122 protein-coding genes and 1 pseudogene (2 of these 123 running past the window's edge) are annotated in these 114,008 nt (G+C 41.5%); 85 read left to right on the top strand and 38 right to left on the bottom strand.

Annotated features, from left to right (window positions below; genetic code table 11):
• The 5 genes from NSQ25_RS14845 to NSQ25_RS14825 form a co-directional block, all read left to right on the top strand.
• A protein-coding gene (locus NSQ25_RS14845) for a D-glycerate dehydrogenase (protein WP_034282624.1) crosses the window boundary here: on the top strand, positions 1-456 show its 3' end. 513 nt of this gene lie to the left of the window's left edge; only the last 456 of its 969 coding nucleotides appear in the window; the start codon falls outside the window, past its left edge; it ends in the stop codon at positions 454-456.
• A 223-nt stretch (positions 457-679) separates the two neighbouring features.
• Positions 680-1,984 carry a homoserine dehydrogenase gene (locus NSQ25_RS14840; protein ID WP_034282622.1) on the top strand — a complete coding sequence of 435 codons (1,305 nt, stop codon included), beginning with the start codon at positions 680-682 and terminating at the stop codon, positions 1,982-1,984.
• The gene (gene thrC, locus NSQ25_RS14835) at positions 1,981-3,042 is read left to right on the top strand and encodes a threonine synthase (protein ID WP_326135740.1); all 1,062 of its coding nucleotides are present in this window, start codon (positions 1,981-1,983) and stop codon (positions 3,040-3,042) included. Before NSQ25_RS14840 ends, thrC begins: the two co-directional genes overlap by 4 nt.
• The gene (gene thrB, locus NSQ25_RS14830) at positions 3,039-3,971 is read left to right on the top strand and encodes a homoserine kinase (protein ID WP_070325983.1); all 933 of its coding nucleotides are present in this window, start codon (positions 3,039-3,041) and stop codon (positions 3,969-3,971) included. Before thrC ends, thrB begins: the two co-directional genes overlap by 4 nt.
• A 102-nt stretch (positions 3,972-4,073) precedes the next feature.
• A complete protein-coding gene (locus NSQ25_RS14825) occupies positions 4,074-6,044 on the top strand; it encodes a S9 family peptidase (RefSeq protein ID WP_326135738.1) in 1,971 nt (656 codons plus the stop codon).
• Positions 6,045-6,270: 226 nt separating this feature from the next.
• On the opposite strand, the pseudogene NSQ25_RS14820 reads toward NSQ25_RS14825, so the two are convergent.
• Positions 6,271-6,570, bottom strand: a pseudogene (locus tag NSQ25_RS14820) (NifU family protein).
• Positions 6,571-6,691: 121 nt separating this feature from the next.
• Here NSQ25_RS14820 and NSQ25_RS14815 point away from each other — a divergent pair.
• A complete protein-coding gene (locus NSQ25_RS14815; RefSeq protein WP_081124789.1) occupies positions 6,692-7,021 on the top strand; it encodes a YuzD family protein in 330 nt (109 codons plus the stop codon).
• Between the two features lie 100 nt (positions 7,022-7,121).
• Entirely contained in the window at positions 7,122-7,352 is a 231-nt protein-coding gene (locus tag NSQ25_RS14810) for a hypothetical protein (RefSeq protein ID WP_046313316.1), read from the top strand.
• Between the two features lie 50 nt (positions 7,353-7,402).
• Here NSQ25_RS14810 and NSQ25_RS14805 read toward each other — a convergent pair whose 3' ends face one another.
• Positions 7,403-8,470, bottom strand: coding sequence for an NAD(P)/FAD-dependent oxidoreductase (locus tag NSQ25_RS14805; RefSeq protein WP_326135736.1), 1,068 nt, complete (start codon positions 8,468-8,470; stop codon positions 7,403-7,405).
• A gap of 255 nt (positions 8,471-8,725) precedes the next feature.
• On the opposite strand from NSQ25_RS14805, the gene NSQ25_RS14800 reads away from it, so the two are divergent.
• The 3 genes from NSQ25_RS14800 (at position 8,726) to NSQ25_RS14790 (ending at position 10,523) form a co-directional block, all read left to right on the top strand.
• Positions 8,726-8,962 carry a YuzB family protein gene (locus NSQ25_RS14800; RefSeq protein ID WP_008346813.1) on the top strand — a complete coding sequence of 79 codons (237 nt, stop codon included), beginning with the start codon at positions 8,726-8,728 and terminating at the stop codon, positions 8,960-8,962.
• A 270-nt stretch (positions 8,963-9,232) separates the two neighbouring features.
• Positions 9,233-10,087 carry a diaminopimelate epimerase gene (gene dapF, locus NSQ25_RS14795; protein ID WP_046313318.1) on the top strand — a complete coding sequence of 285 codons (855 nt, stop codon included), beginning with the start codon at positions 9,233-9,235 and terminating at the stop codon, positions 10,085-10,087.
• 73 nt (positions 10,088-10,160) lie between these two features.
• Positions 10,161-10,523: an iron-sulfur cluster assembly accessory protein gene (locus NSQ25_RS14790; protein ID WP_024423354.1), complete on the top strand. Its 363-nt coding sequence runs from the start codon at positions 10,161-10,163 to the stop codon at positions 10,521-10,523.
• Positions 10,524-10,644: 121 nt separating this feature from the next.
• On the opposite strand, the gene NSQ25_RS14785 is transcribed toward NSQ25_RS14790, so the two are convergent.
• Complete coding sequence (locus NSQ25_RS14785; protein ID WP_326135734.1) at positions 10,645-11,061, bottom strand: hypothetical protein; 417 nt, start codon at positions 11,059-11,061, stop codon at positions 10,645-10,647.
• Between the two features lie 196 nt (positions 11,062-11,257).
• Between NSQ25_RS14785 and NSQ25_RS14780 the strand changes: the two genes are divergently transcribed.
• The gene (locus NSQ25_RS14780; protein ID WP_024425965.1) at positions 11,258-11,464 is read left to right on the top strand and encodes a hypothetical protein; all 207 of its coding nucleotides are present in this window, start codon (positions 11,258-11,260) and stop codon (positions 11,462-11,464) included.
• 46 nt (positions 11,465-11,510) lie between these two features.
• Here NSQ25_RS14780 and yumC read toward each other — a convergent pair whose 3' ends face one another.
• On the bottom strand, positions 11,511-12,509 hold the full coding sequence (gene yumC / locus NSQ25_RS14775; protein WP_034282604.1) for a ferredoxin--NADP reductase 2: 999 nt from the start codon (positions 12,507-12,509) through the stop codon (positions 11,511-11,513).
• A gap of 391 nt (positions 12,510-12,900) precedes the next feature.
• Between yumC and NSQ25_RS14770 the strand changes: the two genes are divergently transcribed.
• The 4 genes from NSQ25_RS14770 to NSQ25_RS14755 all read left to right on the top strand — a co-directional run bounded on the left by NSQ25_RS14770 (position 12,901) and on the right by NSQ25_RS14755 (position 15,525).
• Positions 12,901-14,118, top strand: a complete 1,218-nt coding sequence (locus NSQ25_RS14770) for an NAD(P)/FAD-dependent oxidoreductase (protein WP_170825856.1) — start codon at positions 12,901-12,903, stop codon at positions 14,116-14,118.
• 135 nt (positions 14,119-14,253) lie between these two features.
• A complete protein-coding gene (locus tag NSQ25_RS14765) occupies positions 14,254-14,379 on the top strand; it encodes a YuiA family protein (protein ID WP_157840088.1) in 126 nt (41 codons plus the stop codon).
• Positions 14,380-14,460: 81 nt separating this feature from the next.
• The gene (locus NSQ25_RS14760; RefSeq protein ID WP_024423349.1) at positions 14,461-14,781 is read left to right on the top strand and encodes a YuiB family protein; all 321 of its coding nucleotides are present in this window, start codon (positions 14,461-14,463) and stop codon (positions 14,779-14,781) included.
• 99 nt (positions 14,782-14,880) lie between these two features.
• Entirely contained in the window at positions 14,881-15,525 is a 645-nt protein-coding gene (locus NSQ25_RS14755; RefSeq protein WP_034282599.1) for a 3D domain-containing protein, read from the top strand.
• A gap of 40 nt (positions 15,526-15,565) precedes the next feature.
• On the opposite strand, the gene NSQ25_RS14750 is transcribed toward NSQ25_RS14755, so the two are convergent.
• The gene (locus NSQ25_RS14750) at positions 15,566-16,042 is read right to left on the bottom strand and encodes a divergent PAP2 family protein (RefSeq protein ID WP_024423347.1); all 477 of its coding nucleotides are present in this window, start codon (positions 16,040-16,042) and stop codon (positions 15,566-15,568) included.
• Positions 16,043-16,366: 324 nt separating this feature from the next.
• Here NSQ25_RS14750 and NSQ25_RS14745 point away from each other — a divergent pair, with 324 nt between their 5' ends.
• The 3 genes from NSQ25_RS14745 (at position 16,367) to NSQ25_RS14735 (ending at position 20,262) form a co-directional block, all read left to right on the top strand.
• A complete protein-coding gene (locus NSQ25_RS14745; RefSeq protein ID WP_326135314.1) occupies positions 16,367-17,857 on the top strand; it encodes a leucyl aminopeptidase in 1,491 nt (496 codons plus the stop codon).
• 141 nt (positions 17,858-17,998) lie between these two features.
• Positions 17,999-19,327, top strand: a complete 1,329-nt coding sequence (locus tag NSQ25_RS14740; RefSeq protein WP_034282597.1) for a Na+/H+ antiporter family protein — start codon at positions 17,999-18,001, stop codon at positions 19,325-19,327.
• Positions 19,328-19,485: 158 nt separating this feature from the next.
• Positions 19,486-20,262, top strand: coding sequence for a sporulation protein (locus NSQ25_RS14735; RefSeq protein ID WP_326135732.1), 777 nt, complete (start codon positions 19,486-19,488; stop codon positions 20,260-20,262).
• Positions 20,263-20,301: 39 nt separating this feature from the next.
• Here the strand turns inward: NSQ25_RS14735 and NSQ25_RS14730 are convergent, their stop codons facing one another.
• The 3 genes from NSQ25_RS14730 to NSQ25_RS14720 form a co-directional block, all read right to left on the bottom strand.
• Positions 20,302-20,898, bottom strand: coding sequence for a biotin transporter BioY (locus tag NSQ25_RS14730; RefSeq protein ID WP_034282595.1), 597 nt, complete (start codon positions 20,896-20,898; stop codon positions 20,302-20,304).
• Between the two features lie 116 nt (positions 20,899-21,014).
• Complete coding sequence (gene ald / locus NSQ25_RS14725) at positions 21,015-22,151, bottom strand: alanine dehydrogenase (RefSeq protein WP_070325973.1); 1,137 nt, start codon at positions 22,149-22,151, stop codon at positions 21,015-21,017.
• A gap of 110 nt (positions 22,152-22,261) precedes the next feature.
• Entirely contained in the window at positions 22,262-23,491 is a 1,230-nt protein-coding gene (locus NSQ25_RS14720; RefSeq protein WP_024423341.1) for a PucR family transcriptional regulator, read from the bottom strand.
• A gap of 406 nt (positions 23,492-23,897) precedes the next feature.
• On the opposite strand from NSQ25_RS14720, the gene NSQ25_RS14715 reads away from it, so the two are divergent.
• From NSQ25_RS14715 to NSQ25_RS14680, 8 genes are all read left to right on the top strand, one after another.
• Positions 23,898-24,191 (top strand): WXG100 family type VII secretion target, encoded by a 294-nt coding sequence (locus NSQ25_RS14715; RefSeq protein ID WP_003213769.1) that lies wholly within the window; start codon positions 23,898-23,900, stop codon positions 24,189-24,191.
• 95 nt (positions 24,192-24,286) lie between these two features.
• Positions 24,287-24,526, top strand: a complete 240-nt coding sequence (locus NSQ25_RS14710) for an EsaB/YukD family protein (protein ID WP_003213579.1) — start codon at positions 24,287-24,289, stop codon at positions 24,524-24,526.
• Positions 24,527-24,540: 14 nt separating this feature from the next.
• The gene (gene essB, locus NSQ25_RS14705; RefSeq protein ID WP_326135731.1) at positions 24,541-25,851 is read left to right on the top strand and encodes a type VII secretion protein EssB; all 1,311 of its coding nucleotides are present in this window, start codon (positions 24,541-24,543) and stop codon (positions 25,849-25,851) included.
• Between the two features lie 51 nt (positions 25,852-25,902).
• Positions 25,903-30,378, top strand: coding sequence for a type VII secretion protein EssC (gene essC / locus NSQ25_RS14700; RefSeq protein ID WP_326135729.1), 4,476 nt, complete (start codon positions 25,903-25,905; stop codon positions 30,376-30,378).
• A complete protein-coding gene (esaA, locus tag NSQ25_RS14695) occupies positions 30,375-33,284 on the top strand; it encodes a type VII secretion protein EsaA (protein WP_326135727.1) in 2,910 nt (969 codons plus the stop codon). The genes essC and esaA overlap by 4 nt, the downstream gene beginning before the upstream one ends.
• Positions 33,274-33,759 carry a type VII secretion protein EssA gene (essA, locus tag NSQ25_RS14690; protein WP_326135726.1) on the top strand — a complete coding sequence of 162 codons (486 nt, stop codon included), beginning with the start codon at positions 33,274-33,276 and terminating at the stop codon, positions 33,757-33,759. The genes esaA and essA overlap by 11 nt, the downstream gene beginning before the upstream one ends.
• Positions 33,760-33,858: 99 nt before the next feature.
• A complete protein-coding gene (locus tag NSQ25_RS14685) occupies positions 33,859-34,602 on the top strand; it encodes a (S)-benzoin forming benzil reductase (RefSeq protein WP_326135350.1) in 744 nt (247 codons plus the stop codon).
• 299 nt (positions 34,603-34,901) lie between these two features.
• The gene (locus NSQ25_RS14680; RefSeq protein ID WP_024423336.1) at positions 34,902-35,435 is read left to right on the top strand and encodes an HD domain-containing protein; all 534 of its coding nucleotides are present in this window, start codon (positions 34,902-34,904) and stop codon (positions 35,433-35,435) included.
• Here NSQ25_RS14680 and NSQ25_RS14675 read toward each other — a convergent pair.
• A complete protein-coding gene (locus tag NSQ25_RS14675; RefSeq protein WP_227001681.1) occupies positions 35,432-36,919 on the bottom strand; it encodes an alpha/beta hydrolase in 1,488 nt (495 codons plus the stop codon). The genes NSQ25_RS14680 and NSQ25_RS14675 overlap by 4 nt on opposite strands.
• A gap of 176 nt (positions 36,920-37,095) precedes the next feature.
• Here NSQ25_RS14675 and NSQ25_RS14670 point away from each other — a divergent pair, with 176 nt between their 5' ends.
• From NSQ25_RS14670 to NSQ25_RS14630, 9 genes are all read left to right on the top strand, one after another.
• A complete protein-coding gene (locus NSQ25_RS14670; RefSeq protein ID WP_034282580.1) occupies positions 37,096-37,332 on the top strand; it encodes a YuzF family protein in 237 nt (78 codons plus the stop codon).
• 183 nt (positions 37,333-37,515) lie between these two features.
• Positions 37,516-38,619 (top strand): AI-2E family transporter, encoded by a 1,104-nt coding sequence (locus tag NSQ25_RS14665; RefSeq protein ID WP_034282578.1) that lies wholly within the window; start codon positions 37,516-37,518, stop codon positions 38,617-38,619.
• Between the two features lie 66 nt (positions 38,620-38,685).
• Positions 38,686-38,907, top strand: a complete 222-nt coding sequence (locus NSQ25_RS14660; RefSeq protein ID WP_003213446.1) for a spore germination protein — start codon at positions 38,686-38,688, stop codon at positions 38,905-38,907.
• Between the two features lie 98 nt (positions 38,908-39,005).
• Positions 39,006-39,227, top strand: a complete 222-nt coding sequence (locus NSQ25_RS14655; protein WP_024425952.1) for a spore germination protein — start codon at positions 39,006-39,008, stop codon at positions 39,225-39,227.
• A gap of 96 nt (positions 39,228-39,323) precedes the next feature.
• Positions 39,324-39,572, top strand: coding sequence for a YueH family protein (locus NSQ25_RS14650; RefSeq protein ID WP_024423330.1), 249 nt, complete (start codon positions 39,324-39,326; stop codon positions 39,570-39,572).
• A gap of 27 nt (positions 39,573-39,599) precedes the next feature.
• Positions 39,600-40,016, top strand: a complete 417-nt coding sequence (locus NSQ25_RS14645) for a YueI family protein (protein WP_326135724.1) — start codon at positions 39,600-39,602, stop codon at positions 40,014-40,016.
• 50 nt (positions 40,017-40,066) lie between these two features.
• Positions 40,067-40,618, top strand: coding sequence for an isochorismatase family cysteine hydrolase (locus NSQ25_RS14640; protein ID WP_024425949.1), 552 nt, complete (start codon positions 40,067-40,069; stop codon positions 40,616-40,618).
• 17 nt (positions 40,619-40,635) lie between these two features.
• Positions 40,636-42,108 carry a nicotinate phosphoribosyltransferase gene (locus NSQ25_RS14635; protein ID WP_024423327.1) on the top strand — a complete coding sequence of 491 codons (1,473 nt, stop codon included), beginning with the start codon at positions 40,636-40,638 and terminating at the stop codon, positions 42,106-42,108.
• A 137-nt stretch (positions 42,109-42,245) separates the two neighbouring features.
• Entirely contained in the window at positions 42,246-43,472 is a 1,227-nt protein-coding gene (locus NSQ25_RS14630) for an HDOD domain-containing protein (RefSeq protein WP_024423326.1), read from the top strand.
• Positions 43,473-43,507: 35 nt separating this feature from the next.
• Here NSQ25_RS14630 and NSQ25_RS14625 read toward each other — a convergent pair whose 3' ends face one another.
• The gene (locus tag NSQ25_RS14625) at positions 43,508-43,864 is read right to left on the bottom strand and encodes a hypothetical protein (RefSeq protein WP_041115816.1); all 357 of its coding nucleotides are present in this window, start codon (positions 43,862-43,864) and stop codon (positions 43,508-43,510) included.
• A gap of 505 nt (positions 43,865-44,369) precedes the next feature.
• On the opposite strand from NSQ25_RS14625, the gene degQ reads away from it, so the two are divergent.
• The 6 genes from degQ (at position 44,370) to NSQ25_RS14595 (ending at position 49,245) form a co-directional block, all read left to right on the top strand.
• Positions 44,370-44,510, top strand: a complete 141-nt coding sequence (degQ, locus tag NSQ25_RS14620; protein ID WP_003213123.1) for a degradation enzyme regulation protein DegQ — start codon at positions 44,370-44,372, stop codon at positions 44,508-44,510.
• Between the two features lie 151 nt (positions 44,511-44,661).
• Entirely contained in the window at positions 44,662-45,576 is a 915-nt protein-coding gene (locus NSQ25_RS14615) for a polyprenyl synthetase family protein (protein WP_070325968.1), read from the top strand.
• Positions 45,573-45,740 (top strand): competence pheromone ComX, encoded by a 168-nt coding sequence (comX, locus tag NSQ25_RS14610; RefSeq protein ID WP_080696376.1) that lies wholly within the window; start codon positions 45,573-45,575, stop codon positions 45,738-45,740. Before NSQ25_RS14615 ends, comX begins: the two co-directional genes overlap by 4 nt.
• 57 nt (positions 45,741-45,797) lie before the next feature.
• Entirely contained in the window at positions 45,798-48,110 is a 2,313-nt protein-coding gene (locus NSQ25_RS14605; protein WP_120207602.1) for an ATP-binding protein, read from the top strand.
• Positions 48,111-48,190: 80 nt separating this feature from the next.
• Positions 48,191-48,832, top strand: coding sequence for a response regulator transcription factor (locus tag NSQ25_RS14600; RefSeq protein ID WP_034282566.1), 642 nt, complete (start codon positions 48,191-48,193; stop codon positions 48,830-48,832).
• Between the two features lie 23 nt (positions 48,833-48,855).
• Positions 48,856-49,245: a hotdog fold thioesterase gene (locus NSQ25_RS14595; protein ID WP_024423321.1), complete on the top strand. Its 390-nt coding sequence runs from the start codon at positions 48,856-48,858 to the stop codon at positions 49,243-49,245.
• Positions 49,246-49,337: 92 nt separating this feature from the next.
• Here the strand turns inward: NSQ25_RS14595 and mnhG are convergent, their stop codons facing one another.
• The 7 genes from mnhG to NSQ25_RS14560 are packed head-to-tail and all read right to left on the bottom strand — an operon-like array spanning position 49,338 to position 55,108.
• Positions 49,338-49,712, bottom strand: coding sequence for a monovalent cation/H(+) antiporter subunit G (gene mnhG / locus NSQ25_RS14590; RefSeq protein WP_024423320.1), 375 nt, complete (start codon positions 49,710-49,712; stop codon positions 49,338-49,340).
• Entirely contained in the window at positions 49,696-49,977 is a 282-nt protein-coding gene (locus NSQ25_RS14585; RefSeq protein ID WP_024425942.1) for a Na(+)/H(+) antiporter subunit F1, read from the bottom strand. Before NSQ25_RS14585 ends, mnhG begins: the two co-directional genes overlap by 17 nt.
• Positions 49,977-50,456 carry a Na+/H+ antiporter subunit E gene (locus tag NSQ25_RS14580; RefSeq protein ID WP_024425941.1) on the bottom strand — a complete coding sequence of 160 codons (480 nt, stop codon included), beginning with the start codon at positions 50,454-50,456 and terminating at the stop codon, positions 49,977-49,979. Before NSQ25_RS14580 ends, NSQ25_RS14585 begins: the two co-directional genes overlap by 1 nt.
• Before the next feature lie 6 nt (positions 50,457-50,462).
• Positions 50,463-51,941 carry a Na+/H+ antiporter subunit D gene (locus tag NSQ25_RS14575; protein ID WP_326135721.1) on the bottom strand — a complete coding sequence of 493 codons (1,479 nt, stop codon included), beginning with the start codon at positions 51,939-51,941 and terminating at the stop codon, positions 50,463-50,465.
• Complete coding sequence (locus tag NSQ25_RS14570) at positions 51,934-52,275, bottom strand: Na(+)/H(+) antiporter subunit C (RefSeq protein WP_024423316.1); 342 nt, start codon at positions 52,273-52,275, stop codon at positions 51,934-51,936. The genes NSQ25_RS14575 and NSQ25_RS14570 overlap by 8 nt, the downstream gene beginning before the upstream one ends.
• A complete protein-coding gene (locus NSQ25_RS14565) occupies positions 52,275-52,706 on the bottom strand; it encodes a Na(+)/H(+) antiporter subunit B (RefSeq protein WP_024423315.1) in 432 nt (143 codons plus the stop codon). Before NSQ25_RS14565 ends, NSQ25_RS14570 begins: the two co-directional genes overlap by 1 nt.
• Positions 52,703-55,108: a Na+/H+ antiporter subunit A gene (locus NSQ25_RS14560; protein ID WP_034282561.1), complete on the bottom strand. Its 2,406-nt coding sequence runs from the start codon at positions 55,106-55,108 to the stop codon at positions 52,703-52,705. Before NSQ25_RS14560 ends, NSQ25_RS14565 begins: the two co-directional genes overlap by 4 nt.
• A 218-nt stretch (positions 55,109-55,326) precedes the next feature.
• Between NSQ25_RS14560 and NSQ25_RS14555 the strand changes: the two genes are divergently transcribed.
• The gene (locus NSQ25_RS14555; protein ID WP_024423313.1) at positions 55,327-55,536 is read left to right on the top strand and encodes a hypothetical protein; all 210 of its coding nucleotides are present in this window, start codon (positions 55,327-55,329) and stop codon (positions 55,534-55,536) included.
• 74 nt (positions 55,537-55,610) lie between these two features.
• On the opposite strand, the gene NSQ25_RS14550 is transcribed toward NSQ25_RS14555, so the two are convergent.
• The 7 genes from NSQ25_RS14550 to malK all read right to left on the bottom strand — a co-directional run bounded on the left by NSQ25_RS14550 (position 55,611) and on the right by malK (position 64,594).
• Complete coding sequence (locus NSQ25_RS14550; protein WP_039181105.1) at positions 55,611-56,948, bottom strand: 2-hydroxycarboxylate transporter family protein; 1,338 nt, start codon at positions 56,946-56,948, stop codon at positions 55,611-55,613.
• Positions 56,949-57,124: 176 nt separating this feature from the next.
• Positions 57,125-58,084, bottom strand: a complete 960-nt coding sequence (locus tag NSQ25_RS14545) for an ABC transporter permease (RefSeq protein ID WP_024423311.1) — start codon at positions 58,082-58,084, stop codon at positions 57,125-57,127.
• Positions 58,085-59,131, bottom strand: a complete 1,047-nt coding sequence (locus tag NSQ25_RS14540; RefSeq protein ID WP_326135720.1) for an ABC transporter permease — start codon at positions 59,129-59,131, stop codon at positions 58,085-58,087.
• Positions 59,124-60,659: an ABC transporter ATP-binding protein gene (locus NSQ25_RS14535; RefSeq protein WP_046313354.1), complete on the bottom strand. Its 1,536-nt coding sequence runs from the start codon at positions 60,657-60,659 to the stop codon at positions 59,124-59,126. The genes NSQ25_RS14540 and NSQ25_RS14535 overlap by 8 nt, the downstream gene beginning before the upstream one ends.
• Positions 60,660-60,818: 159 nt before the next feature.
• Positions 60,819-61,901 (bottom strand): BMP family protein, encoded by a 1,083-nt coding sequence (locus NSQ25_RS14530; RefSeq protein WP_326135719.1) that lies wholly within the window; start codon positions 61,899-61,901, stop codon positions 60,819-60,821.
• A gap of 394 nt (positions 61,902-62,295) precedes the next feature.
• Positions 62,296-63,003 carry a response regulator gene (locus NSQ25_RS14525; RefSeq protein WP_024423307.1) on the bottom strand — a complete coding sequence of 236 codons (708 nt, stop codon included), beginning with the start codon at positions 63,001-63,003 and terminating at the stop codon, positions 62,296-62,298.
• Positions 62,996-64,594 (bottom strand): malate sensor histidine kinase MalK, encoded by a 1,599-nt coding sequence (malK, locus tag NSQ25_RS14520; RefSeq protein ID WP_024425933.1) that lies wholly within the window; start codon positions 64,592-64,594, stop codon positions 62,996-62,998. Before malK ends, NSQ25_RS14525 begins: the two co-directional genes overlap by 8 nt.
• 185 nt (positions 64,595-64,779) lie before the next feature.
• On the opposite strand from malK, the gene NSQ25_RS14515 reads away from it, so the two are divergent.
• Positions 64,780-65,337 (top strand): YufK family protein, encoded by a 558-nt coding sequence (locus NSQ25_RS14515; protein WP_024423305.1) that lies wholly within the window; start codon positions 64,780-64,782, stop codon positions 65,335-65,337.
• 42 nt (positions 65,338-65,379) lie between these two features.
• Here NSQ25_RS14515 and NSQ25_RS14510 read toward each other — a convergent pair whose 3' ends face one another.
• The 3 genes from NSQ25_RS14510 to NSQ25_RS14500 all read right to left on the bottom strand — a co-directional run bounded on the left by NSQ25_RS14510 (position 65,380) and on the right by NSQ25_RS14500 (position 68,996).
• A complete protein-coding gene (locus NSQ25_RS14510) occupies positions 65,380-65,790 on the bottom strand; it encodes a thiol-disulfide oxidoreductase DCC family protein (protein WP_326135718.1) in 411 nt (136 codons plus the stop codon).
• Positions 65,791-65,808: 18 nt separating this feature from the next.
• Positions 65,809-67,710 carry a transglycosylase domain-containing protein gene (locus NSQ25_RS14505; RefSeq protein ID WP_046313357.1) on the bottom strand — a complete coding sequence of 634 codons (1,902 nt, stop codon included), beginning with the start codon at positions 67,708-67,710 and terminating at the stop codon, positions 65,809-65,811.
• Between the two features lie 107 nt (positions 67,711-67,817).
• Positions 67,818-68,996, bottom strand: a complete 1,179-nt coding sequence (locus tag NSQ25_RS14500) for an MFS transporter (protein WP_251027195.1) — start codon at positions 68,994-68,996, stop codon at positions 67,818-67,820.
• Positions 68,997-69,214: 218 nt separating this feature from the next.
• On the opposite strand from NSQ25_RS14500, the gene kapD reads away from it, so the two are divergent.
• Positions 69,215-69,832 carry a 3'-5' exonuclease KapD gene (kapD, locus tag NSQ25_RS14495; RefSeq protein WP_046313361.1) on the top strand — a complete coding sequence of 206 codons (618 nt, stop codon included), beginning with the start codon at positions 69,215-69,217 and terminating at the stop codon, positions 69,830-69,832.
• Here kapD and NSQ25_RS14490 read toward each other — a convergent pair.
• Positions 69,829-70,221, bottom strand: coding sequence for a kinase-associated lipoprotein B (locus NSQ25_RS14490; protein ID WP_025094193.1), 393 nt, complete (start codon positions 70,219-70,221; stop codon positions 69,829-69,831). The genes kapD and NSQ25_RS14490 overlap by 4 nt on opposite strands.
• Before the next feature lie 92 nt (positions 70,222-70,313).
• Between NSQ25_RS14490 and NSQ25_RS14485 the strand changes: the two genes are divergently transcribed.
• Positions 70,314-70,493, top strand: a complete 180-nt coding sequence (locus tag NSQ25_RS14485) for a hypothetical protein (protein WP_034282549.1) — start codon at positions 70,314-70,316, stop codon at positions 70,491-70,493.
• On the opposite strand, the gene NSQ25_RS14480 is transcribed toward NSQ25_RS14485, so the two are convergent.
• Together NSQ25_RS14480 and NSQ25_RS14475 are read right to left on the bottom strand one after the other, a co-directional pair.
• A complete protein-coding gene (locus NSQ25_RS14480) occupies positions 70,494-71,786 on the bottom strand; it encodes a HAMP domain-containing sensor histidine kinase (RefSeq protein ID WP_034282546.1) in 1,293 nt (430 codons plus the stop codon).
• Positions 71,787-72,116: 330 nt separating this feature from the next.
• The gene (locus NSQ25_RS14475) at positions 72,117-73,292 is read right to left on the bottom strand and encodes a MalY/PatB family protein (RefSeq protein WP_326135717.1); all 1,176 of its coding nucleotides are present in this window, start codon (positions 73,290-73,292) and stop codon (positions 72,117-72,119) included.
• An 83-nt stretch (positions 73,293-73,375) separates the two neighbouring features.
• Between NSQ25_RS14475 and NSQ25_RS14470 the strand changes: the two genes are divergently transcribed.
• Positions 73,376-73,636, top strand: a complete 261-nt coding sequence (locus NSQ25_RS14470; RefSeq protein WP_034282542.1) for a DUF1871 family protein — start codon at positions 73,376-73,378, stop codon at positions 73,634-73,636.
• Here the strand turns inward: NSQ25_RS14470 and NSQ25_RS14465 are convergent.
• Positions 73,633-74,433 (bottom strand): alpha/beta hydrolase, encoded by an 801-nt coding sequence (locus NSQ25_RS14465; protein WP_240491055.1) that lies wholly within the window; start codon positions 74,431-74,433, stop codon positions 73,633-73,635. The two genes, NSQ25_RS14470 and NSQ25_RS14465, sit on opposite strands and share 4 nt — an antisense overlap.
• Positions 74,434-74,632: 199 nt before the next feature.
• Here NSQ25_RS14465 and NSQ25_RS14460 point away from each other — a divergent pair, with 199 nt between their 5' ends.
• The 3 genes from NSQ25_RS14460 (at position 74,633) to yugI (ending at position 76,938) form a co-directional block, all read left to right on the top strand.
• Positions 74,633-75,133: an Lrp/AsnC family transcriptional regulator gene (locus NSQ25_RS14460; protein WP_003213765.1), complete on the top strand. Its 501-nt coding sequence runs from the start codon at positions 74,633-74,635 to the stop codon at positions 75,131-75,133.
• Positions 75,134-76,327 (top strand): aminotransferase, encoded by a 1,194-nt coding sequence (locus NSQ25_RS14455; protein WP_065215234.1) that lies wholly within the window; start codon positions 75,134-75,136, stop codon positions 76,325-76,327.
• 218 nt (positions 76,328-76,545) lie between these two features.
• Positions 76,546-76,938 carry a S1 domain-containing post-transcriptional regulator GSP13 gene (gene yugI / locus NSQ25_RS14450; protein WP_007500519.1) on the top strand — a complete coding sequence of 131 codons (393 nt, stop codon included), beginning with the start codon at positions 76,546-76,548 and terminating at the stop codon, positions 76,936-76,938.
• Positions 76,939-77,172: 234 nt separating this feature from the next.
• Here yugI and NSQ25_RS14445 read toward each other — a convergent pair whose 3' ends face one another.
• Positions 77,173-77,409 (bottom strand): DUF378 domain-containing protein, encoded by a 237-nt coding sequence (locus NSQ25_RS14445; protein ID WP_003212952.1) that lies wholly within the window; start codon positions 77,407-77,409, stop codon positions 77,173-77,175.
• A 144-nt stretch (positions 77,410-77,553) separates the two neighbouring features.
• Here NSQ25_RS14445 and NSQ25_RS14440 point away from each other — a divergent pair, with 144 nt between their 5' ends.
• The 5 genes from NSQ25_RS14440 to NSQ25_RS14420 all read left to right on the top strand — a co-directional run bounded on the left by NSQ25_RS14440 (position 77,554) and on the right by NSQ25_RS14420 (position 82,254).
• Positions 77,554-78,717: an iron-containing alcohol dehydrogenase gene (locus NSQ25_RS14440; protein WP_034282535.1), complete on the top strand. Its 1,164-nt coding sequence runs from the start codon at positions 77,554-77,556 to the stop codon at positions 78,715-78,717.
• A 121-nt stretch (positions 78,718-78,838) separates the two neighbouring features.
• Complete coding sequence (locus NSQ25_RS14435) at positions 78,839-80,011, top strand: iron-containing alcohol dehydrogenase (protein ID WP_326135715.1); 1,173 nt, start codon at positions 78,839-78,841, stop codon at positions 80,009-80,011.
• 126 nt (positions 80,012-80,137) lie between these two features.
• Complete coding sequence (locus tag NSQ25_RS14430; protein WP_041107612.1) at positions 80,138-81,493, top strand: glucose-6-phosphate isomerase; 1,356 nt, start codon at positions 80,138-80,140, stop codon at positions 81,491-81,493.
• 111 nt (positions 81,494-81,604) lie between these two features.
• Positions 81,605-81,823: a spore germination protein gene (locus tag NSQ25_RS14425; RefSeq protein ID WP_046313371.1), complete on the top strand. Its 219-nt coding sequence runs from the start codon at positions 81,605-81,607 to the stop codon at positions 81,821-81,823.
• A 29-nt stretch (positions 81,824-81,852) separates the two neighbouring features.
• Positions 81,853-82,254: a YugN-like family protein gene (locus NSQ25_RS14420; RefSeq protein WP_024423291.1), complete on the top strand. Its 402-nt coding sequence runs from the start codon at positions 81,853-81,855 to the stop codon at positions 82,252-82,254.
• On the opposite strand, the gene NSQ25_RS14415 is transcribed toward NSQ25_RS14420, so the two are convergent.
• The gene (locus NSQ25_RS14415; protein ID WP_034282528.1) at positions 82,251-83,237 is read right to left on the bottom strand and encodes a potassium channel family protein; all 987 of its coding nucleotides are present in this window, start codon (positions 83,235-83,237) and stop codon (positions 82,251-82,253) included. The two genes, NSQ25_RS14420 and NSQ25_RS14415, sit on opposite strands and share 4 nt — an antisense overlap.
• A 126-nt stretch (positions 83,238-83,363) precedes the next feature.
• Here NSQ25_RS14415 and NSQ25_RS14410 point away from each other — a divergent pair, with 126 nt between their 5' ends.
• The 6 genes from NSQ25_RS14410 (at position 83,364) to NSQ25_RS14385 (ending at position 87,520) form a co-directional block, all read left to right on the top strand.
• Positions 83,364-83,588 carry a hypothetical protein gene (locus NSQ25_RS14410; RefSeq protein ID WP_070325959.1) on the top strand — a complete coding sequence of 75 codons (225 nt, stop codon included), beginning with the start codon at positions 83,364-83,366 and terminating at the stop codon, positions 83,586-83,588.
• Between the two features lie 80 nt (positions 83,589-83,668).
• Positions 83,669-84,343 carry a zinc metallopeptidase gene (locus NSQ25_RS14405; RefSeq protein ID WP_024423288.1) on the top strand — a complete coding sequence of 225 codons (675 nt, stop codon included), beginning with the start codon at positions 83,669-83,671 and terminating at the stop codon, positions 84,341-84,343.
• Positions 84,344-84,391: 48 nt separating this feature from the next.
• A complete protein-coding gene (locus NSQ25_RS14400) occupies positions 84,392-85,684 on the top strand; it encodes a hemolysin family protein (protein ID WP_024423287.1) in 1,293 nt (430 codons plus the stop codon).
• Between the two features lie 113 nt (positions 85,685-85,797).
• Positions 85,798-86,199, top strand: a complete 402-nt coding sequence (locus NSQ25_RS14395; protein WP_034282527.1) for a secondary thiamine-phosphate synthase enzyme YjbQ — start codon at positions 85,798-85,800, stop codon at positions 86,197-86,199.
• Positions 86,200-86,215: 16 nt separating this feature from the next.
• Positions 86,216-87,247 (top strand): nitronate monooxygenase, encoded by a 1,032-nt coding sequence (locus NSQ25_RS14390; protein ID WP_214755414.1) that lies wholly within the window; start codon positions 86,216-86,218, stop codon positions 87,245-87,247.
• Positions 87,248-87,271: 24 nt separating this feature from the next.
• Positions 87,272-87,520, top strand: a complete 249-nt coding sequence (locus tag NSQ25_RS14385; protein WP_065215238.1) for a hypothetical protein — start codon at positions 87,272-87,274, stop codon at positions 87,518-87,520.
• 21 nt (positions 87,521-87,541) lie between these two features.
• On the opposite strand, the gene NSQ25_RS14380 is transcribed toward NSQ25_RS14385, so the two are convergent.
• Positions 87,542-88,282, bottom strand: a complete 741-nt coding sequence (locus tag NSQ25_RS14380; RefSeq protein WP_034282523.1) for a protein-glutamine gamma-glutamyltransferase — start codon at positions 88,280-88,282, stop codon at positions 87,542-87,544.
• A gap of 156 nt (positions 88,283-88,438) precedes the next feature.
• On the opposite strand from NSQ25_RS14380, the gene NSQ25_RS14375 reads away from it, so the two are divergent.
• From NSQ25_RS14375 to NSQ25_RS14355, 5 genes are all read left to right on the top strand, one after another.
• On the top strand, positions 88,439-90,430 hold the full coding sequence (locus NSQ25_RS14375) for a methyl-accepting chemotaxis protein (RefSeq protein WP_214755415.1): 1,992 nt from the start codon (positions 88,439-88,441) through the stop codon (positions 90,428-90,430).
• A gap of 126 nt (positions 90,431-90,556) precedes the next feature.
• Positions 90,557-92,548, top strand: a complete 1,992-nt coding sequence (locus tag NSQ25_RS14370) for a methyl-accepting chemotaxis protein (protein WP_070325956.1) — start codon at positions 90,557-90,559, stop codon at positions 92,546-92,548.
• A gap of 173 nt (positions 92,549-92,721) precedes the next feature.
• The gene (locus NSQ25_RS14365) at positions 92,722-94,698 is read left to right on the top strand and encodes a methyl-accepting chemotaxis protein (protein ID WP_041115845.1); all 1,977 of its coding nucleotides are present in this window, start codon (positions 92,722-92,724) and stop codon (positions 94,696-94,698) included.
• A 370-nt stretch (positions 94,699-95,068) separates the two neighbouring features.
• Positions 95,069-97,057 carry a methyl-accepting chemotaxis protein gene (locus tag NSQ25_RS14360; RefSeq protein WP_041115847.1) on the top strand — a complete coding sequence of 663 codons (1,989 nt, stop codon included), beginning with the start codon at positions 95,069-95,071 and terminating at the stop codon, positions 97,055-97,057.
• 90 nt (positions 97,058-97,147) lie between these two features.
• The gene (locus tag NSQ25_RS14355) at positions 97,148-97,672 is read left to right on the top strand and encodes a type 1 glutamine amidotransferase domain-containing protein (protein WP_070325955.1); all 525 of its coding nucleotides are present in this window, start codon (positions 97,148-97,150) and stop codon (positions 97,670-97,672) included.
• Between the two features lie 73 nt (positions 97,673-97,745).
• On the opposite strand, the gene NSQ25_RS14350 is transcribed toward NSQ25_RS14355, so the two are convergent.
• Complete coding sequence (locus NSQ25_RS14350; protein ID WP_070325954.1) at positions 97,746-98,738, bottom strand: Gfo/Idh/MocA family oxidoreductase; 993 nt, start codon at positions 98,736-98,738, stop codon at positions 97,746-97,748.
• 197 nt (positions 98,739-98,935) lie between these two features.
• Here NSQ25_RS14350 and NSQ25_RS14345 point away from each other — a divergent pair, with 197 nt between their 5' ends.
• From NSQ25_RS14345 to NSQ25_RS14330, 4 genes are all read left to right on the top strand, one after another.
• Positions 98,936-99,328, top strand: coding sequence for a DoxX family protein (locus NSQ25_RS14345; protein ID WP_070325953.1), 393 nt, complete (start codon positions 98,936-98,938; stop codon positions 99,326-99,328).
• Between the two features lie 66 nt (positions 99,329-99,394).
• Positions 99,395-100,537, top strand: coding sequence for an AI-2E family transporter (locus NSQ25_RS14340; protein WP_024423275.1), 1,143 nt, complete (start codon positions 99,395-99,397; stop codon positions 100,535-100,537).
• A 127-nt stretch (positions 100,538-100,664) separates the two neighbouring features.
• Entirely contained in the window at positions 100,665-101,498 is an 834-nt protein-coding gene (locus NSQ25_RS14335) for an undecaprenyl-diphosphate phosphatase (RefSeq protein ID WP_046313507.1), read from the top strand.
• Between the two features lie 374 nt (positions 101,499-101,872).
• On the top strand, positions 101,873-102,346 hold the full coding sequence (locus tag NSQ25_RS14330) for a hypothetical protein (RefSeq protein WP_024423274.1): 474 nt from the start codon (positions 101,873-101,875) through the stop codon (positions 102,344-102,346).
• 35 nt (positions 102,347-102,381) lie between these two features.
• Here NSQ25_RS14330 and bioB read toward each other — a convergent pair whose 3' ends face one another.
• The 3 genes from bioB to NSQ25_RS14315 form a co-directional block, all read right to left on the bottom strand.
• Positions 102,382-103,377, bottom strand: a complete 996-nt coding sequence (bioB, locus tag NSQ25_RS14325; RefSeq protein WP_326135712.1) for a biotin synthase BioB — start codon at positions 103,375-103,377, stop codon at positions 102,382-102,384.
• A gap of 151 nt (positions 103,378-103,528) precedes the next feature.
• A complete protein-coding gene (locus tag NSQ25_RS14320; RefSeq protein ID WP_024425911.1) occupies positions 103,529-103,879 on the bottom strand; it encodes a hypothetical protein in 351 nt (116 codons plus the stop codon).
• A 219-nt stretch (positions 103,880-104,098) separates the two neighbouring features.
• The gene (locus tag NSQ25_RS14315; RefSeq protein ID WP_065215243.1) at positions 104,099-104,476 is read right to left on the bottom strand and encodes a helix-turn-helix transcriptional regulator; all 378 of its coding nucleotides are present in this window, start codon (positions 104,474-104,476) and stop codon (positions 104,099-104,101) included.
• A gap of 159 nt (positions 104,477-104,635) precedes the next feature.
• On the opposite strand from NSQ25_RS14315, the gene NSQ25_RS14310 reads away from it, so the two are divergent.
• From NSQ25_RS14310 to NSQ25_RS14235, 16 genes are all read left to right on the top strand, one after another.
• On the top strand, positions 104,636-104,899 hold the full coding sequence (locus NSQ25_RS14310; RefSeq protein WP_098677625.1) for a helix-turn-helix transcriptional regulator: 264 nt from the start codon (positions 104,636-104,638) through the stop codon (positions 104,897-104,899).
• Positions 104,896-105,048: a hypothetical protein gene (locus NSQ25_RS14305; protein WP_170825845.1), complete on the top strand. Its 153-nt coding sequence runs from the start codon at positions 104,896-104,898 to the stop codon at positions 105,046-105,048. The genes NSQ25_RS14310 and NSQ25_RS14305 overlap by 4 nt, the downstream gene beginning before the upstream one ends.
• Positions 105,026-105,268 (top strand): hypothetical protein, encoded by a 243-nt coding sequence (locus tag NSQ25_RS14300; RefSeq protein WP_080701215.1) that lies wholly within the window; start codon positions 105,026-105,028, stop codon positions 105,266-105,268. Before NSQ25_RS14305 ends, NSQ25_RS14300 begins: the two co-directional genes overlap by 23 nt.
• A 50-nt stretch (positions 105,269-105,318) precedes the next feature.
• On the top strand, positions 105,319-105,720 hold the full coding sequence (locus NSQ25_RS14295) for a holliday junction resolvase (protein ID WP_070325951.1): 402 nt from the start codon (positions 105,319-105,321) through the stop codon (positions 105,718-105,720).
• Positions 105,717-105,923 (top strand): XtrA/YqaO family protein, encoded by a 207-nt coding sequence (locus tag NSQ25_RS14290; protein ID WP_024423268.1) that lies wholly within the window; start codon positions 105,717-105,719, stop codon positions 105,921-105,923. The genes NSQ25_RS14295 and NSQ25_RS14290 overlap by 4 nt, the downstream gene beginning before the upstream one ends.
• Positions 105,924-106,049: 126 nt before the next feature.
• On the top strand, positions 106,050-106,568 hold the full coding sequence (locus NSQ25_RS14285; protein WP_034282498.1) for a sigma-70 family RNA polymerase sigma factor: 519 nt from the start codon (positions 106,050-106,052) through the stop codon (positions 106,566-106,568).
• A 152-nt stretch (positions 106,569-106,720) separates the two neighbouring features.
• Positions 106,721-107,365 (top strand): phage terminase small subunit, encoded by a 645-nt coding sequence (gene terS, locus NSQ25_RS14280; RefSeq protein WP_070325950.1) that lies wholly within the window; start codon positions 106,721-106,723, stop codon positions 107,363-107,365.
• Positions 107,366-107,373: 8 nt separating this feature from the next.
• On the top strand, positions 107,374-108,675 hold the full coding sequence (locus NSQ25_RS14275; protein WP_162176180.1) for a PBSX family phage terminase large subunit: 1,302 nt from the start codon (positions 107,374-107,376) through the stop codon (positions 108,673-108,675).
• On the top strand, positions 108,672-110,129 hold the full coding sequence (locus tag NSQ25_RS14270; RefSeq protein ID WP_041115859.1) for a phage portal protein: 1,458 nt from the start codon (positions 108,672-108,674) through the stop codon (positions 110,127-110,129). The genes NSQ25_RS14275 and NSQ25_RS14270 overlap by 4 nt, the downstream gene beginning before the upstream one ends.
• Positions 110,130-110,167: 38 nt before the next feature.
• Positions 110,168-111,256 (top strand): XkdF-like putative serine protease domain-containing protein, encoded by a 1,089-nt coding sequence (locus NSQ25_RS14265; protein ID WP_034282492.1) that lies wholly within the window; start codon positions 110,168-110,170, stop codon positions 111,254-111,256.
• 22 nt (positions 111,257-111,278) lie between these two features.
• Complete coding sequence (locus tag NSQ25_RS14260) at positions 111,279-112,202, top strand: phage major capsid protein (RefSeq protein WP_024425904.1); 924 nt, start codon at positions 111,279-111,281, stop codon at positions 112,200-112,202.
• 13 nt (positions 112,203-112,215) lie between these two features.
• Positions 112,216-112,599 carry a DUF3199 family protein gene (locus NSQ25_RS14255; RefSeq protein ID WP_024423261.1) on the top strand — a complete coding sequence of 128 codons (384 nt, stop codon included), beginning with the start codon at positions 112,216-112,218 and terminating at the stop codon, positions 112,597-112,599.
• Entirely contained in the window at positions 112,596-112,952 is a 357-nt protein-coding gene (locus NSQ25_RS14250) for a YqbH/XkdH family protein (protein WP_326135710.1), read from the top strand. Before NSQ25_RS14255 ends, NSQ25_RS14250 begins: the two co-directional genes overlap by 4 nt.
• Positions 112,949-113,446 carry an HK97 gp10 family phage protein gene (locus NSQ25_RS14245; RefSeq protein ID WP_326135709.1) on the top strand — a complete coding sequence of 166 codons (498 nt, stop codon included), beginning with the start codon at positions 112,949-112,951 and terminating at the stop codon, positions 113,444-113,446. The genes NSQ25_RS14250 and NSQ25_RS14245 overlap by 4 nt, the downstream gene beginning before the upstream one ends.
• Positions 113,447-113,450: 4 nt before the next feature.
• Complete coding sequence (locus tag NSQ25_RS14240; RefSeq protein ID WP_034282479.1) at positions 113,451-113,906, top strand: hypothetical protein; 456 nt, start codon at positions 113,451-113,453, stop codon at positions 113,904-113,906.
• A protein-coding gene (locus tag NSQ25_RS14235) for a hypothetical protein (RefSeq protein ID WP_034282476.1) crosses the window boundary here: on the top strand, positions 113,893-114,008 show its 5' portion. 97 nt of this gene lie beyond the right edge of the window; the window shows 116 of its 213 coding nt (coding positions 1-116); its start codon is at positions 113,893-113,895; its stop codon lies off the right edge, out of view. The genes NSQ25_RS14240 and NSQ25_RS14235 overlap by 14 nt, the downstream gene beginning before the upstream one ends.

The following is a 114,008-nucleotide window of genomic DNA, read 5'->3' as shown; positions in this document are numbered from 1 at the left end:
ATGAATGTCCTTTATCATAATCGTTCAAGAAAACCCGAAGCAGAAGCGCAGCTTGGCGTGACCTATGCGGCTTTTGAGGAACTGCTCAAGCAGTCTGATTTCATCGTCTGTCTGACGCCGTTAACCCCGGAAACGAAAGACATGTTTAATGAAAAAGCATTTGATCTGATGAAGAACTCTGCTTATTTCATTAACGTATCAAGAGGACAGACTGTGGATGAGGATGCTTTATACGAGGCTGTCACAACAGGAAAAATTGCCGGCGCTGGTCTGGATGTATTTAGACAGGAACCTGTCAGCCCATCTCATCCGTTAACGACATTACGTAACGTCACAGTCCTTCCTCATATTGGAAGTGCTAGTGTCGAAACAAGAAAAACAATGATGCGTTTATGTGCTGAAAATATTGCGCTTGTCTTACAAGACGAGCCAGCCAAAACGCCGGTTCGTTTATAATATAAGGCTTCCCGGTGTTCGGGAGCTTTTCTTACAAAAATATTTTGAAAATATAGAATCTTGATATAAATAGCTGTTAAGCGGTTTCATTCTGACAATCTCTTATTTTATTACCTTGTCAAAATGAGGATACCCCTTTATAATGTGTGTACATTGAATGTCTGTGTAAGGTTAACAAATGTCTTTTTAGAGAGGACATTTACGTAGAAAGGTGGAATTTCAGGTGAAGGCAATTCGAGTTGGGCTATTAGGATTAGGAACAGTGGGAAGCGGTGTCGTAAAAATTATCCAAGACCATCAGGATAAATTAATGCACCAAATCGGCTGTCCGGTATTAATACAAAAAGTGCTTGTGAGCAATCCCGATAAAAAAAGAGATGTGGATGTCGCAAGAGAGGTCTTCACAACTGAAGTATACGATGTGATTAGAGATCCAGAGGTCGACGTCATCATTGAAGTGATGGGCGGCATTGAAGAGACAAAACAATATTTAATAAATGCGTTGAATGAGAAGAAGCATGTCATTACAGCCAATAAAGATTTAATGGCGCTTTACGGTACGGAGCTTTTACATGTAGCGAAAGAAAATGGCTGTGATCTTTATTATGAAGCAAGTGTCGCCGGAGGAATTCCGATTCTGCGTACGCTGGAGGAAGGGCTGGCCTCTGACCGAATCACGAAGATGATGGGGATTGTGAACGGTACAACGAATTTTATTTTAACGAAAATGAATGTCGATAAAAGCGCATATGAGGACGTCTTAAAAGAAGCACAGGATCTAGGCTTTGCAGAAGCAGATCCGACAGCTGATGTAGAAGGACTGGATGCAGCAAGAAAAATGGCGATTCTTGCAAGGCTCGGTTTTTCCATGAATGTAGATTTAGAGGATGTCAAGGTGAAAGGTATTTCTGATATCTCTGATGAGGATATTAATTTCAGTAAGCGGTTTGGCTATACAATGAAGCTGATCGGAATTGCTCAGCGGGACGGAGAGAAAGTAGAGGTCAGCGTTCAGCCAACTTTACTTCCTGATCATCATCCATTATCATCTGTCAACAATGAATTCAATGCGGTGTATGTCTACGGAAGTGCTGTAGGAGAAACGATGTTTTACGGACCTGGAGCAGGAAGTCTGCCGACAGCAACAGCTGTTGTATCAGACTTAGTCGCAGTAATGAAAAACATGCGCCTTGGCGTGAACGGAAGCGGATTTATCGCACCGCAGTTTGAGAAGAAAATCAAATCCTCATCAGAAATATTTGCTCAGCAATTTTTAAGAATTCATGTTAGAGATCAAGTCGGGGCATTCTCCCGCATTACATCTATTTTTTCTGAAAGAGGGATCAGTTTTGAAAAGATTCTTCAGCTTCCTGTGAAAGGACATGATGAGCTGGCTGAAATTGTGATTATTACACATCAGACCTCAGAAGAAGATTTCTCAAATATCCTGCAAAAATTAAACGACCTCGACGTGGTGGTTCAAGTGAAGAGCACGTACCGAGTAGAAGGGAACGGTTTAAGCCGATGAAATGGAATGGACTCATTGAAGAATTTCAGGAATTCTTACCAGTAAACGAATCTACACCTAAACTAACATTAAATGAAGGGAATACACCGCTGGTCCACCTCGCCAAGCTTTCAGAAAAGCTGGGGATTGAGCTTCATGTGAAAACAGAAGGCGTCAATCCAACAGGCTCTTTCAAGGATCGAGGAATGGTCATGGCCGTTGCAAAGGCGAAAGAAGAAGGCAATGATACGATCATGTGCGCCTCAACAGGGAATACCTCTGCAGCAGCAGCGGCTTATGCAGCCCGTGCTGATATGAAATGTATTGTCATCATTCCAGATGGGAAAATTGCCTTCGGTAAGCTTGCACAGGCCGTCATGTACGGAGCAGAAATCATTGCCATTGACGGCAACTTTGATGATGCACTGAAAATCGTCCGCAGCATCTGTGAAAAAGCGCCGATTGCCCTTGTGAACTCGGTCAACCCTTATAGAATTGAAGGACAAAAGACAGCGGCATTTGAAATCTGTGAGCAGCTAGGCTCTGCCCCAGACGTACTGGCGATTCCTGTTGGAAATGCCGGGAACATCACGGCATACTGGAAAGGCTTCAAGGAATATCACGAGAAAAAAGGAACAGGACTGCCTGTCATGCGCGGTTTTGAAGCAGAAGGTGCAGCGGCAATCGTTCGAAATGAAGTGATTGAGCAGCCAGAAACAGTGGCAACGGCTATCCGTATCGGAAATCCAGCGAGCTGGAAACAAGCTGTGGCAGCCGCAGATGAATCAAACGGAAAGATTGATGAAGTGACTGATGAAGAAATTCTTCATGCATATCAATTGATTGCACGTGAAGAAGGTGTGTTTGCAGAGCCGGGCTCATGTGCGTCGATTGCGGGCGTTCTAAAGCAGGTGAAATCTGGAGAAATCAAGCCAGGCAGTAAAGTTGTTGCGGTACTAACAGGCAATGGGCTGAAAGATCCAAATACGGCTATCGATATTTCACAAATCAAGCCGGTCACACTCGATGCAAATGAAGATCAAATTCTTGAACACTTAGAGAAGGCCGCACGCGTATGAGTGAAGCCTCCATGCTTTTTTCAATCACAGTACCGGGAAGCACTGCCAATTTAGGACCAGGCTTTGATTCAGTTGGAATGGCGCTCAGCCGCTATTTAAAGCTATCGGTCTTTGACCATGATAGCTGGCTGTTTGAAGCAGAAACAGATGTCGTGTCTGGGATTCCATCAGGCACCGACAATCTGATTTACCAAACAGCCAAAAAGGTCGCAGATGACTTTGGAAAAACACTCCCGCCTGTTCATGTCAAAGTGTGGAGTGACATTCCATTGGCACGGGGGCTTGGCAGCAGTGCTGCTGCCATCGTGGCCGCCATTGAACTCGCCAATCAGCTTCTTGAATTAAATATGACAGATGATCAGAAGCTCTTTTATGCAAGTGAGGTAGAAGGTCATCCAGATAATGCGGGTGCTTCTTTATTTGGTGGTTTACTAATTGGACTCCATGAAGAAGACAAAACACATGCCGTGAAAGTGCAGCATGTGGATGTAGATGTCGTCGTGGTGATTCCTTTTTATGAAGTGCTGACAAAGGATGCCCGCGATGTCCTGCCAGAGGATTTCTCCTATAAGCATGCCGTCAGTGCGAGTGCTGTGAGCAACGTCCTTGTGGCCGCCTTAATGACGCAAAACTGGCCGCTTGTTGGAGAAATGATGAATAAGGATTTATTTCATCAGCCTTACCGCACAATGCTCGTTCCAGAGCTGTCGAAGGTAGAGCATGTCGCTTCGCTCAAAGGAGCGTATGGAACGGCTTTGAGCGGTGCTGGGCCGACGATCCTCACCTTAGTGGAAAAAGGGAAGGGAGAAGCGCTGAAAGAACAGCTTGCCCAAAACTTCCCGCATTGCGAAGTCGATTTGCTGACGGTGCCAGTAGAAGGTGTTGTCGTGCAGCATCATCCTGTTAATCAAGTAAAGAACGTGCTGTGAATCTGCACGTTCTTTTTTTATGCTTGTTTTTATGGGAAGAAGCAGGGATTATTATTTAGAGGATCGAACTATTTTTTAAGCATAAAAGGGGGAGATACGTTCATGAAGAAATTGATGACGGCAGAAGATTTAACGAAGATTGTTTCTGTTTCCCATCCGGTTTATTCACCAGATGGAAAAAAGGCAGTCTTTACAAAAGTCACTGTGAATGAGAAAAAGGACGATTACAATATCCATTTATGGGTTCGAGATGAAGAGACAGAGGAGCTGGCACAATGGACATTTGAGGATGGAAAGCATCATCAGCCAGTTTGGTCAAAAGACGGCAAGCAGCTTGCTTTTATTTTACAAAAGCCAAAGGAAGTCCCTCAGCTGGCGCTCATGAAGAGCGAAGGAGGCGGCGTGCGAACCTTAACGACGATTCCTTACGGAGTATCTCATCCTGTCTTTTCTCCAGATGGTGCTTTTCTTTATGCGGCTGTGTCATTGAAACAATCAGAATCTGTTCATGATGAAAAAAAGGAAGAGCAAGATGACTTTGCTCCAGCGGTATATGATGATTTGACCTATAAAGCAGATGGAAGAGGCTTTTTAGATGGGCGTGTCACGCAGATCGTGAAGGTGGATATCGATTCAGGAGAGATAGAGCCTGTCACGAGCGAGCAGGTTCATCATATGAATCATACGATTTCTCCTTGCGGCAAATGGCTAGCCTTTATTCAATTAAATCCACAGATACCTTACATAAGTGACGTGTGTCTTCTGTCATTAGAAGATGGTCAGACAAAAAAGATCACACAAGCAAACGGCGCTTATTCCACCGTATCTTTTTCTCCAAATGGAGAGAGTCTTTTGTATATTGGACATGAGCGCGAATTTCAAAATGCCACCTTCCCATCACTATGGCTGTATGATCTGAAGGAAGAAAAGACGGTTCAACTGTCAGAAATGCTCGATATGTATGTTGGGAACTGTATGGCAGGAGATAGCGTGATGGGAGAGGTCTATCAGCTTCCGCAGTGGACAAAGGACAGCCAAGGGTTTTATGCGCTTGTTTCTGATCAAGGCAGTACAGGGATTTATTATTTCTCTATTGAAGGTTTAGCCTATCCTGTTCGACTAGAGGCGGAACATATCACCAATTTCAGCCTTCATCCAGATGAATCCAAACTACTGCTCAGCCGGCTTTCACCTATCTCACCAAGTGAGCTGTATGAGATGACATTAGGGGAGACAGAACTAAAGCAAATCACATTCGAGCATCATGATTTTCTAAAGGAGCATATCGTATCGGAACCTGAACCATTTTCTTTTCAGTCAAAAGATGGAGACGAGGTGCATGGCTGGTTTATGAAGCCTTCCCAGATGGAAGAGGGAAAGAAATATCCGCTCATTCTAGAGGTTCATGGCGGACCGCATGCGATGTATGGTCATACGTATTTTCATGAATTTCAAATGCTCGCTTCTGAAGGCTACGCCATCGTGTATATCAACCCGCATGGCAGTCATGGATACGGACAGATGTTTACCAACCGTGTGAGAGGAAGCTATGGTGACGTTGATTATGACGATGTCATGCAGGCTGTTGATCATGTGCTCACAGCCTATGATTTCCTTGATGAAACAAGGCTTGGCGTGACAGGCGGCAGCTATGGGGGTTTTATGACCAACTGGATAGTCGGTCAGACCGACCGTTTTCGCGCAGCTGTCACACAGCGCTCCATTTCAAACTGGATTAGCTTTTACGGCATAAGTGATATCGGTTATTTCTTTACAAGGTGGCAGATTGATGGGGATATTTATGATTCTGTCGATAAGCTATGGGATCGTTCGCCGCTAAAATATGTGAATCAGATGAACACACCGCTTCTCATCTTGCACAGCGATGAAGATTATCGCTGCCCAGTTGATCAGGCAGAGCAGCTTTTTGTGGCCTTGAAGGAGCTTGGGAAAGACACGAGATTGGTCAAATTCCCGAAGGCATCTCATGATTTATCCAGAAGCGGCCACCCGGGGCAGCGCATTCAAAGACTGACGTTTATAAAGGAATGGTTTAGAGAAAAGCTAGCCTAAAAAAACGTCCCTAATCGGGCTGCTTCAGCGTGCTGACAAACCCTCGCATTCGGTGTCAGTCCTGCGTGCTGGTGCTCACGAATAGGAAATTCGCTCCGCGCCAGTACTCGTCTTTCCTAGACTTCAAGGGTTTTCATATCACGCTGAAAAGAAGACAAAGGGCTAAAGCCTTTGTCAATCATGAAAAAAACGACCCTAATTGGGTCGTTTTCATGTCATATATGAATTAGAAAACCTGTTCAACTTCTACAACGCCAGGCACTTCTTCTAATAATGCGCGCTCAATACCGGCTTTCAATGTAATGGTTGAACTTGGGCAGCTGCCGCATGCACCAAGAAGACGTAATTTCACAATGCCATCTTCAATGTCTACAAGCTCACAGTCTCCACCATCACGTAATAGAAATGGACGAAGTTTGTCCAGTACTTCCTGTACTTGGTCTTTCATTTCGACTTCAGTCATTAGATATAATCGCTCCTTTCACAACATATCACCATTATATTCATCTGGACGATAAAAATCTATTGATTGGTTTCAAAGTTTCCTTTTCATTATAGCACAATCTCATCTTGAAACAAAAAGTGATTTTTGCTTTTTTCATCCAGAAAATTCAGCTAAAATGAAGTAAGAATAGGGGGCTTGTCAAATGAACAAAACCGTCGATCTTTATGTATATGGAAGAGATGTACTGTGCGCCAGCTGTGTGAATCTGCCTTCTTCAAAAGATACGTTTGAATGGTTAGATGCAGCATTAAAACGAAAATATCCGAATCAGCCATTTCGCATCACATATATTGATATTGAGCACCCGCCAGAAAATGAACAACAAAAGGAATTGTCTGAACGAATTCTTGATGATGAATTCTTTTATCCGCTTGTCTTAGTAGAGGATCAAATCGTTGGAGAGGGCAATCCAAAATTAAAAGACATTTATCAAGAAATGGAGAAATACGGGTACAAGGAGAGCAGTGATTAAGCTGTTCTTTTTTTGAAAAATAAAAACGAACAAACGTTCTTTTTTGTGTTGAAAAGGAACGTGTGTTCGTTTATAATAAAATGAAAGGAGCGTGAGCATCATGAATTATTTACTGAAACAATCTCTTCATCAGCAAATACCGATTGAGATGATTTATATGAAGAAAAATGGAGAGTGCACAAAGAGAAAAATCATTGTACACCGTCAAACGGATCAACTCATCCAGGCGTATTGTTTATCGAAGAAAACGATGAGAACCTTTCGTAAAGACTGCATCCTTGCCCTTGCTCCGATCAAATGGACCCACTCATCGGCACATGCCGTTTCATAGAAAAAAGCTCCCTCGTCACGAAGGAGCTTTGAGAAAAAATTCACATGATTTTAGCCGTTGTGATGTTTGTACATCCAAAGGAGTCCAGATTTCAGGAGTCTTGGCACCCGGCCAACAAGTGGACGATCTGCGACTAAGCCAAAGCCGGCTTTTTTCCCTAAAGAACCTAAAACACCTTTTAGCTTAAACTGTGGATAAGCCTCAGGAAGCGGCTCATTTTTCCAGCGTTTTTGCAGAGATTGGACAATTTGTTCTGCCTGCGCCTCAGCAAGCTGTGCACTTGGGGCATGCGGCAGACTTGCGCAGTCACCTACAACATATACATGCTCATCCCCTGGGAGGTTGTGATGAGGAGTTAATACGACGCGGCCTTGTGCGTCTTTTTCAACATTCATCTCACGTACCACTTTGCTTGGCTGTATTCCTGCTGTCCACACGATGACATCTGCTTCAATCGCGTCATCATGGTTGTAAACGACACCTTCTTCAACCTTTGTAATATTGGCACAGTTAATGATCTTCACGTCATTTTCTTCAAACCACTTTTGCACATACAAACTTAATCTTTTTGGAAAGCTCGATAGAATCAGCTCTCCGCGGTCGAAAAGAATAATGTTTAAATCAGCACGGCTTTCTCTTAGTTCACTGGCCAGCTCTACCCCGCTAAGTCCAGCACCGACGATGCCAACCGTTGCACCTGCGCTCAAATTGTTTAATTTGTTATACGCATGTCTTGACTGATCAATGGTTTGAATGCTGTATGTATGTTCTTTCGCACCAGGGACATTATGATACTTGTCCTCACAGCCGAGTCCAATCACCGTATCATCATACGGAATCGGTTCACGGTCGCTGAATAAGATCTGTTTGTTTTCAATATCAATTTTTTCTACTTCCCCGTATTGAATATCCAGCTTCGGATGCTCTGGAAAAGATACTCGAATGTGATGATCAGAGATCGTTCCAGCAGCAAGTGCATAATATTCTGTTTTTAAACAGTGGTAAGGATTTCGATCAATTAATGTGATAGTGACATCATCAGGTAATTGATTTGGCAATAAGCGGTGGAGAACCCGCATATTCCCGTAACCTCCGCCGATCAAGACTAAATTTTTCATGACGATTCTCCTTTTCCCCGTAGACATTGAAAAACACTTATACTAAAAAACTTTAAGTTAAAATACCAAATAAAATTATATCGAATTTACTGTGAAACCACAATAATTGTTTCAAAATAACCTACATATTCATCAGTTAGTCCTAAATAGTAAAACATTTTACGAGGAATAGGCGTAACGATACAGATGAAGCTCATATTTTGACTAATACAAGGAATTTCGGTAGGATGGTAAGGCAATGTGAGGTGAAGCACAGTGTTTCCACTGATCGAATTTTGTGTAAGTAATCTTGCACAAGGGTCTCAAGAAGCAAAAGAGAAGCTTGAAAAAGACCCAAACCTAGACGTAATGGAATACGGCTGTTTAAGCTATTGCGGCAAATGTATGGACTCCCCATTTGCACTTGTGAATGGAGAATTTGTTTCAGGAGAAAATGCAGAGCAGCTAGTCGAGCGTATTTATGCTTTTATAGAGGAAAACGACATGTTTTAAATGCACCACATGGGTCATGAGGTGCATTTTTTTCACATTTTCATCTTCCATTTTTAAGGAGAATTAATAGAAAGCGCATCCAATATGTTATGCTAATAAAATATCATCAATATGAAGCATCACACGAGAGAAAAAGAGGCATATGCATAATAAAAGCCCTTTGCCATGGCAGCAAAGAGCTTCTATGTATGAAAAACGGGGGATGATAAGATTGTCTCCTGAATCGACTCCTTTTATACTATAAAGAAACAACATTTTTGGAGGAAGCTCATGACATCATTTCAATTCACGAAAATGCACGGATTAGGAAATAATTATATTTACGTCAATCAGATGAAGGAACAGCTTCCAGAAGAGCAGCTATCAGAGATAGCGATTCGCGTTTCTTCTGTTTATACAGGAATCGGTTCTGACGGGATGATTCTTATTTGCCCATCAGATGTTGCACCTGTGAAGATGCGCATTTTCAACAATGATGGATCAGAGGGTAAAAACTGCGGTAATGGGCTGCGCTGCGTTGCAAAGTATGTGTATGAGCATCAAATTGTGACGGACACAACGTTCCAGATTGAGACATTGTCAGGACTCGTTGAAGCGACCGTTCACGCTCAGGATGGTCACGTTCAGCTAGTCACAGTAGATATGGGAAAACCACGTTTTGAAAAAGAAGCGATGCCAATGCTTGGTGAACCGGCCAGCACAACCATTAATGAGGCACTTGATTTTGGCAAGGCAGTTTTAAATGGAACGGCCGTTTCAATGGGAAACCCGCACATCGTTTTTTATTTAGAGGACATTGAAAAAGCACCGCTTCATACACTTGGACCAATCATCGAAAAACACGACATGTTCCCAGAAGGCGTCAATGTAGAATTTGTAGAAGTTGTCAGTGAAACAGAACTGCATTTTCGTGTGTGGGAAAGAGGTTCAGGGATTACACAGGCCTGCGGAACAGGGGCCTGTGCTGCGGCTGTATCCACAATTGTGAATGGTCAGGCGAAAAAAGAAACAGACATGACCGTTCATTTAGCAGGCGGAGACCTCATCATTCGCTGGAAAGACAATGACCACGTGCTCATGACAGGACCTGCTGAAACGATTTGTGACGGCACATTTTATCTCTAAACCATTTATTTGAGAAAAGGCATCATCACGTTTATAATTGAAAAGAAACATCCAGTCAAAAGGAGGGATGATCATGAGTACACCAGTAACCATTACAGAAGCTGCTGCACTGCAGATTAAAGATATGATGAAAGAACATGAAGAAGAAAATGCGTTCCTTCGAGTGGGCGTAAAAGGCGGCGGCTGCAGCGGTCTCTCATACGGCATGGGCTTTGACCATGAAGTCTCAGAGAAAGACACGCAGTTCGAACAGCACGGCATCAATGTCCTTGTCGATTCCGAAAGCCTTGATATCATGAACGGAACCATCATTGATTTCAAACAATCACTCATGGGCGGCGGTTTCACGATTGACAATCCGAACGCCATCGCGTCATGCGGGTGCGGTTCTTCTTTCAGAACAGCGACGAATACCGGTACGCCGGAAGAGTGTTAACAACTGGTCATGGATAAAGATAAGCCTGCTTGTTCGTTTGTTTTGTAAACAACACGATCAAGCAGGCTTTTTTAATCGAACTGAGAGCAAAGATAAAAGACACTCACTCAGCATCTTTTTCTCATATTTCTTCTTCGATTTTTAACAGTTCTTTGTCGAGGACATAGATCAACTCATGTGTACTAAACAAATAGATCAAGACTTCTTTATTGACATCTTCCACATGTACTTCAACCTCAACTCGAATCTTTGCTGGTTCTCCGCGATACATGACTTCAAACGTACCGATTTCTTTCGTTTCATTGTCCTTTTGCATTTTCTTTATTTCAGACTGTATCTGTTTGATGTCTTGATCATTCAAACCAGAATCCAAAATCGAAGAGGAGACATGTCTTAAAAAAGGTTCTAATTGATTAATATCAATATTCAACCCTGCTGCGAACTCAGCATTACGTTTGTTAAAGTCCTTTGCAAACAGTTCAACTGAGCCTCCAATCATCAGTAATAAGCTCAAACTGATCATTAAACGCTTTAACATCTTTACACCTATCCTTCATTATGAACTTCTTCATTTCCTATATCGGGTTGATCAGATGAAATCTTCATTTTCTCTTCAACAATGTATAAATCGCTCAATTTTGTTACAGCTTGCCCGAACAACTGGCTATTTCCACTCGAAAAGAGTATCATGAGAACCAAACATAAACTGTAGTCAGAAAAGAGGTTGCTGAGGTTTGAGTGAACAAATCAATTGCAGGAACTGTCATGAACTGATTCCGTATCGTTCCAAAACGTGTCCGTCTTGCGGGATTGAGAAGCCGCTTCCGAAAAAGGAACGTGTGAAGGATCGGGTGATTTTGGTTGTGGCAGGGATTGTTGTGGTGCTGCTTGCTGCAATGGTACTTGGGATGGCAAATGCCTATATTGGGATTTTTAAATAAACGAAAAAGGAGTTCCGCGAGTGGGAACTCCTTTTTTGATCCGCTCTTATTTGTTTTCAAATAAGCTTGTGGAATGGAGAGGCTGTACACGGGCTTTCGGGTCCATGTAAGCTTTCGCATTGTTGACAGCAGTTGGTGCTTCACCAAATCCGCTTGCGATCAATTTGACTTTTCCTTCATACGTACAGATGTCTCCTGCCGCATAGAAGCCTTCAATGTTTGTTTCCATTGTAGATTTCACCACGATGGAGTTCTTTTCGATTTCAAGGCCCCATTGTTTGATTGGTCCAAGGGAGGAAACAAAACCGAAGTTGACGATCACGTCGTCCACATCAAGCACTTGTTTTTTGTCGCCTTTGACTTCTTCGAGCACGATTTGTTCAATGCGGTCTTCACCAATGAGCTCAGTTGGTACAAATGGTGTCAGTACATTGACCTTCGAGTTGTGCAGGTTTTCTACACTGTGCTCATGCGCGCGGAATTTATCGCGGCGGTGAATAATGGAGACTTCTTTTGCGATTGGTTCAAGCATAAGTGCCCAGTCCACCGCAGAGTCTCCGCCCCCAAGAACGGCAACACGTCTGCCGGCAAATTGGTTCAAGTCATTAATGAAGTAATGCAGGTTGCTTCCTTCAAATGATTCTGCTGCATCTAGTTCAAGCTTTCTCGGTTGGAATGCACCGTTACCAGCTGTGATGATGATTGTTTTAGAATAATGAATCTCTTGATTTGTCACAAGTTTAAAGATCCCATCTGCCTGTTTTTCAACCGTTTCAACTGCCTGCTCTAAGCAAATGGTTTGATCAAATTTATCCATTTGTTCCTTTAAGTTATCAACTAATTCTTGTGCGCGGATTTTTGGGAATCCAGCCACATCATAAATATATTTTTCAGGGTAAAGAGCGGAAAGTTGACCGCCGAGCTGAGGAAGGCTTTCAATGATTTTCACACTTGCCTGTCTCATGCCTCCGTAAAACGCAGTAAACAATCCAACTGGGCCGCCCCCGATAACGGTAATGTCATATACCTTAGAATCTTCTTGCATTCCTTTAATCCTCCCAAATGAAAATTGTTATCACTATATCATATCATACCACATATCGTCGTTTGACTTGTTTTGAAAAACTTGTCGTTTTTTGATGCTGAAGCTTTGAAAAGAAGGAAAAAGTGAGAAAGACCGTTTATCATAAGGATTTTCAGTTTAAAGCCTTGAAAATTGGAGCAGAACTCGCTATTATTGTTAAGGGAACTAAATATTAATTTTTTATGAATTTTTGTCGGATACGGTCAAATGCTTTCGTTTTATGTAGGTGAAAGTTCAGATTTTCACATACTTATTTTTTTGTTTAAATTTCATAAAATGCCGCAAAGCGGTTGAGAATAACGATATGTAATTCTTTATCCGTTTTACAGCAAATTTAAAAAAGGTGGATGTGATTCCAGTGAATAAACCGAAAATCGTTGTATTAGGTGCAGGTTATGGCGGATTAATGACTGTAACAAGATTAACAAAACAGCTTGGCACAAATGATGCGGACATTACTCTTGTGAACAAGCATAATTATCATTACGAAACAACATGGCTTCATGAAGCAAGTGCAGGTACTCTTCATCATGACCGCTGTCGTTATCAAATCAAAGATGTGATTAACAGTTCCCGTGTCAACTTTGTACAAGCAACAGTTGAAAGCATTGATAAGGAAGCAAAGAAAGTTGTGACATCAGAGGGCGAACTTTCTTATGACTACCTTGTTGTTGCACTTGGTGCTGTTCCTGAAACATTTGGTATTGCAGGACTGAAAGAATACGCATTCTCAATCTCTAACATCAACTCTGCTCGTCAGCTTCGTGAGCACATTGAGCTTCAATTTGCGACGTATAATACGGATGCTGAAAAACGTCCAGAGCGTTTGACAATCGTTGTCGGCGGCGCAGGATTCACAGGTATTGAGTTCCTTGGTGAGCTTGGAAACCGTGTGCCTGAGCTTTGCAAGGAGTATGACATTGATCAAAAAGACGTGCGTATCATCTGTGTAGAAGCTGCGCCAACAGCTCTTCCTGGATTCGATCCAGAATTGATCGACTATGCGATGAACTACCTTCAAGGTAAAGGTGTTGAGTTCAAAATCGGTACAGCGATCAAAGAATGTACGCCTGAGGGGATCATTGTTGGAAAAGACGATGATACAGAAGAAATCAAAGCTGCAACTGTTGTTTGGGCTGCAGGTGTACGCGGTAACCCAATCGTTGAAGAAGCCGGTTTTGAAAACATGCGCGGCCGCGTAAAAGTGTCTCCAGATCTTCGTGTACCAGAAAATGATGATGTCTTCATCATTGGTGACTGTTCATTGATTATCAATGAAGAAATCAACCGTCCATACCCACCAACTGCACAAATCGCTATGCAGCAAGGTGAAACAGTAGCGAAAAACCTTGCAGCACTAGTAAAAGGCGGTTCTCTTGAAAGCTTTAAGCCAGACATCAAAGGAACAGTAGCTTCTCTTGGTGAACACGACGCTGTAGGTGTTGCGTTTGGTAAAAAACTTCAAGGAACAAAAGCTTCTGCAATGAAGAAAATCATCGACAACCGTTCTTTATTCATGGTTGGCGGACCAGGACTTGTTCTGAAAAAAGGAAAATTCAAGTTCTTCTAAACCATTATAGACAAAAACGTGTATCCTCGTGATACACGTTTTTTTATAAGTTGTGGTATATTTTCTCACTTGGTTATCGGCAGCAAAATATGTTATGATAAATTATCAGAAAATTTAGATTAAGGGGTGAGCAATATGAATGCACAAACAAAGGAAAAAACATCAACCTGTCAATATTGTTCAGGAAAAGGGTACTTTCAGCTATTGCTCGGCGGATCTGAAACGTGTGAGGAATGTAAAGGGACAGGAAAGAAGCGTTAATCGATCTGCTTTTTCCATTGATTGACTTCATCTCTATTTCCAAGTTAAACTAATGATGGGATATTTGGGGGTGGAGATGAAGTGATCAGTTTACCAGTCGTTATCATTTCAGTTATTTTATTTTTCGTGTTATTCTTCGGCATTGGCTTTTTGCTCAATATGCTGCTGAGAATGTCATGGATTATGGCTATTTTATATCCAATTGTATGCCTTTTCATTATCAACAATCAAAAGATGATCGCTTATGTAAGAGAGCCTGGCACCGCTTTTTCAGGAATAGGAGACCGGATCGTCTCACTCGCTGCGGCAGATATCATCATCTTATTAAGCGGCCTGATCGGTGCAATCACATCAGGTTTTGTCATTAATGCACTTCGAAAAAGAGGGTATCAAATGTTTTAACTCACTTGTGGACACGCAAGTGGGTTTTTTTGTTTCTCCTTTGCATAGTTTCCATTTTGTTTGGAAACAAATAGATGGGTAGAGGAGTGACAAATAGAGATGAAAACATGGATGAAACGATTGTTCATGACAGCCCTATTCATGCTTGCACTTTTGACAAGCTTTACGGGCATATCTGGAGTCGAACCAAGTGATTTAGCTGCGTGGGTGAAAGAGACCGATGCGGGCAGGCAAGTATCTTCTTTTTTTCAGCAACCAAAAAGGGAAACGATGGCACTCAAAAGTGAAGATGCGAGGTCTGTTTCTCTCGAAGAGGCGTTTAATTGGAACGATTACCCGAAACAGAAGGTTGTGGCAACCGGCTATACAGCAGGTGTGGAATCAACAGGCAAAACGAAGGAACATCATGCATATGGCATTACATATTCAGGCGTTAAAGTGAAACGTGATTTATATTCAACAGTGGCAGCCGACCCATCTGTTTTTCCGATTGGAACGGTGCTGTTTATCCCGAACTATGGCTACGGTGTGGTTGCAGATACCGGGAAAGCCATTAAAGGTCATAAGCTTGATTTATACTATGAAACCGTTGATGATGTGTATAGAGAATGGGGTAAAAAAGTGCTCGATGTGTATATCATCAAAAAGGGTGAAGGGACGTTAACGGAAAAAGACTTAAATCAGCTCAATGAAGCAGAATCGATGCAAGTATTCCGTCAGCAGTTTCAAGCCAATAAAGAATAAAAAAGCTTTGGGCCGTTTAAGGTCCAAAGCTTTTTCGCTTCTACATGAAGTAATAATCTAAGATGAGTGTCAGCAAGATCCCTGTTAAGCCGCCGAAGAAGACTTCAATCGGCTTATGACCAAGAAGCTCTTTTAATTTCTTTTGCTTTTCTTTTTCTTCCGCATTTGGGAAATTCTTTGCTTCGGAAACAAATCGGTTAAAATCTGTTACGAGCTTGTTGAGAACAGTCGCCTGTTCTCCTGCCTGTCTGCGAACGCCTGTCGCATCAAACATGGTAATAATGGCAAAGATGGCGGAAATGGCAAAGATAGATGTATCTAGCCCGTGCTCTAAAGCCACTGCTGTGGAGAGTGCTGTTACTGCTGCGGAGTGTGAACTTGGCATTCCGCCTGTGCTTGTAATGAGCGACCAATCTAGTCGTCTAGAAATGATAAATTGAATCGGTACTTTTACAAATTGTGCAAAAAAGATGGCTGCTAGGCTGGCAAGCAGCGGAAAATTCGTCAGTACGCTCATGAACAAGAAACATCCTCTCTTTAAGAAAAAATATCGTGCGAAATGATGAACTAAAAATCCTAGTATGATGAAAAAATGATAGCAGTAAAAAAAGCTGCCAAGTCCATGTTCATTATAACATTAAAGAAAGTAGATGTGGAACGAGGAGAACACGGACAGGCTGCTCAGGTTTTCGCCGCTTTTTCATGATGCCCTTCCGCGTGTGAAAATATAAATGTTCATCAAGTAAAGACAGACTGGCAATGATCGTATAGGAACGCAAATTTTGATATAATAGAAGTTCCAATGTGAAAAATGGAGTTCATTAAGGAGCGTGTGATAAATATGTTTTTCTCGACAAATGATTTGCAGCATAAAGATACACTGGCGATCGGACTTTTTCAAAAGAGCCAATTATCAGGAAAAGCAAAAGAAATGGATGAATTACTTGAAGGAAGAATCACTGAATTATTAAAAGAAGGCGACATTTCATCCAAACGAAATCAGCTTTCAAAGTTTTTCCCATCCCCTGAAACAGGCATCAAACGCATTTATTTTGTCGGGCTTGGGAAGGAATCAGATTACACGTTTGAAGAGGCAAAAGAAGTGTTTGCCCATTTATTCAAAAAGCTTCATCAAGATAAAAAGCAAGCGGTTTCTGTCTTGCTGGATACGTTTATTGGAAAGGATCTGCCTGCTCAAGATGCAGCCCATGCCCTTTCTGAAAGCTGCCTTTTAGCTACATATGAATTACAGGATTTTAAACATAAAACAAATGAACCGGATCGCTTTATCGAGTTTGTTTATGCAACGACAGAGCATGATCAAGCTGAAATTCAGGCAAGTTTGAAAGTCGGCGAAGTGTACGGACAGTCAGTCAATTCGGCCCGTACCCTTGTGAATATGCCGCCGAACATGCTCACATCCTCTGATCTGGCTTCGTATGCGGCAGAGCTTGCATATAAATATGAATTTGAGATTGAAATTTTAGATAAAGAACAAATGGAAGAGCTAGGAATGGGCGGTATTTTAGCCGTCAATAGAGGCTCAACAGAACCGCCAAAACTCATCGTATTGAAATATCAAGGCAAGGAAGAATGGACAGACGTCATCGGCCTTGTCGGTAAAGGCATCACGTATGATACCGGCGGCTATTCTTTAAAGCCAAGAGCGAGTATGGTTGGCATGAAAACAGATATGGGCGGCTCAGCGTCTGTTTTAGGTGCAATGGAAATCATCGGCGAACTTCGTCCAGAGCAAAATGTCATTGCGGTCATTGCCTCAACCGATAATATGATTTCGGCAGACGCTATGAAGCCTGACGACGTCATCGTGTCACTAAGCGGTAAAACAATCGAAGTGCTCAATACGGATGCAGAAGGCCGTCTTGTTTTAGCAGATGGGGTGACATATGCGAAGCAGCACGGTGCCTCTGTCCTTGTAGATGTGGCCACATTAACAGGCGGTGTCATTGTGGCGCTTGGAAATGAGACAACAGGCGCGATGACCAATAACGATGAGCTGTACGCTCAGTTTAAAGAAGCATCAGAAGAATGCGGTGAAATGATCTGGCAGCTGCCCATTACGGAAAAAGATAAGAAACGAGTACGAAACAGCAAAATGGCGGATCTCAATAACTCGCCAGGCCGTGATGGTCATGCGATCATGGCAGGTGCTTTCATTGGCGAATTCGCAGAGGATACCCCTTGGGTTCACTTAGATATTGCAGGAACAGCTACAACAGAAAAACCTTCATGCTTTGGACCAACAGGGGCAACAGGTGTAATGGTAAGATCACTCGCAACATTTGTGGAACGATTTGAAGGAAAGAAATAAAGGAGAAGGCTCTGCCAAGTGGCAGGGCTTTTTTTATGTAGGACATACGCCATTTGACGAAGTTTTTTTTCTATGGTAACATACGTTGGTACTTTAATTATCTACTACATTAGTAAACTAAAGGATTTCGGGGGTTTCACCATGAATGCAGTTGTTTTAGCGGTTGTTTTAATGTTGATATTAAGCTTGCTGCGGGTCAATGTCGTGATTGCGCTGGCTATAGGCGCTTTAGCTGGTGGACTTGCAGGTGGATTAGGCTTGGGAGGAACAGTGGACGCCTTTACGGACGGACTCGGAGGAAATGCAACAGTGGCGATTAGTTATGCGTTATTAGGGGCATTTGCTGCGGCACTGACGAAAACAGGTCTTCCAGATGCCATGGTTGAAGGAGCAGTGAAGCTTCTAGGAAAAGAAGGCGATTCAAGACGGAAAACACTATCAAAAGTGCTCATCGTTCTTGTCATTTTGATCGTGTCCTGTTTTTCACAGAACGTCGTCCCTGTTCATATTGCCTTTATCCCAGTCTTAATTCCGCCGTTATTAAAGGTGTTTAACGAGCTTCAGATTGACCGCAGACTGCTAGCGTGTGTCATGACCTTCGGACTCACTGCACCATATATATTACTTCCAGTCGGTTTCGGACAGATTTTCCACGGAATGCTTCGTGACAATATGAAGGAAGCGGGGCTGACTGTAAACTTAGCAGATATTCCATATGCCATGCTGATTCCTGTTGCGGGGATGGTTCTTGGTTTGATCGTTTCCATTTTTGTGTATCGAAAGCCGAAGGTATATGAGGATCGTGAAATTACAGATGTAGAAAAATCGGCTTATACGAAAAAAAGCTTATTCTTTGCCGGTCTTGCTATTCTTGTTTCGTTGATTGTCCAGCTTTATTTATCGCAAAGCCTTGGTGTGGAAGGAATGATCTTCGGTGCACTCTCAGGACTGCTTGTCTTGTTTGTGACAGGAATGATGAAACGTGATGAAGCAGATGAACTGATTACATCTGGAATGAATATGATGGCATTTATCGGTTTTGTCATGCTTGTTGCGGCTGGATTTGCCAACGTGTTAACAAAAACAGGAGACATTGAATCCCTTGTCAAAGCATCTTCCCAATTTATCGGAAACAGCCAGAGTCTTGCGGCGATTTTAATGCTGCTCGTTGGTCTGCTTGTGACAATGGGAATCGGATCATCATTTGCAACCATTCCGATTATTACAACCATCTTTGTTCCACTTTGCTTACACTTAGGATTTAGTCCAATGGCCACCATTGCCATTATTGGCTCTGCTGCGGCTGTTGGAGATGCAGGTTCACCTGCAAGTGACAGTACGCTTGGACCAACATCTGGATTGAATATGGATGGACAGCATCACCATATTTGGGGAACTTGTGTCCCAACTTTTATTTATTATAATATTCCGCTTGTTCTGTTCGGCTGGCTGGCGGCCATTATTCTGTAAAATGAAAAGCTTGTAGAGAAAACGATGATGTTTTTTCTATAAGCTTTTTTGTTGTTCGTAGATGAAAAATAATTAGGACAAAAGTATGAATTAAATGAATCTTTCTTCCTCTATCTTACGTATATATGCTGATAAAAATGAAAAGGGGAAGATGGGACATGTCATTTTTTAAAAAGCTAGCGGCAAGTGCAGGAATTGGTGCGGCAAAAGTAGATACCATTTTAGAGAAAAACGCTTATTATCCAGGACAAGAAGTAACGGGAACTGTCCATGTAAAGGGCGGAAAAATTGCTCAGGACATCCGTTATATCAATGTCAAGATTCAAACACAGTATGTGATTGTGAAAGATGATGAAGAGCATAGAAAATATGTGAATATCTTTACTTTACGGGTGACGGATTCTTTTACCATCCAGCCTGGAGAAAAGCATGAATTTCCGTTTTCATTTATTCTTCCTATCGATACCCCGATGACGATCGGAAAAGTAGAAATTGCAGTAATGACAGACCTTGATATCCAAGGCGGAATCGATAAATCTGACTATGACCGTATTTTCGTTGAAGCACATCCTTGGGTGAAAAATGTGCTGGAAGCCACTAGCAATCTAGGTTTCCACCTGAACGAAGCAGACTGTGAACAAGCACCTTACTTCCAGCGGCGCCTGCCATTCGTCCAAGAATTCGAGTTCATTCCGACATCAGACTACTTTCGCTATATGCTTGATGAGTTAGAGCTGATTTTTCTGATAGATGAAGGCGGATTAGACATTGTTTTCGAAGTCGACCGTAGAGCAAGAGGCCTGAGAGGCTGGCTTGAGGAGATGTATAATGATGGAGAACAGCTTGTACGCTACCGCTTCAGTCCATCAGATCTTGAAAATGTAGAAGTGCTTGAAGGAATGCTGGAAGAAATCATAGACCAATACGCTGAGTAATGATGAAAAAAGAGCCTGAATGAAGACAGGCTCTTTTTTCTATGATACAGCTTCTTGTTTTCGAAAGGATGTGGCTTTGGAAACAGAGCGATAAATTTTAGGTGCCAGCATCGCAAGTAATATCGTCAATGCGTAGTCTTTTACCATAAACCAGATCATAAAGAACCACGTGGTTTGATAGGAAATCGGTGCATTGAGCCATACATTTAATGCGAGGTATGTATAGGTGGTTCCGATCACATACATCACGGTCGTACCAGCAATGGCTGCAAGCAAAAAGCGGCCAAAGCCAGGGTTTTTTCTTTTCTCTAGAATGAATCCAGCAAGCCAGGCAGCAGGGATGTACGATAATACAAAGCCGCCGCTTTTGCCTAAAATGACCCCAAAGCCCGCAGAGAACTGGGCGAATACAGGTGCACCAGCAATTCCAACCAAGGCATAGACAATCATAGCTAATGCGCCAAGCCGTCTGCCGAGTAAGAGACCAGCAAGCACACAAAAAAACGGCTGCATCGTAAGTGGAATTCCGCCGACCTGTAAAAACGGCACAATGGATGTGATATTGGCTCCGATAGCCATGAGTGCAGCAAACATTCCCACTAGCACAAAGTCAGCAGTTCTTGTCTTCTTTTGCATGATGTTTCCCCCTGTCTTATCTGTACAAATAGATTAAGGGGAAGAAGGATTTTTGTCAACTTGTTTTTATTTTAGGTTAACAATAAAACCCGCCCATCAATAGGGCGGGTAGCTGATTAAGCTTCGGTCATAAAAGTAGCATCGATGGCTTTGCTGACAGGTACGTAATCATAGCCGAGATCACGAGCGACCGCTTCGTACGTGATATGTCCGTTCATGACATTGACACCTTCTGCGATGGCATTGTTTTCTCTAATGGCTTTTGCAGCGCCTTTATTCGCAATTTGCAGCGCATATGGAACAGTGACATTCGTTAACGCAACAGTTGATGTCCGCGGAACGGCGCCTGGCATGTTGGCGACAGCATAGTGTAATATGCCATGTTTTTCATAAGTAGGCTGGTCATGGGTTGTGATATGATCAATGGTTTCGACAATGCCGCCTTGATCAATCGCTACATCCACAATGACAGAACCAGGCTTCATTTGTTTCACCATTTCTTCTGTCACTAGCGTCGGTGCTTTGGCACCAGGAATCAGCACAGCACAAATGAGAAGATCAGCTTCACTGACTGAATCTGCAATGTTGACAGGATTGGACATTAACGTTTTCATTTGATGGCCAAATTGGTCGTCCAGCTGACGCAGGCGTTCTGCGTTTACATCAATCAGGGTGACATCTGCGCCAAGTCCGATCGCCATTTTCGCTGCGTTTGTTCCAACAACACCGCCGCCAATAATGGTGACCTTTCCTCTTGATACCCCTGGTACCCCTGCAAGTAAAATACCTTTTCCGCCTTTTGGCTTTTCTAAAAATTGTGCACCAATTTGAGCGGCCATTCTGCCTGCTACTTCAGACATAGGTGTGAGAAGAGGGAGTGATTTTCCGTCCGTTACTGTTTCGTAAGCAATGGCTGTAACGCCTTTTTGTTTTAATGCTTCAGCCAAGGAGGGCTCTGCGGCTAGATGCAGGTACGTAAATAAGATGAGTCCTTCTTTGAAATAAGGATATTCCTCAGGTAATGGTTCTTTTACTTTCATGATCATATCAGAAGATGCCCATACATCTTTCGCCTGATCAAGAATCTCTGCACCAACAGATACATAATCGTCATCAGTGAATCCGCTTCCAAAACCAGCGTTTGTTTCAATTAAAATCTGATGTCCAGCTGAAAGCAATTGAGAAGCTGCTCCTGGTGTTAAAGCCACTCGGTTTTCATTGTTCTTAATTTCTTTCGGAATGCCGATGATCATGTTTATTCCTCCTATGCTTATCTATTGATATTGTATGTCTAGTGTATCCGGAAAGTTTAGAAAATTCTTCGGTTGAAATAAAAAATAAAAAAACGCCTCTTTGTGAAATTTCACAAATGGACGTTTTTTAGCTTCATATCAAGGTAGATGGTCATTTTCTCATTCATGTTTTTTAAATCAATTTCTGCGATGTCTGTAATCCGTTTTAATCGATAATTTAAGGTATTGATGTGGATGTTTAATTGCTTTGCGGCAATATTGGCATTGCTGTCACAGTCAATAAACCGCTCAAGGGTTTCGACAAGGTTGGAATGATGCCTCAGGTCGTAATCCTCCAGCTTTGATAAAGAGTAACTGGAGTAAGAAGATCCCTTTCGCTTCTCAGCAAGCACATCAAGATATTGATAAATGCCTAGTTCAGAAAAGCTGTTTAAACGTTCTGTTTCAACTGGAAAGCGTTCTTTCGTTTTTAATACAGCCAGTGCTTCTTTATAGGAAGGCTGAATTTGAGAGATGTTATCGTAAATTCCTCCAATTGCTGCCTGAACATGCTGAATATGATACCTGTCCGCAAGCTGCTGCAGCATGCCGCTTGTGAATTGCTTAATATCTTGAAGCGGATGTTCTGTTTTTGGTGAGACAAGAATAATGAATTCGTGAAAATCAACAGTCGTTAACAGTACCTGTACTTGCTGTGTTGTTTCAAGCAGATAGGACAGCTTTTTTTCTGTCTCCTCTGTGAGTTCGTCACGAAGACGGAAGATGATGATGGCATATGTGTCTGGACATCTGATGCCAAGTCTTAAAAATAGGTCAAGCATCTCATCCTTTTCATGAATATGACCCGTGAGCATCTTCCAGAAAAGCTCCTGATTACGTTCTTCTGTTTTCGTTTTTCGAATTTGTAAATTGAGTAATTTGTTTTTCACGGCATGCGCTGCCATTTTGAGAAGGTCCATTTCTTCTTCTGAAAAAGGCTGTGCGGATTCAATCGCCCAAATAAATCCGAGCACTTCTTTGTCCTTCCAGATCGAAATGGCGACCCTGCTAGATAAACCCACCTCTGCAATTTGAGGGACACGAAGCGGTTCGTCTGTTTTAAGGAGTGTAGGAATGATGCCGTCCTTCCAAAGCCGATTAATGACTTTTTCCGGTACTCGGCGGGAGATAATGGTTGAAGTTCTGGCGGGATCAGTAAAATCATTGTGTGTGCTATATGCCAATAATCGATGATGAGTATCTTCTATAGTAATAGGGCAATTGAGCACATCACTAATTTGGTCTGCCACATCCTCTAAACGATCAAGACTATACTTAAACGGATCTGTCTTTTTTGTCATAAAAAACCCCTGCTTTTTCGAATATTTCACGTACTTACATTATGAAGAGAATGAGGTACGTAAATCAACAAAAAACTGCCATAAACTTAAAAAAACAAAAAGTGTGAGAAGCAAGCAAATGGATGTTGAAGCACGCTGAAAAAGAAATAGTACAATAATAACGTAGTAAAAAATCAATAGGCAGAAAGGTCCACCGAAGCAGGTGCATACTTATTAAGAATATATGACCAAAAAACTGTTAAATACTAGATAAAAAGCGAAAAAACAGTAATTCTATAGACTCATTTTGTAAAATAAAAACAGATTTGTTTGACTGTGTATCATTTCTGTTTTTATAATAATAACGTCAAAAAATAAGTGGATTAGCCCATTATATGGCGGCTATGCACGGGAGGTAATGAGGAATATGTCAGGAATTATTCGCGTAACCCCAGAAGAACTAAGAGCGACCGCTAAGCAATATGGTGTTGAAAGTCAAGAAGTGTTAAACCAAGTTGATCGTCTAAATAGAATGATCTCTGATTTAAAAGGAATGTGGGAAGGTGCTTCTAGTGAAGCATTTGCTGATCAATACGAGCAGCTTAAGCCTTCTTTTATCAAAATGTCTGATCTATTAACAGATGTCAGCAATCAGCTTGATCAAACGGCAAATACACTTGAAAGCACTGACCAAGACATCGCAAGCCAAATTCGCGGCTAATCAAAGGGATTTCCTTTCTAAGTGTGAAATGCAGAAAAAGCGCCGAGTCTGTCAATGGATGCCGGCGCTCTTTCTATTTTGTGAGGTGGAAATTTGTGTATATCGATATTACCATCGACTTAAAAAATTATGATGGCAGTGTGTTTGATTTGAGACTATCAAATTATTTACATATTAAACAAGTCATCCATATCGCCTGGCAGGCAAAACAAATCTCACTTCCAAAGCGAGAAGGCGGATGGGTGCGAGTAGTCAATAAGAAAGCTGTGTTTTCAGGCGAATATAAGCTGTCAGACTGTGGAATTACCACAGGAGACAGGCTGGAAATACTATGAAAGGACTTTTGTAAATGGCAGATAAAAAGAGTTCCTATTTAGAAGAACAATTAGAAGCAGTCATGAAAAAAGAGGGAGGCACCTATACCTTTATTTTTCAAAAAGAGACGATTAAACTCTTAGACGGTTTAGAAGCGGCACCGATCAAAGACATCAATCCTTCATTTCAGAAAGAGATTCAATTAACTGAAGATGAGGTCATCATTTCTATACAACCGCCTCCTGCCTATCAGGAATTTCGTTTCATCCATGCAAAGGATGAAAAAAGCAAATGGATTTTTTCATACCAGCTTGTCGATGCAGTTCTTAAACACGATGTGAAACGGCTGCATCCTATTGTTTCTCCTGAAAACATTGTTTTTCATCAAGGCTTAGCTCCTGCATTTTTGCATTATGGGGTTAAAGAAAGCATTCCGCCATATGAAACCGATGAGTATCGCCTGTTAAAAGAGGTCAAGGCAGTTGTTCTTCGAGTGGTCGACCATGAATATCAATTTGAAGAATATGCGGCTTACAATGAAACGTTGAAATTATCGGAGCTGGCAAAAGAAATTAGTGAAACGAAGTCGCTGGAAGAATTGTCAGCTTTGATTGAGCAAAAGATCAAAGCAATCGATGCGAAAGAAAAAACGCTCTTAACCATTCCTAAAAAGAAATGGAAGATCGAGCGATACATCGGATTAGGTCTGCTTGTCCTGTTAATCCCTGCATTGGTGTACACCATTTACACCTTCTTTTTTGCCATGCCAAAACAAGAAGCGTACGTCGAGGCAAACAAATATTATCTCAACAAGCAGTACAGTCAAGTGGTGGATACGTTAGAGAAATATCCAGCCAATCAAATGCCAGTCTCTCTTCAATATGAACTGGCCATTTCGTATGTACAAACGAACCAAGGCAGTCTGTTGCTTGATCAGCATAAAAAAGAAATCACAGAAACGTACACATTGCAGACAGATCCGCAATATTTCCTTTTTTGGATTCATATTGGACAAGGGAATAGCAAGGAAGCACTTGATATTGCACGGGTACTTGGAGACGACAGGTACATATTTACGGCACTTGTCGCCTACCGCAATGAAATTCAAAACGATGACAGCCTTTCTGCTGAAGAAAAACAAAAACAGCTAGATCCGATCATTAAGGAAATGGCGAAATATGAAGAAAAAGAAACAACCGAGACAAGCACAAGTGACTCCTCAGACGCAAGCCAAACAGATGAAACAGCTGAACAAAAAGAGTCAAAAGCCGATCAAGAGAAAAAAGAGAAAGAATCTGAAGCGAAAAAGAAAACCTCTCAGACGAAAAAAGATGAGAAAAAATAATTCTTTCGATACAACTGACAGTTGGTGCTGTCCCATGAGGAGGTGGAGCGTTTGAGTCTTCTTTGGGTTTTTTATGAGGAGGATTATCAAACTGTCCGTTTAGATGAGCAGTTCAATCGAGAAGCTCTGATAGGACCTGAAATAGAGCATACGGTGACAATCCCTTCACTTTCGTTTGATGAAGGGGTCATTCGTTTATCTCCTGAAGAACCGAATGATGGTTTTTATATTTATCAGGGAGATGAGAAAAAGGGCAAATTACTTCCACATGAACCATATCAGCTTGGTTCACTTACACTTATTTTAATGGATGCACATCATGATCAACATATTTATTACCTAGGAAATAGAGTGGAGCTGTCTTTTTCACGTGAAGAGAAAGATGAGATAGATGTGTGGAAAGAACAAGCCCATTCCATGTTTCAAGATGCCAGCCAGTTCACTTTAGAGAAAATTGAAGGAACATGGTATGTCATGCCTCAAGACGAGAAGATTTACGTGAACGGAAAGAAAATTCACGGTCCAGAGAAGGTATATGCAGGAGATGAGCTGTTCTGGAACTTTCTGACGGTGACATTTAAAGACGATGATTTATTACAGGTGACAGCTTACGAACCTTTTCATACACGTTTGGAAAAAACAAGACCGCCAAGTACGGAAACAAAACAAAAATACCCTTCATACAGACGTACACCGCGTTTGATTTATGATTTGCCAGATGACAGGGTATCCTTTAGCTTTCCTTCGCAGGAGAGTGAAAATAACAGCAGAGGGCTTTGGCTTGTTGTCCTTCCGCCGCTTGTGATGCTCCTTGTGATGGGGATTGTTGCCCTAATCCAGCCGCGCGGAATCTTTATTATCGTGTCGATGGCGATGTTTATCATGACGTTAATTACATCGTCCGTTCAATACTTTAAGGAAAAATCACAGCGCAAAAGACGAGAAGAGAAGCGTCAGCGAGTCTACTCTCTTTATTTAGAAAATAAGCGGAAAGAGCTGCAGGAGCTGTATGACCGCCAGCAATATATTTTGACGTATCATTATCCGTCATTTGAACAAATGAAGTATTTAACATCAGAAATCAGCGGACGCATTTGGGAAAAGACGCTTGTGAGTGACGACTTCTTGCACCTGCGTCTTGGCACAGGCGCAGTCCCATCAAGCTACGAATTATCGATGAGCGGCGGCGATATGGCCAATCGAGATATTGATGACTTAATGGAACAAACGCAGCACATGCAAAAAGTATATCGTGAAGTGAAGAATGTCCCGATTACATTCGGTCTTGCGGATGGTCCAACAGGATTAATTGGGAAGCCTGCGATTGTGAAAAATGAGCTTCATCAGCTTGTCGGACAGCTTGCTTTCTCGCACAGCTATCACGATTTAAGATTTGTCTTTATCTTTCATGAGCAAGAGTATGAGAAATGGGAATGGATGAAATGGCTTCCGCACTTCCAGCTGCCTCATACATATGGCAAAGGGTTTATTTACAACGAACAAACACGCGATCAGCTGTTGTCCTCGATTTATGAAATTTTACGCGAGCGTGATTTAGAAGAAGAAAAAGAGAAGAAAATCTTTACGCCTCATTTTGTGTTCATCGTGACAAATCATGAGCTCATTGCCGAGCATGTGATTTTAGAATACTTAGAAGGCAGCCGGACAGATCTTGGTATCTCCATCATCTTTGCAGCAGAAACAAAGGAAAGCTTAGCTGAAAATATTTCGACGCTTGTCCGTTATATTAACGAAGAAGAAGGAGATATTCTCATTCAGCACAAAAAGGCAGTACGAATTCCGTTTCAGCTTGATACACATCAGCGCGGCGACAATGAACTGTTTGCCAGAACACTGAGAACATTGGATCATCAAGTTGGTATGACCAATTCGATTCCTGAGACGGTCTCATTCCTTGATCTTTTCCATGCCAAACAGGTAGATGACATTGGCATTCGTGAAAAATGGCTGACTTCAGAAACGGCCAAATCATTATCAGTGCCAATCGGTTATAAGGGGAAAAACGACATTGTCGATCTGAACCTGCATGAAAAAGCGCACGGCCCGCACGGACTGTTGGCGGGGACAACGGGATCAGGGAAAAGTGAATTTTTACAGACGTATATTTTATCGCTCGCTGTACATTTTCACCCGCATGAAGTTGCTTTTCTGTTGATTGACTATAAAGGAGGCGGAATGGCGCAGCCGTTTCGAAATATTCCTCATTTACTTGGAACGATCACCAATATTGAAGGCAGCAAGAACTTTAGTGAAAGAGCGCTTGCCTCAATTAAAAGTGAATTGAAGAAAAGGCAGCGGCTGTTTGATCAGTATCACGTGAATCACATCAATGATTATACGAAGCTCTACAAGGAGAAAAAGGCTGAGCAGGCAATGCCTCACTTGTTCTTAATCTCTGATGAGTTTGCTGAATTAAAAAGTGAAGAGCCAGACTTTATTAGGGAGCTTGTCAGCGCTGCACGTATCGGCCGAAGCCTTGGGGTCCATCTCATTTTGGCTACCCAAAAGCCAGGCGGGGTCATTGATGACCAGATTTGGAGTAACTCCCGTTTTAAGGTCGCACTAAAAGTACAAGATGCGTCAGACAGTAAGGAAATTTTGAAAAATAGTGATGCAGCGTCCATTACGGTCACAGGCCGCGGTTATTTACAAGTGGGCAACAATGAAATTTATGAATTGTTCCAATCGGCTTGGAGCGGTGCACCATATATGGAAGATGGCTACGGCTCAGAAGATGACATTGCCATTGTGACAGATACTGGTCTTATTCCGTTATCAGGGGTAAGCACAGAGCCAGCAGTGAAAAAAGAGACAGTGACGGAGATTTCCGCTGTTGTGGATGAAATTGAACGTATGCAGCAGGAGCTTGGAATTGAGAAGCTGCCAAGTCCATGGCTTCCACCGCTTGAAGAACGGATTCCAAAAACGCGTTATGCGTCGAGTGAAGAGCATGTCTTCCATTTTGCGCTTGTTGATGAACCAGATCAGCAAAGCCAGCATCCACTTTCTTATCAAATGATGGAAGATGGGAACATTGGCATCTTCGGTTCCTCCGGCTACGGCAAATCACTTGCTGCTACAACACTGCTGATGAGCTTTGCGGAGAGGTATTCACCTGAAGAATGGCACGCATATATTTATGATTTCGGAAACGGAACATTGCTTCCGTTAGCCAAACTGCCGCATACGGCGGATTATTTCTTAATGGATCAGATGAGAAAGATCCAAAAATCAATGAAGCGTCTGCGGGAAGAGGTTGAATATCGCAAGCGGTTATTTAGACAGCAAGAAATGAGTCATATCAAAATGTACAACGCCTTAAATGAGAAAAAGCTTCCGTTCATTTTTATCGTGATTGACAACTTTGACATTGTGAAAGACGAAATGCATGATCTCGAATCTGAATTTATTCAGCTGAGCCGTGACGGACAATCACTAGGTATATACTTCTTGATTACAGCAACCCGGGTAAATGCAGTGCGTCAATCGCTGATGAACAATTTGAAAACAAAGATTGTCCATTACTTAATGGATCAAGGAGAGGCGTACTCGATTATTGGCAGACCGAAATTCAGCTTAGAGCCGATCCCAGGACGAGTCATTATTAACAAAGAAGAGCTTTATTTTGCGCAAATGTTTCTGCCAGTTGAAGGAGAGAACGATCTCGAATTGTTTGAGCATTTGAAACAAGAGATACAGCTACTTCATGACCGCTTTGAAGCATCCGAAAAACCAAAGCCTGTGCCAATGCTTCCTGATAAGCTGACAGTTTGGGAGCTTGAGAGTCGTTTAGATGAACAAAAACCGCCTTATGACATTCCAGTCGGATTAGATGAGGAATCTGTGGCACCTGTTTATTTTGACTTGAAAAAGAATAAACATTGTCTCATCATCGGTCAAACGCAGCGCGGGAAAACAAATGTGACAAAACTGATGCTCGATCAGCTTTTAGTGGCAAAGCCTGAAAAGCTGGCTGTCTTTGATTCAATTGATCGAGGTCTATCCCATTATGCAAAAGAAGAGAACATTGATTACCTTGAAACAAAAGATGATATCACCGAATGGGCAGAAGAAATGGACCGCATATTCAAGGTGCGGGAAGAAATGTATGTCGAAGCTGTGCGCCAAGGGGAGACCGATCAGCTGTCATTTCCTCAAATTGTGCTTGTGATTGATGGCATTACGCGTTTTCAGCAGACGATCGATCCGCGTCTTCAAGATCAATTGGCTGATTTCATGAAGTCATATGCACACCTAGGCTTCAGCCTGATTGCATCAGGGAATCATACCGAGTTCAGTAAGGGCTATGATGCACTCACAAACGAAATCAAACAAGTTCGTCATGCTATGTTACTCATGAAAAAATCAGAGCAAAACATCATACCGCTCCCGTATGCAAGACAAGAACCAGAGATTCAGCCAGGCTTCGGGTATTTGGTTGAAAACGGAAAAGAGAAGAAAATCCAGGTTCCTTTATGTGCGGTAGAAAGGAAGAGTGTTCAATGACAGAGCAGCAAAAAAGCTCCATCAAAATCGTATCCACCATGATATTGATTCTTGTGCTGCCGGTTTTATTTTTCCACCTGATTGGAGATGACCCGGCAAAACAGAAGAAGAATGCCACACGAAATATTGCAGTGGTCAATGAGGATATGGGAGCGAGCGAAAGTGAAAACACGGCTCGTTTCGGACAGGATGTTGTGGCAGCATTGTCAGAGCGTCCTGATTATACATGGACTGTAGTGAATCGCAGTGCGGCGGAAAATGGACTGAAAAACAGAAAATATGACGCTGTCCTTTATATTCCGTCTGATTTCTCTAAAAATGTGCTGAGCTATGATAAAGACCATCCTGAAAAGGCGTCCATTCAATTTTCAATTCAAGATCAGCTCAATGCAGTCAATAAAGAGAAAGTGCAAAGAGAGCTGGAAAATGCACAAAAGAAAATGAATGAACAGATGTCGACGCTATACTGGAGTTTTGTATCACAGGAAATCGGCAATGTAAGAGAAGAGTTTGAGCATATTGTCGGCAAAGAAGTCGAATTCCAAAACACGATGTACAACTTCTATAAACCGAACTCAAACAAACTATCAGATGCCGTCCAGCAGCAGAAGAAACAAATAGAAGAATTAAAAAATGCGATGGCCGATTCACAGAAAGAGTATAAAGACGGCTTGAGTACAACAGAAGAAGCAAAGAACCAGTTAAAGGACTTTGTGAAAGCAGTCGATCAATATCAGCAGTATCAAGACAAACAAAAGGATCTCTTGATCAAAGCGCAATCAGCAAGTCAAAAGCAAATCCAGCAAGGGCTCAAACAACTCGCTGACATTCAAAACCAAAATGCCCGCAGCTTTAGTGATCAAATGGGCGGACTAAAAACAGACATCAACGGGGTACAAAGTCAGCTGAAAACAACGGACAGCGCCATCCAATCTGTTCAAAAGTCGAGAGAAGACGTTATTCCTAAGCAATCCACGGGGTTAAAGGAACTTGTGAAGACGTCTCAGGAAGAACTGATTAGAAATTATGAAGCTCAATATCTTGCATACATAGGGGATAAAATTACTCCATTGCAAGAGCAATTGAAAGCTTCAAGAAAGGCATTGCTTGAAGCAGAGAAACCGAAAGAGGATCCGAATGAGGATTCGAATAATCAAGGTGAAGACCAAAAAGACTCGACAGACGATTTGAAAATCGATCTTGAAGAAGAGATGAAGAAATTAACTGAAATCTCAACAGAAATAAATCAAGTGGCAGATGAGTTGTCTGGAAATGAAGAAACGCCACCTACTTCAGAAAATGGTGAAGAAAATCCAGAACAAACTGAGGAAACCAAATCAACGTCAGTTCAATCAAAAGAGCAACTAAAAGCACTGTCCCTAAAATTAGAAGAAGTGAAAAAGAATATCGAGGAGAAAACCACAGCTCATAATGATCAATTACAAGGAAAAGTCGATCTTTTGAGTAAAGTATTAAAATCTTTAACAGATAAAATAGATAAACTAGAAGAAAAAATAATAAGAATAGAAACTAGCAACAATAAAAACATAAGTGATATAAAGAAATCCATCATCAAACAAGAATCTGCTATTACAAGAAAATTAGAACGAATAGAAACAACTCAATCTCCATTAAATCAATATACATCGAAAATGGATAAACTTAGGGATTTTAATACAAAATCAGAAAATGCATCAGAATTATTAAAGTATTCAAATGAATTAGTACATTATGAAGCATTACTTAACAGCTTCTATCAAGAGAAGGATCCTTCTTCTTTGGTCGACACCAAACCAGATGAAATCCAGTCCATCCTCTCCATCAAAAAAGAAGAAACTGAAAACTGGGATAAGCTCAAAAACCAGATGCTGACATCAAACGATGATGTGTCTACTTTTATTGATGAGATGCAGAAGTTTTCAGATGGTTATGCGGAGTACATTACGACTCAGCAGGCAAGCATGGAACAGGAATTACAGACAATTTCTGAAAGTGCGGACAATGTAGCTGAGCAAATGGCTGATCAAGGAGATGCGGTGTATACAGCAGACCTTGCAGGCAGTTCAATTGTTGTCAGTGCACAGGATTCAATTGGTCAGGAAGTGCTTCGTCTTTCTGAAAATATGAGTTCGTTAACCGACCGCCAAAAAGGGGTGGCGGATTATACGAATAACATTGAAGAGAGTGTCACAACAGTTCAAGAGAAAGCAGATACGCTGAATGAAAACTGGAGCAAGAATGTCGATTCTACAAAACTTGTTCAGCAAGATTTAAAGGGTATTTTAGGAAATACATTAAGTGATCAAGGCAACAGCAACTATGTGTATAACCATTTAGCCAATCCGCTGAAAATCAGCGGCGATGTGCCGGAAGAAAAAACGCAGACTGTACCGCCGGTCGTCATTTTGGTCATTGTGATGATCAGCAGTTTGTTAATTGGCTTTTTCAGCTCGTATTATGCGTCAGCTCCGATGCTGGTCAAAGGTGCACTGTTTGGCATCTTGAATCTATTAGTCGGACTCATGATCAGCTTGTTTGGACTGAACATTTACAAACTTGCAGATGATCAAGCCATTCAATGGTCGATCTTCACCATTTTGTTATTAGTGGCGTGTTCTGCCTTTATTCGCACGGCCTTCCTTTTCGGTTCCATTGCCGGATGGATGGCAGCAACGGCACTGATTTTCTTCTTTGTCGCACCGTTAATTGATTTGGTGATGCCGAATTTCCACTTTACCAATCCAGTGACAGACGTATACCTGTCGATCCAATATGGAAATGGAGACACCTTTGGAATGGGCGTCACAGGGTTAGTGATTTTAACTGTCCTTTTCATGGTCGTACCGCTTGTGAAAAAGCTATGGAAAGATAAAACAGAGGAACGTGATGTGACTCATGAAGCTTAATCTATTCGTGAAAGGGGCGGCACTCGCTGCCGTTTCCCTTTTTCTCCTCATCCCTGCTGCTTTCGCTGCTGGTGAAGACACGGATACGAATGTCAAGCCGAATGAATATCAGGAAAAGGAACTTAATATTAACTCGAGTATATTGAGGGATCAAACGAAATACGAACAAAGCAAAACGACGTCAAAAATCAAAACAGACATTCATTTTGCTGAACCGCCCAAAGCCCCGGGGGGATCTCTTTCTCCGCAGCTTTTTAGTGATCTAAAGGAGAACCCGCCCAAAACACCAGCTCGTATGATGAAAGAGATGAATATCTCTTTTAGTGATTCGGCTGTATCAGCACCATCTGAGGATGATCATGAGAAGGAGACATCGGCACTGCTTCCGATGATCTTTGGTTTCTTGATAGCCCTTGGTCTCGTTGTGATGATCATCCTGATTCCAAAGGTGAATGTGAAGGCTGAAAAGAAATAGTCTGTCTCTTTTAATAGAGGCAGGCTTTTCTTTATGCAGATTGCTTGATGTCATACCGTTTCACTACGTAAAATAGTGATATCAAGGGAGGAGATTGTCATTCGAATTTCAATCGTTACAGGCGGATCAAAAGGCTTTGGCTTAGCACTTGTGAACAGGCTGCTTTCACGCGGGGATCATGTGTACACAGCAGCAAGAAGTGCATCGCCCATATCCCATCCGAAGCTTACACATACCCAGGTTGATCTGACCGATGAAGAAGCAGCGGCCAAATGGATTCAAGATAGTCTCACGCCGCAAACTCTGGCAGATGCTGATGACATCTTACTTGTCAACAATGCAGGAATGGTCACACCTATCAAGCGCGTTGGACAAGGCGGACAGGATACGCTTCATCAGCATTACAAGCTGAATCTTGTCATTCCTGTTTTACTGAGCCATATGTTTGCTAAGCAGACTCAATCATTTAACGGAAAGAAAACGATCGTTCATCTTTCTTCTGGAGCGGCGAAAAACCCATATAAAGGCTGGAGTGCGTATTGCAGTTCAAAGGCAGGACTCGACATGTTTATGAGGACTTTTCATGAGGAACAGCAGGACGAGGCGCATCCGATCAACACGTTTTCCTTTTCACCCGGCACGATCGATACAGATATGCAGGGGGAAATTCGGAAGTCATCAAAACAAGACTTTGAACAAATAGACCGTTTTCAGCAATTATATGAAACAGGCACGCTGAAGAGCCCAGATGAAGTCGCAGGTATTTTGCTCGATCTTTTAGCGGATGATCCAGCTGGCGGATGTGTCTACGATGCACGTGAGTATGTGAAAAAGCAGTCATAACGACTGCTGCAGCGTGAAGAAAAACCCTCGCATTCTGTGTCAGGCCTCGGTGCCGGTGCTCACGAATCTCAAATTCGCTCCGCGCCAGTACTCGGTCTTCCTAGACTTCAAGGGTTTTCATATCACGCTAAAAAGGAGAAAAAAAGCAGTCATAGTGACTGCTTTTTTCGTATTGTACAAGCAAAAACAGCTCATTTGACATAAGCTGTTCTTGAGACTCATAGAAAATATAACAGAACATTTGAGTTTCTTTTCAGAATATGTTAGGATGCTAAAAATATAGATAAGGAGGGGTTTCCATGAGAAAGGTTACATTAATGGATGTTTACACCCATCCAGTCGCTCAAAAATATTTAAATCGGTCAGGAAAAGCCCATGCGATTGCTTGTGCTTATCACGCATTCAAACTGGCGGTGCAGGCTGGGATTAATCCAGATCTCGCTGTGAAAGCAGCCCTCTTGCATGACATTGGCCACTATGAATGGTATACAGCTGGCGGAGAATGGGATTACGAGACATATAGACGGAATGATATTCATGCCATTAAAGGCGCAGAGCGGGCTCACAAACTGCTCATACGCCTCGGTGAGGAACCAAAGGCAGCCAAAGATATTGCGCTTGCGATTCTGCTTCATACAGATTCATATTTGCCAGAGGGCGACCTTCATAAGGACACACTTCAGCAAATCGTCAAGAAGGCAGATGAAATGGATGAAGAGCCTGGCGGACATCACCATTACAGACAAATAGACGAATCACTTGCAATGAAAAAAATCACGGAATTGGATCAAAAAGTGCAGCAGGCACTTCAGCCTATGAAACGCTCTGTTTAGTATGGAATGTCTCCATGAATATTTCCATCCTGATCGACATACAATGTGCGAATAACGGTACGGTTAAATGCAGATGTACCTGATGCAGTGAGTCCGGTGTAATGAACCGTGACAGAATAAGCACCTTCTTTTTTCAATTCAACAGCGGATGAAGCAGTTGTTTTGAGTGGATGATCTTTTTGGGCATCCTTAAAGTAAAAGGTTTCTACTTTCTTGCTTAATCGTTTAATCAGACCGCTTGAATGGGTCGATGCATCATCCCCTGATTTCGCTGCCTCTGCTTTGATTTCGTCATTTAATGGTGAATCAAAGGATACGAGCAGCAAATAAGGAGCCTTTTTTCCTGAATTTGATCGAATCGTCCATTTTCCAGGAACGGGTTTATTGATTTGCACATGGTGCGAAAATGCGCCTTCATATGGGAAAGATGCTTCCGATGTCTTCAGATTTGTTAAGACGTCTCCATTTGGGGCGATGATTTCTGGCCGCGCCTCATGCCTTTCATTTAACCACTGAATCGATAAGCCATTCGTTCCTTCCTCTACATAGAACGCTTCTGTTTTATCCTTTTCACTTTCACCGCCTTTCACATAAACATCTGTATTCAGCTCAGTAGAGTTCGGGCTCTCTATATTTTCTTTTTCAGCGCTTGCGGCATTTGCCAGTAGCTGATGCTGAAACACAGGGAACATGCTTGTGCCGTTTTTAATGGAGTTGTGATCCCATTTCCCTGTTAAAATATTGTTTGCATATGATAGTCTTGTGCTGCTTACCGTGACGGCGCCATCATTTGCACCAAAGCTCTTTAAATACATGCCGCCTAAATACAGCACCCCGCCAAATGTTCCCCATTCCGATCCCGAATACGTGATGTATTTTTGAGGAAACTTCTCCAGCTTGTCGGTTTCACTTCGAAAAGCTGCCATGAGCCCCGTTTGCAAAGAATAGAGCGCGTCGCTTTTTTGTCCAAGAATTTCTGCGAGCCAGCTTCCGCCCTTGCTATACGCTAAATCTGCCAGCGGCGTCCCGTAATGAGGGGAGCCGAGTGTGATGACCTTCTCTACATATGGATGGGCATCGTGATACACGAGTGCGGACTGTGTATCCACCCCGCCTTTACTATGACCAATCACAATAAGTTTTCGACCGAACACATCATAGATTTCTTTTAACTTTTCTGCTAATAGTTTGCCATTCTTTTTCGTATCCTGATCTGGATACAAATCTATGAATGCGCTTTCGTATCCGTTCAGAACAGCTTGCTTTGCCATGTCGTTTCGGTCGAACCATGTGGAGGAGGAGCTGTTAATGCCGTGAACAAAAACAAGTGGTGGTTTTGACTCGTCTTTTTGAACCGGCTCTTCTCCTTTAAACCACTTTCCTGGTGTCCCAGGTTCATCTCCAATTGATCCTGCATACGCATAACTTGCAAAGGAAAAAAAGAGCATGACAGCAGCGAGACAGATGAGTTTTTTCAAGATCATTCACCTCTTCAAATGATTTAAGTTGTTGGCAGCACCAATCTATTATACTTCCGAAAAATGTAAAATTGAATAAAATGTTAAAATATGGTATTTGAGTTGTGGGTTTGCCCTGAGTGACATTCACATGGGTCATTGCATACGATGTGGGTAAATACACAAGTAAAGGGGCAGGTAGGATGGCACAACAAGGAAGTCCGCAGCTTGTTTCATTAGTTGATCCATATGTTTATCAAACATTGCAGAAAGTGATCGGTATGAGATTGATTGTTCAAACAGTGAAAGATACAGTGCGCGGAAAATTGAAGGAAGTCATGCCGGATCATATTGTCATTGAGGCGGGGACAAAATCAGTTTTTTATGTGCGGATCCAGCAAATTGTATCGGTGATGCCTGATCACAGTGAAAGAGTGTAAAAAGCAGACGCAAAGGTGTCTGCTTTTTTCACGCTTATAGAATGTATATCTGGAAAAAGTGCATGATATACCAATTGTTCTTTTTTTTACAAAAAATAAGGTTCTAAAACAAGAAGCAGTTGACAGAAGGTGGGTGGAATAGTAGTTTTTTAATAAGATCAATACGTAACAGGAGGAGCATCTTTGTTAAAATCTAAAGTTCATTTTTGGACATTCCAAATATTACTTGTTTTACTCATTGTTTATGTATCTACAAAGGTTTCGTTTTTATTTCAGCCGATTATTTTATTTGCATCTACCTTGTTTGTTCCCATCTTGCTGGCTGGAATTCTCTTTTTCATCTTTAATCCAATTGTTCGATTTTTGTCCAGGAAAATTCCTAGGACACTTGCTATCCTGATCATTTATCTTTTGTTCATCGGACTCATCACGTTCATTGTGAATGCTGCGGGACCGGTTATTGTCACGCAGGTTGGTGGACTTGTCAAAAGCTTCCCTGGTTATGTGACGGATATGCAGAAATTTATCAACGACTTCTCGCATTCTAAAACATTTACTTGGATGATGAACCAAGATTATGTCTCCGTCTCGAAGTTTGAACAGACAATTGTTTCGACATTAAAAGGTTTGCCGGAAAATATTGCTTCAAGTATGTCTGCTGTGTTTGGTGTGATTGCCAATATTGCTTTAGCTGTGATCACAGTTCCGTTCATTTTGTTTTATATGTTGAAAGACGGACATAAGTTTCCGGACAAGCTCGTTCAATTTTTGCCAATGCCTTACCGTAAGGAAGGATTGAAAATCTTTAAAGAATTAAACGATACGCTTGCAGCTTACATACAAGGGCAGATTGTTGTCTGTTTATTTGTTGGAGTGGCTTGTTTTATCGGATACTTATTAATCGGTGTGAAATATGCGCTCATTCTCGGCATTATCATTGCGGTCACAAATGTGATTCCGTACCTTGGGCCATATCTTGGCGCGGCACCAGCTGTGCTTATTGCGTTTCTTGATTCGCCTGGAAAAGCGGTGGTGACAGTCATTGTCATTCTTGTCGTTCAGCAAATTGACGGAAATGTCATTTCTCCATTGATCATTGGGAAACGCCTCAACACACATCCTTTGACCATCATCCTGCTATTAATTGGGGCAGGAAGCTTTGGCGGAATCCTTGGCATGATTTTTGCGGTCCCTGTCTATGCACTGCTCAAAGCCATCACCTTGAATATTGTCAGATTGGTGCAGCTGCGTCAGCGATCTCGCAAAGAACAGCATTTAAACGTCTAGGACAGATGCACACTTTTTCCCTTCTTGCATAAGATGATTGAGATAAGCAGATAGGGGGAGATTCTGATGCCTGCAATCGTTGGACCTATTCATATCGAGTCGTTAGGAGGAAACGGTGCAGCTACTTTCGGTGATGTCCTGGCCATTGCTCCTTTGGCTGTAGACCACTCTACTGGCGGTGCGGGAGCCTTTAATTCAGGTGATTATATGTCACTTACAAGTGATCCGAATGCCACGATGCTTTGGGACTTTACATTGTTTGGCCAGCCTCAATCATTTAACGCATAGAAAGGCAGCTGATGGTCACAGATCAGCTGTCTTTTTTATTTTTCATACACGTATTTTTGAGCTGGGCATATGATGTGGGGAGAAAAGGTGGTGGAAAGATGCCAGCGATTGTTGGGCCTATTCATATTGACCGTGTGATTGGAAATGGTTCTGCACATTTCGGTGATGTTTTTGCCATTTCGCCAAAAAGTGTCGATCACTCCGCCGGTGGATCAGGTACCTATAATGCAGGGGACTTTGTCCAATTTTTTAGCAGTCCAAACGTTACGTTTATGTGGGATATAGACCTGATCAGCCAGCAAAAGAGCTTTAATGCATAGCCAGCTTTGAAAGGGAATTCCTTTTCAGAAGCTGTCTTTTTTTATGGTACAATGGATATGGATGTAAGAAGAAAAAAGAGGTGTGAACTGAGTCAAATGAAAATTAGAAAAGCACACATCACAAGCGGACAACCAAAGACCTACAATGTATATTTACATGAAAATAAAAAAGAATATAAAACGCTTGTAGCCGTACCTGACATTGAATGGAGTATTTCCATTGCGTATGAGGACGAAAAGGAGCAGCTCATCCATACGCTTGAACAATCCTTAATGGAAAGAGTAGAAACAGACGAAGCCCGTGACCTCGCACTCAAGATTGTGCACTGGGTCACAGAAATGTAAATTTAGAAACCAGGAGTGAACACAGCGATGAAAGAAGAATCCGTAGACTTTTATTTGCAGCAAGGGATATTTGGACATGCTGAAACAAAACCCGATGAACGAAGAATGTTTCTTGGCTCATTAAGGGAACGAGCGCTTCTCGCCCTGACAAAGGGACAGGTATCAAGAAATAAACCGTATCAAGAAGTCGAACAAATATTGAAGGCCAATCGCCAGGCCACAGTTCTTTTAAATGGTGAACTTTCCTATGCTTCTTATTCTCAATATGTCAAAATGGCAAATGCCGCTGGATGTTCCTTTAAAGTGGTGAATCATCACGAAGCGCACTCTCCTTTTGGTCTTGTCATAGAGATGCCTGATGCGGTCAATCAGGAGCATATCTATATAGAGGATGAGCTGTTTCAAAAAGCTTTTTCTCATGAATCTGTGAATAGGTTTCCCTAGTGAAATGAATAAGCTATAATGATTCAAAAGAGCATATGGGAGAGATGCGGATGGGCAAAGCGTTGATTTGTATAGATTATACAGTTGATTTTGTTGCAGACGATGGAAAATTGACATGCGGAAAGCCTGGGCAGGCGATTGAGTCTAAGATCACAGAAATCACTTCTTCATTTATTGATGAAGGCCACTTTGTCGTCTTTGCTGTCGATCATCATGAAGAAGAGGACCCTTATCATCCAGAAACAAAGTTATTTCCGCCCCATAATATTCGCGGAACAGAGGGTATTGAACTTTATGGACAACTAAGTTCACTATTTCACACGTCAAAACATTTAAAACATGTCTACTATATGGAAAAAACAAGATACTCTGCTTTTGCAGGCACTCAATTAGAAATGAAACTGCGCGAGCGCGGCATCACGGAACTTCACTTAGCCGGCGTATGTACCGATATTTGTGTACTTCATACAGCTGTTGATGCGTACAATAAAGGCTTCGAACTTGTGATTCACCAAAATGCTGTGGCGAGTTTTAATGAAGCGGGGCACGAGTGGGCACTTTCTCACTTTGAGCAGTCGCTTGGTGCGAAAGTGGTTAAGTAAGGGAAGGAGAATGGAAGTTGGAGCATCGGTTTAATGACGACAGTTTATCACTACATACAGATCTTTATCAAATTAACATGGCAGAAACGTATTGGAGAGACGGCATTCATGAGAAGAAGGCAGTCTTTGAACTCTTCTTTAGAAAGCTTCCATTTGACAATGGCTTCGCTGTATTTGCTGGCTTAGAGAAAGCGATTGAATATTTATCGGACTTTTCTTTCACCGAAAGCGATCTGGCGTATTTAAAAGATGAACTCGGTTATAAAAGCGATTTCATTGACTATTTAAGCGGATTGTCCTTTACAGGTACACTTCATTCAATGCGAGAAGGGGAAATTGTCTTTGCGAATGAACCGATTATGCGCATCGAGGCAACGCTTGTTGAAGCTCAGTTAATCGAAACGGCATTGCTCAATATCGTGAATTTCCAGACGCTGATTGCAACAAAAGCGGCCCGGATTAAAGGAATCATAGAAGATGAGACAGCATTAGAATTCGGAACAAGACGTGCGCATGAAATGGATGCAGCGATGTGGGGAGCAAGAGCGGCACTCATCGGCGGCTTTCAGGCGACAAGTAATGTTCGTGCTGGGAAACGCTTCAACATACCAGTATCAGGAACACATGCCCACGCACTTGTACAAGCATACCGCGATGAATATACGGCATTTAAAAAATATGCTGAAACACATACAGACTGCGTCTTTTTAGTCGATACGTATGATACCGTCAGATCAGGTATTCCGAATGCGATCAAGGTAGCGAAAGAATTTGGAGATAAAATCAACTTCATTGGTGTCAGACTTGATAGCGGAGACCTTGCATACTTGTCTAAAAAAGCTAGAACAATGCTTGATGAAGCAGGTTTCCATGATGCTAAAGTCATTGCATCAAGCGATCTTGATGAACACACCATTATGAATTTAAAGGCACAGGGCGCCAAAATTGATGTGTGGGGTGTTGGGACAAAACTGATCACAGCATTCGATCAGCCAGCCCTCGGTGCAGTATATAAGCTGGTGTCCATTGAAGAAAACGGCAAAATGAATGATACCATCAAAATTTCATCCAACCCAGAGAAAGTGACAACACCAGGCCGTAAACGTGTGTACCGGATTATCAATCAATTGAATCATCATTCTGAGGGCGACTACATTGCACTTGAAGAGGAAGATGTTCATAGTGAAGATAAACTAAAAATGTTCCATCCTGTGCATACATTTATTAGTAAATTCGTGACGAACTTTGTGGCGAAAGATCTTCACGTCCCGATTTTTGAACAAGGAAAACTTGTCTATGACAATCCGGATATTCAAACGATTCAAGCCTACGTGCAGGACAGTCTTGGACTCTTCTGGGAGGAATACAAACGAATCAGCAAACCAGAAGAATATCCAGTCGATTTGAGTCAAAAATGCTGGGATAATAAAATGCAGTTTATCCATGATGTGAAAAATAAAATCAAAAAAGAGCTTTATGAAAGCGAATGATTTAAAGAAAGGGAGACCATCAAGCCAGGTGGTCTCTTTTTTTTATTTTGACCGATTGAAATTGAACTAAAACCGCAATCATTTGGTATACTGAAAGCACATCTTGTTTGTCATGGCATAAAGGAGGATTGGAGCAGTTGAGGGTGTTTGTTGCGAGACAGCCTATTTTTAACAGAAAAGAACAAGTCGTATCATATGAGCTGCTTTATAGAGATAGTGAAACCAATACATATAGCGCTGAAGACGGTGATCAAGCGACAACGGACCTCATTATCAACAGTTTTCTAAATATCGGCATCGAAACACTGACAGAAGGAAAACGATGCTACATTAATTTCACCGAAAGCTTGCTTTCATCTGATCTGCTCACCTATTTTGATCCGCATCAGCTTGTGATCGAGATATTAGAAAATGTACCGATTACCCCGGCACTTATTATGAGATGTAAGCAGTTAAAAAAATGGGGATATACGATTGCACTCGATGATTTCTTCCTAAACGGAACACATTATAGTGACAAGCTGCTTGAGGAACTCCTCTACTGCATAGATATTTTAAAAATTGACTTTCTGAAAACCACAACGCAAGAACGAAGAGATATTCTGCATTCGTATAAAAAGTATCGCCTTCGATTCCTAGCAGAAAAGGTAGAAACGAGAAGAGAATATGAAGAGGCGCTTGAAGCGGGCTTCCACTTGTTTCAAGGGTATTTCTTTAGTGAGCCGCATGTGATATCGGGACGAGCATTATCGACCAGCTTCCATGCGTACCATCAGCTTTTAAATGAGTTAAGCAAGGACCAGCCGAATATCCAGACCGTGACCCATTTTATTGAAAGTGACCTTTCGCTATCATATCAATTATTAAAAATGCTGAATTCAGGCGGCATGAGACGTCTTTATCAAATTAAAAGTATCCGGCAGGCGATTATCCTGCTTGGGTTTAATGAAATTCGGCGCTGGATCTTTATCCTTTCATTTAAAGAACTGAATGTCCAAGCTAATTCAAGCCAAAAAGAAATCATCAAAATGTCATTCATTCGTGCCAAAACGTGTGAACTGATTGCTTCTCGTACTGAACGAGAGCACCCCGCCTCTTATATGCTGACAGGTATGTTTTCTCTGATTGATACGCTTGTCAGGGCAGATATCACAGAACTTGTGAAGGAACTGCCGCTTTCTGATGAAGTTGGCGAGGCACTGCTTGGCTATGAAAATGATTATTCTTTTGTACTAGGTGTGGCCAAACGTATTGAACGAAATGAATGGGATGATGAGATGTTAGATGGAAATCTCCCGAAACAGGAAGCCTATGGCTGTTATATAGAAGCCATTGAATGGTGCCATAAAATGTTTGAATCTTAAGAAAAGCCGCTCGCGTGAGAGCGGCTTTTTCTTTGTCATGCCCACTTTAAAAGAAGAAAAAGTCTGCTGGAGGCAAGAGACAAGTAGATGCGAATCCCTTCTGGACTAAAGCGGATATCAATGCCGCTTTTCACACCGATTTGCTTCAGCATTCGGATGACACTTGTGGAATCAGAGCGCTCAGCAGCCTCCATGATGCGCTGCGCAAACGGAAGGGAGCTGGAAATTTGCTGCGTAATGAGTGAAGCATCAGCAACGAGGCGGGCTGATTCTTTTGCGGCTCGTTGAAATGAGTGGGCATCTACTGGAGGAAAAGTCATTGGCGTGCGCGGCGGGTATGCGCGGCTCATTGCGGGAACCTGCAAAGCAGGATAAGGAACATAGTAAAACACATGGTCACCTCTTCTCTCATTGACGTGAAATTGGACGGATATCTGTTCTAAATGTATGTAGAAAATCAGAATAAAGAATCAAAATGATCTTTCTATCTTTGTAATTCCAGCATAAAAATAGGTACTTTTGCGGTCAATTTCGGTGAATGTCGCCAAAAAATTGCGGTGTCCACAATAGCATCTGTCGTCTGACCTATGACACGCAAAACCGAAGATGCAGAGGGGATCGTACGTTCTATCGGGAGAGAAGTGTGACGAATGATGCCTATTCCTGTCGCAAAAATGACGCAATTCCTTTGAAATTGAGATAAAAGTATGATTTGAAAAGTCAGAAAATGATGAAAAAAGACCTATTGAATTTTGCGGTATCGCGCACACGTTTTGTGCATACTTTTCGGTGAAAAAATACTCAATTACATTTACACTGTTAGTAACAGATCAAATACTTATGACCCAATCACCATACACAAATACATTGATCTTCCAAAAAAGGAGAGTGGAATCGATGGAAAAGTATGAAATCGAAGAACTTAAACAATTATTATGGAAACTTGAAAACGAAATCAGAGAAACAACGGCTTCTCTTCATAACATTAACAAAAGCATTGATCAATACGACAAATATGAATATGTGAAAATTTCTTAAAGACTTGATAATCATCAAGTCTTTTTTTTATCCAAATACATACAAAAAAAGGATATATTATTATATAATTGTTAAATAGTGATGTCAGTGGACATTTGCTCATGTCTTTTTAGTAAAATAAAAGGCGGAAGGGTGAGGTACAAGATCGAGTATGCTAAACTATCTAGAGAATACAAAAATCAAGCAGAATATGTCTGATTTTATTCAACATGCAGTCAGGCAGAATGATTTACAAAAGCTGCTTTTGAAATTTACAGATAGAAAAAAAGAATTTCCTCTTGGTCAATTAGCTTATCAGCATTATGAGGCATTTGACGGACAAGACAAGCAAGCGATTACAAAACTGGCAGCAGGGATTGAACTTCTCATCTTATCTGCCGATATATTAGATGATATTGAAGATCAGGACAATAATTCCTACCCTTGGATGAACGTCGACCAAGGAGTGGCCATCAATGCTTCTACGTATTTGTATACGGTGAGTATCCAATTCATCACATCAATTTGTGAAAATAATTCTCAACTAATAGAGAAACTGTTCCACTTCATCAAAATGTCAATGGAAGGTCAGCATGAGGATTTGCGACATTTGCATGGAACAGAAGAAGAGTGTGTAGAGGTTTTAAGGAAAAAATCAGGATCTTTAACAGCTCTTTCTAGCGTACTGGGTGTTTATTTAGCGACAGGAAAAATAAACGCTACTGTGGAATCTTATTCGATATATTATGGTGTTGCTGAACAGATCAGTAACGATTTTTTTGCGTTATTTTCAAAATCAAACGGAGATTTTCAAAAAAAACAAACACTGGCATTCAGTTATTTACAAAGACGTTTTAACGATGCCAGTCAAGAGCTTCTTTCCTTCTTTTCTAACCGGCTGGAAGAGTCAGAGCAAAAGCCGTTTCAACTGAAGCAGAAGTTACTTGAAGCTGGTTTGACTCAGTACATGGTATCGATGAGAGAGATTATGCTGTTAAAAATGAAGCGTGGAATGGAACAACTTGATTTACCTAAAACGAAGAAGGAACAATTATATGCATTTATGACAAAGGAGGGCAATGATTGAACATTCAAAATATCATTGCACATCTAATGAAGAACCCAGTTGTGATCGATGAATTGAAATCTGGAAATGCAAGTTTAATTCATGCAGATGCACAAACAACCGCAGCCATTATAAAAGGTGTAGAAAAAGGATACATGAGTGCGAAATACATCTGGGAGTATTAATTTTAAGATCCAACCTGTATGATTATTTAATGATCTTTTCTTAAGGATGTTTTAAACATGAAGCTTACCTATACAAAATTGTCCACATTTCTTGTGTTTTTGTCTTTTTTATTTGTGATCTATATTTCATATATCTATGTATTTGATATTTTTAATGGTGCACGTGTAGAAAAGAATGAAAATGGTCAAACGGAAGTTGTTGACGTTGAATATCTTTCTTTAGCTTATTCGTCAGGGTTAAAAGAAGGAGATATTATTTTAAAAATAAACGGACAATCTAATTTAATTCAAGATCATATGATTAATGGTAAGCTTAGAAATGTACAAAGAATTGATATTCAAAGAGGAAACCAAATTATATCACTTAAAAATAAAACATTGATTGGTCGAGAAAGCTTATTTATCTATTTAATCCCTCTTCTTCTATATTCAATATGCTTATTCTGTATCTTTTTTATTATTAAAATCAACAAAGAGCCGCAACGAAAATCTGCATTTTTATTAATTTTATTCTTATTGTCAATTTGTGTTGGATATCTGAGTGCAGGTACTTCAGGAATTGGTGATAGATTTAGCCATTATGTTCTCTTATTGTGTTTATCGAGTGTATCCATCTTATATATTCATTTTATCTATCAATACTTCAAAGAATTTGATGTGCACTTAACGAACCCAAAACTAATCAGATGCTTATACTTGATACCTATTTTTAATCTTGCAGTACATAGTGGAGTTTCGGTGTCATCTGAATTGAGAAAATATGTTCCAAGCATCAGTTTGCTGTTTTTTTTCGGAACAGTTTTAGTAGCACTTTATTTAATAGTCAGAGGGATGAAGAGATATAAAAAAACAGCACATGGTTCAGTTTTAAAGTTTTTTGCTATTATAAATGTTTTGTCGTTCAGTCCATTTATTTTATTTTTCGTTATTCCCTATGTATTTTTTGATAAGTATTTGATTAATCCTTTTATCCTGACATCTATCGTTTTGTTAATTCCTTTTTCACTCGTGTACCAATTTATGACGAACAAACTTTACAATATGGATTTTCTAATTAGTAGACTGAGATACTATGGCTTTCTAGCCATCACACCAACCATTTTCGTTGTAGTCACGTTTTACATTTTGCAGAAACCAGAAGATTTGAAGTACACATTGAAGCTCGCATTAATCACTTATACTCTCATGCTGGCTGTTTTTTATTTCAAAGAAATTCTAGATTTCCGTTTTCGTCTGAAGCGTTTTTCAGAGAAGCATAATTACCAGGACAGTGTGTTTAAATTCACGCAGCTCATTCGTGAGGCGTCATCACTTCACCAAGTGTTATACCATTTGAAATACACCATTTTAGAAGTGCTTGTTGTTAATAAAGCCTTTGTACTTGAGGTGAAGGCTGATGGGCAAATTGTTGAAATTGATGAGTCAACAGGAGATAGCGAGCTATGGAAAGAGTATGTGGATCAATTTCAAGATATATTAGATGAAGTCGGGAAAATCATTGCGCTTGATAAAGGGTTTATGATGAAAATTGGTGAGCGGGGCGGTCACTCTTTTGTGATTTGCTGTTTATCTAATTTACGGACACCGAAATTGTCGCGCGATGAGATTTCTTGGCTGAAAACATTGGCCTTTTATACAAGTGTCAGTTTGGAAAATGTCGTTAAAATCGAAGAATTGATGGAGCACCTTGACGATTTGAAGCAGCGCGAGGCCAATCCTGCCTGGCTGAAGAAAATCATGTTTGCTATGGAAGAAAAGCAGCGTTCAGATTTAGCGAGAGATCTTCATGATTCCGTGCTGCAGGACTTGATATCACTAAAAAGGCAGTCGGAGATGTTTTTAACGAATTTCCAAAACAACCAATGCCCGACATCTATTGAAAATTCGCTTATCTCATGGAATGATCAAATGTCCAAAGTGATTCAAACGACGAGAGAAACGTGTCATGAGCTTCGGCCGCAGCTGCTGTATGATTTAGGTTTAGTAAAGGCGATATCGAAGCTGACTTCTCAAATCCAGGAGGAAGCACCGTTTCATATTAGGCTGAATACGACACGCTTTGATAAAGAATTGGACATTGATATTGATTCACAGCTGAATATTTACCGAATTGTTCAGGAGCTGTTATCCAACGCCCTGAAGCACTCAAAAGCCACTCAAGTGTTAGTGATGCTGATTTGTATTAAAGATCAGGTTGTTCTTCACTATGAGGATGATGGAGTCGGTTTTGATGCCAGTCATCTTGATCAGCACACAATGAGCATGGGTCTGTCGGGAATTAGAGAACGAGTGAAAGCGTTAAATGGAAAGCTTCAAATTCACACAGCCCCGGAAAAAGGGCTCAAGGTGAAAATTGAAATGGAATTGTAACGATTTATTAAGGATTAAGACTTGGCATCAGCCAAGTCTTTTATATAAAATGGAAGTGAGTGATTTAAAGGGAGGAAGACATGAAGAAGATATTGGTCATTGATGATCATCCGGCTGTCATGGAAGGGACAAAAAGCATATTAGAATCAGACCAGCAGCTATCAGTCGATTGTTTAAGTCCTGATGCAGAAGCCGCCTTTTTAAAGACGCATGACTTTTCCATCTATGATGTGATTTTAATGGATTTAAATCTCGGGGATATCAATGGAATGGACATTGCGAAACAAATTTTAGAAACCAACCATCAAGTGAAAATTATCATTTATACAGGGTATGAAGTAGATGATTATTTTGAAGAGGCTATTCGGGCTGGATTACACGGTGCAATTAGCAAAACAGAGACGAAAGACAAAATTATTGAATACATACACCGCACATTGCAAGGGGAAGTTGTCATTCAGCTGTCCTATTTAAAGAAATTAATTTCACAGCAGCAAGAAAAGCCAGAACAGGCGCAGCAGACTGATCACGAGCTCTTAACCGAACGGGAGTGTTTGATCCTTAGAGAAGTGGAAAAAGGATACACGAACCAGGAGATTGCCGATGTGCTTCATTTGAGCAAACGGTCAATTGAGTACAGTTTGACATCCATCTTTAATAAGCTGAATGTTGGATCTCGTACAGAAGCGGTGTTAATTGCCAAGTCTGAAAGTGTGCTGTAAACGTGTGAAGGGAGAGGGCCTTAATGGATGTGAGCGGATCAAATACACTGCTTGAGGCACTAGGCATTGAGATTGTAGAGTGCAATAAATCACGATGCGTTGCAACAATGCCAGTCGATCACAGAACAAAACAGCCATTTGGACTGCTGCACGGGGGAGCATCTGCTGCTCTAGCAGAAACAGTGGCGAGCATGGGGGCTGCTGCTCATTTGGACTTAACGCAGCAAGTTTGCTCAGGTATTGAAATCAATGCCAATCATTTAAAATCTGTACGCGATGGAGTGGTGACAGCGACAGCTGTTCCAGTACATGTAGGACGGCGTACAATGGTATTTCAAATCGATATAAAAGATGATCGAGACCGGCACATTTGTACGTCAAGATGCACACTTGCTGTCATTGATCGCATATAAAAAAGCTCCCGGTGCAGCGGAAACTTTTTTTGTATGCTGTTGCGCGATAAAAAAAGAATGGCCCAACATGGCAGGCCATTCTTTTTTGCTTTTTATAAATAAGAATCTTCTTTTCGCTTAATCACAAAGTTACGGAAACCGCCATAATCATCTTGGACACTGCGCTTGTCGAGCTTAACACCAGTATTGTACGCGGCTCTTCCGATCAAGTGCGCGCCGACTGGTGCTGTCAGGAAGATGAATACGATCCCGAGAAGGATTTTTGCAGAAATAACGCCTGCAAGAAACCATTCGTGAAAAAACACACCTACTAAAATCAGAACAACGCCAAGGGTCGATGCTTTTGATGCAGCATGCATACGTGTGTAAACATCCGGCAGGCGAAGGACACCAATGGCTGAAATCAAACAGAGGATAGCGCCTAGCAGGATAAAGAAAATCACGATGGCTTTAGCGATGACGATCATTTTCAATCACTTCCCCTTTCTCAAGGAATTTGGAAAAAGCGACAGTACCGATAAAGGCAAGGATGCCGAGCAGTAAAATAATCTCAAAGAATGCAGTGGTTTTCAGTAAAATTGAAACGATGGCTGTCATCCCAATTAAATTGATTCCTATCGCATCAAGTGCACTCACGCGATCAGGAATAGAGGGACCTTTGATCACTCGTATCACAAAAAGCAAAGTAGACAGCGCAAGAATGCCAAGTGACATTTGCAAAATGAGTTCCATTACTTACCGCTCACCTCCTGAATCGCTTTTTCAAATGAAACCCGGATATCATGAATGGCTTTTTCAGCATCTTCAATATCCATTGCATGAATGTATAAAATGGACCGATCATCGGAAATATCAATCACTAGTGTACCTGGTGTCAATGTAATCATATTTGCCAGTATGGTGATTTCCCAATCTGTTTTCAAGTCCGTACGAAAGGCGAAAATACCGGGCTTAATCGTGAGCTTTGGAGATAATACGGTCTTTAATACACTTAAATTGGCAAGAAGCAGCTCGCGAATAAAAATGATGATCAGCTTGAAAATCGCATAAAGGGCATAGCCGTAAAAACGCTGCGGGAAAAATCGGCGCAGCATAAAAATGGCGATCATCCCTAATGCAAAACCTGATACAAAGTCTGCGGCTCTGTATGTATCATTCATAAACATCCATGTAAAGGCGAGGAGTGCGTTTAGTAATATTTGAAAGGCCATGTTCATCTACTCCTTCAGCACAGCTTGAATATATTTTTCTGGTGTAGAGAGCATTTCCGCTGCTTGATTGATATAAGGGGCAATGAACTCTGTCCCTAACCCAATGGCAAGCGATAAGACGACAAGCAGTACGCCAGGGTACACCATTCCTTTAATTGACGGCTTTCTTCTTCGCATATCCTGTTCCTCGCCCCAAAATGCGGACATGAAAATCTTCATAATAGAGTAGAGGACAAGAAGACTGGACAGTAAGACCAGGATAGAAAACGTCATGTGTCCAGCAGAAAATCCACCTTCCACAATTTTTAGTTTTCCAACAAAGCCACTCAGCGGCGGAATTCCTGCAAGCGATAAAGCCGATATGAAGAACATCCATCCTAATAGAGGCTGGGATTGAATCAGTCCGCCCATTTTTTTCAGTTGATTTGTACCAGCATACACAAAGAGGGCACCTGCCAGCATAAATAAAGCCCCTTTGATCACCATGTCGTGAATGAGATAATAAATGGCACCTTGGAGTGATGCAGGTGTGTTGGCTGCAAATCCAAACAAAATGACCCCAACAGCTGTGACAATGTTATAAATCACGATCTTCTGTACATCATAATAGGCGATCGAGCCTATCACACCGAATATCACCGTCAGTGCGGCAAGCCACGCCATGAGTGTATGGGTGAAGCCTGTATCGTGTATAAAAATTAATGTAAAGACTCTGGCAATCGCATATAAGCCAACCTTTGTCAGCAAAGCCCCAAATAGAGCTGAAATCGCTGCTGGCGGCGCGTGATACGATCCTGGCAGCCAGAAATAAAGCGGGAAGATCCCAGCTTTTAAGCCGAATACAATGAGGAACAGGATGGAAATAACAGTGATTAGCCCTGTTTGCCCTGATTCAGCTATTTTCACACTTAAATCAGCCATATTGAGCGTACCCGTCACTGCATATAAACAGGCGACTCCGACAATAAATAATGCCGACGAGATGATATTAAACACAATATATTTGAGTGATTCACGAAGCTGAGGCTTTGATCCGCCTAATACAATAAGCATATAAGATGCCATCAGCAGTAACTCAAAGAATACAAACAGGTTGAAAATATCTCCCGTTAAAAAGGCTCCGCTCACGCCAGCTAACAAAAACTGTACGCCAGAATAATAGAAGAGACGCTCTCTTTCTTTCCCAATCGTTTGAAAGGAGAAGAGGACTGTCACAAGCCCGACAACGGAAGCGGTCAGTACAAGGAGTGCAGCAAATTGATCGGCCACAAGGGCAATCCCAAATGGTGCTTTCCAGCCGCCCAAATAAAGGGTTTGTATCCCATTTGTGAAAATCGTTTGAACCAAATATGCATTACATATAATGGCTGAAAGAGATGCCAAGACACTAAAGACTCTTGACAGCATGATGTTTTTATTCATAAAGATCAACAGTGTAGCAGCTAGTAATGGAATTAAAATAGGCAGGATCACGAGATTATTCATGCTGATCATTTCCTCTCATTTGATCCATGTCATCTGTTCGCAGCTCTTGGAAGGCACGGAAGGCCATGACAAGTAATAAGGATGTCACACCAAAAGCAATGACAATGGCTGTTAAAATTAATGCTTGTGGTAATGGATCTACATAGGATGTGAGCCCCTCTTTTAGAACGGGAGGCGCTCCTTTTTTTAAACCGCCCATTGTTAAAAGAAGCAAGTGGACGCCGTGACTCAAAACAGCAGTACCGACGATGACCCGCAGAAGGCTCTTTGACAGCATCAAATAGGTCGCCGCCATAAAAATAATTCCGACGATAATAGACATTAGAAATTCCATTATTCCTTCTCTCCAATCATTTGAATAATGGTCATGGTGACACCGACAACAACCAAATACACACCGATATCAAACAGGACGGCTGTCGCTAGTTCTGTTTTTCCTAAAAACGGTAATTGAAAATAATCAAATGCATGGGATAGAAAAGGTGCACCGAATAGAAAGGATCCCATACCTGTCAGGATCGCAACGAGCAAACCGGCTCCAGTTACATAAATAAAGTCAAATGGCAAAATGCGTCTTACTGTTTTCAGATCATAGGCTAAAAGCAGAAGAACGACAGCCGCAGCACTCATCAGGCCGCCAATGAATCCGCCGCCAGGATTGTTATGTCCTGCAAGAAATAGGTGAAGGGAGAAAAGCAAGATGATGAATGCTGTGATTTTTGTTGTGACTTGCAAAAGCATATCATTCGTATCAATCTTTCTCATCGCCGCACACCTCTCTTCCGTTTTACTTGTGTTTTTAATAACCCATAAATACCAAGTGCCGCAATGGCGAGCACGGTAATTTCAAAAAGGGTATCAAAGCCCCTGAAATCTACAAGAATGACATTAACAATATTGTCACCGCCAGCAAGTTTGTAGCTGTTTTCAATAAAGTAAGTTGAGATGGTGTCAAGTGACTGCTGACTTGTGGAAGCGAAGGCTAGACAAGTGACAACAACCCCAACACCTAAAGAAATGATGAAATTGGTCATTTTGAATCTTCTCGTTTTTTGCTTTAAGCTCAGCTTCGGCAAATGATAGAAGCAAAGCAAAAACAGTGCGACTGAAATCGTTTCAATAATCAACTGCGTCAGCGCAAGGTCAGGTGCTCTGAAAATCACGAAGAATAGTGACAGCGTGTAGCCCATGACACCTAGAGCAATAATAGCTGTTAATCGTGAGCTTGCGAATACTGTGGCAATCGTCGCCGCCACCATCACAAGTGAAAGAATCACCTCATACGTGCCAATTGAGGCAGCCTGATCTGTTTGAAATGAAAAGGCCTGCTGATAAAACATCACGCCGCCAATGACGATAATCATGAACCCAAACACATAGACAAGATAGTCACGAAGAAAACCAGTCATATAACTGTTTGTCAGGCGGTATGAACCTTTTTCCAAACCGATAAGAGAGCGGTCGTATAAAGCGTTAAATGACCATTTTTCCTTAAAGATGTTGTATATTGGACGCCATTTTGAAAGCGTCAAGTAGCCGATTGTGCCGAGTACAACAACACCTATTGTCATATAGAGTTCTGGCTGGAAGCCATGCCATGCTTCAATTTTTACAGAAAACCGGCTTCCTGTTTCAATCGCTTCAGGAATGATCGCCGCAATTGCGGGTTCAATGACAGAATAGGCAAGAATATTAGGGAAAAAGAAGAAGGTGACCACAAGTGCAGCTAGAATGATGGGCGGAATGAGCATGCCGATCGGTGCTTCATGCGGTTTTTTCTCCAATTGGTCTATATTCAGACGGCCTCTAAAAGTTTTAAAGAGGAGCATCATACTATAAATGAACGTAAAGACACTAGCGAGCCAAGCGAGTGCTGGGAAGATGGCACCCCATGTTGAAACGTCCGTAAAGCTGATATCGGAAATCCGTATCATACTTGTGAAAAATAGCTCTTTACTTAAGAAACCGTTAAATGGCGGTAATCCGGCCATTGAAAATGTACCGATTAACGTAATGGTGAAGGTAATCGGCATGATCGTCATTAATCCGCCTAATTTCCGAATGTCACGAGTTCCTGTTTCATGATCGATAATACCAGCTGCCATAAAGAGACTGCCTTTAAACGTAGCATGGTTAATGAGGTGAAAAATAGCTGCAAGAACGGCTGCGCCAAAAAAGGCAGGATTGTTTTCATGAATCGCAGCTGCGCCGACGCCAAGCATGAGCATAATCATGCCGAGCTGACTCACTGTCGAATAGGCCAGAATGGCTTTCAAATCGTTTTGTCGGACGGCGTGGAATGATCCCCAGAATAATGTGACAAGTCCCACGATGGAAATGGTCCAGAACCATACCTCTGATATAGCAAAGATTGGACTGAAGCGGGCAACAAGATAAATACCGGCTTTCACCATCGTAGCAGAATGCAGATAACTGCTCACAGGGGTCGGTGCTTCCATTGCATCAGGCAGCCAGATATAGAATGGGAACTGCGCTGATTTCGTAAAGGCACCTAGTAAGATTAGGATCATGGCAGGGATAAAGTAAGGTGATGCCATAATGAGCTGAAGCTGATTCACTGCTTCACGAATACTGAATGAATCAGTAATCAGGTAAATGAGGATGAAGCCGCCAAGCATAGCTAATCCGCCAAAAACAGTAATAAGCAGTGATTTTGTTGCTCCATACCTAGAGCGGTCCCGCTTATACCAATACCCAATTAAGAGGAAGGAAGAGATACTCGTTAACTCCCAAAACAAGTATAGAACGACCATGTTGTCAGAAAGAACGACACCCAGCATCGCGGTCATAAACATGAGCAAATACGTGTAGAAAGAGCCAAGCTGTTCTTTTTCCTTTGATAAGTAGAAAATACTGTACAGCACCACTAGTGAGCCGATACCTGTAATTAATAAAGCAAATAACAGGCTGAGACCATCGACATACACAGTGAAATTCATCCCTAAAGATGGAATCCATTCAGCCTGTGAGAAAAGCGTTCGTCCATTCGAAGTGATGTGTAACATTTGGATGAAATAGGTAAATAAAAGAATCGGCAAGATGAGAACAAACCATCCTGTATGTATACGCCTCACATATTTGTAAAGGAAAGGTACAACAAAAGCGAGTAAAAAAGGTGATAGGATGGCGAAGTGAATAAGCTGCAAGAAAATGAACCTCCTTTGATCAATATAAATTCACGTTCTAAAGAACTGGTAATTAAAATTATAGCGTAAATACAGCCATAGTGCATTGGTTTGAAACGATTTCAAGCAAACTGTATTTGTTTTAGGTTCTTTTGACCACAAAATAATTTTATCAAAAATGATACTCATTGTATATTGTTTTGTTTTTCGTACATGCTTTTCTTAAAGGAGCTGATCAAATGAAACGAAAGATCGCCATCAGCTTAAGCCTATTCTGCACGATTTTAGGAGGAGCATTCTTGATCGACCGAAATGATCAAAAAAGGTGGCAGGCCGGGAGTGAATGGCCGCTGTTTTCTGAGCATCTTCTTCACATGAGCTATCAAGAAACCAAGCTGTATCCTTTTCAGCCCAGGGAATATTTACGAATTGTATTAGCTGATGAATAAGATCCTATAGGAGAAAAGAAATATAAAAAAAGCATGGGTCCATGTGAGAGCCCATGCTTTTTATGTGTGAATGTTTAACTAAACATTCTGAGTAAGATCGTTGCACAGATGACTGTTGCTGCTCCGCCAAGTCGTGTAGATACTTGTGCGAAAGGCATAAGACCCATTCTTCCAGAAGCTGAAAGAATGGCAACGTCACCAGTACCGCCAAGTCCGCTGTGACAGCCAGTGACAATAGCTGATTCTACTGGATACATGTTCATTAGTTTTCCAACGAAGTAACCAGAACCAACCATTGCGAGTACAACAGCGATACATACGCATACGAATGGAATGGAGATGACAGTTGCTACATCATCAAGTGGAATGTACAGAATACCGAGACCAACCATTAGCGGCCATGTAAAACTTCTTGATACAAACTTGTAGAACTGCTGTGAGCCATTTTGAAGATGCTGAGGCATCACGTTTAAGTATTTGATTAAAGCAGCAAGAACAATCATTAAGATTGGACCTGGAATATGAACAAAGCTTTCTAACAAACCACCAAAGATGAAGGTTGTACAAGCAACGAGTACACCAGCACCCATTAACCCGAAATCAACTTTTGCATCCATATCTGGCTGCTCGAAAATTTCGTTTGCTTCTTTAGATTTCACAAGACGGCCATTCCCGTTCAGTTCAGGACGTTTTTCACCAAGCTTTTTCATTGCGCCAGCACAGATAATGGCAATGACGTTCCCAATGACAGCCGCAGGAATTAATTGAGAAATTAATGACTCTGCTGACACATCAAGAATTTGTGAATAAGCGATAGATAATGGCAAAATCCCTTCACCAACACCACCGGCAATAATCGGTACAATAATAAAGAAGAATGAATGATGCGGTGTGTAACCAACTAAAAGGCCAACAAGGATACCAGCACTCACAGCTGCAATTGTACCTGCAACTAGAGGAACAAACATACGAATAAGGCCTTGTACTAAAACAGTTCGCTGCATCCCAAGAATACTACCTACTACAAGAGCAGAAATATAGAAGTAAAGGAAGTTCGACGTTTTCATAAGAGACGTAACCGCTTCCAATGAGTTCGGATTCAGAACATTAAAAAAGACCAGGAACGATGGTACGAATAAAGAAAGAATCGCCGGTCCACCAATATCTTTTAAGATTGGAATACGTTGTCCTACATCTCCAAGGAAAATCCCCAAAATCATAATAACAGCGAAACCACCAAGCATATTTGCTGGAATTTTATTAAAATAAGCGGCAGTTAAAATAATCGCTGCAAGTACTAAATACACAGGTAGATCAATAACACCAATTTTCCAAGACATGATCTTACGGAAAACGCTTTTATTATTGTCAGAATCGTCTGTAATCGATTTCAATTGTTGTGCATTAGCCACATAAACACCCCCAAATGCTATTTGTCTCAATTGTAGAAGATTCAATGACACTCTTCTATTTATTAAACTAAAATAAGTGTAATAAAAGTAAAATAAACAGGAGTTTTTGAGTTTTTTATCATACAAAAATCCCCTGAAGGTAGTTTGTCCTTCAGGGGATTGATCATACATCATATTTATCGTTTTCCTTTTAGATAAGGCGTACCAAGTGCTTTCGGTGCATCGGCACGTCCGATGAAGCCAGTAAGTGCTAAAATGGTGAGCACATATGGTGCTATGAGCATATACACATTCGGTATATCTTGGAACAGTGGCAGGAGAGAGCCAATGATGCTTAAACTTTGAGCAAATCCAAAGAATAAAGCAGCGCCCATTGCGCCAAATGGATGCCATTTACCGAATACAAGCGCAGCTAGTGCGATGAAGCCTTGTCCAGTAATGGTGGCATGTGAGAAATCAAGCGCGATCGTTGAGGCATAAACAGCTCCGCCAAGACCGCCAAACAGTCCACTAATGAAAACAGCAATGTAACGCATCCGGTACACTTTGATACCCATTGTATCAGCTGCCATTGGATGCTCTCCGACTGCACGAAGACGAAGACCAAACGGCATTTTAAATAAAACAAACCAAGCAACAACCGCAAGAGCTAAGGCGAGTATGGACGTATAATAAACATCTTTAAAGAAAATATCACCAATGATCGGAATGTCACTTAAAAGGGGGATATCTCCTTTATAGAAAGGCTCTGTAATTTTATCAGTTTGTGCTTTTCCATAAATCAGTTTGACGACAAACAATGTAGCGCCAAGTGCCAGCATGTTAATCGCCACACCACTGACCGTTTGATCAGCTCGGAAGGTAATGGTCGCCACTGCATGAATCAGTGAGAACAAACCGCCAACAGCCATTCCGACGAGAAGCCCAAGCCACGGGGTCAAGGCTCCAAACGTATCAGCAAAAAATAAGTTAAAAATAATGCTTGAAAATGCTCCGACGACCATCAACCCTTCAAGACCGATATTGACGACACCTGATCTTTCTGAAAAGACGCCTCCAAGAGCGGTTAAAATAAGTGGTGCAGCATAAACAAGTGTAGCTGGGACGATGATTTCAAGTATTTGCAGAAATCCCACTTATTTTCCCCCCTTTTTCTTCATTTGTTGAATCACAAGACGGATAATATAGCTTGAGGCGACGAAAAGAATGATGATCGCAATGACAATATCAACAACCTCAGTCGGTACGCCTGATTCAAGCGGCATATTTAATGCACCGACCTTCAATCCACCAAGCAATAATGCAGCAAGGACAACACCAACAGCCGTATTTCCACCTAATAAAGCGACGGCAATTCCATCAAAACCTACGCCTGTAAACGAGCCTTTAATAGAAGCATATTCAAATGTACCAAGACCTTCCATAGCGCCTGCAAGACCTGCAAAAGCACCTGAAATGAGCATCGCATAAATGATATTGCGGCGAACGTTCATACCAGCATAATGTGATGCCTGCTGGTTCATACCAACTGCTCGTAATTCAAACCCTTTAGACGTTTTTTGAATAATGATCCACATTACGACCGCAGCAATAATGGCAACAAAAATACCGTTATGCATTCGGGAAAAATCAGTGATCTGCTCAAAAAATCCAGAGCGGAGCGACGCAGTGGCATCGATTTTATCTGTTTTATCTTTATTATCTGTTAAGACATTTGAGATTAAATAGTTTGTGACATGAAGGGCGATGTAGTTCATCATGATAGTAACGATGACCTCATGCACATAAAAACGAGCTTTTAAAAATCCAGGAATAAAGCCCCATAAAGCACCTGCAGCAGCTGCGGTGATGAGTGCAAGCGGCAGATGAATATATAGAGGTGCATGGACAGTTGTTCCAATCCATACAGCGGCTACCCAGCCAACAAGCATTTGACCTTCTACACCGATATTAAACAGGCCTGTCCGAAATGCAAAGGCAACAGCAAGCCCTGATAAAATATAAGGTGTTACTTGTCTGATGGTTTCTCCCATATAATAGGTTTCACCGAAAACGCCATTCCAAAGGGCGCTATAGCCTTCGATGACACTATAACCGCTTGCCATCATAATAATGGCCCCAACCAAAAGACCAAGTACAATGGCTATAAGCGGAATCAGCAGATTTGTTAAGCGATTAGACATTTGCTTCTTTCCCCACTTCCTGTTGCGTACTTCCAGCCATTAATAGACCAAGCTCTTGCTCTGTTGTTTCTTTTGGATCAACAATGGCGACAATGCTGCCTTCGAAAATAACAGCGATCTTATCACTGACATTGATAATTTCATCAAGCTCAAAGGAGATGAGCAAAACGGCTTTGCCTGTGTCTCTTTGCTCGATTAGACGTTTATGAACAAATTCAATCGCACCAACATCAAGTCCACGTGTCGGCTGAGCGGCAATTAATAAATCAGGATTGCGGTCAACTTCACGGCCGATAATGGCTTTTTGCTGGTTACCGCCTGACAGAGCGCGCGCTTCTGTATATTCACTCGGTGTTCTGACGTCATATTCCGCAATGATTCGTTTTGCTTTTTGATAAATATTTTTCATATTCAATAATCCGAATTTTGAATAAGGACGCTGATAATACGTTTGTAAGGAAATGTTTTCTCCAATTGAAAAATCGAGTACAAGTCCATGTTTATGACGATCCTGAGGAATATGTCCAATCCCGGATTCGGTCACTTTACGAGGCGGGAGATTTTGAATGGCTTTCCCGTTTAGCATGATCGTGCCAGATTCTGATTTCTTTAGACCGGTAATGGCTTCAATTAATTCAGACTGGCCATTGCCATCTACCCCAGCAATTCCGACAATTTCGCCAGCCTTCACTGAGAGGTTCAACTGTTTGACCGCTTCAATTCCTCTGGCGTCTTTTACTGTGAGGTCTTGAATTTGAAGAACCTCCTCAGCAGGAGAAGCCGCTTTTTTATCTGTTTTAAATGACACTTCACGGCCAACCATGAGGCTTGCCAGTTCGTCTTTATTTGTACTTGCCACATCAAGTGTACGAATGCCTTGGCCTTTTCGGATAATGGTCACGCGATGACAGGCATCCATAATTTCTTTCAGCTTATGGGTGATTAAAATAATGGATTTGCCTTCATTGATTAAGTTTTTCATAATTTGTATGAGTTCTTTGATTTCTTGAGGTGTTAAAACGGCCGTTGGTTCGTCGAAGATCAAAATGTCAGCGCCGCGGTAAAGTGTTTTTAAAATTTCTGCACGCTGCTGCATGCCGACAGAGATGTCAGATACTTTTGCGGCAGGATCTATTTTCAAACCATAGCGGTCAGAAAGCTCTTGTACTTGCTGTATGGCTTGTTCTTTGTCAATCTTTCCAAACTTCTTTGGCTCTTTACCTAAAATGATGTTTTCAGCGACAGTGAAGGTATCGACAAGCATAAAGTGCTGATGCACCATTCCGATGCCTAAATCACTAGCATCATTTGGACTAGAGATGGTCACAGGTTTTCCGTGTACCTTGATTTCACCTTTTTCAGGCTGGTACAGTCCGAAAAGCACGTTCATGAGCGTTGATTTTCCAGCGCCGTTTTCACCAAGCAGCGCATGAATTTCGCCCTTTTTTAGCTGCAGCGTAATGTTGTCGTTTGCTACAATGCCAGGGAATTCTTTGCGTATATTCAACATTTCAATGACATAATCCACAGGTTTAACCGCTCCTTTTTTAGGGTGCTGATGAAGATAAAAACTAGCAAAAGAAAAGCTGCAAAACGAGGCTGCAGCTTTTCTTTTACCACCTTTTACGAATAAAGAGGAGGTAAAGGAGAGGCAAGGGGATAAGGCGCGCTTATCCCGATGCTCAAATTAAGCTTTAAAATCTTTTAGTTCATCACGTGTTGCAGGGATTTTCACTTCACCCTTGATGATTTTTTGTTTCCATTCTTCAACTTTCTTTAATACATCTTTATCAAGGTTTTCCTTAGATGGAGAGATGTCAAGAGCGCCTTCTTTCAGACCGTATGTGATCACTTCACCGCCAGGGAACTTACCTTCTTTTGCTTTCGTTGTTAAGTCTTGTACCGCTGTGTCTACTTTCTTAACCATAGAAGTAAGGGTGACACTTTGTTTTGTTCCAGGTACTTTTCCTTCGTCATACTGGTCTTTATCTACACCGATAACCCAAACTTTACGGTTAGGATCTGCTTTTTTCAGGTTTTTCGCTTCTGTGAAGACACCAGTTCCAGTGCCGCCAGCAGCATGATAGATGATGTCGACGCCAGATTTGTACATGCTTTCAGCTGTTGCTTTCCCGATGTCAGCCTTATCGAATGCACCGACATATTTCACTTCAACTTTTGCTTTCGGATTAGCTGCTTCAACACCTGCGCGGAAGCCAACTTCGAATTTTCTGACTAATTCAGAATCAACGCCGCCTACGAATCCAATTTTGTTTGATTTTGTAGAAAGAGCAGCCGCAACACCCACAAGGAATGATCCTTCGTTTTCGTTAAATACAATGCTGGCTACGTTGTCTTTTTTCACGACTGCATCAACGATCGCAAAGTGGTTTTTCTTACGTTGATCCGCAATTTCAGAAATAGCATCTTCCATTAAGAAACCAATTCCGTAAATCAAGTCGAATTTCTCACGAGCAAGTGTGTTTAAGTTTGTTGTATAGTCAGCATCTGATTTAGATTGTAAGTAATCAAAGCCGTTTTTACCTTTTTTTAGATTGTTGTCTTTCCCAAATGCTTGTAAACCTTCCCAAGCTGATTGGTTAAACGATTTGTCATCGACACCACCGACATCAGTTACCATTGCAACAGTGAATTGATCTTTATCTTTTTTGCTTTCACCGCTGTTTGAGCCAGAGTTGCCGCATGCTCCAAGGATGGTTCCTGCTGCTACGACTAAGGACAATGCTAGTCCAATTTTGCGCTTCTTCAAAACATAACCCCCTATAAAATTTAAAAGTTTCAGAAAAGTCTCGCGAAAAAAGACCGATCTATCTCTTCTCACCCTTCTGAAGAGGGTATTTTATCCTGCTTTCTCATGAAACTTATGGAGGGCAGGAGAGAAGATGTAAGACATCAGACTTATATCTCGTTGAACTAATCAATCATAATTTATCATTTCCGATCGAATAAATAAATAGAAATTTGTTTTATTTTTAAAAAAATGTTAAATGGGTTTATTTGATGTCTTTTTATCTGCTGAAATATGATATAATGCCGCTTTTGTGATGTGCTTCGCTACAGCAGAACTACTGATATCAAGGGGTTTGTTACATCGTATGCCATAAAAAAACATCTGGCCTTTGTGAAAGGTCAGATGTAGTATTTTAAAGATATTGCTGAATCAAATTCATATTGCTCGTGTTCAGTTTATATTGGAAAACAGGACGTCCAATTGTCCCATATGCCATTTCAACATCCACCACTTCGATATCCTCAAGGAACTTCAAGTATTTTCTAATGGAGACTTGAGAGATTTCTGTATGATTGGCTAGGTCTTCGGTTGTGAAAGCCTGCTGGCCAAATGATTGAATGCTTGTCCAGATGAGTTTAAGTGTGCTTTTGGTCAGTCCTTTTGGCAAGAGGACTTTTTCCGCCTCTGCTTTTTTATGAAAAAGCTTCGCATCTAAATCATTTTGCGAAATGCTGTTCATGGATTGATACAGGGCGTGTTTCCGTTTGTACTCTGCCAGTGCTGATTGGAATCGTTCGAACTCAAAAGGCTTAATTAAATAATCAACTGCTCCGTTTCGCATCGTTTGCTGTACAACATCAACTTCATTTGCAGCCGAAATGACAATGACATCAACGGCATGATTTTGCTGGCGAATTTCTGTTAGTAATGCCAGTCCATTTTGACCAGGCATATAAATATCGAGCAGGACGAGGTGTATGACTTCTGTTTTTAACACTTCAAGTGCCTGCTGAAAGGAGGTGGCAATCCCCTTTAACTCAAAGCCGTCGATTTGGGTCAGGTAGCGTTTGTTCAGCTCCCCAACCATTGGATCATCTTCTACTATTAACACATTAATCATGTGAATCCTCCTTTTGTTTATATGGAATGCGGAGACTAAAGGTCGTACCTTCTCCTTTTTCACTCGTGACAATCATATGTCCGTTCAATTTCTTGATGCTTTGGTCAACGAAGTAGAGTCCGAACCCTCGGTCTTCTCCTTTAGTTGAAAAGCCTTGATCAAACATGATGTCTTGTTCTTCTTTCGTGAGACCAACACCTGTGTCCGTGATTTCAATGTGAAGCTGCTCATGGACGTATCTGAAGGAGATCGAGATGTTTTTCGTGTCAGTATGTGAAACAGCATCGAGTGCGTTATTTAACAAGTTGCCAATCACGGTAATGAGATCATGCGTCACTGCCGGGTCCTCCGTATTTGGCACTTGTGTGCTGCAAATAACCTCCAAGGCAGCGCCTTGTTCCCTGATATAGCTTTGTTTTCCTAGTAAAAATCCTGCTAAAACAGAGTTTTTCACATGGTTGATGATTTCATTTGTTTCCGTTTGCTGATAGATCGCAATATCTTTGATATAGGTGCCAAGATCATCGTAGTTTTTGAGCTGAACCAATCCTAAAATGACATGCAGCTTGTTCATAAATTCATGTGACTGGGCACGGAGCGCATTCGCATACATTTTGACCCCGCTAAGCTGTTCAGCCAGATGTTTCACTTCTGTTTTGTCACGGAAGGTGGCGATGGCTCCGACAATTTCACCTTTTACCGTAATTGGCACTTCATTAAAGACGAGCTCCAGTCCATTCATTCTCACGTCACGATCAAGCAGCGGCTTGCGTGTTTCAATGACCTGTTTTAAGCCGCTTGAAGGGAGGAGAGTTTGAACATCTTGTTCTCTAGGATCAACCATAATGCCCATATTATGAAAGAGCCGTTTTGCCTCTGCATTGGCCAGTTTGATTTTACCGTGCTGATCGACGGCAAGAATCCCTTCTTTTGTTGATTCTAGCATGGCGCTTCGTTCTTTTAACAATGTGGCGATCTCATCCGGCTCAAGTCCAAACATAATCTTCTTCACTTTTCTTGCCACAATGAGTGCCCCGATGATGCCAGATAGAAGGCTGAGTGATGTGACGAAGTAGAGTGGAAGTAAGCTTTGATGAATAATCAAGTCAATTTCCTTTAACGTAATCCCGACGGCCACAGCTCCAAGCTGCTTTCCATTTTGATCATAAACAGGAACAAAAGCACGCATGGATCTGCCGAGTGTTCCAGAAGCCGTACTAATATGTTCTTTTCCCTGTAATGCTGCTTTTTCATCACCGCCGGCAAACCGCTTTCCAATCTTCTGCGGATTCGGGTGTGTTTTGCGGATACCGTTCATATCCATGACGACAACGAATTCGGTTTTGGTGATTTGCTGAACACTTGTTGTATATTTTCGTAATGCGGAATATGAATGATTTTCTAATGATTGTGCGGTGATCGGTGCCTCTGCGACCATTTTGGCAGTAGAGAGAGCAATGTCACGTTCCTGCTGATGGATGTTCTTGGCTGTTTCCGACCATATCGTAAAGAATGTGATACAAAGGGAGATCAGGACAACGATGCACACAAAGATCGTCAGCCGTGTTTGCAGTCTTAAAGTTTTTTTCACGAGTATACCCCTAACGCACGATTTTTTCGTAACAGTAATACTTTAACGGGAAAATGTAAGTTTGTGAAGGAATGTACGTGCAAAATCATAAATTTGATTTTGCTGTCAGTTTACTTTGAAAGCATCTTGTCAATCCGTTTTAAGTGAGCCATAATAAATGTGAGCTTATGAGAAAGGATCTATTTATGAAAAATACATATTTGACTGGATATTTTCCGCTGATTTCAATTTTACTATTCAGCTCTGCTTTTTCGATTTTCACAGTAGGTATCACAACTGATTTCTTGACTCAAGCAGGTATTTTAAAAGGAATGCTGGAATTTTTCTCAGAACAGGGCATCCGTCTTGCTCTCTTTGCTGCTTTTGCACTTGTTTATTTTATGATCTTATCTGCCTTAAAACTGATTGCAGATACGGTATTAGAGCTGGCGCTGCTCTTTTTCGCTAAGGACCCTGAAGGGGAGAACTTAAAGAAAATTCGGATTGCATCCGTTGTTTATTTATTTGCCAGCTTGCTAGCATTTCTGTTGACGCAGCAGCTCATTCTGCTTGTTGGACTTTTTGCATTAGCAAGTCTTGTCTATTTTATCTGGGTTGTGGTTCGCATTTATCAATCGCTTTCTATGCTGAATTTGATTGGGTTTATGATGTTTATTCTGCTGTTTTGGGCGACGTTTTTGATCGGTATTTTGTACTTATTTATTAAGCTTTATAACAGTGTGATGGCAAGTCTGCCTTCATAAGCAGACAAAGAAAGCATCCTCCAATGATGGAGGATGCTTTTTTTATGAAAGAAACCGCTTTTGAATATCGGGTGTAGGCATCATACAAGATGTTTTTTGACCAAACCATTTATAGCGATTTTTTGCCATCAGCTGATAAAAACAATCACGGATTGGGCGAGGTATGGCAAGGAGTAAATAGCTCCATCTGTAGATTCCTTTTAAATGCCGCGCGGCTTTTAAGATGCCTGTCGATTTCGTATACAGGGTCCCTTTTTCGATATAAATGAATGAATTGAACTCATCTAAAGGCAAACCGTTTTCCTTTAAAATACGCTGCCCTGTATCTGATTGTAATGAAGCGAACATCATCCGTTCATTCGGATCGCGCTTAATCACAAACTGAACAGCGCCGCTGCACACGTTGCAGACACCGTCAAATAAAATTAAATGGGGTGGATGTGTTGAATGCATCGCAATCAAACCTCCTGTTTATCTGGCGTATTGCATCGTATTTTTCCAAATACGTAAGTGCGGGCTTGAATTGTAAATCGATTCGACCGTTCCTCTATCTCTTCCGACCCAGACACCCATTGTGTACTGATCTGTCAGTCCCACAAACCAAATATCTTTGTAGTCATTGGATGTCCCTGTTTTACCACCGATGTAAGGGGCATTGAAATTCGCTTTTTTCCCTGTCCCACTTTTCACAACGGAGGTAAGCAGCTTACGCATCGTTTCATTTGTACGCTGAGAATATACTTGCTTTGGCGACTCTTTCCACTTGTAAAGGGTCTTACCGTTTAAGTCTGTCACTTTTGTGATCGAATGACTTTGTGTGTAGGCTCCTTGGTTGCCAAAGACGGTATATGCATCTGTTATTTCTAGCGGTGAGAAGCCTTTCGTAAATCCGCCAAGTGCAGAAGGAAGGCGGTAATCATCCGCTACAATATGCTCAAATGAGAACTTCTCTAAATAGCTGAAGCCTTTTTTGACACCTACTGTATCCAGCATTCGGATCGCAGGGGTATTGTAAGAATGTTTAAAGGCTGTTTCAAGTGTGACTGTACCATACGTTTTATGATTATAGTTCTGCGGACAGTATCCGCTGCTGCAAAACTTGCCGGCACTGATGGTGCTTGAAGCCGTTGCGCCGGTTTGATCAATATAAGGTGCATAGTCTAAAAGCGGTTTAATTGCAGAACCAGGCTGTCTTTGCGCTTGATAAGCGTAGTTAAAATCAAATTTCTTATAGTTTTTCCCGCCAGCAAGTGCAACAATTTGATGCGTTTCATGATTAATGACGGCTGATCCGCCTTCCACACCTTGGTAAGGCAATTGAGCATTGAGCTGATAGACGGCTCTTTGCTGTAAGGAAGGATCAAGCGCCGTATAAATTTTCACACCATCCTGGAGCAGGGCACTGACCTTTTCGGATAATTCTTTTTGAATCGCCTTTTTCGCTTCAGTTGTTTTGGCTTTCTTCAATCGTTTTGTAAAGCCCTCCTGATCAGACACAAGATCGGTAAACTCTTCATTGGCATATGTCACATAGTCAGGGTATAGGTTTTTCTTTTCACTTAAAGAAAGGCTGATTTTTTCTTTGACGGCTTTTTTGTATTGCTTTTTGGTGATGACGCCATCTTTCTTCAAAATACCAAGCAGTCGTTCTTGGCGTTTCTTTGTGTGCTTGAACTGCTTTAATGGGTCATACAGTGTTGGGTTGTTTGGAATAGCAGAGATAAATGCCATTTGTGCAAGTGTTAAAGAACTAAGCGGCTTATCAAAATAGTAATTAGCCGCAGAACCGACACCGTAAACACCATTACTGAAATAAATCGTATTTAAATAGCTTTCGAGAATTTCATCCTTCGAGAATTTCCGCTCAAGTTCATAGGAATAGAGCAGCTCTGTAAACTTTCGGCTGAATGAACGTTCATGGCTTAAATATAAGTTGCGGGACAGCTGCTGTGTGATCGTACTCGCTCCTTGGCTGATGCCATGGTTTTTGACGTTTGCAGCAAGGGCACGAACAACCCCCATAAAGTCAATTCCCTTATGGTCATAAAAGTTGCGGTCCTCTGAACGAAGGAACAGCTCCTTCACAGGTTCAGGGATTTTATCGTATTTCACGAACACCCGGTTCTCATCGTTTGAGACGATCTCGGAGATAAGAGAACCATCCCGGTCATACATATAACTGTTTTGGGAAAAATCTATCTTTTCCAGCTTGATTTTTTGATCAAGCACTTCGTTAACAGGCTTTACACTTGCAGCTTCTTCCTTTGATAGATAAAAAGTCAGAACAAATAATGGGATGAGGGCAGCAAGTAATAACCAACCAATAATTGCACGAAACATGAGGTCACTCACTTTCTTCAATTTTCTAGCCATATCGTACCATTCTTTTGCGAATACGAGAAGGTTATTTTTAGAAAAGAATGGGCGTGAAGTCTAGTGAATAAGGCTTTTACGCAAGAAAAAAGAGTATCTGAAGATGATCAGACACTCCTTTCATTCGTCTTCGCATGCGAGCGGACCGCCCATAAGAATAATGCGCCAAACAGAAAAATGCCGGCAGTGACATAAAAGACAGCTGGAATCCCGTAATGACTCGCCACAATGCCTCCGATCACCGGACCGACGACATTCCCAAGAAAACGGAAGCTGACATTGTATCCGAGCACTTCCCCTTGCATAGAAGCAGGTGCTTTGATCCGGATATACGCCGTCGTACACGGAATAATTCCGCCAAGTGCCATCCCGTATAGGAAACGGAAAATGACTAACATGACGTACGAATCCGCCATCGCTTGCGGTATGAATAAAATAGAGGAGAGGATGAGAAGGGCAAGCAGCACCTTGTCGTGACCAATTCGATCTCCGAGATCCCCCCATTTTCGCGTGAACAGCAAATTGCCAAGTCCAGTTGCAGAAAAAGCAAGCCCCGCATAAAAAGCGAGATTGACAGGACCATGTAAATCATGAATGTATAAAGCCAAAAGCGGCTGTATGCTAAAGTTCCCTACCTGCGTAATAAACGTTAAAAGCATCGTGACCACAAGCAAAGGCTGTTTGAAAATGTGAATGAGTACATCCTTCCGTGAGTAAGAAACTCGCTTTGCTTCTTTTGACCGGATCGGCTGTTCCTTTACTCCGAAGACAATCACAATAGCTGACACATAAATGACAGCCGCTGTGAGGAAAAACGTATAAATAAATCCGACGCTGTCTGCCATGAATCCGCCCATTAACGGACCAAACAATCCTCCGGCGACATTACTCATCTGCATCGTTCCGAGGGTTTTACCAGCAGTTGCCTTTTCAGTCTGTGCAGAAATCAGTGCCATTGAAGTCGAGATAAAGCCTGTGACAAGCCCCATGAAGAGCCTTAGTGCAAATAGCTGATACACGGTGTGCACAAGCCCCATTAATAGAATACTTGTGGCGATGCCAATACCGTTAATTAATAATATCTTTTTATAGCCATGCCGGTCGCCAATCCGCCCCCAAATCGGAGAAATCAGGAAGGCTGTTAAAAACGTGACCCCAAAGACATAGCCGCTCCATCTTTGAACAAATTCATTTGAATAGCTGCTATCAAGAGATTCTATGTAAAGTGATAAAAAAGGGACGATCATTGTAATACTCGCAGATACAAAAAAGTTCACAAACCACATGATGTACAAGTTTTTCTTCCTGTTTGTGATAGAGACCACCTTCTTTATTTATTTCGTGTTCCTTAATAATTATATAGGAAAATAAACGATCTTTCATCAGATGAATAGGTTGGGCATAGTGAATCTGCATTATTTTCACGAAAATGAAGTGATTTCAAGGTCCGTCTTAATATAATGGTATGAGAATGAAAAGCTGACGAAAAAGTGAGGTGAAACTGGTGGAACAGAAGACGGTGCTTGTGGTCGATTTTGAATTTACGATGCCTGATGGAAAATATCATCCACAAAACTTTTTTCCTGAAATTATTGAAGCTGGGGTAGTGAAAGCAGCAGATGAAACGATCATAGACACATTCTCTAGCTACGTCAAACCGAAAAAGTTCCCGAAGCTGACGAAGCGCTGTAAATCTTTCCTCGGAATTACGCAGGAGGATGTAGAGAGCGGGATTTCATTTGAGGCGTTTATCGAGAAGCTCGTGTCACTTGATGGGGGAGAGAATTGTGAGATTATTACGTGGGGCAACATGGACATGAAGGTACTGAAGCAAAATTGTATGCTCAATCATATTACCTTTCCTTTTAAGGGGAAGCTGAGGGATCTGGCTTTTGAATATAAAACCTTTTTTGGTGACCGCACACTGACAGGGCTTCGAAAAGCGGCAAAGGAATACGGCAGTGAAGGAGCTGGTAAGCATCATAAAGCACTCGATGATGCCATGACGACTTATCAGCTGTTCACCCTTTTTGAAAAAGACAGAGCCTATGTGGAAAATCCGCAAACAACCAAAATTGGTGAGCTGATCGATTTCTCACATTTTTTTGATTCGGCTGATTAGCGGACGTCTTCTGGAAAATAATCTTTTTCAAGAGAAGATAGGCACGCTCTTGATTTTTCAGCCCATTTAGAATCATCCGCACGGAGTGCTTGTTTCAATTTATCTACAGCTTCTTTCAGTGACTCTTCATAATCAGGTATATCGCCATCATAAGGCTTCACCATATGATGAGGAATATTTGTTTGTTCTCTATAGGCCAAAGCCCGCCTCTCTTGGAAAAAAGGCACGTCTGCTTCTTTCGGATGATGCAGGTCGCCTTGAGTGGGATGGGTCAGAACGGCTTTTACTTGAACGAGATAGGTCGATGGTTTCACTGCTGTCACTTCCCCAACGTATACACCTGTTTTATAAAAACCTTTCACAACTTGTCCAATTTGAATGTCTGTCATGTGAAATTCCTCCAATTCCTTCTCATCGGAAGGTATTTCATTTCTTTTAGCCAATATAGTGAAGTAAACGAGCAAAAGGGGGGGAATGGCGAATGATGTCGTTCATCGTACTTTTTCTACTATATTTTCCTGAAGATAAAAGGGAGTACATCCCAGCGGCTATCACCACGGTGATTTTCTTTATTGCTGCGTTTATTTGTTTTCGGCTCATCGTTCGTGCATCTAAGAAGCAGGAGCGCATAGATGAAAAAAGAACAAAAAAAATGGATTAATCATTTTCTTCTTGTATCTTCAGGAAATTTCACGGTGACGGTTGTTCCAGATTGCAGCGAGCTTTTGAAACGAATGGTTCCATGGTGATTTTCAATAATAGAAAAAGTCACTGTCAGCCCAAGCCCAGTCCCTTTATTTTTCAAGGTGTAATAGGGTTCGCCAAGCTTTTTCATTTGGCTTTCTGTCATACCTACACCGTTATCAACGAAATAAAGGCAGATCTTATGATTTTCTTTTGAAGCAAAAAGTTCTATTTTCCCTTCATGTTCAGGAGCCGCTTCTATCGCATTTTTGATTAAATTAATCATGACTTGCTTGATCTTCGTTACATCCCCTTGAATGTATAAGTCAGGTTCAATGGATTGATGAATTGTGACCGATTTAAAATTCGCATAGGATGTCATCAGTGATGCACATTCCTCAAGTAATTTAGAGAGATTAAGAGATTCAATTTGATAATAGTTTTGTTTTGCAATGTCAAGATAGCTCGTGATAATGTCCTGCGCACGGTCTAACTCGGACAGAACGAGATTCTTATAATCTTTATTGGCAGGTGGTTCTTTTGTATTATCACTCGAAAAGAGCAATTGAATAAAGCCTCTCACAACTGTCAGCGGATTGCGTACTTCATGGGCAACGCTTGCAGCAAGTTCACTTACAATGGTCAGTTTTTCTGACTGGACAAGCTGTGATCTCATTTCCGCATTTTCTTTCACGAATTCAATGGAATAGATACTGAGCACAAGAAAGAATATGTAGTAAAGAGTTGAGAAAAATAACTCAAGGAGCTTTTGCTGCATAATAAAAGCTGGGCTGTATGCCATTAAGCTGACCGCAAGCAGGCCAATGTAAATAAAGAATCCTTTGGATAAACCGATAAGCACTCCGTAAAACAGCTTATTTGGCTTCGAATATTGATGCCATTTTCGGTAGAACAGGAATGGGATGAAAAAGTAAATTGGGACAACGATGAGCCCAATCCATAAGAAAGAGCCGTACATCACGAATTTGACAATGATGCTTATCAAGATGGCAACGATCCCCGCCATGTATCCTCCGTATAAAATAGCAAGCACAAGGGGAATGGATTGAAGCCCAGTCTGCAAATCTAAAATCGAACCAACTGGATACATAATACATAGTGCTGAAGAGATGGATGCGAATACTGTGATGAGCAGTTTATTCGTTTTTGGGAAATGAGCAGGGGTCCGGCTTAGCCATAGCGCATGATATAAAAAGATTGGAAATAGAATAAAAGATACATGGAGCAGAAAATCCTTGAACATTTCCATTTAAATGCTCTCCTCGTAAATAATTGTAATTCCTCTCATTATATCATTTCATGTACAAAGTAGATATGATAAAAGGAGGGTTTTTTTCTTTAAAAAGAACACCCGTTAGGATGTTCTCAGATTGTTGACAAAGGGCTAAAATGATCTTGATTTTAGCCCTTTGTCTTCTTTTCAGCGTGATAGAAAACCTTTGAAGTCTAGGAAGGACGAGTACTGGCGCGGAGCGAATTTGACATTCGTGAGCACCAGCACGCAGGACTGACAAAGAATGCGAGGGTTTGTCTACACGCTGAGAACACCCGTTAGGATGTTCTTTCTATCGTATAGGTCTTATTCAGCTGATAGCGTGAACGCTTGGTGGAGACGTTTCAGTCCTTCTTTGACTGTTTCAGCAGGACAGCCGAGATTCATCCGAATAAAGCCGTCTCCTTCGTGTCCGTACACGTGGCCAAGCTCTAGGATCACTTTCCCTTTTTTCAGCAGATTCCGTTTCAATTCCGCTTGACTGAATTGATAATCCCGAATGTCCAGCCACAATAAATAAGAAGCATCTGGTTTCATATAACGCATATTTGGAAGATTTTCGTCGATATAGTCCATCGCCGTTTTCATATTGCCTTCGAGATAAAGAACAAGGGCATCAAGCCACTCATCCCCGTGGCGGTATGCTGCTTCCATTGCTGGAATCGCAAAGGCATTCAGTTTGGACAGTCCGTTTCTTTGCACTTCATTCGTGAAAAGGGTTCTTTTTTCTTCATTTGAAATGATAATAGCAGATGCCTGGAGCCCTGCTAGATTAAAGGTTTTACTCGGCGCAATACACGTTACCGTGATATGTGCAATGTCGTCAGAAAGGCTGGCGAAGGGCACATGCTGATTCCCGTAAAGCATCAAATCCGAGTGAATCTCATCTGAAACGACTGTGACTCCATGCTTCACACATAGGTCTCCGACTCGCTTTAATTCCTCTTTTGACCATGCTCTTCCGGACGGATTATGCGGATGGCAAAGGAACATGAGCTTTGCTTGTGGTCTGCTCAGTTTTTTCTCTAAATCATCAAAATCCATCATATAGCGGTTGTTTTCTATTTTTAAAGGATTGGTTGAGACTGTACGTCCATTTCGTTCAATCATTTGATAAAAAGGTGTATACACTGGTGACTGTATAACTACTTCGTCGTGCGGTGCTGTAAAGGCTTGAACAGCAAAACTAAGTGCCGTTACAATTCCTGGTGTGAAGGTGACGGCATCTGTCTGAATTGTCCATCCATGTCTTCTTTTGAGCCATCCAGCGACTGCCTGCTGCGTATCCTGATCTTGAAATGCATAGCCAAATACACCGTGGTCTAATCGCTCTTTCAATGCATCAAGGACGACCTGCGGCGCTTTAAAATCCATATCAGCCACCCACATCGGGAGGGCATCTGTTGTCAGGAACAAAGACTCTGCTTGATCCCATTTCACTGATTTTGAACCTTTACGTATGATCTGTTCGTCGAAATTCATGAAACCCACCTCTAGCTGTTTTTCAACCATTCTTGGTTGTGCTAAAATAAACATCACAAAATTTATTATAAGCGGTGATATCGATGAAAGATAGTCAAGCTGTAGAAGAGATGATTCAATTCATTAAGGCATGGGACCCTTTTCATTATGGAGAGGATTTTTATGAAACGGAGCCTGCTGACGTCATCAGTGCATTATACGACGCAGAAGACCCGTTATCTTTAGCAAAAGAGATTCAAGCCATCTACCATCACTCATTTGAACAGCTTCTTCCGCTAGAGAGCTGTCAGCATACAGCGAATCAGCTTTTTGCCATAAGAGACAGCAGCTCCTGTTCACGCTAAGACAGGCTGAACTGTCCGATTTGATCAGACACAAAGACCGGATTTTCCTCAGGAATGAGGTGCCCGGTTTTTTTTAATGCATGCATGGTTGAATTTGGCAGATCTTTGTGCAGTCTTTCGCCTATTTGAATAGGAACGATTCGATCTTCCTCGCCCCAAATGAGCAGCACGGGTGTTTCCATTTTCTTTAAAACGTCCGAGGTCAAATCTCCTTCCCGGTGCCGAATCAAACGAAATATCCCCCGAAAGATTTGATCATCTGAAAACGGCTTTAAATAGCCGTCGACCATCTCTTGATCAATGATGGAATGATCATGCACAACAGCCGTTAAATTTTTCATAATGCCCTGTTTTAAAAGCTTTCTTTTTAGATACAGATAAAAATAAGGAATATATGTGCTGTAAACAAGTGATCTTTTTGACTTATTCAAATAGCCAGAGCTGCACAATAGAACCGCCTTTTCAAATAGGTCCGGCCGTTCAGATGCAGCGTATAAGGCGATTTGTCCACCCATTGAATGACCCACTAGAATCGCATGCCGAATCTGTAAATAACCAGCTAGCTCTATAATAATTTTTCCCATGTTGCGATAGCTGTAAATAAACGTATTCGACTTCTCGGACTGTCCAAATGGCGGCAGATCAATTGCAATTAAATTGAAGTCCTGTTTCAGAAGCGGGATGAGCTTTCGATAGCTGAAGGTAGAAGAGAAGAGACCGTGAATTAAGATCAATGTCTTTTTGCCTTCATTTGGATAGTGCTCGTAATAGATATCTAAACCGAATGTACTTTTCATATAAGCTGGCTGAACAATGTCCACATTCTTCACTCCGATACTTGATACTCTCTCTGTTAGGTGACTGTATTGTACCCTAAAAAGTGGATTTTAAGCTATTATTAGAATCTTTTCCCTGCTTAGCATAATGGGAAAAACGTGCTATAATGTTCAGAAGATTTTTTAAAACTAGCTTTTATAATCTGAGGTGTGAAATCAAATGAAACTAACAGAAAAAGAAACTGAAATATTAGAGATTTTAGATGAAAACAGCCGCGCCGATTTAAATACAATTGCAAAAATGGCAGGCGTGACAACAGAAGAAGCCGAAGCCATCATTCAAAAACTTGAAGATCAAAAAGTCATTATTGATTATTCAACCATGATTGACTGGCGAAAAGTGGATGGTCATGAAGGCGTTACAGCAATGATTGATGTAAAAGTGACACCAAAAAGAGGCGTCGGATTTGATGAAATTGCTGAACGGATTTATCGGTTTCAGGAAGTGGAGTCTGTCTATCTCATGTCAGGTGTTTACGATCTTTCCGTTGTGATCCGCGGAAGATCAATGTCTGATATTGCCCGCTTCGTATCTGAAAAATTATCGACACTTGATTCCGTTGTTTCAACAACTACCCACTTTATTTTGAAAAGATATAAACATGATGGGAAAGTGTTTGAAACAGGAGACGATGACAAAAGAATCGTGGTGTCTCCTTAAATGAAAAAGTCTTATTTATCTGAAACGGTACAAAGCATTCAGCCGTCAGGTATTCGGAAATTCTTTGATTTGGCTGCCACAATGGAGGGGGTTATCTCCCTTGGTGTCGGCGAGCCAGATTTCGTGACAGCTTGGAATGTCAGAGAGGCAAGTATTATGTCATTAGAACAAGGGCTGACCTCTTATACGGCGAATGCAGGTTTAATTTCTTTGCGAAAAGAACTGAGCCACTATTTATATAAGCGGTTTCACATTAACTACAGTCCAGAAGAAGAACTCATTATCACAGTTGGCGGAAGCCAGGCACTTGATTTGGCCTTTCGTGCGATTTTAAACAGCGGGGATGAAGTGATCATTCCAGAGCCTTGTTTCGTAGCATACGGGGCACTTACGACACTTGCAGGCGGCGTGCCTGTCTATTTAAGTACAACCGCTGAAAAAGATTTCAAAGCAGATTCTGCTGATCTTCGCACAAAGCTGACGCCGAAGACAAAAGCCATTTTGCTTTGCTCGCCATCAAATCCGACTGGGTCTGTTTATTCAAAGGAAGAGCTTGAAGATATTGCTCAATTTGCGAAAGAGAATGACCTGCTCATTATTACGGATGAGATTTATGCAGAGCTGACATACGATGAAGCTTTTACAAGCGTGGCGGCTATTCAAGATATGAAGGAAAGAACGATCTTGATCTCAGGCTTTTCTAAAGGGTTTGCCATGACGGGCTGGCGTTTAGGATATGTGGCAGCACCACCTGTACTGCGCGATGCCATGCTGAAAATACATCAATATTCTATGATGTGCGCGCCGGCGATGGCACAATATGCGGCAGAAGAAGCATTAAAAAATGGGCTTGAAGATGTAGAGAAAATGAAGAAAAGCTATAGAAGACGCCGTAATTTGTTTGTCGGCTCCCTTAATGAACTAGGACTTACATGCCACCAGCCAAATGGAGCGTTTTACGCGTTCCCATCGATTAAAAGCACAGGCATGACGTCAGAACAATTTGCTGAGGAGCTGCTCCTAAGCGAAAAAGTGGCCGTTGTTCCTGGGAATGTTTTCGGACCGAGCGGTGAAGGTCATATCCGCTGTTCATATGCTTCGTCACTTGATCATCTTCAGGAATCACTTTCAAGAATTCAGCGCTTTTTGCAGGCTCGACAAGTGAAGGAAGAAGCATCAGCCATCTTAAAATAACATCAGCCATCTTAAAATAAAAAAAGGCATCAATCCAAATGGACTCATGCCTCACAAATTAGGGGGGAATACTAGAAAGCATTCTTGTTTTCAGGTATTCCCTCTTTTGATCTCATCTAAACCCATTTAAAAAATATTTTGCGTAACTGCCTGTTCTGTGATATAGTTTTTAATTGCGTATAAACGAATATTAAAACATTTATTTAGGAGTTGTTATCATGGCGACAAAGTTTGAAGTAGGCAGTGTTTACACTGGTAAAGTAACAGGATTACAAGCGTATGGTGCGTTTGTTGCATTAGATGAAGAAACTCAAGGACTTGTGCATATTTCTGAAGTAACACATGGCTTTGTAAAAGACATCAACGAGCACCTTTCAATTGGTGACGAAGTACAAGTAAAAGTTCTTTCTGTTGATGAAAATGCAGGTAAAATCAGCCTTTCTATCCGTGCGACACAAGATGCACCTGAAAGAAAAGAAAGCAAACCAAAGAAACAAAGACCACAGCAAGTGAAAGAAGAAGCTGCTGCACCACAAGGTTTCAATACGCTTAAAGATAAACTTGAAGAGTGGATTGAGCAATCAAACCGTAAAGACCTTATCAAGAAATAATAAAAAAGCACCGCTTCAAACGGTGCTTTAGATTGTTGACAAAGGGCTAAAATTTTAGCCCTTTGTCTTCTTTTTCAGCGTGATAGGAAACCTTTGAAGTCTAGGAAAAGCGGGCACTTTTGCGGACGAATTTAGAATTCGTGAGCACCAGCGCGCAGACCTGACAAAGAATGCGAGGGTTTGTCTACATGCTGAGGCTGCCTCATGTAGGCAGCCTTTTTTATGTCCTTTTATTTAACGAACTTCTGGGTTCGGCTCGTCACGGCGAACAGCTTCTTCGCTTGGTTTGAACAACAGACCAAGGTTGACAAGACCTGCAATTCCAACAAGACCATAAATAATACGTGATAATGCAGAACCTTGTCCGCCAAAGATCGCTGCTACTAAGTCAAATTGAAAAAAGCCGATTAGTCCCCAGTTAATAGCACCGATAATCGTGAGCACGAGGGCAATACGCTGAATAGCACTCATCGTGATTCCTCCTTTCGCTACAGCATCAATACATTTATATTTTGCAGATTTTTAGCCAAACTATGCGTAAGAAAATGGATGAAAGCAAATTACTTTACTTTTGGAATGAATGAGGCGCATAATGTAGCGCGAGGAGGAGATCACATGGATCGATTTACTTATTGGAACCCAACGAAATTAATTTTTGGAAAGGGAGAAGTATCAGCCCTTTCAGATGAACTCAAACACTACGGAAAAAACGTATTACTTGTATATGGTGGAGGCAGTATTAAACGAAACGGCCTTTATGACCAAGTTGTCAGCATCCTAAAAGAATCAGGAGCTGCAATCACTGAACTTGCTGGTGTGGAGCCTAACCCGCGCTTAACAACAGTAAGAAAAGGGGTCGAACTTTGCAAAGAGAACGACATTGATTTTATTTTGGCAGTTGGCGGCGGCAGTGTCATTGATGCGACGAAAGCAATCGCAGCTGGTGCGAAGTACGATGGAGATGCTTGGGATATCGTGACACGCAAGCACGTCCCAATGGAAGCTATTCCGTTCGGTACTGTGTTAACACTTGCCGCAACAGGCTCTGAAATGAACTCTGGATCAGTCATCACAAACTGGGAAACAAATGAGAAGTATGGCTGGGGAAGTCCAGCAGTTTTCCCGAAATTCTCTATTCTTGATCCAGTCAACACATTCACTGTGCCTAAAAACCATACGATTTATGGCATGGTTGACATGATGTCACATGTGTTCGAACAATATTTCCATCACACAGAAAATACACCTTACCAAGATCGTATGTGTGAAGGACTTCTTCGCACTGTCATTGAAACGGCACCGAAGTTGATCAACGATCTAGAGAACTATGAGCTCCGTGAAACGATTCTATTCACTGGCACAATTGCGCTTAATGGCATGCTTTCAATGGGGGCACGTGGTGACTGGGCTTCTCATAACATTGAGCATGCAGTATCAGCTGTTTATGATATCCCCCATGCAGGCGGTCTTGCAATCTTGTTCCCGAACTGGATGAAACATGTGATTCAAGAAAACCCAGGCCGTTTTAAACAATTAGCGGTCCGTGTATTCGATGTAGATCCTGCGGGCAAAACAGATGAAGAAGTCGGCTTAGAAGGAATTGACAAGCTGTCAGCTTTCTGGACAAGTCTTGGTGCACCAAGTCGTTTAGCGGATTATGACATCAACGATGAGAAAATTGATTTAATTGCAGACCGTGCAATGGCACGCGGTGAATTTGGTCAATTTAAAAAGCTGAACAAAGAAGATGTTTTAGCCATTTTGAACGCTTCTTTATAATTGAACAATAAAGGGATAGCTGCTTGCGGGCAGTTATCTTTTTTTGAGTTCATCGTGTACATATGTTACAGTAGTCTTTCATGTTTTTGGATATATTCGTTGTAAGGAGATGTTTCAACAGATGGAGAATTTTATTTACTATAATCCAACAAAATTGATGTTTGGAAAAGGACAGCTAGAAGGACTCAAAAGCGAACTCGCTCGTTATGGAAAACGAGTGTTACTTGTATATGGCGGAGGGAGCATTAAGAAAAATGGTCTTTATGACAATGTCATCAGAGCGTTAAATGAAGCAGATGCAGAAGTGTTTGAGCTGTCTGGCGTTGAACCAAACCCGCGCCTCACAACAGTGAAAAAGGGAATCGATATCTGCCAAAAGGAGAACATTGATTTCTTATTAGCCGTTGGCGGCGGAAGTGTGATCGACTGTACAAAAGCAATTGCAGCCGGAGCAGAGTATGACGGTGATGTGTGGGATATTATTTCAAAAAAAACAACCGCTCAAAAAGCACTGCCGTTTGGCACAGTGCTGACACTTGCAGCAACTGGTTCGGAAATGAATCCAGACTCTGTCATCACAAACTGGGAAACGAATGAAAAATATGTGTGGGGCAGCTCTGTCACTCACCCTGCTTTTTCAATTCTAGACCCTGAGCATACGTATTCTGTGCCAGAAAACCAGACGGTGTATGGTATGGTCGATATGATGAGCCACGTTTTTGAGCAATACTTCCATAATGTGAAAAACACGCCTTTACAGGACCGGATGTGTTTTGCTGTTCTTCAAACAGTCATCGAGACAGCACCAAAACTGCTGGAAGACTTACAAAACTATGAGCATCGTGAAACGATTCTATATGCAGCAACGATTGCTTTAAATGGCACGCTGCAAATGGGTTACTTTGGCGACTGGGCGTCCCATACGATTGAGCATGCTGTATCGGCTGTCTATGACATTCCGCATGCAGGCGGGCTTGCTATCCTCTTCCCAAACTGGATGCGCCACACGCTCGATCATAATGTAGAACGTTTTAAAAACCTTATGCTGAACATGTTTGACATCGAAACAGACGGAAAGTCAGATCGTGACATCGCATTAGAAGGGATCGACAAACTGTCAGCGTTCTGGACAAGTCTCGGTGCACCAAGCCGTTTAGCGGATTATGATATTGGTGAAGATCAGCTGGACAAAATTGCCGACATTGCAGCAAAAGAAATGGAATACGGTGGTTTTGGTAACTTTATGAAACTTAACCGTGATGATATTCTATCCATTTTGAAAGCTTCTTTATAATCCAGATTGCCGCTTCTCATCAAGAGAAGCGGCTTTTTGCCATGCCAGTGACGATCACTTGATTTCAAAAGCTAGTTCCGCTAAAGTGAAAGGGACAGAACTAACGTAATGGAGGGCTTACAAGCGATGACACATATTCAATTTGACTACTCGAAAGCGTTACCTTTCTTTCAAGAACATGAGCTTACATATTTAAAAGATTTTGTGAAGGTAGCCCATCATAATATTCATGAACAAACGGGTGCAGGCAGTGACTATTTAGGCTGGGTGGACTTGCCGAAGCAATATGACCGCGAAGAATTTGCCCGCATTAAAAAAAGTGCAGACAAAATTAAATCTGACTCTGACGTCCTGCTCGTTGTCGGAATCGGCGGGTCATATCTAGGGGCACGTGCCGCGATTGAATTTTTGAACCATTCTTTCTATAACACTTTGCCAAAAGGCAAGCGCAAGACACCGCAAATCATTTTTATTGGAAACAACATCAGTTCTTCTTATTTAACAGATGTAATGGATCTATTGGAAGATGCAGATTTCTCCATTAACGTGATTTCAAAATCTGGTACAACAACAGAGCCAGCCATTGCGTTCCGCATCTTTAAAAAGCTCCTCATTGAAAAATACGGTGCTGAAGAAGCGAAAAAACGTATTTATGCGACAACTGACAAGGCACGCGGTGCACTTAAAACATTAGCAACTGAAGAAGGCTACGAATCATTTATCATCCCGGATGATGTTGGTGGACGCTATTCAGTATTAACAGCAGTCGGTCTTTTGCCAATCGCTGTGAGCGGTGCAGATATTGATCAGATGATGGAAGGTGCAGCAAAAGCAAGCGAAGACTTCGCTTCATCGGAGCTTTCTGAAAATGCGGCTTACCAATATGCTGTCGTCCGCAATGTCCTTTACAATAAAGGCAGAACGATTGAAATGCTGATTAACTATGAGCCAGGTCTGCAATATTTCGCAGAATGGTGGAAGCAATTATTCGGTGAAAGTGAAGGGAAAGATGAAAAAGGAATCTATCCTTCATCTGCTAACTTCTCAACAGATCTTCATTCACTTGGTCAATATGTTCAAGAAGGAAGAAGAGACTTGTTTGAAACAATCGTGAGTGTAGACAAGCCTCGACATGAGCTTGTAATTGAAGCAGAAGAACAAGACCTTGATGGCTTGAACTATCTGGCAGGAAAAACGGTTGATTTCGTCAATAAAAAAGCATTTGAAGGAACGATGCTTGCCCATACAGATGGAAAAGTACCGAACCTTATCGTGACAATTCCTGAGATGGATGCTTATACATTCGGATACCTCGTGTACTTCTTTGAGAAAGCATGTGCGATGTCAGGATATTTACTAGGCGTCAATCCATTTGATCAGCCTGGAGTAGAAGCTTATAAAGTGAATATGTTTGCTTTACTAGGAAAACCAGGCTTCGAAGAGAAAAAAGCTGAGCTTGAAAGCCGTTTAAAACAATCATAAGAACAAAAAGCACACCTTTTCATAAAGGTGTGCCTTTTTTGTTTTCTTCAGGTTCCTGTGCAAGCTTTCCTGTGTGCTGTACATAGAATAATGAATGGAGGAGGGTGAAAAATGAGGACGAATCATATATATATTCATGATATTTCTGGGCAGGCGATCGTTAACTTTGGCAATGTCGGACGCATTTGTTCTAAGAGTGCTACGAAGGAAACAGCGGGTTCCGGCAGTGATAACGAGACGAATCAATCATCCAATCAAAGCCTGTTTGATGCCGCGTTTACAAACAATGTACAAATCACGAGGGGGAAATGTATGAATTCCTCTCTTTAACGAACCCTATACAAAAAGGAGGGTTTCGTATGATTCATGTACCATCCAGGCTGCCTGGTGAAAGCTTTTCACTTTACCATTTAGAAGAAACGATGAAGCCGCTCGGTTATGTCATTAATGGCAACTGGGATTATGATCACGGGTATTTTGATTATAAAATTGATAACCGTGATGGCTATACCTTTCTCAGAGTTCCTTTTACAGCCGAGAAAGGCCAGCTCGATCAGCCAGGTGTTGTGGTGAAAATGGGACATCCATTTCTCTTAAAGCATGTCTATCAAGATAAGTTAGATGATCATGCGATGGTTGGAAATGTGGGTGCATCCTTTAATCAATTCCAAGAACCAAAAGAGAAAGATGGGGATGTATCAAAGGCTTATGCTGAGATTGGCTTTTCGCTCGTCAAGGAATTAGAAGACGCACTGCTTTAAAGGCTGATCAATTCATCCTCTGGATGAAGCTCATAGCCAAAGGGAGGATTCATCATGGGTCCTTCTTTTTTTTGTACGCCAACGATAATTACATGATGCTCTAGAAAGTGATGGAGCGCCGTTAAGAATGTTTCTCCAGCCAATGAAGCCGGTACAGGTATGATGGTGACGTGTTTATGCAGCGTCATATGTCGTTTTTTCTTAAACGCCGTAAGCTGTTCCTTTATCAGAAAATGTTCAACCATTAAATGATTGACAGCATCAGAGGTATGAATGACTTGGTTGGCGCCAGCACGCTCGGCATTCTTCACGTAACGATCTGTTAAGATTTCAATTAAACAATATAGAGAAGGGTTTAATCCTTTTGCTGCAAGTAAGGTTAAAACACTCTGCATATCGGCTGTCACTTCATTTTCATGCTGATCCGCGGTAATCATGATTGCATCTGCACCGGTAATGTTGGCTTTACGAAGTGTGACATCTTCGGTCCCATGTCCTTTAATAAAATGAACATTTTCCAAAAGAGGCCCTTCTTTCAAGGAGTCATCAATCAGCACAATCGGCATGGCTGGATCAATCGTTTGAAACGACTGAAGCAGTTTGTTTGTCTTCTCATTCCAGCCGACGATAATGAGGTGTCCATTCCCCTTAAAGGCTACCTTGCCCTCAACATAATGGTGCTGCTTGCTGAATACAGCGGCGGCAAGTGTGGCGAAATAAGCGGTGACAAAGCTGGCTCCGATAAAAATGAGCGCCATACCTGCCACCTGCCCTGGCATGGTTTGCGGCACAAAATCACCGTAACCAACCGTAGAGACTGTAATAAGCGCCCACCAGATCCCATCAAAGATCGTATGATATTGCTTCGGTTCAAGTAAAACGATTAATTGTCCAAAAAAGAGAAGCAAGAAACAGATGATAATGGCAATTCGAAGATAAAGTGGCCACCTTAGCCAAGCGATAAAGATACGGTTTGATTTCATCGGACTCTTCCTTTCAGGAGGCTGCTAATGTCAGTATGCCCGATTGAGGAAACATTTTTTCATCTTCGTCATGTATTGAAATAGAACCCATATCTTAAAATAAGGGAGAAGAAGGAGGGAATTCGAATGTCGTTTGTTCAAAAGACCGTACTTCTTTTTATTGGTGTGCACTTTTTATCATCAGCTGTCATCTTACTCGTGTTTGATTTAAATGCTGTGAATCATTTTATGAATGATTTTTCATGGCTGCACTTTTTTCAAGACCTTTATGGTACGGGAACCTTTTATACAGCTTGCTTAGGTGTGTTCTTCTTTTTCGTTGGTGCGGTTATCCCCCTGAAAAAGACCTAGTGCTTTTTGCTGTACATGGTACATAAAAGTCATTAAAATTGTAAATAAATATATAAAATAAAAGGAAGCTGATGAGCATGCTGTTTTTTTATTTTTTAACATTTGCCGCATTGGGATTATCATTTTGGGCACAATTTAAAGTGAAGAATAATTTTGAAAAGTATTCAAAGGTGGAAGCATCCAGTATGAAAACAGGTGCTGAAACCGCTCGATATATTTTAGATCGCAACGGGTTATACGACGTGCCTGTTGAACCGGTAAGAGGAACTTTGACTGATCATTACGACCCGACGCAGCGTGTGGTTCGTTTATCTGAACCTGTGTACTACGGCCACTCCATTTCGGCCATTTCAGTCGCATCACACGAGGTTGGACATGCCTTGCAGCATCAGGAATCCTATGGTGCGCTTGTTTTGAGACATAAGATCTTTCCTGTCGTGAACTTTGCATCTGGTGTTGCTCCGCTTCTTTTCCTTGGTGGAATTTTGCTCAGCAGCCTTAACTTAATCGGGCTTGGGATCATTTTGTTCTCAGCAGCTGTATTCTTTCAGCTTGTGACATTGCCTGTCGAGTTTAATGCAAGTTCTCGTGCAAAAGATATCATTGTTTCAGAAGGAATCATTAGAAGCAGTGAAGAAAGAGGTGTGAACAAGGTGTTAAATGCTGCAGCTCTGACATACGTAGCAGCGGCCCTTGTCTCCCTGTTTGAATTGCTCCGTTTTGTAATGATCTTCCTAAATGGCCGTAATGATTAATTGATGCCAGAGGAGGTGAGCCCTTACCATTGTTAGGTAAGGGTTTTTTTGTACATTTTAAACGTATTTTTAGTCATATTACTCATTGCTGCGACAGCATTTTTTGTTGTCACTGAATTTGCGATTGTGAAAATTAGAGGCTCTAAAATCAACCAGCTGATCGAAAGCGGGGATAAGAGAGCCATTCATGTTCAAAAGCTAATATCAAATCTTGACGAGTATTTATCCGCCTGCCAACTTGGCATTACGATCACGGCTTTAGGTCTAGGGTGGCTGGGTGAGCCGACGGTGGAGCATTTTCTGCATCCGCTGTTTGAAAAAATCGGGCTTCATTCTGCATTGACTGACATCCTTTCGTTTATCATCGCATTTGTGATCATTACATTTTTACATGTCGTTGTGGGAGAACTCGCGCCTAAAACAATTGCCATTCAAAAGGCAGAGGCGGTCAGCCTTGTGACAGCAAAACCACTCATCTTTTTCTATAAAGTCATGTACCCGTTTATTAAGGCATTAAATGGGGCTGCACGAAGCATCGTGAAATTATTTGGTTATCATTCTGTCAAAGAACATGAAGTGGCGATCAGTGAGGAAGAATTGCGTCTCATTTTATCTGAAAGCTATGAGAAGGGTGAGATTAACCAATCTGAGTACAAATATGTGAATAAAATCTTTGAATTTGATAACCGAGTGGCAAGAGAGATCATGATTCCGCGTACAGAAATTTCAGCTATAGAGATTGAACAGACCTTAGAAGACGTGACCCATTATATGCTGAACGAAAGGTACACACGCTACCCTGTTATTAAAGAAGACAAAGATCATGTGATTGGTGTTATTAACAGCAAAGATGTATTTAAGGCCAGCTTTCTAAATCAAGATGTATCGATTGAAGACTTAATGCGTCCGGTGATCCGAGTGATTGAAAGCACCCCTGTTCAAGAATTGCTCATTTTGATGCAAAAGGAACGGATTCATATGTCAGTGCTCGTAGACGAATACGGAGGTACAGCGGGACTTGTCACAGTGGAGGACATATTAGAGGAAATTGTCGGAGAGATTCGAGATGAATATGATCAGGATGAAACACCTCACATCGTTAAAAAAGGTGATTTTCATTATGTGATGGATGGGAAAGCATTGATTGATGAAGTAAATGATTTATTGGATTTAGCCATTGAGAATGATGATGTTGATACAATTGCTGGCTGGATGATGACGCATAAATTTGATTTTGACATTGGGGATACGATTGAAGCAGAAGGCTGTGAATTTACGATCATTGATGCTGAAGACCACCATATTCGAACCATTGAAGTCAAAAAGGTTCACTTTTCTTAAAAACCTCGCATTGCTTGACGAGGTTTTTTTGCTTGGTAAACTTTAGATAAGAAGATTTGTTTCACATAAAAAGGGTATGGTTTTTATAGAAACGTGAAAAAGGAGCAGCTCATATGAAAAAAATCAATCTACAAACAGACAGACGCGATGATATGATCGACGTCACACATGAGGTTCTCCAATATGTCAGGGAAACAGGCATACAAAACGGAACTGTCATCGTCTATTGTCCACATACGACAGCAGGGATCACCATTAATGAAAATGCGGATCCAGATGTGAAACGAGATATGCTTCGCCGGCTTGATGAAGTTTTTCCGTGGGAACATCCAAAGGATCGCCATATGGAAGGAAATACGGCTGCACATATGAAAGCGAGTTATATGGGGGCGTCTCAGCATGTTCTCATTCATGATGGAGATCTTGTGCTTGGCACGTGGCAGGGAATCTATTTCTGTGAGTTTGACGGGCCGAGGCATCGTCATTTTTATGTACAAGTGTCGTCAAACGAGTAAGAGATGGGGGAAATAAATGGGGGACATCAAAAAGTTACTGCAAATCGAACATGGAATCATTCAAGCACCAATGGCAGGAGGAGCTGTGACACCGCAGCTGGCAGCCGCTGTTTCAAATTACGGAGGGCTTGGCAGCTTGGCAAGTGGATATGTGCAGCCTGACGATTTGAGACAGCAGATTAGACAGGTCAAACAGCTGACATCTCGCCTGTTTCAGGTCAATGTGTTTGTACCAGAGCCAATTCCAGATGTGAAAAAAGAGGATGTGGCGTTTTGGGAGAAGAGACTGCCTGTATGGCCCGAAGCTCATAGGATGCCAAGCGAAGAAGAGCTGTGGGATGATTTTGAACGGAAAATCAACATTCTTCTGGAAGAAGACGTTCCGATCGTTTCCTTTACATTCGCCTGTCCAAATGAACAAACGATTCACCACCTAAAACAAAAGGGAATCTTTTTAATCGGAACGGCGACAACAAAAGAGGAAGCACTGTTTCTAGAGGAAAAAGGAATGGATGCCATTGTGCTGCAAGGAAGTGAAGCAGGGGGACATCGCGGCACATTTTTACGTGCAAAAGGAGACGCCTTGGTGGGGCTGATCAGTCTGATCTCTGACGTCAAACCGCTCTGCCGTGTGCCTTTGATAGCAGCAGGAGGCATCACGGACCGATTAGGTATGAAAGCAGCGCTAGCGCTTGGAGCGGATGCGGTTCAAATCGGCACACGATTTTTAGCCAGCCAGGAAAGTGCTGCGGCAGAGGTATACAAGAAAGCCATTTTACAGGCAGAAGGCAGTGAAACTAGGGTGACAAGGCTTTTTTCTGGGAAAAGAGCGAGAGGTATTGTGAATCAGTGGATGGAGGATGAAAGTCTGCATGAAGATAGGGTTCTTCCTTACCCAGTTCAGCATGTATGCACAACACCGATGCGAAAAGCAGCTGCTGCCGGCGGTAACCCTGATCAAATGGCTCTGTGGGCAGGACAGGGCGTTGGACGTATTCACTCGATTTTAAGCGTTGAAGACATCATGCACGAACTGACGCAGACATAAAATCATGATGGGTGGTGTGACAGGATGGACATCTTAAAACATTCCTACCGAAAAAAAGGCCAGATTGAATTTTGGTTTGATGATTTCCCTCATTCTCCTGCCGTCCTTACGCCCATTCGTCATTACTATTTTGTTCGATACGTGAAATGGAGCCGGCACGACTCGCCGGTCACAAGAAAAGATTTAGAAGAAATGGAGATCCTTGCGAACACGATGCTTGGCACACTCCAAAATTATCGTAAACGCAAGGCATACAGAAGCCCCTTGTCATAACCAATAGACAAGAGGCTTTTTTTAGCTGCCAAACATTTGCCTGAGATAAATTACATCCATCCGGGTAGTCTGCGGTAATAAATAAGCGGATTGAACCGCACCTGGCCGTCTTCTCTTATTCAGTTTGTCGATAATTTCTGCCGCTGTTAAAATTCCAAGTCCATGACCGTAATATTGATCTTCTCCTAAGTAAATCACATTTTCCCCGCGCCATTGCGACTGCTGATAGCTAAACTCTGGATTTTCGAAATATAAACAATCCCCATAGATAAAATCATTCCCGCGCTCTGTATAAATCGACAAAGTATCATAGTGCCAGTCATACAGTGTTAAACTGCGAAGTCTTCGATTAAACTTCTCCTCTCCTACTGTTTGCAAAACCCCCATATAAAACACAATGACAATCGCTGTTGCGCATTCAAATGCATATTTTGAGCCATTTTCAAAAATGTCTTTAATGCCTCTTGATGGCTCCACTTGATAGCGCAGCTCTAGTGCTCCTGCTTCCGACACACGCCAAAACGCATCATTTGCACGCGACCTTTGAAAGATGGCGAATGAGGCACCGCTTTTATTCAAATCTCTTGCAGCATTCATAATGTTCGATCTTAAAGTGACCTCAAATAACAAATCAGATGCTTGCCTATAGCGGAACGTATCATTCGAGGCCTGTAACTGCATCAAAATGATCCGCTTTTGTCCCTCTAGCTGAAAAGATGCCAGCTGCTCATTTGTCACTGGCTGTCCTGAAAGGATAATCATATGAAAAGCGCCCCCTTTTGTATTAGCGTATGCAGGGTGCTTGGGCAAGGAATCAATTTGTGAAAATAAACAAAATAGCATCCTTTTTATTTGAAAAACATGAAAATACTATGAAGATGTCCGATATAAAACATATCGTTTAAAAGGAGGAAAAACATGAAAAGTACAATAAAATGGTTGAAAAAACCATCGATTTCCAAAAGACTGATTATTTCATTCACACTTGTTCTCGTCTTGCCAATCATTACACTCAGTACGATTTCATATCAGATTGCCAAAGAAGAATTAGATCATGAAATCATGTACGGAGCAAAAGCAAGAGTCAATGATATGAATGACATGATCGAGCAAAAGCTTTTGAATAAAGAAAACGCGGTGAAACTTTTTACTCAAACAACTACTGCTGCAGACTTTAAAAAGAAAAACCAGGACGAACTGTATGAGCATTTTGAAATATACAGCAAAATCAACGAAGATGATGTAGTTGGATTTTATGCAGCAAGTAAAAATCGTGATTTCATTCAGTTTCCTAAAGTAGACATGCCAAAAGGCTACGACCCAACAACACGCGATTGGTATCAGCAAGCGATGCAGGATGAAAAAGGTGAGCCAGTTGTCACCAATCCATACATTTCTGCTACAACAAACGGCATGGTGGTCACGATTGCCCAGCGCCTGAAGGACGGGTCGGGAGCGATCGGAATCGACATTGATGTGCAAGACATTGTTGATAAAATCAAAGAAATTAAAATTGGACGAGAAGGATATCCAATTATTGCAAATAAAGACAAACAAATTGTAGCCCATCCAGAAGAAAAGTCAGGATCTGAGGTCACAGGAAATATTTCATCAATCCTTTACAGCGGCAAAGAAGGAACATCAACTTATGAGAATAAAGGAGAACAAAAACGTATCGTTTTTGTCACAAATGATTTAACAGGTTGGAAAATTGCTGGAACGATGTTTGTATCAGAAACAGAAGAAGCAGCACAGCCAGTTTGGAATTCTGCCATTATTCTTTTAATTTCTTCATTTATCCTTGGCGGTGTCGCTATCTTCTTCATTGTTCGCTCGATTACCATTGGACTGAGAAGGCTTGTTGATTTCTCAGAAAAGGTGAGTGAAGGGGATTTAACAGAAACCCTCGAAACCAAATCGAAGGATGAAATAGGAGATCTCACAAGAAGCTTCAGCAAGATGAGTGAATCTCTTCGTGACGTCATTCGCGCTGTACAGCAATCTGTCGACAACGTGGCTTCGGCTTCAGAGGAGCTGACGGCAAGTGCCAGCCAAACGAGTCAAGCAACAGAGCATATCACGATGTCAATTGAACAATTTTCAAATGGAAATGAAGCACAAAACGAGAAAGTCGAATCTAGTACGAATCAGCTTGTGGCAATGAACGAAGGATTACAAGATATGTCACAAACCTCATCTGAAGTGGCTGCTGTCTCTATTCAATCAACAGAAGCTGCTGGTCAAGGCGGCCGAATTGTTGAAAGCACAGCAAGCCAAATGAAACATATTGATACATCTGTACAAGAAGCAGAGCAGGTCATGAAAGAATTAGAATACAAGTCTAAAGATATTACGAGTATTTTAAATGTCATTAATGGCATCGCGGATCAAACGAATTTACTTGCGCTTAATGCAGCAATTGAAGCAGCAAGAGCAGGTGAATCAGGACGCGGATTCTCCGTCGTTGCAGAAGAAGTGAGAAAACTAGCAGTCCAATCCGCAGATTCAGCGAAAGAAATTGAGAAGCTCATCCAAGAAATTGTACTAGAAATTGCTAAATCTCAAGATATGTTCAAAGCAGTCAATCGAGAAGTAAACGCAGGACTCGGTATGACAGAGGAAGCAAAAGAAAGCTTCCAGCACATTTATGAGGCGGCAGAAGGAATGTCGAAAAAACTGTCGCAATTAAACGATACAGCCATTGACCTATCAAGCGGTTCAAAGCTTGTTTCACAAGCGATGCAGGAGATGCGCCAAGTCTCGAGAGAAAGCGCAGCAAACATTCAGGACATTGCGGCTTCTGCAGAAGAGCAGCTAGCATCTATGGAAGAAATCACATCTTCCTCTGTGACACTTGCCAACATGGCAGAGGAACTAAAAGAGCTCACAAGTCAATTTAAAATTAATTAAATGATGATGAAAAGATATCCAGAATTGTCTGGATATTTTTTTTTATTTTTAAACCTCCCTTCCAGCCTCTAAAAATAAACCTTTCATCCGATAATAACTTTAGAGAAGTAAAGGGGGAAAGTTAAAATGGGAAAAATGATCCAATGGTTCAAAAAACCATCCATTTCAAAGAAATTAATCATTGCCTTTTTGGTCGTCCTTATTCTGCCAACTGTGGCACTGACAATTAGTGCGTTTTTTACATCAAAGACAGAGCTAGACAAACAGATTATGGGCAGTGCGATGAGTCAGGTTAATGCATTTGATACCTTAATCAATGAGAATATTGGCAACAAATCAGATGCTGTGACACTGTTTTCAGACTCGCTCAAAGCGTCTAATCTTGAAGAAAAAAATAGAAATGCGACCATTAAAGAATTACAGCAATTTGGAAAAATTAATGAAAAAGATGTATCCGCAATCTATGCAGGCTCTGAAAAGGGATTGTTTATGCAATATCCAGTTCAAAAGATGCCAGATGGCTACGATCCAAGAGAACGTCCATGGTATCAAGAGGCATTGAAAGCAGAAAACGGCAAACAAGTCATCACAAAACCATATGTAGCAGCATCCACAGGCAAAATGGTTATCACAATTGCCCAAAAAATGAAAGATGGTTCAGGTGTCATTGGTCTTGATATGGAAATTGACAGCCTGCTCCAAAAACTAAAAGAAATCAAAATTGGGCAAAAAGGCTATGCTTTCATCATGGAGAAAGATAAAACAGTTTTAGCAGATCCAACCCAAAAGCCAGGAAGTCAAGTCAATGAAAATCTGGCCAGTATTATTTTTAAAAATAAAGAAGGAAGCGGCAGCTATACCCTCAAAGGAACAGATAAAAAGGTTGCATATGTCACCAATGAATTAACCGGCTGGAAAATTGGTGGAACGATGCTCGTATCTGAAGTAGAAGAAGCGGCAAAGCCCGTTTTCAATACAGCCATTATCGTATTCAGTGTCACACTCATTGTTGCAGGAACCCTCATTTTCTTTATCGTCCGCTCTATTTCAAAAAGATTATCCAATCTTGCCCGCTTCTCGAAAAAAGTCAGCGAAGGTGATTTACGCGATAAGCTTCAGATCCAGTCAGATGACGAAATTGGACAAGTCGGTAAAGGCTTTAATACGATGATTGACTCATTGCGATCTCTCATTGGAGCCGTTCAAACTTCAGTCGAGAATGTCGCATCTTCATCAGAAGAACTGACGGCCAGCGCAGGACAAACAAGTAAAGCAACAGAGCATATTACACTAGCCATTGAACAATTCTCCAGCGGAAATGAAAGCCAAAATGATAAAGTCGAATTGAGCTCAGAAGAGTTAGAGGAAATGAACCGCGGTCTTCAGAATATGAATGAATCGGCTGAATCCATTACTGCTTCATCGATCAAATCAACAGATATCGCAGGGGAAGGCGGCCAGCTTGTTGAAAAAACCGCTTCTCAAATGAATGTCATTGATCAGTCCGTGAAAAAAGCAGAGAATGTCATCAGTGCACTTGAAAGTAAATCGAAAGACATTACCCAAATTCTCGGTGTCATCAATGGAATTGCCGATCAAACGAATTTACTTGCGCTAAATGCAGCGATTGAGGCAGCAAGAGCTGGTGAATCTGGCAGAGGATTCTCCGTTGTAGCAGAAGAAGTAAGAAAACTGGCGGTTCAATCTGCCAACTCGGCAAAAGAAATTGAGAATTTGATTAAAGAAATCGTACAAGATATTGACGTATCACAGGAAGTATTCACTGCGGTGAATCGAGAAGTTCAATCAGGCCTAAGCTTCACTGAACAAACGAAAGTAAGCTTCCACAATATTTTCGAAATGACAAAAGAAATTTCTGACCAGCTTCAAACAATGAATCAAACCGTTGTTCAGCTTTCAAAAGGCTCGGCACATGTGTCAGAGGCTGTTCGTGAGATCGCAGATGTATCACGTGAAAGCTCGGCAAATATTCAAGACATTGCTGCTTCAGCAGAAGAACAGCTGGCATCAATGGAAGAAATCAGCTCGTCCTCTGCCACACTCTCTTCGATGGCAGAAGAATTACGCGATTTAATTAGCAAATTTAAGGTTGAATAGACAGGAAGAAAAGAGCCTCCAGATAGAGGCTCTTTTTCATTGGGTAAATCAAAAGAAATGGGTAATTATACTTATTTTTTGGGTTTTTTGAACATTATTCCTTGAAAAATAATTCATATTACCTAAGAATAGAAGAGGAAGACCACAAATCATAAATCAAAAGGAGTAGAGTCATGAAAAAAATCAACTTTTTTAAGCACTTTACGATGTCGAAGAAATTAATTACTGCATTCTTAGCGATTCTCCTAGTGCCAATTCTCGTATTGGCTGCATTTTCTTATGAAGTGGCATCAAAGTCTCTTAATGATGAGATTATGTCTAGTGCTGCAAATGGTGTTCAACAATTAAACGAACTCATTAATAAAGATATACAGCCTAAAATTGACATGGTTTCATACTTATCTAAATCGATCAAAAAGGGTGAATTGACTGCTAAAAACAAAGATTTACTCAAAGTGAAATTAGAGCAATTATCGGAAACAGATGACGATGTAGTAGAAGTATTTGTTGCAGATCAAAATGGTAAACTAACTGAATATTCGGAGATTCACAAAGGTAATGCAAAGAGCGCAAAAAATGAAACTTGGTTTCAGAAATCGATGGGAGAGAAGAAACTCATCATTTCAGATCCTTTTGCCGATAAGTCATCAGATGACCTGCTCATCACAATATCAGAACAGCTAGCAGATGGATCTGGTGTGATCGGGGTGAATGTACGCTTAAATACGGTTGTAAAAGATACAAACAGCATCAAAATTGGCCAAGAAGGCTATGCGTTTATCGCCACATCAGATCAGCGTTATGTGGCCCATAAAACCGATAAGGCTGGGACAAAGCTGACTGGTGACTTCATCTCAAAACTATATGATAAAAAAGAAGGCAGCTTTGAATATGAATACAATGGCCAGCCGAAGCAAATGTTTTTTGACACAAATGAAGCAACCGGCTGGAAGCTTGCTGGAACGATGTATGTGAATGAAGTAAAAGAAGCCGCACAGCCAGTGCTCGACTTAACAATGATCATTCTTGCGGCTGCGATTGCCATTGGCGGAATCGCGATTTATTTTATTATTAAATCGATTCGAAAGCCACTGATAGAGCTCTCTGAATCGGCTGAAAAAATCAGTCAAGGTGATTTGACCCAGCATATTGAAGTTCGTACGCACGATGAAATTGGTAAGCTAGCGCAGAGCTTTAACGACATGTCAGCAAAGCTGAAACAAGTCATTCAAGCTGTCCAAAATTCCATTGAAAATGTTGCTGCTTCGTCTGAAGAGTTAACGGCAAGTGCAGGACAGACAGCTCAAGCGACCGAGCATATCACATCATCTATTGAACAGTTCTCAAACAGCACTGAACATCAAAATGATATGATCGAAAAAAGCTCAGTTCAGTTAAACGAAATGGATCGGAGCTTATCGCATATGGTCGACACAACCTCTCATATGATGGAATCGTCGATCGAATCGAGCAAAACTGCTCAGGCTGGAGGAGAACTCGTTCAAAAAACAGCAGGTCAAATGCAAACGATTGAGCAGGCAGTAAAAGAAGCAGAGCTTGTCATTGCAGGCTTGGAGCAGAAATCAAAGGATATTACAAACATTCTTGGGGTCATCAACGGTATTGCGGATCAAACGAATCTCCTTGCTTTAAACGCTGCGATCGAAGCCGCACGAGCAGGTGAAGCAGGCAGAGGCTTCTCTGTTGTCGCAGAAGAAGTCCGCAAGCTGGCAGAGCAGTCAGGAAGCTCTTCAAAAGAAATTGAAAGCCTGACGAACGAAATTGTGGAGGAAATAGAAAAATCGCAGAAAATGTTTAAACAAGTAGCAGGTGAAGTACAATCTGGATTAAACATTACAGATGAAACGAAAGTGAGTTTTGAGAAAATCACTGATAAAACATCAGAAATGACAGAACAAATGAAACAAATGAACAGATCAGCCGAAGAGCTATCGCATGGCTCAAATGATATTTCTCATGCGGTGAATCAAATCAAAGAGCTCTCAAGAGAAAGCTCAGCAGGCTTCCAAGATATCGCGGCATCAGCAGAAGAACAGCTTGCATCTATGGAAGAGATCAGCTCATCTTCTGCCACTTTATCTCAGATGGCAGAAGAACTAAGGGAGCTTATTAAACAATTTAAAATGTAAGAGAGTAGCGAAACACCTGACGCCAAAACGTCAGGTGTTTCAGCGTGTAGACAAACCCTCGCATTTGGTGTCAGGTCTGCGTGCCGGTGCTCACGAATCTTTTATTCGCTCCGCTCCGGTACTCGTCCTTCCTAGACTGCAAAGGTTTTCTATCACACTGAAAAAGAAGACAAAGGGCTAAAATCAAGAACATTTTAGCCCTTTGTCAACAATCTTAAGCACCTGACGCCAAAACGTCAGGTGTTTTTCCATTCGATGCATATAAATTGGGTAATTTGGACTTATTTAGACTTTAATAAGTTAAAAAAGTAAAGAACCTAGTAGTACTTCCGATATATATACTATCTTACTAAAAGGAGTTTTCTTTTTTATGAAATTCATACAGTATTTCAGAAAGCCATCTATTTCAAAAAAGCTCGTATTCTCTTTCTTATTTATTCTTTTATGTCCAATCATTGTATTGGCATTCTCTTCATACCATACGGCAAGCACCTCTTTAAATGATCAAATTATGCAAAGTGCAAAGGAAAACGTAGAGCAGCTAGATAAAAATATTACGAAGGTTGTCAAAGTGAAAACAGACGCAGCCGATTTCTTTAGCAAATGGATCACGGAGAAAAAGCTCAAGCAAAAAGGAACGACCGATATTCAAGGACGCTTTGAGCAGTTCATGAGTATGAATGATGACACAGAAGGCATTTTTGTCGCTTCAAGTGACGGCAAAGTGTTTTCAAGATATCCTAATCAAAAAATGCCTGCAGGTTATGTCGCAACTGAGAGGGATTGGTACAAAGACGGCTGGGCGAAAAACGGTGAGCTGTCTGTTTCAGCCCCATATGCAACGGCTTCAACCGGTACACTTGTGGTAACCATTTCTAAAAAACTAGAGGATGGATCAGGCGTCATCGCGATGAACCTAGACATTGCGAATCTAGTTAAAGAGTCCAATAGCATTAACATTGGGAAACAAGGCTATGCCTTTATTGGAAGTCCAGACCGTACATATGTGGCACATCCAACGAAAAAAGCAGGAACAAAATTATCTGGTGAATGGTTAGAAAAAATGTATTCACAAGATAACGGATCTATGAGCTATATGTTTGAAGGAAAAGAAAAGCAAATGGAGTTCACCACAAACAAGGCGACTGGCTGGAAAATTGTCGGGACGATGTTTGTCAGTGAAGTAGAAGAAGCTGCACAGCCAGTCTTTAACATGGCCGCCATCATTTTAGCCGGCGCGCTTATCATTGGCGGGATTCTGATCTTCTTTATCATCCGTTCCATTACAAAACCACTTTCCACTCTTGTCTCTTCTTCGAAGAAGATCAGTCAGGGAGATTTAACAGAAAAAATTGATGTCCGCTCAAAAGATGAAATTGGACAGCTTGGCACAAGCTTTAATGAAATGAGTGAGTCCCTAAGAGATGTCATTCAAGCAGTACAAACATCTGTTGAGAATGTTGCTTCATCATCTGAAGAACTGACGGCAAGCGCAGGTCAAACAACTAAAGCAACCGAACATATCACATCATCTATTGAAACATTCTCTAACGGCAACGAAAATCAAAGCGAAATGGTGGAACAAAGCGCGGTTCATTTAAAACAAATGAATGAAGGACTGAACGAAGTTGCCGAAACGTCTGATGTCATCACAGCGTCATCTGTTCAATCAAAAACAGTCGCAGAAACAGGCGGACAGCTTGTGGAGCAGACTGTTGGCCAAATGAAGACGATTGACCATTCAGTGAAAGAAGCTGAAGGCGTGATCAACGGGCTAGAGCATAAATCAAAAGATATCACAAACATCCTAGGCGTGATTAACGGCATTGCGGATCAAACGAATTTACTTGCACTAAATGCTGCCATTGAAGCAGCACGCGCAGGTGAATCAGGCAGAGGCTTCTCTGTTGTTGCGGAAGAAGTGCGTAAACTAGCGGTTCAATCATCGGATTCAGCAAAAGAGATTGAAAAGCTTGTGAATGAAATCGTTACTGAAATCGAAACATCTCAAAATATGTTCAAAGCAGTGAATGAAGAAGTGAAAAGTGGTCTTACTATTACAGATCAAACGAAAGAAAGTTTCTCACAAATAAATGAGCAAACAGCGGAAATCGCAGCAAGAATGAATGAAATGAATACAACGGTGCGCGAGCTGTCGAAAGGATCTGAGCAAATTTCTAAAGCAGTAAATGAAATTGCAGATGTATCAAGAGAGAGTTCAGCAAGCATCCAAGATATCGCAGCATCTGCTGAAGAGCAGCTTGCTTCTATGGAAGAGATTAGTTCTTCATCCACAACTCTTTCCCAAATGGCGGAAGAATTACGTGATTTAATTAAAAAATTCAAGATCAGCGAATAAGGTCAAGTGGTTCTCCTCAAGGGGAACCGCTTTTCTTTTTAAGAGGACATCTCGTACAATAGAGGAAATCGAAAGAAGAGGAGAGATAGTATGCGTTTATCAGATAAGAAGGTCATTGCGTTTGTCAGCGATGATTTTGAAGATTTAGAGCTATGGTATCCGGTTCTGCGTTTAAGAGAAGAAGGGGCGACTGTCCATCTTGTAGGTGAAAAAGCAAATCATGAGTACATCGGGAAGTATGGTGTGCCGGCGGTATCTGATGCAGATTTTTATTCCATTCAAGCTGATGATTTTGATGCTGTGCTAGTCCCTGGCGGATGGGCGCCTGATAAACTGCGCCGTTATCCAGAAGTATTAGACATCGTCCGTACATTTGATGCGAAGGCAAAACCAATCGGTCAGATTTGTCATGCCGGCTGGGTGCTGATATCAGCAGGAATCCTGAAAGGCAGACAAGTGACAAGTACACCTGGTATTAAAGATGATATGACAAATGCTGGTGCGGACTGGTTCGATGAGGCAGTTGTCACAGATGGCCACCTCATCTCCAGCAGACGCCCGCCGGACCTTCCGCCGTATGTGAAAGCATTTGCGGATGTGTTAGCCGCAAAATAAACGACTGACACGAAACGTAAAAAACAAAGGGCGAACAAATCAATCATTCGCCCTTTGTTCATCATTTCATGCCCTATACATTTTGTCTGTCGGCAGGATACATCACGCCCATTTGTCTTCTCGCTTCGTCCATGACGGACATGGTTTGAACAGATAGGGCAAATGTATTGACAGGAGACTGCCCCATTCCCTGCTGAATACACTCAATAAAATGATTGATTTCATAAGACATAGCTGGCTGATCATCTTTGAGAGAGATGTCAGTTTGATGTCCGTCACGGTCGTGTATCGTGATTCGTGAAGGACGGTGGAATTGATCAATCACCATGGTGGCATCCTCGCCTTGAATTTCAGCCGATAAATGAGACGTTGAAATTTTAGAATGAAAAAGAAGTGCTTGATGCCCGTCATACTGTAAAAGGACTGAACCGTTCCCATCCACACCAGAAGAAAGCTTATAGCCTCTCGCGGTGATTTGATTCGGCAGACCAAATAAGTATATGACTGGGTAAACGAGGTACACCCCGATATCCATTAAAGAACCGTTGGATAGCTCAGGCTTAAAGGCATTTGGAAGCTCGCCGCTTCGATAGGCATCGTATCTTGAAGAATATTTACAGTAATGCGCGACCACTTGCCTGATAGGTCCAAGCTGATCAAGATGCTGTTTGATTTGAAGGAAATTAGGCAGAAATGTCGTTTTCATCGCTTCCATCAAACACACTTGATGTTTTTTCGCTGCGGCAATCATTTCTTCCACTTCTTTTCGATGAGAGGCGAATGGTTTTTCGCATAAAACATGCTTTTGATGCCCCATCATCAACATGGCCTGCTCTTTATGAAGGGCATTTGGACTCGCAATATACACGGCATCAAACGTATCACTTTCCGCCATTTGTTGTAAGTTCGTAAAAACCGTATCAATCCCATATTTTTCGGCAAAGGCCTGTCCTTTTTCAGCGGACCGTGAATAGACGGCTGTACATGTAAAATCAGCTAGTTCTTCACCAGCTTGTAAGAACCGATCTGTAATCCAGTTCGTTCCGATGACAGCAAATCGAATCATGTGATTCCCTCCTTCTGCTTTTCTCTGATTATACATGCTTTGAAAGCGTTTGTATGAAAGAATATTCTTTTTATTGCAAAGCGGATGAAACCTTTATATAGGCTGATGCGTCTTACATAAAGGATATAAATGTACGAAAAGTGGGTAGTTTCTTCCTTCTTCGGGTAATACTCAGGATAGAAGGGAGAGGAGGAAACATGAAGCGCGTCCTGCATATAGGAAGTACATACATCTTTGCGCTTTTATTCATAGCGGCTGGTATTTTTCATGTGATAGAGCCGAGCGGCTTTGCCCGCATGATGCCAGGCTGGCCATTTCCATATGTAATGGTCTATGCGACTGCATGTCTTGAATGGCTGCTGGCCTTGCTGCTGCTTTTGCCAAATGTCAGGATTGCAGCGGCAAAATCCATTGCTGTCTATCTTGTACTCATTTTCCCTGCAAACTTATTTGCTGCTCGTGAGGGAATACCATTTCCAGGTCAAGAAAATACAGAACAAGCCTTGCTATGGATAAGGCTTATTGGACAGCCGATTCTCATTGTATGGGCAATGTCCATTGCAAAATGGGAAAAAAAGCTCAAACAATGACGACCATAATCATGATCAAGTAGTGTACAATTTACTCATAAAATAGCCCGTGTTTGGAGGAACAATATGAATTCTATGCAAATGTGGAGCAGTCGATTTAGAAAATTTTTTCTTGATAACAAGTTTGTTCTCTTTTTACTCGTCCTGTTATTAATTGGATTGAATATCCTAGTTTTCATGAAAACATCATTTATTTTCACACCGCTCATTGTACTCGTCAAAACCATTGCCTTACCGATTATTTTAACAGGAGTCGTGTATTATTTATTAAATCCAATTGTTAACTTGTTAGAGAAAGCAAGAATCAAGCGGATCTATTCCATTTTGCTTTTATATATTGTCATTATTGGGATTATTACAGTGACCATCGTGTCCATTATTCCTTTTTTACAAGCTCAAACCATGAGTCTATTTCATAATCTTCCGAAATACGTCGATACGGTAGAAGATCAAATTAGACAATTAACAGGAAGTAACTTTATTAATCAAGTGCAAAACTCGATGAACTTTAACGTGTCTGAATTGGTAAGTAAAGCATCCAGTCAAGCGACGAAGATTTTGGAAAGCACCTTTACCGGTGTAGGAACATTCTTAGGGGCGCTCACAGAAGTCATCATCTCGATCGTGACTGTGCCGTTTATTCTGTTTTATCTATTAAAAGACGGCAAAAAGCTGCCTGACTATCTATTGAAATTTTTCCCAAGTAAAATGAGGGAACATACACATATCATGCTTCACGAAATGAACCACCGTCTAAGCTCGTATATTCGCGGACAGATCATTGTCAGCTTCTGTATCGGTGTTCTTCTGTTAATCGGTTATATGATCATTGGACTTGACTATGCGCTGCTGCTCGCTATCATTGCTGCATGTACAAGCATAGTGCCTTACCTTGGTCCAACAATTGCGATTACACCAGCGATTGTGATTGCACTTGTGACGTCACCAGTAATGCTGCTAAAACTTATTATAGTCTGGACAGTGGTTCAGCTCGTTGAAGGGAAATTCATTTCTCCTCAGGTGATGGGGAAAAACCTTCATATTCATCCCATTACGATTATTTTTGTTATATTAACAGCTGGTAAATTGTTCAACGTGGTCGGCATCATTGTCGCTATTCCGACGTATGCCGTTCTGAAGGTCATCACGACTCACTTATTTGATTGGTTCAAAATGCGGTCTAATTTGTATAAAGAAGAAAAGGTTTGATGTCATAATCTTTTTTTGAAAAAAATATAGTATCATAAAGACGAGCTTTCGATGAAGGAAGCTTGTCTTTATGTGGACATAGATGTTTGGCGTGTTCAAAAGATCAGAATTGAAAGGAAAGAAAATCATGAATCTATGGGATTTATTCGTGGCACTGGTTTTAGGAATTGTCGAAGGATTAACAGAGTACGCACCTGTTTCATCTACAGGTCACATGATCATTGTCGATGATCTTTGGTTAAAATCAAAGGAAATTATTACGCCAGAAGCGGCCAACACATTTAAAGTCGTGATTCAGTTAGGCTCAATTTTAGCTGTCATGATCGTGTTTAAAGATCGTATTTTAAACTTATTGGGCTTAAAGAAAAATATCACCGAAGAGCAAAAGCGCAGCGGGCATAAACTGACTATCGCCCAAATTGCAGTTGGACTTGTTCCAGCCGTCATTTTAGGATTCTTATTTGAAGATTATATTGATAAATATTTATTTGACGTCAGAACAGTCGCTGTCGGTTTGATTTTAGGGGCAGTTCTGATGCTTGTCGCTGACTGGATCAATAAACGGAAATCAGAAACAAGCTCTGTCGATAACATGACTTACAGACAGGCGCTTTATATTGGACTGTTTCAATGTTTAGCATTATGGCCAGGATTTTCGCGCTCAGGTTCGACGATCGCAGGCGGGGTTATTCTTGGTTTGAATCACCGTGCTGCGGCAGACTTTACATTTATCATGGCGATGCCGATTATGGCAGGAGCAAGCTTGTTAACCCTTGTGAAAAATGCCGAATATTTAACACCGGATATGCTGCCATTCTTTATCGTCGGCTTTGTGAGTGCGTTTGTTGTGGCTCTCTTTGTTGTTCGATTCTTCCTAAAACTGATCAATAAAATCAAACTGGTGCCTTTTGCGATATATCGAATTATCCTAGGTGTGATTTTATTTATCCTGTTCATGTAATACTGTAAACTACTCTTTTATAAGAGTAGTTTCAGCGTGTAGACAAACCCTCGCATTCTTTGTCAGTCCTGCGCGCTGGTGCTCACGAATGTCAAATTCGCTCCGCGCCAGTGCTCGTCCTTCCTAGACTGCAAAGGTTTTCTATCACGCTGAAAAAAAGACAAAGAGCTAAAATAAACATCATTTTAGCCCTTTGTCAACAATCTGAAAAAACTACTCTTTTATAAGAGTAGTTTTTTTGTGATTTCGCCTAATTAAACAGTAAAAATACCCTCTTAATTGGTAGAATAAGAATTTTTTTCATAAATTAGTGTTTAAGAGACAGATGAAGGGGTAGTACATAAACATACCAATTAAAGGAGGAGTTAGAAATAATGAGAAAAACAAGCAAAATGTTTGTTGGTTCTGTCATCGCTACGTCAATGATTGCTGCCCCTCTATCTCTTACGACTTTTGGTCAAACGGCTGAAGCTGCTACAACAACAGGTGTTGATGGAAGTGTCTCAATTGATCCAGTAGCCATTGCCGATAAAATTGAACAAGCAGTAAAATCATCTCAAAATCGTGATGGATTCGTAAAAAATGCGGCATACAGTGCGTTCTATGAAGCAGGTCAAAACTACAACGTAGTTGTCCAAAACTTAAGCCAAGACCACGACTTTAGCGGTCTGAACAATGTTGTTTACTATGATAGTGTTGAATATGACGGGATTACGTTTGGTATTTGGGTATTTGAAGATGGTACGTTTGTCAATAATGGCGACGGTGGATATATTAACTGGACGTTTGTTGGCAGCTTTGACCGAGAAGATGGAAGCGGAACTGTCGATTTTCATAAAAGATTCTAATCTTAAAAGTCTGCCGATTCACCGGCAGACTTTTTTTATAACGCACATTCTTCTATTTCAAACCCTAAATCCTCAATGATGTGATGATCCGTTTGGACTTGCTGGCCTTTTGTTGTTAAATAATCACCAACAAAAATGGAATTTGCGGCATACAGTGCGAGCGGCTGGAGTGTCCGTAAATTAAACTCTCTGCCTCCGGATACCCGAATTTCCTTTGTTGGGTTGACAAATCTCATCATTGCCAGCACTTTCAATGCTTTGATTGGGTGTGTTCGTTTTTGATGCTCAAGCGGTGTTCCTTCGATGGCATGAAGAAAGTTGACTGGAATTGAATCCGCATCAAGTGCTCTGAGCGCAAAAGCCATTTCAACAATTTGCTGATTGGTTTCACCCATTCCAATAATGACCCCTGAGCAAGGTGACATGCCAGATTGTTTGACCTGCTCAATGGTCGACACGCGGTCATCGTATGTATGAGTTGTCGTAATGTGAGCATGATGATCATGATGTGTATTGATATTGTGATTATACCGATGAACACCCGCTTCCTTCAGCCGCTTCGCTTTTTCTTCATTTAATAACCCAAGACAGGCACACACTTTCAAAGGCATCGTTTCAGTGATCTCCTTGACTGCTGCTGTGACTTCATCTAATTCCCTATGAGAAGGCGCTCTCCCGCTTGCCACAATACAAAAAGTTCCGGCTTTTCTTTTGAGAGCCTCACGCGCACCAGCTACAATGGTCTTTTGATCAAGCATTGTATATCTTTCAACCGGTGCTTTTGAAATCATCGACTGTGAACAATATCCACAGTTCTCAGGGCAATATCCACTTTTCGCGTTAAAAATCATATTTAATTTCACCTTTTTTTGAAAAAAATGAAATCGCACTTGATAGGCTGCATGCATAATAGGTAACAATTCTCTATCGTCAGCTTCAAGAATGTCTAGCCCCTCTTGCGCCGTGATCGGTTCATTTTTCATCGCCTTCTCCGCTATTGCTTCCCAAGACAAAGACAGCTGCTCTCTCATCGTTAATGCCCCCTTAATATGTTAACTTATTTTTATTAAAAGTTAACACATTGGGCGGGTGTTGGCAATCATGATTCAGATGAAACCAACTCTAAACACCAAAAGGCGATGACTTCATGTCATCGCCTTTAGATATGTAAAGCTAGATTGCTTATCGAACAGTAATATAGTTAATCACAAGCTCGCCTAGTGAATTATAGTAGGAAACTGTCACAGAACCGCGTTGTACAGCGCGAATCCAAGTGAAGTTTGGAGCCGTTTGATCTAATTGAATCGCATACGTTGCACCCGACACAGAAATTTGGCTTGCTGGAAGAGAGACGGCGATTGAAGAACCTACAGAAAGCGTACGGTTCACCGTAATTACTTTATTCATAATAGGAGCTTTTGCTATGACTGGTTCTTTTGGCTGTGCAGCTGCATGAGCACCTTCAGTTTGAGAGAATGTAAGAGCACCTACAGCAGCTAAAGACAATGTACAGATTTTCATGAATTTTTTCATCGGTAACACTCCTTTTTTTGGTATATACATATATTAATAATAATAGAATTATTTGTCAATTAAAATATGTGAAAAAAAGAGTAATTATGGCGAAAATTGTCACATATTATGTTGGAAAAGACATGATTTTTTATTCATATGCTATTTCTTTTTTAAGGGAAAAAGAGGTATAAAAAAAAGCTGGGTTCGTCCCAGCGTAAAGCAGATGAAAAGAGATGATCAATTGTCGTCTCGCTTTTTTGGCTGACGACCTTTTTGCTTCTCCTTCTCTCTAATGTAGTTAATAAAATCGATGGTTTGTCTTCGTGCTTCTTCGGAAAAATCTGATGCTGCTTTAAACGCAATTTGCAAATCAGGATCGTCTGCAAGATCGTCATCGGGCCTGCCTTTGTCCTTACCTGTGAGAAGATAATCGGTTGAGACCCCATATAATTCGGCAATTTTCACAATCATTTCACCGTCGGGTTTTCTCAAGCCGTATTCCCAGTTTGCATAAGTGGACATCGCCTTTAATCCGAGTTTTTTAGCAACTGTTGACTTGCTCCATCCATTCTTCTCTCTTAATTCAGTTAGAATCTTCCCAGTCAAATTATCCATCAGAAACACCTTTTTTCATGTTATGAGTAAATTTTATCATGAATTACACGGAAAAGATAAATAAATACACAAAAAGAATAAAAATGTGGTTGACTTACTCGTTATGTGTATATTATCATAATGAATATAACTTACACATATTGAGTAAGAGGTGGAAAGATGAAACTTGAAAATTTACGAGAAGAGCGCATATTGCAAGGAAAAACACAAACCTATATGGCGAAAAAATTGGGATATAAGTACACAAGCGGCTATGCGAATATCGAAATGGGCAGAACGAAGCCTAGCTTAGAAATAGCAAAGCATATTGCAGATCTGCTGAATACCGGGGTTCAAGAGCTTTTTTTTGGCCAAAAGTTACACGAAAAGAGTAATTGTTTAAGAGAAGATCGGTTCTTAGAAAAGGGGAGACGAACAGAATGAATATTGAACATCCAATGGTGACTCAGATAAGTGACTTTGGTTATCCAAAAAGTTATTGGGTATATGACATGAAACGATATGGATACCAAACAGAAATTGAGGACAGCTTGGAGGGAGCTGAAGAAGATGAGACATCAGCTGACGTTTGATGCTAGAAAAGAAGCGCAGCTTTGTTTAGACCAAGCTGGCGGCTGGATCGCCTTTCATCATCAGACACCGATGTTTGTTTTTGCCACATCAGAAGAGAAAGAGACATATATGACCCTCCTGGAAGCTAAGGTTGATGATACAAAAAAGGAGGAATCAGGTCAACGTGAAACGATGGAAGCAAATCATGACATTTTTGAAATGCTTGCTCAAAGCGAGTAAAAACGAACAAGACATCCGCCAGTGGGCAAAGGATGACGGGAGATCATAACATGGTCATCCATTTAATCATTGAACATGAGCATTTGTTAACAAAAGAGACATTGATGAAAAGAATACGATCAGCTGCAAAAGGGCAATGCCCGCAAAAATTAAAAGGCGCACTATCACTTGAAATTCGTTTATTTGATCACATGCCGTTTGATATAGCTGACTGCCAAAAAAAGCGTACTTACGCAGAAAAAGGGTTGATACGCCCTGTACACGTCAGCATCTTTCAGCCAAATCTACAGCATATTCAACAAGCACTTCATTCTATAGCCGATGAAGTGCCTCTGCAGATGGTCGATCTAAGAGTTTCACAGTTTTATAGTATGTGTCCAAGAGTTGAAATCATTATCAATACGGTAGGTGGTGGCACGAGGCCAACACCAAAAAAGGAGACAAGCAGATGAACGAGCCAAAACAACTATTCATTCAAGAAAACCAAACATTTGTCGGTGAGATGGAAAAAGGAAAAATTCAAGTCATCGTGTTAGATGGGAATGTAGGAACGGCTTATAAAATGGATGTACCTGAACATGGAAAAACCATTATTCAAACGGCAAAAGGTCATTTTGCAAGAGTAGATCACGAGATTGGTTTTAAAATCAGCTAACTGACTGAACACATCAAAGCACAATATGTCCAAGACGGAAAGCCTGCGGACACTGATCAAGACCCTGTTAAGAGGGGCCTGATTGGTGTCCGTTTTTTATTTTTTTAAAAAAGGGAGAGAGCCAATATGCAAGATTTACTCATTGAATATAAAAGAGCTTTAAAGAATGCTAGAAAACAATATGAACCATTTAAAGAAAAAGAAGAACATCAGCTGTCCGTTCAAGACAAGCATGATAAAAAAATGATCGCCAGTATGGTAAGCGATCTGGAATACGTAGTAGAATGGCTTCAAATCGGAAGAGAGCCAGGCGCGCGCAGAGGATTAGACAGACGTTCAGTCTATCAGCGTACCATTCTCGCAAATCCAGAAGTGTTAGAGGCTTTATCACATGAATATACCCTTATTCAAGAGAAAGAAAGAGAAGTCAGTGAGAGAGACAAAAAAAGAATTGATGACGCTTTGTCTGTTTTAACAGATCGAGAAAAGGACGTATTCTTTATGCACACAACACAAGGGTTATCGTTTAGCGAGATTGCGGACATGCTGGATGTCAAAAAAGGAACTGTGCAAAAACATATGGAAAGAGCGCGGACGAAAATGTCCAAAAAAGTACAAGAACGCCTATTCAGAGCTGCTGAATAGGTGTTTTTTCTGTTCAAAAATAAATCAGCTAAAGCTTGTCTTACAATTGCCACCTATAGTTAGAAAGACCAAACGAATGTTTGCTAGCCCTACACAAATGATTCCTTCAGAGGGAATCATTCGAATTAAAAGGAGGCGGCAGGTGAATGTAAATGAAAGATAAACGGATAGAGGCCAAGCAGGATTATATGAAGGGGATGACGTACCAGCAAATTGCTGATCATTACAATGTCTCGATCCATACCGTCAAATCGTGGAAAAGACGATACGGATGGCAAAGACAAAAAACTTCGTCAAAGCAAGCACACTCGATTTTCAATCAATTTCTTTCAGATGAAACGATTGAAATCATGGAGAAAATGGATGGACGCACATCGCTTGATTTAATCTGGGACCAAATTCAAATTCAATATGCAGCCATTATTCGGGCGCAGCGAATCATGTATGTAGCAGATCAAGAGGACATGATCAAAGAGCTGAAAAAGGCGGCATACATGCCTTCTTCATTAGAAGAAACAGGCGAAGGCATTCAGACAGAACTAGACATGACCTCAGAAGAATACTCGTTTCAATTTTCATGGGATCGGCATGCGACGTTTTTAAATGCACAATCCCGTGCAATGGGTGAACTCAGGCGTTTAATAAAACAGTTTGAAGAGCTCGCACATGCGAAGGATGAACGAAGATTAAGGCTGAAGCAAATTGAACTGACGATCGAAAAAACGAAAAAAGCAGTGCGTGAAGAAAAAGAGGAAGATCTTCAAATCATGATCAAGCGAAAAGAGGAAGACTCATGACGCCATTGATTGAAAAAGAAGTCAATCCTCACTTTGAACACTTTCTATTCGATTGGAATCAAAAGTTTCAATTTTTAGTCGGAGGCTATGGCTCCTCCAAAAGCTATCACATTGCTTTAAAGCTTGTCTTAAAACTGCTGGAAGAAAAGCGGACAGCACTTGTCATTCGAGAGGTGTATGATACGCACCGCGAATCAACCTTTTCTTTATTACAAGAAATCGTTAGCGACCTCGGCATCGACCACGTGGTGAAGTGCCGAAGTTCGCCGCTTGCACTAACGTTTCGAAACGGCAGCAGCATCTTATTTAAAGGACTAGACAAGCCTGAAAAATTGAAATCGATCAACAACATCTCGATCATTTGGATTGAGGAATGTTCAGAGGTTTCTTATGAAGGTTTTAAAGAGCTGCTTGGAAGGCTGAGGCATCCGTCCTTACCGCTTTATATGATGTTATCGACCAATCCTGTTGGTCAGGATAATTGGACGTACAGACATTTTTTTCGAGATGAACAGCTGAAGCGATTTGTTTTAGATGACGAAACATTATACAAAAAGCGAACCGTTGTCATCAAGGATACGTATTACCATCACTCCACGGCGGAAGATAACCTATTCCTTCCTAAAAGCTACGTGAAGCAGCTGGATGAGCTGAAAGAGTATGACCCAGATCTCTATCGTATTGCGAGGAAGGGGTATTTCGGCATTAATGGCACAAAGGTTTTTCCTCAATTTGAGGTGAGAAGCCATTCTGATGTATTAGAAGCCATTCAGCAGATTGACAGACCGCTGAAACGAGCAGGCATGGATTTTGGATTTGTTGAATCATACAATGCGCTCATTCGGTTAGCTGTCGATCATGAAAAAAAGTACTTATATATTTATTGGGAATATTACGACCGCGGGAAAACAGATGATGAAACAGCCACTGACCTGCAAGAGTTCATTGAATCACAGGAACTGATTAAAGCCGACGCAGCCGAACCTAAAACCATTCACTATTTTCGGCAGCGCGGCTTTCAAATGGTAGCGGCACATAAGTTCCAAGGCTCACGTTTGCAGTATACAAAAAAAATCAAACGGTTTAAGAAAATTATTTGTTCTGATGCTTGTCCATATACCATCTATGAACTTCAATCACTAACCTATAAGGCAGATAAGGATGGACGTTTAGAGGAAGATGAATTTCAAATTGATCCGCACACTTTATCAGCCATCTGGTATGCGCTGGATGATTATGAAGTGACAGATTTGAAACAGACCGCCTCAGAGCGTGTCCGTCCAAACAGAGAGAGGAGGTCCATACAATGAAACAATTGAAAGCAACCATTATGAAGGCAAACATGTCTGATCATACAAAACAAATGTATGCAGATGAATTTTCCTACGAAAAAGATGACATTGTTCCCCCGCCTTACAATATCAATGAATTAAAAAGCATGGCAGAATATTCAACCATTCTTCAGCAATGTATTGATGCGTATAAGACCAATATTTTAGGCTTTGGTTTTGGTGTAGAATATGCCTTTGACTTTAATGCAGAAGGTGTGAAACCAGCAAAAAAGAAGGCCGCAGAGAAGGAATGGACAAGACTTGAAGAGTTTACGAAATACATGAACTATGATGAGTCTGCTGATGTGGTGCTTGGCTATGTCATCGAAGACCGGGAGAAAACGGGGAATGGTTTTTTAGAGGTTCTCCGAGATGGTCAGGGAAAGCCGGCAGGAATCGAGTATTTAGATGCGCTCCATATCCGTATTTGCAAGCTTAGTGAGCCAGTTGATGTTGAATTCCGGTATACAGAAAACGGCGAATTGAAAACAATGAATCGAAAGAAACGATTCCGTAAATATGTGCAGGTGATCAATGAAAAGAAAGTCTTCTTCAAGGAGTATGGTGATCCACGCATTTTACATTGTGAAACAGGCAAATACGATGACACCACCCCAGAGCCGCTGCGCGCAACAGAAGTGATTCATTTTAAAATCGGCAGTGGAACGTATGGGATTCCCCGCTGGATTGGCAACATCGTCAATATGTATGGGGCACGCAAGGCAGAAGAATTGAACTATCTTTATTTTAAACAAGGGCGGCATGTACCTGGTGCCATCATTGTCGAAAATGGAATGCTGTCTGAGTCTTCCTATCAGCAGCTTCAGGATTATATGGACGATATCGAAGGCTCTGATCATGCACATAAATTTCTATTGCTTGAAGTCGAAGGTCTCCCGACGGAAAAAGGGTTAACTGGAGAAGAAGATGTCTCAAATGTCAAAGTGAACTTCAAATCCCTAGCAGAGATCTTGCAAGAAGATGCACTCTTTTTAGAATACGATGAAAAAACAAGAAACAAAATCCGCTCTGCTTTTCGCCTGCCGCCTATTTACACAGGTGAGTCTCAAGACTATAACAAAGCGACAGCCGATACGGCGCGAAAAACAACAGAAGAACAGGTATTTCAGCCTGAACGGCATCTCATCACAGGAAAGCTCAATACCCTTTTCTTGCCGGATCTTGATATTTGGCATGTTCGTTTCCTATTAAATGGTCCTGACTTTAGAGATCCATTAGAGATTGCCAAGGTTCTGACACCGTTTATTCAGGCTGGGGCAGTGTCACCAAACGATTTGCGAGATCTAGCAGGACGTATCCTTGGGAAAACGTTAGAGGAATGGCCGGAGGATCTCTATTACAGACCTTTAGAAAGCCGCATGACATCAGCCGAACAAGAGCCTCAACGAGAGGCGAATCAGCTGAAGAAATAAACCGAAGCGCATGCGCTTTTTTGAAAGGGGGTGAACATATGCCGAGAGAATTAAAAAACGCAAAAATTACGCATGTTTCCTATGTGGACAGAGCCGCAAACAAAAAGAAATTCTTTTTGATGAAGGCAAAGAAAAGCCAGCCTGATTTTCAAAAGGAGGTTAGTGTGCTGACAAAGGCAGAAGATGCTCATCGTCTTGTGTATGGTGTCGTGTATGAACCGAATACACCTGATGCACACCAAGACTTTATGTCTGCCAAAGAAATTGAAAGAGCGGCACATGGTTTTATGAAGGATGCCCGCCGCATTGACAAGCAGCATGATTTTCAACATGGTGTGGGCGAGGTTGTTGAATCATACATTGCCCCCGCTGATTTTGAGGTAGGCGGTGAGCTGATTCGAAAAGGATCTTGGGTACTTGTAACAAAGGCTTCCCAAGAGATTTGGGATCAAATCCAGAAAGGCCACATTACAGGGTATTCAATGGCTGGAACGGCAGACATCGTAGCAATAGAAGAACAAGATCAGCTCCTATCTCAAAGCACAAATGAGAGAGGGCTTTTTTCTTTGCTGAAAAATTTCTTTTTGAAAGAGGAAGGTGCAAACATGTCACAACATTTTTGGAGCGTTTTAGACCATCTGCTGGAAGCCTTACAGTCAAGTGATGGTGATGAGGCGGGTGTAAGATCAGCGCTTGAGCAATTGCTGCCAATCGTGCAGGACATTTTGAAGACAGAGGATGTGCTTCAAACGATTGGTGAAAGGCCAGCCTCCGTACAAAAACAAGATGCCGCTCTGACAACGGAGCAAGTACAAGAGCTTGAAAAAGCAAAAATGGCCATTGAAAACGTCTTACAGCAGGCAGAACAGCAGGAAACAGATCAAACAGAGGAAGAACCTGTCCAAAAGGTGCTTGAGCAAGTCGTTGCACCGATTCATCATCAGCTTTCTTCCTTAGAGAAATCAGCCAGCAGAGAAAAAGCAGCGCTTGAGCAAGTGCTTCAGCAGCAGCTTTTGCCTATTTCAGAGCGGATTCACATGCTTGAAAAAGCGCGCGGTATGTCAAAACAAACAATCCACGATACACAAAATGACAGTACAAAGCCCATATGGGATGGCTTACTATAAGCCTAAATAAGGAGGAAACAGTGTGAGAAATCAAGAGTTGATTCGCAAGGCCGAAATGACACTTGCCAGCTTAAAAACCGGCGGTCTCATGAACGCAACCCAATCCAACACATTCATTAGAATGATGCAAAATACACCAACCGTTTTAAATGATGCACGTATTATTCCAATGGAAAGTGATTCACAAAAAATCGAAAAAATCGGCTTTGGCCAGCGTATTTTGCGCCCAGCAGAAGAAGGCAAAGCACTTGATGCGAAAGACCGTGTTGTCCCAGCGACAAGCACTGTCCAGCTAAATGCGAAAGAGGTCATCGCAGAGATTCATATGACCTACGACAGCATTGAAAACAATATTGAGAAAGACGGAATTCAGCAGACGATTATGCAAATGCTAGCTGAACGAGCAGCCGTTGACATTGAAGAGCTCATCGTCAATGGCGATACGACTTCAGCAGATCCATTTTTAGCTCAAATGGATGGCGTGAGAAAACAAGCAGTCTCTCATATCGTAGATGCAAACGGAGCGGAAATCAGCCGCCAAATGTTTAAGCAAGCCTATAAAGCGATGCCGTCAAAATATTTACGTGTACCTCAGGATTTCCGTTTCTACACATCTCCAAGCTTAGAGGTTGAGTGGAAGGATCAAGTAGCAAACCGTCAGACAGGCCTTGGAGATGCGGCCATTCAAGGCGGACTTTCTTCTGCATTCGGTGTGCCGGTCAAAGGTCTTGCCAATATGCAGCCATATGACGAAGCGGGAACAGACGTATCAGATATTTTGCTGACACACCCTAAAAATATTATCGTAGGTTTCTCTCGTAATATTCGAATTGAAGTAGAAAAAGATATTCGCAGCCGTAAATTTATTATTGTCCTCACAGCGAAGCTAGACAGCAAATTTGAGGAAGAGGATGCTGTAGCAAAAGTGATGAAAGTGAAAGAGTAGGTGACGGCAGGCCATGATCATTTCTGCTGAAGAACTGCAAGCCTATTCTGTATTTGATCGTGTGAAAAATCGATCTGTAGAAAGACTGACAGCAGATATTATCGAAGCAGAAGCTGCGGTATTTCAGATCGTAGGTCACGATTTCTCAAGTGAAAAATATCAGCCCCTCCCTGAAAAAGCAAGAATCGCATTATTAAAAATGGCTCAATATTTTGCCATGCTGAATGATGACGAATCTATGATGAAAGGCTTTACGTCAGAAAAAATGGGCGATTATTCATATGCGAAGGCAGCTGATCAAGTGAAAGGCAGACCCTATGTATATGCCCTGCTTGTAGATTACATTGAACCAACATTGACCGGCGGCAGTGCCAAACTAAAGGTGAGATCATTATGAGCTATCAATCTCTATTAACAGATCGCTGTGATCTTTTTCACCTTGAGCATAAGGAGTCTGCCCGCGGGAAATACGGGATTCCAGCTGATGATTTACAAATGACACTTTCCTATCCCGATGCTCCCAGCCTGACCGATCTAGCTTGTTATGTCATAGAAAAGAACCAGTCACTTGTGCAAGAAGAGCCGAATACAGTCATTTATCAATCCTATCTTGTCCATTTTCCTTTAGCAACTGATATTCGCTTGCATGACAAAATGGTGTGGAATGGCGTGTCACTCAAATTACAGCAGCCTAAAAAAGTGAAAAATCATCACATCGAAGTGATGGCAGTCAGGAAGGAAAATCTATGAAAATTGATGGACTTGACCGGCTGCTCTCACAGCTGCAGACAGCGTATGATGGCGGCTTAAAGGCAGAATATCAAGATTGGCTGGAGGACATGGGCCTGCAGTTTTTAGACATCATTCAGGATGAATTAATCAAGGAGAATGCTGTTGATACAGGCCGGCTTCTTAGATCCTTTACACAAGGCGATAAGGAGAATCATTTTCTCATTTCAAAAGGCGGTCTCACACTTGAAGTGGGAACGCAGCTTGAATATGCCTCCTATGTCAATGATGGACATGCCACGTCTTCAAGTGGAGAGCGAAGATGGGTGCCTGGCAGATGGACTGGTAGCCGTTTTGAATATGATCCGAATGCAAGTACAGGAATGATGCTTGCCTCTCAATGGATTGATGGCAATGGCTACTGGGATCATGCTGTCATGCTCTATGAGCAAATGTTTGACCAGTCGCTGGATCGAAAGCTGCAAAGCTGGTTCGATCGACATTTTGGGAGGTGATGGAATGAATCAAGAAGTCGGGGCAATCATGCATTATATCTACACACACTTTCCTGTGACAATGTATGATCGTCTTTTGCCAGAACGCTTTCAAGTGCCATCCGTTTACGTGCCGCCTGTGACAGTGATCAGTGGTCCAGATACGGTTTCTACCTTTATGAAATCTTATTCGCTGCAAGTGAAAGTCTTTCATATTGATACAGAAAAAGCACATGATGCGGCAGAATCAATCGTTGATGCATTGCTTGCTGATCGTCAAATCATTCAGATGATGAGTGAAGACGGAGAGGTGCTTGATGATTATGTCCGCATAAAAAGAGTGGAAACAAGAATGATAGATCAAGGCGTAGCAGCGATTGTCCTGACGTGGGATAGCAGCTATTGGTACAACCGTGATAAACAGGCAAGCCTTGAAGATATCAACTTTTCAGATGGGGTGATCAAACGTGAGCAAGACTAAACATGCTCAGCCCGCTCAAACAGCCGGCGAAGAAAAAGAATTTGGCTTTTCATTTGAAGCCTTAAAGGAGCACAGTAAGGATCTTTTTGGGGTCAAACCAGA

Origin of the sequence: Bacillus sp. FSL R5-0512, from assembly GCF_038593295.1 — a bacterium.
GTDB classification, from domain to species: Bacteria; Bacillota; Bacilli; order Bacillales; family Bacillaceae; genus Bacillus; species Bacillus safensis.
This window is presented reverse-complemented; position numbering and strand designations above follow the sequence as displayed.

What these genes read in the sequence shown, in the direction of transcription:
- NSQ25_RS14575 (WP_326135721.1), bottom strand. Translation starts at nt 51,941, where the DNA reads ATGAATAATCTCGTGATCCTGCCTATTTTAATTCCATTACTAGCTGCT.
- NSQ25_RS14385 (WP_065215238.1), top strand. Translation starts at nt 87,272, where the DNA reads ATGGACATCTTAAAACATTCCTACCGAAAAAAAGGCCAGATTGAATTT.
- NSQ25_RS14645 (WP_326135724.1), top strand. Translation starts at nt 39,600, where the DNA reads ATGAAAGAAGAATCCGTAGACTTTTATTTGCAGCAAGGGATATTTGGA.
- dapF (WP_046313318.1), top strand. Translation starts at nt 9,233, where the DNA reads ATGACATCATTTCAATTCACGAAAATGCACGGATTAGGAAATAATTAT.
- NSQ25_RS14810 (WP_046313316.1), top strand. Translation starts at nt 7,122, where the DNA reads ATGAATTATTTACTGAAACAATCTCTTCATCAGCAAATACCGATTGAG.
- NSQ25_RS14415 (WP_034282528.1), bottom strand. Translation starts at nt 83,237, where the DNA reads ATGAAATCAAACCGTATCTTTATCGCTTGGCTAAGGTGGCCACTTTAT.
- NSQ25_RS14315 (WP_065215243.1), bottom strand. Translation starts at nt 104,476, where the DNA reads ATGGATAATTTGACTGGGAAGATTCTAACTGAATTAAGAGAGAAGAAT.
- NSQ25_RS14720 (WP_024423341.1), bottom strand. Translation starts at nt 23,491, where the DNA reads ATGACAAAAAAGACAGATCCGTTTAAGTATAGTCTTGATCGTTTAGAG.
- NSQ25_RS14310 (WP_098677625.1), top strand. Translation starts at nt 104,636, where the DNA reads ATGAAACTTGAAAATTTACGAGAAGAGCGCATATTGCAAGGAAAAACA.
- NSQ25_RS14320 (WP_024425911.1), bottom strand. Translation starts at nt 103,879, where the DNA reads ATGAAAAAATTCATGAAAATCTGTACATTGTCTTTAGCTGCTGTAGGT.
- esaA (WP_326135727.1), top strand. Translation starts at nt 30,375, where the DNA reads ATGACAGAGCAGCAAAAAAGCTCCATCAAAATCGTATCCACCATGATA.
- NSQ25_RS14365 (WP_041115845.1), top strand. Translation starts at nt 92,722, where the DNA reads ATGAAAAAAATCAACTTTTTTAAGCACTTTACGATGTCGAAGAAATTA.
- NSQ25_RS14805 (WP_326135736.1), bottom strand. Translation starts at nt 8,470, where the DNA reads ATGAAAAATTTAGTCTTGATCGGCGGAGGTTACGGGAATATGCGGGTT.
- NSQ25_RS14440 (WP_034282535.1), top strand. Translation starts at nt 77,554, where the DNA reads ATGGATCGATTTACTTATTGGAACCCAACGAAATTAATTTTTGGAAAG.
- NSQ25_RS14485 (WP_034282549.1), top strand. Translation starts at nt 70,314, where the DNA reads ATGATGTCGTTCATCGTACTTTTTCTACTATATTTTCCTGAAGATAAA.
- essB (WP_326135731.1), top strand. Translation starts at nt 24,541, where the DNA reads ATGGCAGATAAAAAGAGTTCCTATTTAGAAGAACAATTAGAAGCAGTC.
- NSQ25_RS14745 (WP_326135314.1), top strand. Translation starts at nt 16,367, where the DNA reads ATGTTTTTCTCGACAAATGATTTGCAGCATAAAGATACACTGGCGATC.
- NSQ25_RS14680 (WP_024423336.1), top strand. Translation starts at nt 34,902, where the DNA reads ATGAGAAAGGTTACATTAATGGATGTTTACACCCATCCAGTCGCTCAA.
- NSQ25_RS14730 (WP_034282595.1), bottom strand. Translation starts at nt 20,898, where the DNA reads ATGCAAAAGAAGACAAGAACTGCTGACTTTGTGCTAGTGGGAATGTTT.
- NSQ25_RS14300 (WP_080701215.1), top strand. Translation starts at nt 105,026, where the DNA reads ATGAGACATCAGCTGACGTTTGATGCTAGAAAAGAAGCGCAGCTTTGT.
- NSQ25_RS14615 (WP_070325968.1), top strand. Translation starts at nt 44,662, where the DNA reads ATGCTAAACTATCTAGAGAATACAAAAATCAAGCAGAATATGTCTGAT.
- NSQ25_RS14595 (WP_024423321.1), top strand. Translation starts at nt 48,856, where the DNA reads ATGGATGTGAGCGGATCAAATACACTGCTTGAGGCACTAGGCATTGAG.
- NSQ25_RS14465 (WP_240491055.1), bottom strand. Translation starts at nt 74,433, where the DNA reads ATGAAAAGTACATTCGGTTTAGATATCTATTACGAGCACTATCCAAAT.
- NSQ25_RS14360 (WP_041115847.1), top strand. Translation starts at nt 95,069, where the DNA reads ATGAAATTCATACAGTATTTCAGAAAGCCATCTATTTCAAAAAAGCTC.
- NSQ25_RS14390 (WP_214755414.1), top strand. Translation starts at nt 86,216, where the DNA reads ATGGGGGACATCAAAAAGTTACTGCAAATCGAACATGGAATCATTCAA.
- NSQ25_RS14370 (WP_070325956.1), top strand. Translation starts at nt 90,557, where the DNA reads ATGGGAAAAATGATCCAATGGTTCAAAAAACCATCCATTTCAAAGAAA.
- NSQ25_RS14250 (WP_326135710.1), top strand. Translation starts at nt 112,596, where the DNA reads ATGAGCTATCAATCTCTATTAACAGATCGCTGTGATCTTTTTCACCTT.
- NSQ25_RS14255 (WP_024423261.1), top strand. Translation starts at nt 112,216, where the DNA reads ATGATCATTTCTGCTGAAGAACTGCAAGCCTATTCTGTATTTGATCGT.
- NSQ25_RS14290 (WP_024423268.1), top strand. Translation starts at nt 105,717, where the DNA reads ATGAACGAGCCAAAACAACTATTCATTCAAGAAAACCAAACATTTGTC.
- NSQ25_RS14510 (WP_326135718.1), bottom strand. Translation starts at nt 65,790, where the DNA reads ATGCATTCAACACATCCACCCCATTTAATTTTATTTGACGGTGTCTGC.
- NSQ25_RS14715 (WP_003213769.1), top strand. Translation starts at nt 23,898, where the DNA reads ATGTCAGGAATTATTCGCGTAACCCCAGAAGAACTAAGAGCGACCGCT.
- NSQ25_RS14755 (WP_034282599.1), top strand. Translation starts at nt 14,881, where the DNA reads ATGAAAACATGGATGAAACGATTGTTCATGACAGCCCTATTCATGCTT.
- NSQ25_RS14600 (WP_034282566.1), top strand. Translation starts at nt 48,191, where the DNA reads ATGAAGAAGATATTGGTCATTGATGATCATCCGGCTGTCATGGAAGGG.
- NSQ25_RS14525 (WP_024423307.1), bottom strand. Translation starts at nt 63,003, where the DNA reads ATGATTAATGTGTTAATAGTAGAAGATGATCCAATGGTTGGGGAGCTG.
- NSQ25_RS14410 (WP_070325959.1), top strand. Translation starts at nt 83,364, where the DNA reads ATGTCGTTTGTTCAAAAGACCGTACTTCTTTTTATTGGTGTGCACTTT.
- NSQ25_RS14350 (WP_070325954.1), bottom strand. Translation starts at nt 98,738, where the DNA reads ATGATTCGATTTGCTGTCATCGGAACGAACTGGATTACAGATCGGTTC.
- NSQ25_RS14785 (WP_326135734.1), bottom strand. Translation starts at nt 11,061, where the DNA reads ATGTTAAAGCGTTTAATGATCAGTTTGAGCTTATTACTGATGATTGGA.
- NSQ25_RS14540 (WP_326135720.1), bottom strand. Translation starts at nt 59,131, where the DNA reads ATGTCTAATCGCTTAACAAATCTGCTGATTCCGCTTATAGCCATTGTA.
- NSQ25_RS14470 (WP_034282542.1), top strand. Translation starts at nt 73,376, where the DNA reads ATGAAAGATAGTCAAGCTGTAGAAGAGATGATTCAATTCATTAAGGCA.
- NSQ25_RS14460 (WP_003213765.1), top strand. Translation starts at nt 74,633, where the DNA reads ATGAAACTAACAGAAAAAGAAACTGAAATATTAGAGATTTTAGATGAA.
- NSQ25_RS14345 (WP_070325953.1), top strand. Translation starts at nt 98,936, where the DNA reads ATGAAGCGCGTCCTGCATATAGGAAGTACATACATCTTTGCGCTTTTA.
- NSQ25_RS14330 (WP_024423274.1), top strand. Translation starts at nt 101,873, where the DNA reads ATGAGAAAAACAAGCAAAATGTTTGTTGGTTCTGTCATCGCTACGTCA.
- NSQ25_RS14585 (WP_024425942.1), bottom strand. Translation starts at nt 49,977, where the DNA reads ATGGAACTCATTTTGCAAATGTCACTTGGCATTCTTGCGCTGTCTACT.
- NSQ25_RS14735 (WP_326135732.1), top strand. Translation starts at nt 19,486, where the DNA reads ATGTCATTTTTTAAAAAGCTAGCGGCAAGTGCAGGAATTGGTGCGGCA.
- NSQ25_RS14245 (WP_326135709.1), top strand. Translation starts at nt 112,949, where the DNA reads ATGAAAATTGATGGACTTGACCGGCTGCTCTCACAGCTGCAGACAGCG.
- ald (WP_070325973.1), bottom strand. Translation starts at nt 22,151, where the DNA reads ATGATCATCGGCATTCCGAAAGAAATTAAGAACAATGAAAACCGAGTG.
- NSQ25_RS14750 (WP_024423347.1), bottom strand. Translation starts at nt 16,042, where the DNA reads ATGAGCGTACTGACGAATTTTCCGCTGCTTGCCAGCCTAGCAGCCATC.
- NSQ25_RS14285 (WP_034282498.1), top strand. Translation starts at nt 106,050, where the DNA reads ATGCAAGATTTACTCATTGAATATAAAAGAGCTTTAAAGAATGCTAGA.
- NSQ25_RS14420 (WP_024423291.1), top strand. Translation starts at nt 81,853, where the DNA reads ATGATTCATGTACCATCCAGGCTGCCTGGTGAAAGCTTTTCACTTTAC.
- NSQ25_RS14815 (WP_081124789.1), top strand. Translation starts at nt 6,692, where the DNA reads ATGAACAAAACCGTCGATCTTTATGTATATGGAAGAGATGTACTGTGC.
- NSQ25_RS14425 (WP_046313371.1), top strand. Translation starts at nt 81,605, where the DNA reads ATGAGGACGAATCATATATATATTCATGATATTTCTGGGCAGGCGATC.
- terS (WP_070325950.1), top strand. Translation starts at nt 106,721, where the DNA reads ATGAAAGATAAACGGATAGAGGCCAAGCAGGATTATATGAAGGGGATG.
- NSQ25_RS14380 (WP_034282523.1), bottom strand. Translation starts at nt 88,282, where the DNA reads ATGATTATCCTTTCAGGACAGCCAGTGACAAATGAGCAGCTGGCATCT.
- thrB (WP_070325983.1), top strand. Translation starts at nt 3,039, where the DNA reads ATGAGTGAAGCCTCCATGCTTTTTTCAATCACAGTACCGGGAAGCACT.
- NSQ25_RS14455 (WP_065215234.1), top strand. Translation starts at nt 75,134, where the DNA reads ATGAAAAAGTCTTATTTATCTGAAACGGTACAAAGCATTCAGCCGTCA.
- NSQ25_RS14605 (WP_120207602.1), top strand. Translation starts at nt 45,798, where the DNA reads ATGAAGCTTACCTATACAAAATTGTCCACATTTCTTGTGTTTTTGTCT.
- NSQ25_RS14335 (WP_046313507.1), top strand. Translation starts at nt 100,665, where the DNA reads ATGAATCTATGGGATTTATTCGTGGCACTGGTTTTAGGAATTGTCGAA.
- NSQ25_RS14265 (WP_034282492.1), top strand. Translation starts at nt 110,168, where the DNA reads ATGCCGAGAGAATTAAAAAACGCAAAAATTACGCATGTTTCCTATGTG.
- NSQ25_RS14240 (WP_034282479.1), top strand. Translation starts at nt 113,451, where the DNA reads ATGAATCAAGAAGTCGGGGCAATCATGCATTATATCTACACACACTTT.
- NSQ25_RS14570 (WP_024423316.1), bottom strand. Translation starts at nt 52,275, where the DNA reads ATGGAATTTCTAATGTCTATTATCGTCGGAATTATTTTTATGGCGGCG.
- NSQ25_RS14505 (WP_046313357.1), bottom strand. Translation starts at nt 67,710, where the DNA reads ATGGCTAGAAAATTGAAGAAAGTGAGTGACCTCATGTTTCGTGCAATT.
- NSQ25_RS14675 (WP_227001681.1), bottom strand. Translation starts at nt 36,919, where the DNA reads ATGATCTTGAAAAAACTCATCTGTCTCGCTGCTGTCATGCTCTTTTTT.
- NSQ25_RS14305 (WP_170825845.1), top strand. Translation starts at nt 104,896, where the DNA reads ATGAATATTGAACATCCAATGGTGACTCAGATAAGTGACTTTGGTTAT.
- NSQ25_RS14445 (WP_003212952.1), bottom strand. Translation starts at nt 77,409, where the DNA reads ATGAGTGCTATTCAGCGTATTGCCCTCGTGCTCACGATTATCGGTGCT.
- NSQ25_RS14580 (WP_024425941.1), bottom strand. Translation starts at nt 50,456, where the DNA reads ATGGCCTTTCAAATATTACTAAACGCACTCCTCGCCTTTACATGGATG.
- NSQ25_RS14640 (WP_024425949.1), top strand. Translation starts at nt 40,067, where the DNA reads ATGGGCAAAGCGTTGATTTGTATAGATTATACAGTTGATTTTGTTGCA.
- degQ (WP_003213123.1), top strand. Translation starts at nt 44,370, where the DNA reads ATGGAAAAGTATGAAATCGAAGAACTTAAACAATTATTATGGAAACTT.
- NSQ25_RS14740 (WP_034282597.1), top strand. Translation starts at nt 17,999, where the DNA reads ATGAATGCAGTTGTTTTAGCGGTTGTTTTAATGTTGATATTAAGCTTG.
- yumC (WP_034282604.1), bottom strand. Translation starts at nt 12,509, where the DNA reads ATGCAAGAAGATTCTAAGGTATATGACATTACCGTTATCGGGGGCGGC.
- mnhG (WP_024423320.1), bottom strand. Translation starts at nt 49,712, where the DNA reads ATGATCGTCATCGCTAAAGCCATCGTGATTTTCTTTATCCTGCTAGGC.
- NSQ25_RS14395 (WP_034282527.1), top strand. Translation starts at nt 85,798, where the DNA reads ATGAAAAAAATCAATCTACAAACAGACAGACGCGATGATATGATCGAC.
- thrC (WP_326135740.1), top strand. Translation starts at nt 1,981, where the DNA reads ATGAAATGGAATGGACTCATTGAAGAATTTCAGGAATTCTTACCAGTA.
- NSQ25_RS14490 (WP_025094193.1), bottom strand. Translation starts at nt 70,221, where the DNA reads ATGACAGACATTCAAATTGGACAAGTTGTGAAAGGTTTTTATAAAACA.
- NSQ25_RS14655 (WP_024425952.1), top strand. Translation starts at nt 39,006, where the DNA reads ATGCCAGCGATTGTTGGGCCTATTCATATTGACCGTGTGATTGGAAAT.
- essA (WP_326135726.1), top strand. Translation starts at nt 33,274, where the DNA reads ATGAAGCTTAATCTATTCGTGAAAGGGGCGGCACTCGCTGCCGTTTCC.
- NSQ25_RS14660 (WP_003213446.1), top strand. Translation starts at nt 38,686, where the DNA reads ATGCCTGCAATCGTTGGACCTATTCATATCGAGTCGTTAGGAGGAAAC.
- NSQ25_RS14430 (WP_041107612.1), top strand. Translation starts at nt 80,138, where the DNA reads ATGACACATATTCAATTTGACTACTCGAAAGCGTTACCTTTCTTTCAA.
- NSQ25_RS14295 (WP_070325951.1), top strand. Translation starts at nt 105,319, where the DNA reads ATGGTCATCCATTTAATCATTGAACATGAGCATTTGTTAACAAAAGAG.
- NSQ25_RS14790 (WP_024423354.1), top strand. Translation starts at nt 10,161, where the DNA reads ATGAGTACACCAGTAACCATTACAGAAGCTGCTGCACTGCAGATTAAA.
- NSQ25_RS14340 (WP_024423275.1), top strand. Translation starts at nt 99,395, where the DNA reads ATGAATTCTATGCAAATGTGGAGCAGTCGATTTAGAAAATTTTTTCTT.
- NSQ25_RS14375 (WP_214755415.1), top strand. Translation starts at nt 88,439, where the DNA reads ATGAAAAGTACAATAAAATGGTTGAAAAAACCATCGATTTCCAAAAGA.
- NSQ25_RS14650 (WP_024423330.1), top strand. Translation starts at nt 39,324, where the DNA reads ATGAAAATTAGAAAAGCACACATCACAAGCGGACAACCAAAGACCTAC.
- NSQ25_RS14480 (WP_034282546.1), bottom strand. Translation starts at nt 71,786, where the DNA reads ATGGAAATGTTCAAGGATTTTCTGCTCCATGTATCTTTTATTCTATTT.
- yugI (WP_007500519.1), top strand. Translation starts at nt 76,546, where the DNA reads ATGGCGACAAAGTTTGAAGTAGGCAGTGTTTACACTGGTAAAGTAACA.
- NSQ25_RS14475 (WP_326135717.1), bottom strand. Translation starts at nt 73,292, where the DNA reads ATGAATTTCGACGAACAGATCATACGTAAAGGTTCAAAATCAGTGAAA.
- NSQ25_RS14500 (WP_251027195.1), bottom strand. Translation starts at nt 68,996, where the DNA reads ATGTGGTTTGTGAACTTTTTTGTATCTGCGAGTATTACAATGATCGTC.
- NSQ25_RS14555 (WP_024423313.1), top strand. Translation starts at nt 55,327, where the DNA reads ATGAAACGAAAGATCGCCATCAGCTTAAGCCTATTCTGCACGATTTTA.
- NSQ25_RS14435 (WP_326135715.1), top strand. Translation starts at nt 78,839, where the DNA reads ATGGAGAATTTTATTTACTATAATCCAACAAAATTGATGTTTGGAAAA.
- NSQ25_RS14765 (WP_157840088.1), top strand. Translation starts at nt 14,254, where the DNA reads ATGAATGCACAAACAAAGGAAAAAACATCAACCTGTCAATATTGTTCA.
- bioB (WP_326135712.1), bottom strand. Translation starts at nt 103,377, where the DNA reads ATGAGAGAGCAGCTGTCTTTGTCTTGGGAAGCAATAGCGGAGAAGGCG.
- NSQ25_RS14515 (WP_024423305.1), top strand. Translation starts at nt 64,780, where the DNA reads ATGAAAAATACATATTTGACTGGATATTTTCCGCTGATTTCAATTTTA.
- NSQ25_RS14565 (WP_024423315.1), bottom strand. Translation starts at nt 52,706, where the DNA reads ATGAGAAAGATTGATACGAATGATATGCTTTTGCAAGTCACAACAAAA.
- NSQ25_RS14825 (WP_326135738.1), top strand. Translation starts at nt 4,074, where the DNA reads ATGAAGAAATTGATGACGGCAGAAGATTTAACGAAGATTGTTTCTGTT.
- NSQ25_RS14270 (WP_041115859.1), top strand. Translation starts at nt 108,672, where the DNA reads ATGAAACAATTGAAAGCAACCATTATGAAGGCAAACATGTCTGATCAT.
- NSQ25_RS14670 (WP_034282580.1), top strand. Translation starts at nt 37,096, where the DNA reads ATGGCACAACAAGGAAGTCCGCAGCTTGTTTCATTAGTTGATCCATAT.
- NSQ25_RS14355 (WP_070325955.1), top strand. Translation starts at nt 97,148, where the DNA reads ATGCGTTTATCAGATAAGAAGGTCATTGCGTTTGTCAGCGATGATTTT.